Consider the following 115343-nt stretch of genomic DNA (forward strand, 5'->3'; position numbering starts at 1 on the left):
ATATCCAAGCAACCCTCCGCCTAAATATACAAGAATTGGAAACTTTCTAAGCAGCTTGCTTAACACCTGACTCCCCCAAATAATCATCGGTATGCTCAGCGCGATACCGAACAGAATAAGTACCGGCTCTCCCTCTGCAACCGCGGCAATGGCCAATACGTTATCCAAGCTCATAATGAAATCAGCCGCCACAATTGTGCGTATGGCGCTTCCAAGAGAAACCTCTTGCCGAAATTCAGGCTTCCCGTGGGAGTTTGAAGCGGCATCCGTTACAAGCTTTACAGCAATCATAAATAATAGAATCGCGCCAACGGCTTGCAAATAAGGGATCGTGAGCAGCGTCAGCGCCACCAGCGTCAGCAGACATCGAAGTCCTACAGCTACGCCAGCCCCCCACCAAACCGCTTTACGGCGCTGCGCAGGAGGCAGCTTCTGACTTGCCAGAGCAATTACAACAGCATTATCTCCACTCAACAAGACATTAATTAAAATAATCTGAATAAATATAAACAAGCTCTCCAAATGCATGCCCCTCCTAAAAGTAAACCGAAGTCTAATTGTTAGCTTATGAAACTTGTATGTGAAAATAGGACAGCTTATGAGTCAAAAGTTTTGAATCTTTCTTCAAGGCACTACGTATATACCTTCAAAATTAGGAATCAGAAGGGAGAGGCACACATCATGGAAATTCTCTCGTTTGAGTTTTTATCCGCTCTGCTGACCATCGTCTTTATTGACCTCATTCTTGCAGGTGACAATGCGATCGTAATTGGTCTGGCCGCTCGCAAATTACCGAAGGAGCAGCAGACAAAAGCGGTGATTTGGGGAACCGTGGGGGCCGTAGTCATTCGCGCGGTAGCAACCATTCTAGTCGTTTATCTGCTGGATATCCCGTGGCTGCTGCTCGCAGGAGGCATTCTATTATTATGGATCGCTTACAAGCTGCTTGTTGATCAGAATGATCATGATGTCAAACCGGGAAACACCTTATGGCAGTCGGTATGGACAATTATCGTCGCGGATGCAGCAATGGGTCTGGATAACGTGATCGCGGTCGCCGGGGCCGCCCACGGCCATGTCCTTCTGGTCGTGCTCGGGCTCTTGATCAGTATTCCGATTGTGGTTTGGGGAAGCACGCTGTTCCTGAAAATCATTAATCGGTTCCCATGGATTGTGTACGTCGGTTCTGGCGTTCTGGCTTACACAGCCGCAAAAATGATTACTCATGAGGAACGAATCGCAGGCTTCTTTGCAAGCAGCAACCTGTTCAAATGGTCTTTCATGATTCTGGTTGTCATCGTGATCGTCGTCGCCGGGCTATGGAAAAACAATGCAAGAACGAAGAGAGCGTTAAACGAAAAAAGCAGGGAATCCCATTAGTGGACTCCCTGCTTTTCTTTTCCAATAGCAATGTTCTAGAACCAGTCTTCATTCCCGGCGCTCTGCGCTTCAGATAATACATCCGGTGTCAGCTCGATAACCTCTGCGCTTGCGACCGCTGTATGAATCATATCATCCAACCCTTGAATCGAAGCTTCAACCCGTTCTACAATTTTTAAGTTCGGATTCGTGCTGGGTGACTTAGGGACAAACAAGGTACAGCAATCCTCATAAGGCAAAATCGAAGTGTTGTAGGTTCCGATTTGTTTGGCAATCCGGATTATTTCATTCTTGTCCATGGTGATGAGCGGGCGAAGAAGCGGAATATGAATGTCATTTCCAATCACATTCATACTGCTCAGCGTCTGACTGGCGACTTGACCCAGACTATCCCCTGTCACAAGCCCCAGCGCCCGGTATTTCTCAGCAAGCCGCTCCGCAATACGCAGCATAGAGCGCCTCATCAACGTAATGATAAGCGACTCCCGGTTGCTTTGGGCAATCGCCGTTTGAATGTCCGTGAATGAAACGAGATGCAGCTTAATGGGTACTCCGCTGAAATGAGACAACCGTTTCGCTAATTCAATAACCTTCTCCTTCGCCTTATCGCTTGTAAACGGGTAACTGTGAAAATGGACGGCCTCAATTTCAAGCCCTTGGCGCATGGACAGATAGCCGGCCACCGGACTATCGATGCCTCCGGATAACAGCAGCATCGCCTTGCCGTTCGTACCGTACGGATAGCCCCCCGCTCCCTGCACCATTTCATGGAAAACATAGGTTCCTTCCGGCTGAATTTCAACTCGAAGCTCTACTTCCGGCTCCTTCACGTTTACTTTCAGATTCGGGATCGCCCTAAGAATATGAGAGCCGACCAGATGGTTCATTTCGAAGGTCTCGTGCGGAAACTCCTTCTCTACACGTCGAACCGACACCTTGAAGGTGTCCGGTTTATGCGGCATTTCAAACATAATCTCGAGTGCAGCTGCACGTATTGACTCCAGATCATTGATGGTGAATTTGACGGGGCTGAAGGAATGTATACCGAAAATCAGCTTCAATTGATCTGCAATGGGTTCATATTGTTCGTTATGAAGCGTGATGTATAGACGCCCGAATGCTTTACTTATCGATGTTCCTGGGTAAGGCAGCAGCACTCTCTTGATCTGTTCTTCGATTCGATTCTCAAATTGGCGGCGATTACGGCCTTTAACCATATATTCGCCGAATCGGATCATAATCATATCTGGCTTCATTCTCGAGTACCCCTTTTTTCAAGCGGTTTCAGCTTTTGTACGACCATTGGAAGTACCCGGCATAACCACTCCAGTTCTAAATCGCCATGCTCGTCTCCGAAGCTGATTCGGATGCCGCTGGCCGCTCGCGCTCTGCCAAGTCCCATCGCCTCCAGTACCCGGCTTGGTTTGTCATCCTTAGAGGAGCAGGCCGACTTCGTCGATGCAAGTACGCGGTGCTTCTCCAGCATATGAATGATGACCTCCGGCTTCATGCCAGGGTACGAGAAATTAACGATATGGGGAGCGGCAGCTTCACGCTGGCCCGTACCATTAAGGACAAGCTCTGGAATCTGTTCCAGACAGCGGAGAAGCCGGCTGCGCAAACCATGCATTTTCTCATACCGGTCAGGCTGGCTCTCTACGGCCATTCGAAATGCTTTAGCCGACGCCACAATAGCAGCGAGGTTTTCCGTACCCGGGCGAAGACGCTGCTCTTGCCCGCCGCCGCTGTAGATGGGATCCAGCTGTATACCCTGCCGAACATACAGAAGCCCCAATCCTCTAGGCCCGTTAATTTTATGGGCGGAAGCCGAGAAAAGATCGATCCCGCTGCCGGATAGGCCGATCGGAAGCTTGCCTATGCTTTGCACCCCGTCAACATGAAAAATAATGCGGTCCTGTTTGCGGAGCAGCGCTCCGATTTCAGCAATCGGTTGTATCGAACCGGTTTCGTTATTAACATGCATCACGCTGACTAATATCGTTTCTTTAGTCAGAGCAGCCTCAAGATCGTTTAATGATAGAATGCCCCTGCTGTCGACCGGAAGATAAGTAACGCGGAAGCCATCCCGTTCAAGTGCTCCAAATGTATCGTAAACGGACGGATGCTCAATAGCGGTTGTAATCAGATGATTGCCCCTGCTTTTGTATTTACGGGCCGCACCGATAATCGCCATATTGTTGCTTTCCGTTCCTCCGGAGGTGAAGATCCATTCTGGCTTGTCTGTACCGAATAAGCCTGCGATAACTCCCCTGGCCCGGTCCAGCAGCTTAGCTGCTTCCATTCCGCTTCGGTGCAGCGAGCCAGGGTTGGCGTAATGCTTCGCCATCACCTCAGCCATCGTACGAATGACATCCTCATGCGGAGGAGTAGAAGCACAATGATCAAAATAATACATCACCTGTACCTCCTGAAAGTGTCTGCGTGGACATCTTGGAATATATCGTGAGTGCAAAACTCGCATCGACAAGCAAGCGCTTAGTTATTAGCGAGATGCTTCGCGGCAATCCTTCTTGCGAACAAAAACTCACATCGACAAGCATAAACGTTCTCAAGCAAAAATAAAAGACCACCGAAGAAAGCTGGGCAAATTCGCCGTTCAGAGCTTCCCGTGATCTATTATCCTTCAGCATATAGTTTTCCTTATAGGGCTGCGCTGTACAAAGCTTGCTTGCCAAGAACCTTATTCATATATTTCTGTGTTTCCTTCGGAAGAAGCTCCAGCTTATTCGCCAATTCTGCATCAGATTGAATGCCCGCACGATCAATGCGGCCGGGACCTGCGTTGTAAGCAGCGAGGGCCGTCTGAATATTGCCGTCATATTTACGGAGCAAATACGAGAGGAAACGTGTACCGCCGTCTATGTTTTGCTGAGGATCCAATGAGTTCGCAACTCCCAAGCCTCGCGCCGTACCGTCCATTAACTGCATAAGCCCTTTAGCTCCAGCAGAAGAAACAGCATTTGTGTTGAAGGAGGATTCTGTATCTATAACAGCTTTGATCAGGGCTCGATCAACACCATATTTAGCAGCTGCTTCATTTATGTAAGCATCATATGTTGTCGAGTTTGCGCTGCTTGTATCCAAACTCTGAATCCGGGAAATATCTCCGCTAAACTGAGGAGGCAGTGCGCTAAGCGGCATAACATTCATTGCAGATGTTTGAAGACCTGTATCTAACAGAAGGCTGGATTCCGTATTTGATCCGGACATCATTTGTTGAAGCAGAGTGCCGAATAAAGAGGTACCATTCTGGCTGTCAGCAGAGATTGTGCTGCTTTGGCTGTCCCCATTAATGTCCAAGCTTGGCATCCATTGCAGCTGCAGCAAAGTTTTCATAATACGCGGATCAATACTCATTGGTTGCCCCCATCTGTTTCGCGCTTATTTGACATGATTTGATCTTATTCTACATGTTTTTCCCATTTACCGCTAGTGTGATATTAGTTCTGAATCTGCTTACGAAGAAAAGCCGGCGAATCAGATTCGCCGGCCGGTTCATTATGAGTCATTCAGGTGATGGCATAATAAATGGGAATAAGCACTAAATATGACGCTAATGCAATCAATCCAAGCGTTATGGACCAGACACCAAGCCCTCTGGCCCCCTGACGATAAGCCAGGAAACCGACGACCGCAGCTGTTGCGCCCAATAAGACCGGCCATACAAACCAAGAGAGAACGGCCAATACAAGTGCTGCCCACCCAGTCGCACGGCCCGCTGAGCGCGTCTCACGCTTTGCGTCTTCCACAAGATGACGGTCCCGATACTTCCCCGAATAACCTGGTGAAATAGCGCCTAATTCAGCACCCATCTCTTCGTTGTATGCATGATGGTCTGAATCGTACCCGGGATGAGTCTCCGTATCATCATGCGGACTGTGTGGATTGTAATCGGGATGGCGCTTCATTATGGCCTCACTCCTTCGCCTTGAAAGTGTGACAGCAAGTCTCAGCTTGTTCTGATGCAGCATCCTTGTGCTCATGTCCGAAACCTTCTTCAGCGAACTCGGAACCAAACTCCCCTTTTGCGTGACTGTCGATGTCGATCTGAATTTGATCGGCATTGCATTTATTGCCTTCCGCCCAGAAGGAACAGTTAGCAACACTGCAGCGTACGCCATTTGGCATAAAAATCACCCCCGGTATCATGTTGCCCTTACCGGGGGTGAGTTATGATTGCCTTATTTTTGTCCTTGCATGCGACGCTGTGTCATGTAGTCGCTCTCGTAGTAAGAAAGATCATCGCGAAGTTCTTCAAACAATTTCGAAACCGTCAATACGATATCGCGTGCCTCGTTAATTGGTTTCTTGCGGAAACGAATAGCATCTTGTCCTGTATAAGCGTACCGGCCATCCTCAGAGTAGCACTCATTCTTCGGATAGAAGAATGCGTTCACGCATTGATGGTACACTTCATACAAAGCACGTTCTGCAAATTCAACTTCAAAATTAGGCCGTCTAAGCGTCACTCCGAGCTTCTCATATGCCACTTCAGAGAAAACAAGCAAATGGCGAAGATCCGACAGCAATCCTTTATAGAAAAGCTCCGCTTCATTTCCTTGATCCTCAGCTGTAAGCTGTTGAAGCGCGTGCTGGTTTAAAAACGTCTCCAAATGGCCAATAGCAAGTTTTAATTTGTCCCGAGTCGATTCGCTCAGCGGTTTCACATTATTCGAAGGCATAATCGGTAGTTCCCCTTTCTTATTTCCAAACCATACTTAAATCATCAACATCGTACCACAAAATACATGCAGATGGTACTGTCCTTTAACAAGAAAAGTTGTATATTTTACAGCCGCCCACCGAACTCTAATCAACAGAAGCCGGAAACCGGCTTACCAATATGCAGTTATGTTCGAGGAGGTACCAATCGATATGCGACGAAAGTGGATCGGCTGGTTTGCAGTGCTTGCGGCTGCCGCTTTTCTAATTCCGCTCACGCCTTGGTTTGGCAATTCAAACCACCAGAGCCGGATCAGTGAGAGACCCGCACCCTTCAAGCCAATGTCTGCAAAGGGAGAGCATCATTTGAAGATGGCAACCGTTAAGCAGGATATGGATGCGACCGCCATGCTCTGTACAACGGAATGCTCGAAGAATCTCCACAAGCTTATGATGGAAGCTAAATCAAAGCCTGAAGCATCGAAGGAATCACAGCTGACCCATCTCATGAACATGCATAAACAGATGGTCTACGTTATGTGGATCCATGATGGGCACAGCTTAGCAAAGGGCAAGAAACCAACAGGTTCAAGCTTATTGAATGCTCGATTGCACGATGGCAAGAAAATGCTTCATAGCGGAGAACCATATACATCGGAGCCGTTCAATGTGAATGGACACCGGTACATGGTGATCACTGTTCCGGATAAGGAGCATGCAGGGGACGGAATGGTTGGCATTTTGCTCCAAGATATCGTTATGCATGTCAAGCAGCATCAACAGCGAAACCTGCGTTTAGTTCCTTACCCGCCTGAAGGAAAATATAAAATTGAATCCGTAACGCCTAATACGACGCGCGACATTACGGTCGATAACGGTGAAGAGAACGGAAATGCAAGCCACTATCACATCAACGAAGTGGTTGTGAAGTTTCCACATCCTCCTACCGACGCTCAATTGAGCCGGATGAAAAATGAAGTATCCGCCCTATCCGTCAAGAAGCTCGGTTATACCTTTGTCTTCCGTTCCAAAAAAATGGAAGCAGAACCGATGATTAAATATTTTCAAAAATCGTGGAATCCCGAATTCGTTGAGCCGCATTATTTGTACATGACCAACGAGGTCAAGGGAATTATTCCAAACGATGCCCTTTACTCGCAGTATCAGTGGAATTTACCTATCATCGAGGCGGAAAAAGGCTGGAACGTTTCCAAAGGCAGTGAGAAGGTTCTAATTGCTGTCCTTGATACTGGCGTCCAGCTTGATCACCCCGATCTGAAGGGCAAAATCGCCGATGGAACGAACTTAGTCGATGATACGGCGCCGCCAGAGGATGACGTCGGCCACGGCACGCATGTTTCCGGCATTATTGCAGCTTCTGTTAATAATGGCGAAGGTGTAGCCGGATTATCTTGGTATAACAAGGTTTTACCCGTTAAGGTTCTGGACAGCAGCGGCGCAGGCTCTACCTATTCCGTAGCTGAGGGGATCATTTGGGCGACGGATCATGGCGCTAAGGTCATTAATATGAGTCTTGGCAACTACGCGCAGGCGCAATTTTTGCATGATGCCGTAAAGTACGCTTATGATCGCGACGTCGTATTAGTCGCCGCCAGTGGAAATGATAATACCAACCGTCCAGGATATCCGGCGGCTTATCCTGAGGTATTTGCTGTTGCGTCGACAGATGCTGACGGCGCAAAATCGTCTTTCTCCAATTACGGTGACTATATTGATGTTGCAGCCCCTGGAGCAAGCATTGCCAGTACGTATCCAGGCAGTCAGTATGCCGCCCTGTCGGGAACTTCAATGGCCAGCCCTCACGTAGCGGCGCTTGCGGGTCTGATCCGCTCCATCAACCCGGATTTGACCAATGTTGAGGTCATGGACATTATGCGCAAATCTGCTAAAGATTTGGGTGCCAAAGGTAAAGACAATAACTTTGGCTACGGCCAGATCGATATTGTCCATGCGCTCGAAGCCGCCAAACAAACGAAAGTTTCATTGCAGCAGTTTCCGAAGCAGGTTGAGCGAAGACTTAAACAGATTGAGTTCAAATATAACCACACCAATGCCCATTAAAAATAAGCGCAGCTGCATATCCGTATGCAGCTGCGCTTTTTCTCATTAAACTGTTTTTCCTACTGTTCCATCTTAGGAACTCCATTCCCTCTTCTTAAAGAAAAAGCCGCATATTGCAAATAATAAATACGCTAAATCTAACAGGATAAACATGCTGTACACCGATACATAACGAATCCCATACCCGCCTATGCTCGGGCTCAGCAAGCTTCCAATACTAAAATGTATAGACGCAATGACATTGGCTGTCGGCATGATGACTTTAGGCAGTACATCGGCTGGGTAGGCTAAACCAAGCGAATAAAAGGAACCAATTACGCCGCCTATAAGTGCAAGCAGAACAAGCAAAGCGGCAGCATGATTGCCTGCGAGCGGAACTGTCAGGAACAGCAGCCCTCCCGCTAAGCCGCAGGCCATGAGAACCGGTTTGCGCCCGATCCGGTCACTCAGCATCCCAAGCGGGAACATCAGCAGCAGGCTGCCGATACCCAAAGCGGGAAGCAGCAGGGAGATCCATTGCTCGCTCAGTTCAATCCGCAGCCCATACAGCGGAAAGCTGCTGTTCATCGAAGCTTCCATTAGGCCATAAAGAAATCCCGGTATAAGAGCAAACCAGGCAAAACGGTATGCCATCACATGCCAGTTTCCAGCAGGAAGCGCAGCTTTTGCCACTTTCTCCGGAAATTGATGGGGCAGTTTAGCAACCAGCAGCAGAATAAGGACGAAGAATACTGCACTGGTAATAAAAGGAACTGCATCGCGAAATCGCATTAAATTGATGCCTAATGGACCGATACTGAAACCCACACCGTACGCCATCCCATAGAGGGAGATGTACCCTCGCTTATCCGCAGGACTGCTGCTCACAATCCACAGCTGTGTGCAATAATGAAGCGCGCTATCGCCCACTCCATCCTTAACATAAACCAGACCCACAAAGAAGCCATAAATGGAAAGAGCAGCGTCGCGTAAGTTACGAGCAGAATACCGCTCATGATCATGGTTTTGTAGCCCCACCGTTTGACAGGTCTCTCGATGAAAAACATCGTCGCAAATGTGCCCAGACTCTGCTCCCTGTTTCACACAAATAACCCGCAAGGGCGAATGCCTCACGGGTTATTTACTGTGTATGGAAAGTTTGCCGTAAGCCGGGTTCTGTGCTTCTTGTGGTTCAGACGGGAACAACCCTCCCACTCGTGAAGCGACAATCATCTATCTAGGCCAATCATTACTAATCAGCTCAAGCGACCAACCCGAACGCTCCCCGGGCAGGGGTGCAGTTGCAAAACGGATAAATCCGCTCGCCTGCTTCGTTCTCTCGGTCTTGCTCCAGATGGGGTTTACCAGCACCGTTGTCACCAACGGTCCTCGTGGTCTCTTACACCACGGTTCCACCCTTACCTGTACCGGCGTGAGCCGGCCATCGGCGGTCCATTTCTGTGGCACTATCCTTCGGCTCGCGCCGACTGGACGTTATCCAGCATCTTTGCCCTACGGAGCCCGGACTTTCCTCTCGCGGCCTCACAGCCGCCAGCGATTGTCTGTCAAACTTTCCGTTGCTTAGCTAGTATACTAAGAATGCAGGAAAAGCTCAAGTTTGAATCCATGGCAAATACAGAAGCATCATACATCTTTTATACAAAACGGAAGGGCTCCGTACCAACTGAAGATGCAGCCGCGACCGTTTGATATTTGCGTTCCTGCAGCTGTTTATTCAGCCAGTCCGCTACTCTTGGCTTCATTATTTTCTCAATGTTATGACCTGGATCGATAATGCTCAAGCCGGCAGCAAGCGCATCATGGGCGGTGTGATAATCAACGTCACCAGTAATGAGAACATCAGCACCGGCGAACATAGCATGACGAATATATCTGGAGCCGGATCCGCCGAGTACAGCCGCCTTACGAATCATACGCTCAGGGTCGCCTACGTAACGTACCATAGGAACCTCGAATACCTCTTTAACCCTGTCCACCAAGCTGCTGAGCTTAATGGGTTCGCCCAACTTACCTGAGCGGCCAAGGCCGAAGGAACGGCCCTTCAAATCCATCGGATAGAGGTCATAGGCTACTTCTTCATAGGGATGTGCTTTTAACATCGCTTGGACAGCCTTTCGATGAACGCTGTAAGGTACGATTGTCTCGACACGCACTTCTTCTACACACTCCAGACGACCCTGCTCCCCAATGTAGGGATTCGTCCCTGCACCAGGCAGAAAGGTCCCTTGCCCCTGGATATTAAAGCTGCACGAGCTGTAATTGCCGATCTCCCCTGCGCCTGCATTCCACAGCGCCTGGAGCACCTTTTCATGATGGCTTTGCGGAACAAAGACCACCAGCTTATACAGTTTATCCGTATGTACATCCTCCAGACAGGTACGCCCTTCTTCCACGATGCCAACCAAGTCGGCCATCCAATCATTAATACCGCCATCGGCTACATCCAAATTCGTATGCGCGATATATACGGCTATATCATTCTTGATTAGTTTCTCATACAGCTTCCCGGCTGGAGTCGAAATATCCAGCTTCGCAAGCGGCCGATATATAATCGCATGATGGGCAATAATCAGCTCGGCTCCAATCGCAATTGCTTCATCTACAACTTCATCCGTCACATCAAGCGCAATGAGAACCTTTGTTATTTCCTTCTGGAGAGTGCCCAGCTGCAGTCCAATCTTGTCGTTCTCAACAGCAAAATGCTTGGGAGCCAGCTGCTCCATCAGCTGTACAAGCGTCTGACCGTTCACAAACATGCAAGCACCTCCTCAAGTTGTCTTATTTCTTCTCTATAGGCCGTTAGCTTCGCCCTTGACTCGTCTAGGTCTGACAGTGAGAGCTGCTTGCAAATTCTTGCCAGCTTATCGATCTCGAACTTCCATTTCTTCCTAAGCAGCTCAGAGGGCTCCCTTAATAAAAAAGGGCCCATTCTGTAGAGCCATTCCAGCTTCACTTCTTCAGTGAGATCCGCAGAAATAACCGATGTATCGTAAACCCGCCCATTTTCTTGCTCCGACCGTTCATCGGCTGATGCATGTGCATGTAGAATTTCGTAGAGATGGCCATCTTCTTCAATGAGCCTCTCAGAGCGCAAAACATAAGCGTGACCTGTAAGCCAGCGGCGGACAAAATCCTCGCCGACATTCGGCTGAAGCACGAGTTCCGTCACACCAGTCAGCTTTCCTGCACGCCACCCCGCTTCGAGAATATCGGCCATTAAGCTTCCACCCATTCCCGCAATCGTTACCGTATCCGCTTCACCAGGCTCCAGAACACTTAGCCCATCTCCCTGGCGCACTTGAACGACCGCCTTTAAGCCAGCCTCTGCGGTCTGCCTCCTTGCAGCCTGGAAGGGACCTGTATTAAGCTCTCCAGCTATCGCTGTAGGACATTTACCGCTTTGGATCAAATAAACCGGCAGCAGAGCATGATCCGATCCAATATCCGCTACCCTCGCTCCTTGCGTAACCCGGTCCGCAATCACTTGCAGACGTTTTGAAAGTTTTATCATTAAGCAACCCACACCATCCATTGTTTTCGAAGCGAGAACAGAATCGAGCCTCCCGCTATTATTTTGACGATAAACTGTATCTGCAGCCATGCTTGCTCGGTGAACACAGCGGAGTAAAGCTCGGGCATGAACCAAGCTAACGCGCCTGCTGAGAACAAAATAGCCGCAACTGGTCTTGACCACCGATGAAAGAACCAGCTGCACCAGCCAAATACGAACGAAGCCGGAAGCCAGTACAGCTGTATCTCATACCATGCAGGGGTTTCTGTATTGTTCGAGAGTATCCATGCATAAACGAGAAACCCGGCAATCCAGCCGCTCAAATGCAGAAGCGGTATGCTGGCGCCAATACCAAACATCATCCAGAATAGCGAACAAACACCCAGCAGCGCCGCTTTCCATCCCCAAGTATCCAGCTCATTCAGCTTCAGCATATACAGGCCGCAGCCAAGCATTAACAGCATTCCGAGTCCTATAAAACCAAGCCCGGATGCCTCATTTTTCCTGCGGAACCGTTGTCCAATAAGAAGCAAAATATACACGCCAGACAGCGAAACAGCGATTTGCAATAGCGGATGAAAAACGTTAAAATAAAGCACAACGAAACAGATCAAGGAAAAAATACCAAATGTAAGAAACCAGTGTTTCCAAGAAGCACGCTGCAGGACTTTCACCGTCTTACCGGCGAAAGTAGATGGATTACGCTCTTCTCCTTCTTCCAGGTACAGATTTAGCAGAAAGTCACAATACTGATCCGGAAGCAGCTTGCTTCGCTGCCACTGTTCGATCTCTTTGACAATTATTTTACGACGTTCCTGATCCATGTCAGCCGTTCGTTCCCCTCTAGCGGCGGCAATTGGTACGCCTGAATATTTGCAGCATAGATCGACTTTCCTTTAACATGATTTGACAAGATCTAACGAAATTTTTTCAGGCGTACTTGAAAAAAGACCTCGCTGCCGAAGCAGAAAGGTCCATATCTTCTTTATTCTAGAAAGTCTTTCAAGCGTTTGCTTCGGCTTGGATGACGCAGCTTCCGAAGCGCTTTTGCTTCAATTTGACGAATACGCTCACGAGTAACACCGAACACTTTACCGACTTCTTCAAGTGTGCGCGTACGCCCGTCATCAAGTCCAAAGCGAAGACGTAGAACATTCTCTTCACGCTCGGTCAAGGTATCCAGTACATCCTCCAATTGTTCCTTCAGCAGCTCATAAGCCGCTGCATCAGCTGGCGCCAGAGCCTCCTGATCTTCGATGAAATCCCCTAAATGAGAATCATCTTCTTCCCCAATTGGTGTTTCCAATGAAACCGGCTCTTGAGCGATTTTCATAATTTCACGTACTTTTTCAGTGCTTAGATCCATTTCAGCTGCAATTTCCTCCGGACTCGGTTCACGGCCAAGCTCTTGAAGCAGCTGACGCGAAACACGAACCAGCTTATTGATTGTTTCGACCATATGGACAGGGATACGAATCGTACGAGCTTGGTCAGCAATAGCCCGGGTAATGGCTTGCCTGATCCACCATGTTGCATACGTACTAAACTTAAAGCCCTTCGTAAAGTCGAATTTCTCAACCGCTTTAATCAGACCCATGTTGCCCTCTTGAATTAGATCCAAGAACAGCATGCCGCGTCCAACATAACGCTTCGCGATACTTACAACGAGCCGCAAGTTCGCTTCCGCCAATCTGCGTTTCGCCTCGTCATCCCCATGCTCGATTCGTTTGGCAAGCTCAATCTCATCATCGGCTGATAACAGAGGCACCCGTCCGATTTCCTTCAGATACATCCGAACCGGATCATTGATTTTGATTCCTGGCGGGAGCGCCAAATCATCGTCAAAGTTGAACTCGTCTGGCTCACGCTCTTGATCATCCCTGTTGCTAATCGGAAGATCGTCATTCTCATTCACAACTTCAATGCCGATATCATCGAGTTGTTCAAAAAACTCGTCGATCTGTTCTGCATCCTGATCGAAGGGAGACAGCTTCTCCATAATCTCTTTGTACGTTAAGGATGATCTTTTCTTTCCATGTTCAATCAGCTGTTCTTTAACAATTTCCAGCTTCTGCTCGGTATCTAACTCAGTATGTTGATCATTCGCCATATTCCGACTCCCTCCTCCCTAGAAACGATCATCCTGCCGACCTTTAAGCTGTCTCTCTAGGGCGATAATCTCACTTGCAATTTGTGCCGCCAATAACATGTCGCCAGAACGTTCCGCTCGTACCATTTCTTCTTTCTTATGTTCGATTTCACGAAATCTCGGCACTTTTTGAATTTCCTTTATGTATTCGACAAGCAGATGCTCATCGAATGGAAATTCATCGTCCATCATTAAGATTGAAGCTGCCGTCCGCTCGAGACGGTCATCTTGAAGCGAAGCGATAAACCGGCTGACATCCGGATCATGTCCTAGCGCATAGTAAGCATATAAGTAAGCAGCAAGAGCTGCGTGATCCTCGACGTTGAAAGCTTCTCCGAGCTTCGCGTGCACCGTTTTTGCCGTATCCACATCCTGAAGCATCTGAGCAAGCAGCCTGCGTTCGGCTACTTGATAAGCAGGCAGTACGGGCGGTGCAGAGGACGCACGACGGTTTTCATTCCTGTTTTCATTCCTACCATTATTCCACGAATTGTCGTTATTATCCCCTTGCGGTTTCATTTTTTGAAGCTTCTGACGCTGTTGAAAGCAGTCCTGCTTCAATGAATCCAAGGAAAATTCAAACTCACGGGATAAGTCCTTCAGATAAAACTCACGCTCAGTGGGGGAATCAAGCTCCGCAATAATTCGAACCGCTTCGAGCAGGTAGTTCTTCTGTCCCTCTTCTTCTAGGAGTATATGGCTTTTTTTTGCATATATTAGTTTAAATTTTGTTACCGAGACCGGGTGTTCAATCGTTTCCCTCATAAACGCATTTGCGCCATGCGCTTCGATGTATTCATCGGGATCCATACCCTTTGGAAGCATGGCCACTTGAACCCGCAATCCGACTTTCTCCAATATCGGAATGGACTTCAAAACAGCTGCTTGTCCGGCACTATCTCCGTCGTAGCAAAGAATCGCTTCATCAACATTCCGCGACAGCAGCGCGGCATGCTCATCTGTCAGTGCGGTTCCCATTGTTGCGACGCCGTTATTCACGCCTGCACTCCAAGCTTTAATAACATCCATGTAGCCTTCGAATAAAACAATGCGGCGGCTTTTCCTCATGGCTGGTCTGGAATGATGAAAATTATAAAAATTTCGGCTCTTGTTAAAGAGCATGGTTTCAGGCGAGTTTAAATATTTGGGCTGCCCTTCTCCAAGCATTCTGCCAGCAAGCGCAATTGTTTTACCATCACGATTCCAGATTGGGAACATGATTCGGTCTCGAAAACGATCAATATAGCCGCTTCCATCCTGCTTTGCAACCAATAATCCGCCCTTCTCCATTAAATCAGCATCAAACTCCCGTTTCAGAAGAAAACGTACCAGCGTGTCCCATTCCGGCGGTGCATATCCGATCATGAAGTGATCGATCTGTTTGTCTGTTACGCCCCTAGACCGCAAATATTCCAGCGCCGGCTGACCATGTGTGGTATTCATGAGCAGATAATGGTAAAGCTTAGCAGTCAGCTCATGAGCTTCAATCACTTTCTCACGGGCTGCGACCTCTGCAGAGCTTTGCTTATTCTGCTGTCCGGACCAGGTTACAGGAATGCCGGCTTCCTCAGCCAGGTAACGGACTGCTTCGGGAAATGAATATTCTTCAATTTCCTCAATAAACTTAATTGAATTCCCGCCTTTACCGCACCCATAGCAATAGAAAATCTGCTTCTCCGGCGTAACGGTAAACGATGGCGTTTTTTCTGAATGGAAAGGACATAACCCCTTCATGTATTTCCCGAGCTTCGAGAGGTGAACGTACTTGCCAACCGTTTCTACGATATCGTGATGCCGGAGCACCGCTTCAATAACGGAATCCGGTATTTTATCGTAAGCCATACCCTTCACCTTCATCCTAAATGACACGTAATACTATTCGCTACGGTTCATCATTCTCCTGCCAGCGTTGCAAAACTTTTGTCAGCTTTTGCTGAAAACAGACACGATCCTCTGACGACATCGCTTTCGGGCCTTTTGTTTTACCGCCGCCCCGTCTGCGTTTTGCCAGCTCGTGCCTGCGCTCCATCAAATACTCTATGTTGCTCTCATCATATTCTTGACCTCGCGGCGAAAGTGCAATTGCCCCTCTGGATAGAACGATGGTCGCGAGACCGAAGTCCTGCGTCACGACAATGTCCCCTTTGGCGATGTGGTTTGAAATATACAAATCGACGGATTGGTCACTTCTGTCAACCTGCATGATCTGTACGCCAGCCTCCGGCTCCAACCGGTGATCATAAGATGCGACCATAAGTACAGGTACAGCATAGGTTCGTGCCACTTCGACAATTTCCCGTTTAACCGGACAAGCATCAGCATCGACCACAATGGTAGGAACATTCGTCATGTTTGTGCATCACCGCATCTTCTAGTAAAGTACCGTACTATTATATACGGCAGATAACGAAAAAATCCTGCTTGGGTCATTAGTTCGATTCAATATGCTCCAAAATAAGACTTGCCGTTTCTTCAACCGCTCTGTGGGATACATCAATGACCAAACAACCAATCCGTTTCGTAATTGCAGCAGCGTACTCCAGCTCGCGCTCGATCCTGGCTGTTGTTGCATAAGCAGCACTATCGGGCAGTCCCAAAGCTTTAAGCCGTTCTTTACGAATGACATTCAAATATTGAACATTAATCGTAAGACCGATGACCTTGTCCTTTGGAATCTGGAACAATTCTTCCGGCGGTTCAAGCTCCGGCATAAGAGGAACGTTGGCAACTTTGAATTTCTTGTGCGCGAGATACATGGAAAGTGGTGTCTTCGAGGTTCTGGATACGCCCACAAGTACGATATCCGCCTTCAAGATGCCTGTAGTGTCACGCATATCGTCGTACTTAACGGCAAACTCAACAGCTTCCACCTTACGAAAATAATCCTCGTCAAGCACATGATTAAGACCTGGTTCCTGCCTTGACCTGCGATTTGTTTTGTTTTCCAAGCTGCTGATGAGTGATCCAAGCAAGTCGATCGCAACCACGGATTGTTCCTCGGCAAATTCCACTATCCGCTCACATAGTTCAGGAAGAACCAGTGTGTATAAAATAATGGCTTTATGCTCCTTCGCTTGAAGGACAAATCGCTCGAGCGTCGCTGCATCGTGAATGAACGGCGCCCGGCGGATATCCGCAGTTATAGGATGAAACTGGGCTACCGCAGCCCGTACAACAAGCTCGCCAGTATCACCGGCGGAATCCGAAACGACATATATGATCACTTCAGAATGTTCATCGGCTGCCATAGTTATCTCCCCTTTTACGAACTGCGATTACCAAACTAATTTCGAGAAGTCCGCTACCTTACTGATATCTCCGGCGATTCGTGCAAGCAAAGCTAACCGGTTGGCTTTAATCGCTTCATCCTCAGCCATAACCATGACTCGGTCGAAGAATGTATTAATGGCATCCTTCATTTCCGTAAGCTTCACAATTGCTCCAGCACTATCGTTATTGTCAACAGCAAGGCCGATGCTCTCACTAACCGACTGCCATGCAGCGAATAATCCGCGCTCTGCTTCTTCGACAAACAGCTCCGGTTTTACATCATTAGACGCTGCTTTCGATGCAAGGTTGCACACGCGGTTCAAAGCATCGACAACATTTTTGAAATCTTCTTTGCGATTACTTGCGGAAGCAGTTGTAACAGCAGCAGCACGGTTAACCGTTTGTGTCAGATCTTGATAGCCGGAAGCCATTACCGCATCGACAACATCATAACGGGTACCCTGCTCAGAAAGTACGTTCTTGACACGAAGCGCGAAGAACTCATATAAATCTTTACGAATTTCGGATGCTTCGCGTTTCATCGATTTACCGCTATGAACAGATAAAGAGAGATCGAACAGAACATCAAGCGGAAGCTTGAGGCCATGGGCAAGAATAATTTGCACAATACCCGCTGCTTGACGGCGCAAAGCATATGGATCCTGCGAACCCGTCGGAATAATTCCGATCGAGAAGCAGCCGACAATCGTATCGATTTTATCCGCTAAGCTGACGACGGCTCCAACAATGGATGCAGGTGCGCGATCCCCCGCAAAGCGCGGCTGATAATGCTCATTAATAGCTCGGGCAACTTCTTCACGCTCTCCCGCTTTACGGGCGTAATCCTCACCCATAATGCCCTGCAGCTCAGGGAACTCATAGACCATCTGAGTGACCAAATCAAATTTGCAGATAGCAGCCGTTCGATCAATGTCCGCAGCATCCTGAGACTTCAGCGCCAGCGCCGATGAGATCTTACCCGCCGTTGCTTCTATTCTGCGAACTTTGTCGGAAACCGATCCGAGCTCCTCATGATAAACAATTGTTTCCAGCTTCTTAAGAGCCGTACCGATCTTGAGCTTCTGATCCTCTGCATAGAAGAACTTCGCATCTGACAAACGGGCCCGCAAAACTTTTTCGTTTCCTTTGGCAACCTGTTCAATCGACACGAGATCGCCGTTGCGAACCGTAACGAAGAAAGGAAGCAGTCTGCCGTCGCTGCCCAGAACCGGGAAATAACGCTGATGCTCGCGCATTGAAGTAATCAGTACTTCCTGCGGGATATTCAAGAAGGAAGGATCAAAGGTTCCAAACAAAACGCTTGGGAACTCAACAAGGAACAGTACCTCTTCCAGCAGGTCATCTTTGATCGCGATTTCCCAATGTTTTTCTGCTGCCAGTCCATTAATTTGATTCAGAATGAGCTGCTCGCGCTCGGCAACATCCACAATAACATGCTGCTCTCTGAGCTTCTCCACGTACTGCGAAGGCTCCTCGATAACCGTTTCGCCGCCAAGGAAGCGATGACCGCGTGTTGTCTTACCGGACTTTACATTCGTAATTTCCATTGGAACAACTTCACTGCCAAACAAGGCGACCATCCAACGAATGGGACGGACAAATTTGAAGTCATAGCTGCCCCAGCGCATATTCTTCGGAAAGGACATCGATGAGATAATCGAAATCAGGCCATCCGGCAGTACTTCACTGGTTACCGTACCGATACTGCTCTTGTTGGCATAGATGTATTCGACACCAGCAAGCTCCTTAAAATAAAACTGTTCCGGATCTACACCCTGACTGCGTGCAAAACCCAGCGCGGCTTTGCTCCACTGCCCCTGCTCATCCTGAGCGATCTTGCGGGATGGGCCCTTTACTTCTTCACTTACATCCGCTTGCTTCTCTTCAACGCCATGGACCAGAACAGCGATGCGGCGCGGCGTTGCATAGGCGTCCACTTTGCTGTAACCGATTCGCGCTGTATCAAGCCACTTCACTGTTTTTTCCTTGAGCTGGTTCATCGCGCTGCGGACAAATCTTGCAGGCACTTCTTCAAGACCAATTTCGAGCAGCAGATCTTTAGCCATTCGCGCTCACCCCTTTCTTAAGCAGCGGGAAGCCGAGACGTTCCCGTTCCTCCAGATATGTCGCTGCACAGGAACGAGCCAAGTTACGGACACGCGTAATATATCCCGTCCGCTCCGTTACACTGATTGCGCCGCGCGCATCCAAGAGGTTGAACGTATGCGAGCATTTAAGCACATAGTCATAAGCAGGAAATACAAGTTTATGCTCCATCGTTTTCTTCGCTTCTTCTTCATACATGTTAAACAGTGAGAAGAGCATCGCTGAATCGGATGTTTCAAACGTATATTTGGAGTGCTCATATTCCGGCTGAAGGAACACATCGCCGTAAGTGACTCCGTCCACCCATTCCAAATCGAATACATTTTCTTTGTCCTGGATATAGGAAGCAAGACGCTCCATCCCATACGTGATTTCTACAGCTACCGGATTTGCATCAATACCGCCGACCTGCTGGAAATACGTGAACTGCGTAACTTCCATACCGTCGAGCCAAACTTCCCAGCCCAGCCCCCATGCGCCGAGCGTAGGTGATTCCCAGTTATCCTCAACAAAACGGATGTCATGATGAAGCGGATCAACGCCGAGTCTCTTTAAGCTCTCCAAGTACAATTCTTGAATGTTGTCTGGCGATGGCTTAAGAATCACTTGAAACTGATGATGCTGGTACAGCCGGTTCGGGTTCTCGCCATAACGGCCATCTGCCGGACGACGGGAAGGCTCCACATAGGCGACATTCCACGGCTCCGGACCAATGGTCCGCAGGAATGTCATCGGATTCATCGTTCCTGCACCCTTCTCCGTGTCGTACGGATTAACGAGGATACAGTTTTGTTCCGCCCAAAACTGCTGCAATGTCAAAATCATGCTTTGAAAATTCATTACGCGCGACTCTCCTTTGTGTTCGTAAGCAGCTGCAAGCATATAAAAAAGCCCGTCGCCCCTACGTCTGATTGGTCAGACGTAGGGACGAGAGCTGTCTCCCGCGGTTCCACCCTACTTGGCTTCCGAATGAAGCATCCTCTTGATGCACGGAAACCCTCTTTTAGAAAATTGCTATGAACTCCGGAGCGCCTTTCGCAGGGTTCGTCTGTCCGGGCTTTCACTATCCCCAGCTCGCTGATACAGTCAACTGACCCAGCTACTTTCTCCATCATCGTTCCATATTCATAATAATTTATCATATCTAATTTCGACTGTAATGTCAATTGTTCACAAAGTGAATTTATCCATCTGATCGAGAAAGGAACGAGATTTCAAGTTCACATTGATATGCATATCCATTAACAGCCGAAGGGCCTGCTTCAGCTGCTTTTTCGTTTCATCCTTTACTTGAATCGCTCCGAGCCTTCTCAAATCCATTCTTCTAAACAGCCTCAGCAGTTTTAGAGCTCCGTCAGTCAGTACAGGAGCTGAAGGATCCCTGTAGCGGCATCGTTCACATAAAACGCCTCCTGAACGTGCGCTGAGCGCCATGCTGCCTTGATCATTTCCGCAGGAAACACAGTTCTCAAAGTTTGGTCCATAACCTGCTGCCTCAAGGATCTTCAATTCATACAGCTGAATAATAATTTGGGGATCCTTTCCTTCCTCAATAGAGGTTAAGCAGGCATGCAGCTGCTCGAACATATAGACGCTCGCATCCTCCTCCTGCAGAACCCGGTCGGTAAGCTCCGCGGCATAGGAGGAGTAAGCAGCCATTTCCAGCTGCTCACGCAAAACATGGTGAGATTGTATAATCTCACCATGCGTCAGCGTACCCAATCCGCTATTGCGAAAATAAAGATATTCCCCATAAGTAAAAAGCTGTGTCATTGCCCCATGCCGGCTTTTGGCTTTTTTGGCGCCTCGAACGATTATGCCTACTTTTCCGTTCGTTTTCGTATAGACCGTAATGATTTTATTGTTTTCCCCATAGTCCATACTCCGGATGACAATGCCCTCGACCCGGTACTGCATCGCGTTCTCCCCCAACTTGCAATCAAGGCGCTTTAAAGCGATTGTGCTTGATCCGCTTCAGAAGCGTCTTCCGCTTCACTTTCTCCACTGCTGGCCGTATCTGCTGACGCCAGTCCATCCACTTCTTTGTAAAGTAAAAAAGATTCCACATCCCCGGTCAGCGTAAAATACTTCCACGAAAAGTCTCGCATTCGTATTCATCCTTTCCGCGCTCAGTAAATGTTGCTTACGAATAGGATGTGATGAACGGTGCCTTCCTATGCCAGTTAAAAAACGGTATTTTACTTGGAAGAAATTCCTTGAATCTTCTTGACTTGCAAAGAAGTTCCCGATGAAGGAACTAGTCGTTTCTGAATCCGAGGTCCTTCAACACCCGCTCTTGGTTGCGCCAATCCTTTTTCACTTTAACCCACAGCTCTAGAAACACACGTGAACCAAGCAGAAGTTCAATATCACGCCTAGCCTGTTTACCGACCTCTTTAAGCAGCGCTCCCTGCTTCCCAATGACGATCCCCTTCTGGGAATCCCGTTCCACGAAGATAATCGCACCGATATTGACCACACCATTGTCCTGTACCTTCATGCTCTCAATTGCTACAGCAATGGAATGAGGAACTTCTTCGCGGGTTGCATGCAATATTTTCTCCCGGATGAGCTCGGCGCAAACGAATTGTTCCGGATGATCCGTTACTTGATCGGCAGGATAATACTGCGGACCTTCAGGCAAATATCCCGACAAAACTTCGAGAAGGGTGTTAATATTGTTGCCCTGCAGTGCAGAAATCGGAATGACCTCCGCCCATTCATGGAGATCTTTATATTGTACGATAAGCGGCAGCAGAGCTTCCGGATGGATCTTATCAATTTTGTTCATGATTAAGAAAACAGGTGTTTTCACTTTTTTCAAAGCTTCGATAATAAATCGGTCCCCGCCGCCTAATCCTTCGGATGCATCGATCAGGAACAAAGCGGCATCCACTTCACCCAATGTACCGATGGCAGATTTGACCATGAAATCACCAAGCTTTGAAGTCGGCTTATGAATGCCCGGCGTATCAAGAAAAACGATCTGGGAATTGTCGGTCGTATACACGCCATGTATTTTGTTTCGGGTTGTTTGCGGCTTGTCCGACATGATGGCAATCTTCTGCCCGATCATTTCGTTAATTAACGTTGATTTTCCGACGTTTGGCCTGCCAATAATGGCCACAAACCCCGAATGATATTTCTTCTTTGATTCCGATGATGATGGTTTCATAATGGTACGTTTGACCCCTTCCAGCTAAACCTTGGTTACAGCGCTACTTCTCTAGAAAAAATGCTCCCGGAAGCAATTCCCCGACATTCGTTATTTTGATATTCCCTTTTAAATTCCCCATGATTACAGGCATATCCGGCGTACAAAGCTCCGCCAGCACTTGTCTGCATATACCGCATGGTGTAATAGGGCCTTCTGTGTCACCGACAACTGCAATCGCCTGAAAGCTGCCCTTCTTATGCCCGTCAGCAACAGCGCGGAAAAGCGCCGTACGTTCCGCACAGTTTGTCGGACCATAAGCGGCATTCTCTACATTACAGCCAAGATGGATTTGATTATTCCCATCAAGAAGAGCTGCCCCCACTTGAAAGTTAGAATAGGGAACATAAGCGTTCTTACGGACTTCAATTGCTGCTTCCATTAGTTGTTTCCATTGTTCTGATAATTCAACAGCTGTCTCCATCCCGCGCCCTCCTAAAACCTTCGAATCACATCCATTAGATGAGGTCCAAGTATAAGCAATCCAATAATAGCAGCAGCAATTGCTGCTGCCAGTACAGCGCCAGCTGCCGTATCTTTTGCTGCTTTTGCAAGTGGATGCCGCTCCGGGCTAACGAGATCAACAACGTTCTCGATAGCTGTATTCAGCAGTTCCAACGCAATGACCATTGCCATTGCAAGAATAAGTACGATCCATTCCAAGCGATTAAGTCCTAACAGTAAAGAGACTGTAGTCACTATGATAGCACTGATTAAATGAAAGCGCATATGCGGCTCTGTCCGCAGTGCAAGTCTAATCCCTGACCACGATAAACCAATGCTCTGGATGAATTTAAGCATTATCGATTCAAACCAGCCTGCCGAAGCACGGCTTCCTGCTTCTCCGTCATGATGGCTTCGCTTGCTTCATCCTGATGATCATATCCAATCAGATGCAGGAAACCGTGGACAAAGAGAAAGCCCAGCTCCCGCTCCAGCGAATGGCCATATTCTTCACTTTGCAATTTAGCCCGTTCAGTTGAAATTATAATATCCCCCAATATTCCTTCGAACGGAAGAAGCTCATCCTCATTCTCAACCTCGTAGACGATATCAAGCTCTTCATCGCTTTCTTCCTGCATCGCAAAGGATAATACGTCCGTCGGCCGGTCGATATTGCGGTATTCTTTGTTCAGCTGATGAATTTCTTCATCATTTACAAAGGAAAGCATCACTTCGCCGTCGACCAGACCTTCCGCTGCGCCGGCCAGCTGAAGCAGCTGCTCCAATTGACCGAAGAATGATTCGGGAATCTCCACCTTGTCTTGTTCGTTGCTCCATTCTAAACGCAAACTCATGCAAGCCGCTCCTTTTGTTTAACATCATCCGGATATTCAATGCGGGAATGAAAAATACCGATGACCGTTTCCTTCAACGTTTGTGCGATTTGCTCCAATTCCTTCAAGGTCAGATCACACTCGTTAAATTGACCGTCATCTAAACGGCCTTTGATGATTTTTTGAATCATCGACTCGACCTGCTCCATCGTTGGGCTGCGCAGGCTTCGTACCGCTGCTTCCACACAATCGGCGATACCGACGATTGCCGCTTCCTTCGACTGGGCTTTCGGACCGGGATAACGGAAATCATCCTCCGTGAAATCCGGCTCTATACCCGCTTCTTCTGCCTGCTTCCAGGCCTTGTGATAAAAGTACTTCAGGAATGTCGTGCCGTGATGCTGCTCGGCAATATCCCGAATCGGCTTTGGCAGCTTATGGGCTCGAAGCATCTCCACCCCGTCACGGGCATGCGCGATGATTATGGATTTGCTTAATTTCGGGTCAATCTGATCATGCGGATTTTCGATATTCGTTTGATTTTCTATAAAATAGCTGGGGCGCTTCGTCTTCCCAATGTCGTGGTAGAAGGAGCCTACCCGGCAAAGCAGCCCGTTGGCCCCAATCGCCTCTGCCGCCGCTTCCGATAAATTGCCCACCATTACACTGTGATGATAAGTGCCGGGCGTTTCCGTAAGAAGCTTGCGGAGCAAAGGATGATTCGGGCTCGAAAGCTCCACCAGCTTGAGTGCCGACAAAATATTGAACGTAATCTCGAAGAAAGGCATCAGGCCAATAACCAGGATTGCCGTCAATAAGCCTCCAGCAAATACGAAGCCGATCGTCATAATCATTTCTGATTTGCCCGGTACATCTCCAATCAGCATTAGCGCCAGAACAGAAGCTGAACCGAATAAGCTGGCCATTATGCCCGCTTTCAGAATCGTAGAGCGCTGGCTGGCGCGATGAATGGCGAATATAGAGGCAAAAGATACAACAGACGTCAGGAACCCGTAGTTGAAATCGAAAATCTGATTCGTATCCAGGTTGAAAATAATACTCCCTGTGATGGCGAATATGAACGAGCTCACAACTGCAAGCTGAACATCGAGCAGCAGAACAATAAGCATCGCGCCCATCGCTGTAGGAGCGAGATAACCGACATAAGGCATAGCCTCTGTCTGCGTAAGATGAACGATCTGCATAGCAAGAATATTAATTAGATAAATAAGAAACAGCATGACCAGCTGCGAATTATTATAACGCGTATTCGTGTCTGCATTCAGACTGGCTGCTTTCTCCAGATAGTTATAGATAACGAGCAGGAACAGCAGGGACAGCAGCAATAATCCGAGCTGCGGCCAATAAGCTTTCTTGCTTTGCAATAACCCGAATGAAGATAATCGGTCGTAAAGCTCCTTGGAAACAATCTGGCCTTTCTTGACGACGATGTCTCCCTGCTTAATGATCACCTGCGGTGTGTTTTCCTTAGCGGCTACGCGCGCTTCGTTAGTCGCTTCTTTATCTGAAAATTTATTGGGCATAATCGCGAAACGGGCCAGCTCCTGCACGATTTCACGCGTTTTACGTTCACTGAGAGAACTCGAATTGACCAGCTCGGCAACCTTCGTTCTTGCGGTTTCCGCTTCGCGAAGAGAATCGCTCATGAGCTTGCGTACAATATTAAGTCCGACCTGGCGCATTTCCTCGATTTGATCCGCTGAAAGCTGAGGCAGCTTGTAATAGGTCTCCTCAGGAATCCGATAGGCCTGGGCTTTAACCGTCTTGGCCATTTCTTCCAGCAGCGTATCGTTGTAAGTATCATTGCCGGTATTATTGCGGACAAACTGATCTACATAATCAACATAAAGTTGAGGAATTTCATTTTGATAAATGGAAACCTTATTCTCCGTGGTGACCTGGTCATCTTGATTAATCTGCTCCATACGGGCAAAAATCTGCTCCAGCAGCGTATCCCCGCGCACCGCCACGATTGAATAAATGGGCTCAACACGTTCTGCAGCCTCTTCTTGAGCCTGCAGCGTTGCTTTCTCATCCTTAATTTGCATTGGCGCTTCGATATCCCGCTCACTGACTTTACCCATCTCGATATCGTACGTTTTGGGAAGTAAATGCGGCGCCAAGCTCAAATAAAAAAGCAATACAAACAGAAGCAGCAGCACCCAGCGAACGGCTGCGCTGTGCTTCCACCCATTCAAACCGAAAGACTTTTGTCCATCCGGGTTGATCTGCTGATTCACCATGAATGTTATCCTCCTTGGGATTTAGGACCCCCTAAATCCCCCTTATCCAAGGGAGTAGAAGCATCCCTCTAAATCCCCCTTATCCAAGGGGGACCCCATGGACTCCCGTCCCTGGACCCTGGATGTATCGTGCCTGCCGCCTGGGCCGTCTTCGGGCCTTACTGTTGCGGAAGGCCCGCTTTCGTCCGCTCGCGGACACGCTCCTAATGCGGCTCCCTTATGCGGCTTTGTGCCCTGAGGTGGAATTCTGCTGCTTTCCACCTTGTTTAAGCATACGGTGTGCTAAGACCCGCTTTGTGACGGGGTCACACTGCCTTTAGATCAAAGACCAAGACCTTGAGCAGGCTCAGGCTTAAGCTTGATTCTCGGCGTCGATGTTGTAGGCTACGATGATCTTCTGGACTAAGGAATGACGGACGACGTCCTGCTCTGTAAATGTAATAAATCCAATCTCTGGAATATCGCTTAGAATGCGCTGTGCTTCAATAAGACCTGATCGTTTACCACGAGGCAAATCGATTTGGGTTACATCTCCGGTAATGACCATTTTAGAGCCGAAGCCAAGCCGTGTCAGAAACATTTTCATCTGCTCAGGTGTCGTATTCTGCGCTTCGTCCAGAATGATGAACGAATCGTCAAGCGTACGGCCCCTCATATAAGCAAGCGGTGCAATTTCAATTAAGCCGCGCTCAAACGCTTTGGCCGTTTGATCTGGACCCATGACGTCGTGAAGCGCATCATAGAGCGGCCTCAAATACGGATCGACCTTCTCTTGTAAGTCCCCTGGCAAGAAGCCCAGATTCTCTCCTGCTTCTACTGCAGGACGGGTCAGCATAATCTTCTTGACTAAGCCTTCTTTCAGGGCCGCAACTGCGAGAACGACAGCCAAATACGTTTTGCCGGTGCCAGCGGGTCCAATTCCAAAAACAATGTCCATTTTTCGAATGGTTTTGACATAATGTCTCTGGCCAATCGTTTTGACATGTATCGGCTTCCCGCGATATGTCGTCGTCAAAACGGCTTTAAACAAATCTAGCAATTGATCGGCTTGCAGTGTCTTCGCGAGCTCCAGCGCATACATCATGTCGCGCTCAGACGGGGTGTAACCGCCCCTCACCAGCTGCTGCAGTACAGTAAAAAGCTGTTCGATTGACTCAACCTCGGAGCTTGGTCCCGATATGGTTATTTCCGCTTCCCGGGACATGATGTCTGCCTCAGTCTGCTGCTGGATCAACCGCAAAAATTTATCCTGCGGTCCAAACAAAGCTAACCCTTCCGCTGCAGTAGCAAGCGGGATTTTTACAACCTTCGTCTCATTCTGCAAAAATACTCAATCCCCTTGCATCTGAACTAACGGTCTCTCCATAGTGATAGACTGTTCGACTTCAAAAAGCACTTTCATATAAACTTTACCATTGTCCGTCTTTTCATGCAAAATGTTTTCGGCACGAACCTCCGCTCCAGGTCCAACTTTCGATAAAATATCTGCACGCGCTTGCAGTAATCCGGCGGATTTTGCCTCTTCTTCGGTGAGTGTTTGATTCTGAATGCCTGTCTCCAGAATCGTCTCCTTCATCCGTCCGAAAGGAAGCGTACGCGTACGCCAGCTCGCTTTCTCCAATTGCCTGTAAGTCTCATAGGTCTTAAATGGAGGATCTCCGAATCCCGACAGCTTCAGCGCTCTGTCTCCGACAACCGCATACCATCGTACTGCTTTCTCACCCGTGTATCCCTTTACCTGCCGCTCTAAAGGGGATGAAATATCATATTCATGCCAGACGATCCCTTTAACCGACCCTTTAGCCACAACGTTACGTGTGTGCCCCTCATCGCCGAGTATGCCCGATATCAGGACGTCGCCCTTCTTCACTCTCATATTACGGGTTACGACAGGCCGTCCGACATCAGCCATGATTTGCGTAACAACAGCATCCGTAGAAGCAACCAGGTGTCTTGGATTGAGCAGCGGTTTGACCTCAGGGATTGTCGTCTCAACGACTTGAATAGTTACCTTCGTCCCGCGTTTGTCTACCCCAACCCAAGCCGCGCCAGGAAGCTTCTGCGCCAGCCGCTTCGACAGCACGTCCGTATCCGCTAAACGGAAAGACCATTGAAACGGATACAAGCCTTCCTGCTTGGCCACCTGTAAAATCTGCTCCTCCGACAAACGGTCATTTCCTTTTACATCAATTGACCAGATCAAAGAGGACAATAAATACATCCCCACGAAAAACAGGACGAGCCCACCTGCAAAAAATAATCGTTTCTCCAAACGAACCATCCAAAAGGGCAGTCCCTTTCGGGAAATGACATGAATCCGGCAGCTTGTCTCTTTTAAAAGAGGACGAAGACGAAAAAAATCGCCTACCGTCACTTCGCACAACAGGTCACCCCCGCTTGTCCGGCGGATGGACCACAGCTGCAGTCCGGTCTCGAGCGCGCGGTTAACAAGCCTCTCCGTAGATTCCCCTTTCACACGAATGGTTACATATCCTCGTACCCATTGCATCCACGATGCATTCATTACCGGTACCCCCTAAAATTCCATTTTTCCTATTCACGCACTTCTATATGTTTGATTTGGCCTTCTACGAATACCTCTTCTGTCCAGATGGTCCGAATGATCAGCCCTTCCCCGGTCACTTCAAGCTCTCCTTTGCTTAGAGCCAGCCGGAGACGGTCGCTTGAGAAATGAAGCACACCGCGATGATTCTCAATATATAACTGGCGATCACCGATCATCGTCAGCCTGGGCAAATCCATTGTGACGTCAGGCGGCAAATCAAGCAGATCAGCAGCCATCTTACGCAGCTTGCGGTTTATGCGGCGCATGCAGGCAGAAGCCCCCTTCCCGTACTGTACCAAACTATGCGGGAGAAGCTGGAAATATGAGAGATCGGATGCCCTGAGACGAGCATAAAAAAAGCACTCCGCCAAAGTGGCAGAATGCTGAAGTGTCTTCATTGAATTTTGAATGCTGTTATTTGTGGAAAGGCCGCTTCGCCCTCGGTGGTCCAAGCACTTCTGCGAGAATAACCGCCTTGCGAAGATCATCACCTTTGGGCATATAAAAGGCTTCCTGCCGCTTCACTCTGACACGGCTATCAAATCCAGGATTAGATACAGATTGCTTGCTCTTCTTTGAAGCAGATGTCTGCTCTTCTACCAGGTGAGTTAAGAAATCATTCTCTTCATACTCAGAACGGTCGCTGGGCGTCTGCGTCCGGACGGCCGTCACTTGCTGCTCTGCAGCCGGCAGCGTCCTGATTAGGGGCTTCTGTGCAGGCTGCCGGTTCCGCATCTCCGTGTTTTGAGGATCTGGCTTGCCTCCAAAGCTTGGCATCCGGTTGCCGGATGTTCCGCGACTTGTTCTGCGAACAATCGCCATGATGACCCCAACGATGACAACAATGACATAGATATTGCTGAACAGCAGTTTTATCAGTTCGTTCATGGGGGGATGTGCTCACCTCCGAGGCTCCGGTTTCGGCATTTGTGCTCCCGTGGTGCTCCGCACCAAAGTCGCCCAAACGCTCGAAACCTGCGCGCGATTTTTGTTGCGCTCTTGATGCCGGGCATCAAAGTCGCTTTCTCTGACCATTCAAAACCTACTGCAAAGCTCCGGTTTTGGCGTTCGCGCTCCCGTGGTGCTGCGCACCAAAGTCGCTCAAACCCCAAAACCTTCGCTGGGACTGCAGGGCTTTTGGTGCTGCGCACCAAAGTCGCTCGAACCCCTAAACCTTCGCTGGGACTGCAGGGCTTTTGGTGCTGCGCACCAAAGTCGCTCAAACCCCAAACCCTTCGCCGGGAATGCAGGGCTCTTGGTGCTGCGCACCAAAGTCGCTCAAACCCCAAAACCTTTGCTGGGACTGCTGTGCTGTTGGTGCTGCGCACCAAAGTCGCTTGGTGCTGTGCACCAAAGTCGCAAAGTTTCTTCGTTATTCTTTATCCGGGTTTGTTCCGTCTGGTTTGCCGATCGAGTTACGCATTTGGGTATCGGCTTCGATGTTTTTGAAATTCATATAATCCTGTACGCCAATGTTGCCGTTCTTAAGCGCTTCAGCCATTGCCAGAGGCACTTGGGATTCCGATTCCACAACGAGGGCGCGCATCTCGACGACGCGGGCTTTCATCTCCTGTTCATGCGCTACAGCCATGGCACGGCGTTCTTCTGCTTTGGCTTGGGCAATTCGCTTATCCGCTTCCGCTTGCTCGGTCTGCAAATGCGCTCCGATGTTTTTGCCTACATCCACATCTGCAATATCAATGGACAGAATTTCAAAAGCGGTGCCGGCATCGAGACCTTTGCCCAGCACAGTGCGGGAGATCATATCTGGATTTTCCAATACGTCCTTATGGCTGTTAGAGGAGCCTACCGTCGTTACAATCCCTTCACCGACACGCGCGATAATGGTCTCTTCTCCGGCACCGCCCACGAGACGTTCAATATTCGCACGGACCGTGACCCGCGCTTTAACCTTTACTTCGATTCCGTTCTTTGCGACTGCTGCTACAATCGGGGTCTCGATTACACGCGGATTGACGCTCATTTGGACCGCTTGCAGTACGTCACGGCCTGCAAGGTCAATAGCTGCTGCACGCTCAAATTCAAGATCAATATTGGCACGCTGGGCCGCTATCAAGGCATTTACGACGCGGTCCACATTACCTCCCGCAAGAAAATGGCTTTCCAGCTGATTGATCGTAAGGCCGAGGCCAGCCTTGGACGCTTTAATGAGCGGATTAACAATCCGACTTGGAACGACCCGGCGAAGACGCATAGCTACGAGTGTAATAATGCCCACCCTAACGCCAGAGGCAACTGCCGAAATCCAAAGCATAATTGGAAAGAAGCTGAGAAAAACAGATAGTGCGATAATTGCCAGAACGACAATGATAATAACTGAGATTACCGGATCCATAGATATCCCTCCATTATTTGGTTTCCTGTTTACATTGTTGCACAACGACTCGGGTTCCTTCAACTCTTACGACGGTGATGTCCGAGCCTGCCGGGATAAACTCACCCGTCGTCACAACATCTACCCGGTCATCTCCGATCTGAGCCGTACCCGCTGGTCTCAGAGGCGTAAGCGTCCGTCCATTCCTATGGAGATAGCTCGACTTGTTAGCTGTAGATACGTAGCCTTGCTCCGTCGTCAGCTGGTCGCGAAGAATAAACCGGTTCCAGATCCCGCGGCTTTGGAAGCGTTTGGCGACAATAACAACGACAACCACTGCAATCGCAAGAGCGAGAGCAAGCGATAGTACCGCTTCTTTCGGATCAGCCGAGGCCAATACAACTCCGGCAATTAATGAAACCGAACCCAGAATAGCGAGTATGCCGAAGCTTGGAATGAACAGCTCTGAAACAAGCAGCAAAATGCCGACCACGAATAAGATGACATCCTCCATACCTGCAAAACCAATAATATAATGACCAAAGAAATATAGAGCGAACGCGATAATGCCCGTAATTCCCGGCACTCCGAATCCCGGAACGAATAACTCGATCGCCACACCCGCGATGCCAATAATTAATAGTAAGGTCATGACCACCGGCAAAGTCAGAAACTGAGCAATCTTCTCCACGGGAGTCGCTTTTACCTCTACCACTTGAGGCTGATTCAGCGCCAGATGGTCCAAAATCTCATCAATCGAACTGGCCGTATAATCTGCATAACCAACTTTAACAGCATCACTGGCCGATAAGGTGAGAATATCGCCTTTCTCTTTGGTCCGGCCCAGCTCCTTCATATCAAATGTGAAATTCGGGTTAACCATAGCCGCTGCAAAATTAGGGTCACGCCCATTCTGCTTAGCCGCTTCTTTCATCGCTTCCGTCCAGAAGGACACGGTTTTGGGATTCGTAATCAGATCTCCCGACCCGTCTACAACAGCGGCAGCACCTATCGTGCTTCCAGGCTCCATCACCAGCTGCTTCGCATTCAAAGCAATGTAAGTTCCAGCAGAGACCGCTTTTTCTTGGACAAAAGCAGTGGTGGGAATTTTGCTCGTACGGATAATTCTCCCGATTTCTTCCGCACTGTCTACCCTTCCGCCATAGGTGTTTAACACGAGTATGATGTGCTGAGCGCTGGCTTCCGCTGCTTCCGAATAGGCCCGTTTAAGGTATTCCTGTAAGCCGGATTCGATCGTTTGCTCCGCACGGATGACATATACCGTTGAACCAATGGAATTCGCTGCGGTATCATCCGCAGCTGCGGCAGGCGGAATAACCGCTAGTACAGCCAGTAATAGAAAGGCGATAGGAAGCAATAACCGAAACATTTTCATAGATCCATGTTTCATTTTCGACCCTCCTCAAAGTTTTCCGAAGGAAAACGGCTTCGTAAGCACAAGTCAGCGTTCATTGAAAGCTAAATCTTAAACACAAGCTAGTGTTCGTAGAAACTCACCCCATAACCACAGGTTTGTATCCCGAAGAAAAACGACTTCGTTAGCATGAGGCCCGTTTTGTTAAACTCCCTTCGTAAGCATGACAGATTTTCCAAAACTATCCTATCCTTAACATTCGCTTGCCTTCTAATCTGATACGTTACAAACGAAGGAAGGTTCCAGAGCTCTAGCTGTGCGATGCTTCCTTCAGCCTTACCGCTGTCCAGTCTGTACGGTAGAAACGAACCAAGATCGAGATTCCCATGACCATTAGGAAAGAATAAAGCGAGATCCAAGCCCCCATGCTTCCCCAATGGAAGATAAATATAAACAAGTAAGCCAGCGGTACAAAAATGAACCAGCTTGTAATAAAAGATACGCGGAGCAGGAAGGTTGTATCACCAATACCGCGCAAACCGCCTGCGTAGAAATTAAGCAGTCCATCGAATATTTGCAAATAGGCCGATATCATAATAAGCTCTGCAGCCAGCTTATAAACCGCCGGATCACTGGAATATAGATGAGCGATCTGCTCTGCGTACACCAATTCCACCGTGCCCAGAAGCACGAGGAAAATCGTTCCCAATATAGCTGTATCCGTTCCCGCACGGCGGCCGACAAGCGGTGTTCCTTTGCCTACATTTTGACCGACGAGAATAGTCGCAGTCGCACCAAATGCAAAAGCCGGCATAAAGCCAAAGGACATCACGTTAAGCGATACTTCATTGGCAGCCAGTGCCTGATCGCCCAGCCGCGCAACGAATGCGGTGAAAATATACATGGATAAGCTGAGCGAAAACTCCTGAACGCCAAGCTTACCGCTTTCAAGTGCTAACAATTTCATCTCTGCCCATTGAAAAACCATAGCGGCGCGATCCCTCGTATGAAACTTTTTATTGAGAATAACAAAGAATACGTAAGCACAAATGAGAAGCTGCACACTTTCTCCGATTAAGACGGAAAGCGCCGTACCCGTTAGACCAAGCTTGGGCATGCCCCATTCGCCAAAGGTCAGCGTATAAGTGAAAAACAAAATAAAGATATTTGTAATGATGGAAAGCACCATCGACATCTTGGTGGCACCAATTCCGCGCAGAAAACCATGAAAAGCGAAATTAAGAATGCCGAAGGACATCGCATAAAACCGAATTTCCAAATAAATGCTTCCTTGATGCACGAGTTGATCAGATCCGCCTGTCCAGCGCAAAATATCATCCGACCCAATAAAACCAACAATCGCAATGAAAATGGCGAACGTAATACACATATACATGGCTAAATAAGTACGTTGTATCCCCTTGCGCATGTCGCCGGAACCGTAGTTCTGGGCTACCAGATAATTGACGGTATGCCCAATTCCGGAAAATATAGCAAACGCGTTATACATGATGATATTGGAAACGCCAACAATAGCGATGATCAGAAAGCCGAGATCTCCAACCATAATCAAACTGATCGTACCCGTTAACGTCTGTGTGGCAAAAGAAATAAGGGAAGGAATGGCAAGAAGCAGGATGGTGATCCAATTACGCAGCATGAGTCAAATAGCCTCGTTTCGTTTAGTTAGCCTAATTGTGACTGAACAGAAGCAGGGGTGTCAATAGGACTTGTATGGGGGGGCAAGTCCGCGACTATAATCGAGTAGGAGGGGGCGGCTAGCCCCCGTCCTCTCACACCACCGTACATGCGGGTCCGCATACGGCGGTTCCAAAAGGTTAACAAAGTTCCAAGTAACGTGAAAGTAAACTTCGCAGCCCTTTCGCTTCCCAGTAGGAAGTCGGAAGGGCTTTGTTTGTGTTTCGAGACATTTCCCATGCTCCTCGTCTGGGGGATTTCCACCCGTTTGACTGGCGCGGGTCTGTACGTTCCCGCAAAAAGTTCGGCTTTCACCGTTTCCCAGTGTGTTTTCAGGTAAGCTTGTAGATGTGCTACCGTTACACTGTCCACGCCGGGGACTCCTCCGTTCTGCACCACTCGCTTGTAAGCGAGCCGAAGGTTGTCTCCTTCGAGCATCCGCTCCAGCAGGTCGTTCTGGGCTTTGCGAGAGGAAGGGGCGACTTGTGCCGACGAATAACTCGGCGCTCCGGCATCCCCTGAGGGCTTCACCATTTCTCTTTGCCGCGAGCTCTCTTGCGATATCGGTTTCCTCTCTCCTTTCGGTTCAGCCCTTCCGCAAGCTGTTGCAACAGCTTGCGTACTATGGCCTCTGCTGACTCCTACGGCTTCAGCGCGGTTTCTCAACCGCGGTTACGAAGGTTTCTTCGCGTCTGCCGCAGGCCTCCCCAGATAAGAACGTCATCTTTCCGCCCGTGCTCGCCCAAGTTTACGGCTGCAGCCTTTGGCAGCTTAGGATTTCGTCATGTCGTGGTGACTCAACCGACTGCAACCGCCTCAAATTGGATTCGTGTACCTCGAGCCGTGCTTTTGCCTCCAGCTTCCTTCAGATTCCGCCTCGCGGCGGACACCCATGCTCTTGGCATGGTAGGCGCTTGCCAGCCCCCATTCCGGACTTTCACCGTATAGATGACGCCCATGCTGGGCGCACACGAAAAAACACTCCCCTTGCAGGGAGTGTTTGGCTGACTGCCTATGTTATTGCAGAAATTGCTGCACAAATGTGTTTACTAGTTTACCATCAGCACGCCCTTTTACCTTCGGCAAAAGTGCGCTCATGACTTTCCCCATCTCGGCTTTCGAAGAAGCACCGGTTTCCTGGATGGTCTGCTGAACAATGACTCTGATCTCTTCTTCGGTCAGCTGCTGAGGCAGGTATACACTAATAATTTCAATTTCTGCGGCGACATCTTTCGCAAGATCGTCGCGGCCCGCTTTATCAAATTCTTGGAGGGAATCTTTACGTTGTTTGATCTCCCGACTAAGAATGTCAAGCACCTCTGAATCTTCAAGCGGACGTTTTAGATCAATTTCCAAATTCTTAATGGCTGCACGAACCATGCGAATTGTGGTGAGCTTAAACTTCTCTTGGCTCTTCATGGCTTGCTTCATATCATCGTTCAATCGTTCGCTAAGGTTCATTCTGGAAGGATCCTCCTAAAACTTTCTCTTGCGCGCAGCCTCGGACTTCAACTTACGCTTGACACTAGGCTTCTCATAATGCTTGCGTTTCTTTACCTCGGCCAAAACGCCATCTTTTGCGATGGTACGTTTGAAGCGGCGGAGTGCAGCATCGATTGTCTCGTTTTTGCGAACTTTTGTTTCAGACACCAGTTTTCCCTCCCTCCGAATCAGACCGTCCAAGAAAAGTTAACACGGTTCATCAAATTTAATTATATGTTATAAAGAAAGGCAGTGTCAACTTGAATAGACAAGCTTTATTTTAACATCAAGTATTAATCTGCTAAAGCTTTCATCTGATGACCGCCTAGCAAATGAATATGTAAATGGTATACCACCTGCCCGCCTTCAGAATTGCAGTTATTAACAAGCCGGTAACCAGATTCGGCGATGCCCTGTTCCTTAGCGATTTGACGTGCAACTGTAAACAGTTCGGCGATTAAAGCGTCATCCTCTTCTGTTACATCATTCATAGTGGCAATATGTTTCTTCGGAATAATCAAGATATGTACAGGCGCCGCTGGTGCGATATCGTGGAATGCCAGAATACGATCATTCTCAAAAACTTTTTTTGAAGGAATAGTACCCTCAATCAATTTGCAAAAAAGACAGTCCATCTAAATGGCCTCCCATATCGTTTTTATCTGTGACCCATAAAGTGAAGCATATGCATCCATCATAACGAAAAAAAGAAGGCTCGTCCAATCATGGAAGCCGGCGCCAAACTTGACCGGATTGCCGCTTCCAATGAAAAGAACTTTTTAATAGAATGGCAGCAGGGAGAGACCGCGCAGCGCGGTCAACGGGAAGGCCTGGCGTACAAACCGTCGTCTTGGAAAATATGGATAAGGGTAGATTGGCGGGTACGGCAGAAAAGCGCGATCCCAATGCGGTCCGCAATGCGGGACAGCGATACAGACCATTTCATCGTCAATATGTTCAACGAAACCGTCTGCGCAGTAGCCGTCATGCGTTTGCAATAGGACATAACGGTGCATATGATCTTTGCACCATTTTGCTTTCTCATGCTTCTCCGCTGGATACGGTTCAACTGTAACACCCGGTGATTTTGCCTTTGGCATCATTCCCGTAGATTTCTTGCCGGTCGGTGCTGCTGCCGATGGCATCAATCCTGTAGATTTCTTGCCGATCGGTGACGTAAACATTTTTTTCTCCACGTTTTGAAACCCTCCTAGAAGTCTTCGTTAGCGAAAACTCATTTCGTAAGCATTCTACTCTCATGATATTCGCCCGTGGGCAAATGGCGCCTTGCTTTAGAAAAATAGGCGCTTGCCCTGCTAATTGATAACCATAATCAATGCTGATTTGATCAGACTTTCAGCCTAAATCGAGATGGATCGGCTTCATTTTCCAGCGTATAATGAGGGCGAATGGAACATGGCTCTCTCTTATGCCCTTCCTATAAGTATCACAAGCAAGGACGAGCTGCTCGTCAAATTGTCATGAAAGCTTTTTTGCAGATGAGGAGGATCCACAAATGAAAGTTGCTGTTATCGGAGGCGGACTGGCTGGGCTTACAGCAGCCGCTTATTTATCTGAGCAGCCCGGAGTCCAGGGCGTCTTGTTCGAGCGAAGCCCTCAGCTTGGCGGCCGGGCGTTTACTTATGAAAAAGCAGGGTTTACCCTCAATTACGGCGCTCACGCTATTTATGGACTGGATCGTCATACACTGACGGTCATGGAGAATGAGCTTCATCTTAGCTTTAGCAGTAAGCAGGTTGATAAACGCAAGGTCATGTATGAGAAGGGTGAACAGCTCACACCGGCTCCTCTTGATTTTGTAAATCTAATGAAAACTGATATTCTAACGATGAGGCAAAAGGTACGGTTTGTTGCTGAGATTACAGCGATCATAGCCAATATCCATCAGATCAAGCACTATGAAACTCTCGGCCATTACTTGGCTGAATCAGGCGCAGACGAGGATGTTAAGGAGCTGTGGGAGCATTTGGTTTGCAGCAATTTCTTCATCACGCCTGAAGATGCCCGTAAAGTTCCCGGTGCGGTTATTAGCGCCTATTATCATAATTTATTCTTATCCCAAAGACCCGTTAACTATATTCTGGGGAGCTGGGCTGTTATTACGAACCAGCTGCGGGATAAAATAGTATATAATGAACACTGGTCATTCGCTATGCAGGAAGGCGTAGACAGCATTCGTTATGAGCACGGTAAATATCTATTGAAAACAAAAGCCCGCGAAGAAGCATTTGACCGTGTCGTCTTCGCCATGCCTGTCCAGCAGGTCATTAAATTGCTGCGCGGCACGCCCTGGGAGCCCTTTCTGGAACCGTATGAGCAAAATACGGCGACAGAGGTCATGGTTTACGATATTGGTCTCCATCATGTTGTTGCGCGTCCCTTCAGCTATATCAGTGATATGAATCATAAGCTGTTCATCTCCGATGTTTCGGCAACCGATCATACACTTGTGCCTGAAGGCGGACAATTGCTGCAAGGAATAGCCTACTTGAGCGATGAACCAATCGATGGAGATGAAGACCGCAAAGCTTATCTCAATGAGCGTACCGCACAAATGGAGGATTTGTTCGACCGCCATTATCCGGGCTGGCGGGAAGCAGTCGCTGTCAAGCGGGTATCCAAAAAAGCGATGGTCCAAAGCGTGAAGAACATTGCCGGCAATCGCCTGCTTCCAAGCCGGATTGAGAGTATGCCCTTCTACTTCTGCGGCGATGGCTGCGAGGGTAAAGGGGAGCTTGCCGAGCGGGCTTTTTCAAGCGGCAGACGCGCTGCACAGCTCCTTCTAGCTGAGCTTAAGAAGCAGCAGACCGCCGTTCACTCTGTCGCTGACGCAGGTTCCTCACCTAAAAGACCGTAATCAATTAATAACCTAGCCTTTCTATGACAGAGAATCAGCTAGCCGAGGGTGGAGAGAAAGCATGGAAAGCAAGAAGATAGCGGCAGACCGCGCTGTGGGATCGGTCAAAAGCGGAATGGTTGTCGGATTAGGCACAGGCTCTACTGCTTATTGGGCCATTCAAGCGATCGGTGCGCGCGTCAAAACAGGACTAAACATTCAAGCAGTCGCCACATCCGAGAAATCGGAAGCATTAGCCCGGGAACTGGATATACCGATTGTTCCGTTCTCCGACATCGATAGCATCGATATCACCATTGATGGCGCAGATGAAGTCGATACGGACTTGAATGCCATCAAAGGCGGCGGCGGCGCTTTATTAAGGGAAAAAATCGTAGCAGCGGCCAGCCGCGAACTCATTATTATAGCTGATGAGAGCAAGCTCGTTCAGAGGCTGGGTGCTTTTCCACTCCCTGTCGAGGTGGTTCCATTTGGAATCGAACTGACCATGAAGAAATTAGCAGCTCTCCTCGCTTGTCCGCTTAATCTGCGGCAAACCGAAGATAAGCTCTTCCTGACTGACAATAGGAATTACATCGTGGATTGTCATCTTGGAGCCATTGAAGATGCCGTTCAGTTAAATCAAGCCTTGAATATGATACCGGGCGTCGTTGAGAACGGCCTCTTTATCCATATGGCTGCCAAAGTTATTGTCGGCTTCAATGACGGTACGGTTCGCGAATTAACGAATACCTAGTTATTGGGAAAACAGTGATTCAAGCCTGATTGATTGCATTCAAACGAATGTACGCTTTAGTGGAATGAAGCTGGAGTAAATGCAACAAAATCCCCTATTCTCTTTTGGAATAGGGGATTTTGCATAAGGAGGGCTGGGCGGCTGTTGTGCTCCAGCTTATGGTTTGAAGCTGAGTTGATCGGGCTCGTTCATTACAGCGAGCATCCTGCTGCTTGCATCCACCCATTTGGGATCCACCAATACGGTGAGCGCAGTCGTTCGGTTGACGGTTTTGTAGTTTAAAGATTGAACAGCAGCCTTCAGTTTCATATACACATCCGAAATCTGCTGCAGGTAAGCACGCTCCGAAGCCGTCAGCGAACCGTCATGATTACCGAGAGATTGCAGTGATGCCTCGACTTGATCAAGGAAGGCAGCCGCATCGCGCTTCTTAGCTTCAAACGGCTTATCGTTTACAATCGCTGCTTCATCTATCAAACGAACAAGTTTCGGCTTCTGATGAAAAGCTGCTCCTAGCGCGCTTTTCGCTGCAAGACGCTTCCCGATCTCATCCGAACCCATAAGCTCCTGCACACCGGCCAGCACTTGGTCAATATGAAGCTTGGTTTGGGGAACGGCATCCATAACCGCATACCCCCGCTCCGCCAGCTTGTCCTGGTTCGATTGAATCATCTTCGTAAATAAGAAGACATTCCCGATCAGGCTGAACGTAAGCAGGATAAGAACAATAGGGGTGAAAATAGGTCGTTTCGGCTTCTGCTCCTCCACGAATGAACCTCCAACCATGAGCAGCATGGATTGAAATGCTGCTTCTCTTTAGTCAATCATCTATTTCATAGGTTATCTTGTTCCTAAGATGAATGCAAGCTCCCTAAACAGTGAGATGTGAAGGAATTAAGGCAAAAAACCGGCAGATGCTGCAGCTGCTACATCGTCTCCAATTCAACCATGCTGCCTCTTCCCGACGGTTCAGAGGCGCTCACGATCAGACGGCGCGGCAGTCTCGCCCGCAGCTCCGGCACATGACTGATAACACCGACTGACAGCGTGTCGTTATGCAGCTTCTCCAAAGCTGTAATAACCGTGTCGAGAAGCTCGGGGTCAAGCGTACCGAAGCCTTCATCCAAGAAGAAAAATTGCAGCGGGTATTTGCCGCGCAGCTGAATTTGACCGGAGAGTGCCAATGCGAGCGCCAGAGAAGCCAAGAACGTCTCCCCGCCGGATAGAGTCGAAACGGGACGCCGGATACCTCCATTAGCATCATCACGGATCACAAAGCCTCCGCCGGAATCCACTTCCAGCGCGTAGCGGCGTTTGGTTAAGAAACCAAGACGTTCGGATGCTGCCCGGCATACCTGTACAAGCTGCTCTTCCGCTACGTATTCTACAAATGCATTGCCTCTAAATACGGTCTGGAGTGATTTTAAGCGCCCTGTCAGCTGCTCCATCCCGGCACGCTTCTCCTCAAGCGCGTTCCAACGGTTCTGCTTAGCTTTTAGTTCCTCCAGATCACGTTCGGCTTTCGCTTCTGTCTGCAGCGCAGCTTCATTCGACGAACGAGCCAGATGAAGGGCGGTTACACACTGCTCCCACTCTTCATCTGTTAAGCTGCGCCCTTGGAGCTGGTCGCGTAAAAGCTCGATTTGGGCAGCCAGCTGCTGCTCGGCCTCCCGATAACGGGTTATGTCCTCCAGCATACGCTCCTGCTGAGCGAGAAGCGGCTGCAGGCGAGAGACTTCGTCGGCTGATTCAAATGGCGACTCGCTTAGCGCCGAGCTCCATGTTTGCTCGGCTTCCTCATGTCTTGCGATTGCCGTTTGTTCCGCTTCGACAGCGGCACTCCGCTGCTCCGCCGCTTCATTCAATGCAGTTTGCACCGTTTCATGGGCTTGCTTGGCCTTCTGCAGTTTGTCCCGAAGTGCGGCAAGCTCCTTCTCCGCAGCGGCAATTAATTCAACGGCCGGCGTACCGCCCGTCCATTCAAGCAGCTGTTTGTACTTGTCATCCAGCTGCCTGCGCTGACTTGCCAGATGGACAGAAAGCTCCACCGCCTCAAGCTGAGCGGCTTGCGCCAGCTTCTCGTTCTCTTTGAGCTGCCCGGCGGTCTCTTCTATGAAACTAACGCTGCGGTCCAGCCTTGTGCGAAGCTCATGGGAGGATTGGTCTCTGCGGTCCAGCTCAGCCAACCGCACATGAGCCTGATCAAGCTGCACCGCATCGCCAAACTGCACCTGCCACTGTGTAATCTCAGCTTTCCATGCATCAAGCGTTTCTTGATGCTTGGTACCTGCAGCGGCGGCCAATTTCTTGGATGAATGAAGCTCACCTGCAATAAGCTCGCATTGTCGGACCGTATCACTGTATTGCTTACGATTGATGCTCCATTCCGCTTCCTTTGCAGTGAACAGCCGATCTTGAACCGAGCAGATTTCATCAGCCTGAGCCAGAGCGGAAGCGATAGCACCAAATGTTCCAGCAATTGCTGACACGTCATAGGACCTGCCAATCGTCTCCGAGGCTGCGGCTGCCTCCAGCTGCCCGCTTGCCGATCCCAATAGGGAGGCTTGAACGGCAGCTAACGAAGGCATCGAAATGAGCAGCTCTTCATGAGCCGATTGATCCTCTATGGCAGAATCAGATTGATCCGTTAAAGAAGTGGATCGAATGATTTCCTGCGATCGTTCAAGCGCAGCTTCTACCCTCGAACGCAGAGGGGCTGCACGGAGCAGCAGCTTCTGGGCTTGCTGTAAAAGCTTTTCCCATGAAGCAATAGCTTCGTCAGCTTCATGGATATGTACGGGCTCAGCGATATTCCCTTGGAGCAGCGGATGTGTGCATGATCCGCAGACCGGACAAGCCTCGCCGTCCTTCAGTTCATCTGCGAGCTGCGCCGCTAATTGCTGGCGATGCTGTTCTCTTTGCAGGGTTCGGATTCCAGTCAACCATTCCGGCAGGCAATCGTTGATATGCTGCAGCTCCTGCTCGAGCTGATGAAGTTCGGTTAATGAAGACTGCAGGTCATTGAAATCACGAGCAAGCACATGGAGAGCTGCGCTGCGCTTGGCTGCTGACGCTTCAAGCTTAAGCCTGATCTGCTTATTCTGCTCAGCGAGTGCGGCAGCTTCCCGCTGCGTATTGTCCAGCTGCTGCTTAAGCCCGTCATGCAGCTGCAGCCGCTTCGAGAGAGCATTCCGCTGATCCCGATCCGCGGCGGTCAGCTCGATCGTCTTGAGCTCGGCCTTAAGCTCGCTTTGCTTGGCAGCGGCCCGGCCGAGCTTGTCCTGCGCGGCGGCGGCCAGCTCGCCATAGCTGCGCTGCCTGGCGGAAGCATCCGCATAGCGATGCTCGCCAGCGGCAGTGCTCGCGGCAAGCGCGGCGGCTTCGCCTTCAAGCCGCTGCGCGCCAGCGAGCTGATCGAGCCGCAGCGCTAAGCGCGGCTCGGCTGCCGCGGCTTCGGCGGCTGCCGCCGTGAATGCGGCGGCTGCGGCCGTGGCCGCCTCCAGCCGGGCGGCATGCGCCAGCCCGGCGGCCTCGCGGCGCGAAGCGGCTGCGCGCAGCGCCGCTTCGGCCGCGCCGGCTGCGGCGAGCGCGGGCGCGAGCCGCTCCGCCGCAGCGAGGCGCTGCAGCTCGCGCGCCAGCGCCGCAATACGCGGCGCATCGGCATGCAGCTTCGCCTGCATCGCCTCTTTCGTGCGCAGCGCTTCCAGCCGCTCGCGCACCTGCAGCCGCTCCGCGTGCTGCTGCTCCGCCACGGCCAGCGCCGTCCGCGCTGCCGCTTGCGCGGCTGCCGCTTCACGGTAACGCTCCGCCGCGGCATCGACCGCGGCGGCTGAAGCGTCGCCGAGCCCAAGCTGCTCGGCTGCCGCCTCATTCAAAGCGGCTTCCGCCGCTTTCATGCGCTGGCTAAGCTTCAGCGCCAGCCCATCGCCGAACCGTTCCAGGCGGAATAACCGCTGAAGCATGGATCGGCGTTCTTTACCAGTCAGCGAGAGGAATTCCGCGAATTTCCCCTGCGGAAGCACGACTGCACGGGTAAAATCCTGCATATTAAGCCCGATTCGTTCTTCAACGAAACGGGTAACTTCCGCCAGCTTATCTGCTAGAACAACATCGCCTGTCTCGGTAATCTCGACAAAACGGCTGAGTGAATTATTGACGGTAACGTCACCGCTGCGCTTGAATTGACGCTCCACACGATAGCGGCGTTTCTCTCCTGCACCGGCGAGCTCGAAAGTAAAAGCAACGGCAAGCTGCTTCTCAGCCTGGTTCATGATCCCCTGCGTACCATTGGCAGCCCGCTCCACTTTACCGTAGAGTGCCAGTGTCACCGCATCAAGAATACTTGATTTGCCGCTGCCGGTCGGACCGAATATACCGAATACACCCGCTTCGCACAGCCGTTCAAAATCAACCTCCTGCGCTTCGCGATAGCTCTGCAGCCCGCTTAATCGGAGCATGATCGGTTTCATTGGCCTTCCCCTCCTTCCAGCCGCTCATTAGCAATATCCGTGTCCTGCGACGATGCACTTTCATCATCCTCGGCAATCAGCTCCAGAAACAGTTGAACCGTATCCGCATCCGGCTCTGCCCCGCCGGTCTGACGGGAGAAAAACCTGCGGAACAGCTCCTCAGCAGGCAGCTGCTCGCGCGAGAGGCCACCAGCCTCGGCCGTTTCCGCTGTTTCCGGATAAATCGGCCGGATATGAACAAGGCCCTCATGCTGGCGGCGAAGCTGCTGGATATGCTGCAGCGTCATTGACTCCGTCATATATACGTCAAGATCAATCCACGACCGTGCATCCCGCCCTTCCTCGAGCCAGCCATACACTTCAGTCAAGCCGCCCTTTGCCGTCCACCTCACTAACGGCCTGCCGCTGCTGAGCAGAAGCTCGCGCGGCTCTATTAATTTGCCAGGCTCTGCGTCGAAGACAATCACAGATTTGGCTTGCCCTGCTTCCGAGAAACTGTACGCAAGCGGGGAACCGCTGTAGCGCATACGCTCATCGCCGTCTACACGCTGCGGCCGATGAAGATGGCCGAGGGCAACGTATTGAGCGCCCACCCGCAGTGCGGAAGGATCAACCGTATAGGCTCCGCCGATCTGAATAGGTCTTTCAGAATCCGTCTCCAGCCCGCCCAGGACATAGATATGACTCATGGCTAGATTGACGGTGTCCTCTCTGAAGAACCCTCCAAGCCTCTGCATTAACCGGCCGACACGCTCCGAATAAGCGCTTCGCAGCAGCGTTTCGTCCGTCGCCTCGCTCAGCAGCTCCCGCAAACGGGACTCAGAGGGATACGGCAGCCCTGCAATAACAGCACGTTCTCCGGTACGTGCAACGTCCACCATGATCGGCTCATCTGTCGGCATGCCGATCAGATGAATCCGGCTTCGCGCTGCAAGAGGAGCCGACGCGGATACCCTTTCCGGATGATCGTGATTCCCTGCGATGACAGCTATCGACCGTTTGCCTCCGTCCGATAGACGCGACATGGCTTCATAGAACAGCTGCTCGGCGGCTGCCGGCGGATTAACAGAATCATAGACATCACCTGCAAGCAGCACCAGGTCAATCGCCTCATCCTTCACGATAGTCACCAGCTCATCAACAAAAGCCTCCTGCTCCTGCAGTCTGCTGCGTCCCTCCAGCGACCGTCCGAAATGCCAGTCCGCCGTATGCAATATGCGCATCGCCTATACCCCCGTCTCTTGAACAACTAAAATAACTTTACTGATTTCGCGCCATCAAAAAAGTACACATAACATTCATTCACCTTACGGCCCATAATGCGCTCGATCGCCTCAGCATAGAGCTCCAACTGAAAACGATGCCGCTCAGCCGCTTCATCCCAGCGCTTCATCCGGATCTTATCGGTTTTATAATCAAGCAGCACCAAGCCGCCTTCATCTTCAAATAAACAGTCAATGACCCCTTGGATCAGAATCGGTTCTTCACCGAGTGCTCCGTCCCCATGAGGATACACGCGGGATGCCGGAAGCGTACAGCTAAACGGCGTTTCCCGTCTCACCCATGACGCCTTCACTAACCGCTGCCCGACCAGCTCTTGAAAAAATGCGGCTACACCCGCTGTATCAACCGCCTGGGCTTGCATCGCAGAGAGCATGCTGCGTTCCTGCAGCTGAGCGACTATTTCACGAACAAGCTCTTCATCCGCTTTGCCCTTCAACGGCATATGCTGCATAACCAAATGCCCGACCGTTCCGCGCTCTGCCGCCGTTAACGAGACTTCCTCCATGAATTTTGGACGCCTCAAACGGAACGTGTATTCACCCCCGCCTGCTTCAGCGGAAAGCGAAGCCGCAGGCTGCGCATCAGTACCGCCATGGTTAGCGAAGCTGGATGCCCCTTCATCCAGGAACAGCTCAAGCTGCAGATTTTCTGCTTCATCTAACACACTGTCGCTTTCAATCGCCTGCAGCTCCAATCCCTCAGAAGCAGGCTCATGAAGCAGCAGTACAGCTGCATCCTCGTCAACTGCCGTCTCGGCATGCAGCCGCTTCATCTCCGTAACCGAAGTTTTTGCCGCAATCGTTGTTGCCGCCAAAAAGGGATACTGCCAGGTCAGACGTCGTTCAATCTCATCAGCTGCACCGGAATGCACCTCGACCGGAACGAGTGCTTGAACCGCCTGCAGCCGTTCTTCGAAGGCTGCTGCTGCCGCTTCGTCGACTTCAACCGCAGCTGCAGCCTCCATACCCAGCATGGACAAGGGTACAACCGCCGTTCGCCAGTCTCTGAAGGAGCCCTCCGGCTTCGCCAGAACCGCTTTTTGTTCCACAGCAATAAGATGCAGAGCTCCTTCTCGCCCCTCTTGCTGTTCATCATGAGAACCATCTGCTGCATTGCTATCCGCATGAGCATTATCGGAACCATCCGCTGCTTCCACTTGAGCATCGCCGGGGCCGGCTGCTGCTTCAATTATCCCTCGTTCAACAGCAGCTGCATCTCCCGCTTCTTCCGCGCTTGCAAATTCGCCTTTCTCATCACGCTCAAGCGTGATCGGAATGCCGGCATTCATAGCCAGCGGACCGACCCAGTCGATGAAGCGTTTGGCTTCTGCAAGACGAAAATCTGACAGATTCCCTTTCGGATCAAGGGCAGTCTCCCAGCGCTGAAGCTGTTTAGCCGCATCGGCAACGGTACCGACGAGAAACATTTTTTCCTTCGGTCTCGTTAGTGCCACATATAAGATCCGCATTTCTTCGGCGAGGGTTTCCATCCGCAGCCGTTGTCGAATGGCCAAATACGGAAGCGTCGGATAGCTAACCCGCAGCTCCGTGTTGACGAATTTCGGACCAAATCCGAGCTGCTTATGCATGAGAAATGGACTATTAAGATCCCGTCGATTAAATGCTTTTCCAAGCCCTGCTATGAAAACGACCGGAAACTCAAGCCCCTTGCTCTTATGAATGGACATGATACGGACGACATCTTCCTGTTCACCTAACGCTCGCGCTGTGCCTAGATCGCCGCCGCCCTCGCGCATTCGGTCAATAAAACGAAGGAACCGGAACAACCCGCGCAGTGTCGTTGCTTCATATTGGCGGGTACGGTCATGCAGAGCGCGCAGGTTGGCCTGACGCTGCAGCCCTCCCGGCATACCCCCGACTAAATCGTAATAGCCGGTTTCTCTGTAAATTCGCCACAGCAGCTCGGCAAGCGCTCCCCGTCTGGCTTCTTCACGCCATATCTCCAGCGAAGCGAGAAATCCATGCAGCTTATTCCGAGTTTCCTCAGCAAGAGAGGGATGATTGGAGGCCAATAGAACCGCATCGTAATAGGAACCTTTGCCGGCTGCGATCCGAATCATCGCCAGCTCTTCACCTGTTAGTCCAACGATGGGTGAACGGAGTGCTCCCGCAAGCGGGATATCCTGATAAGGGTTATCGATGACGCGGAGCAAAGAAAGCATGGTTTCTACTTCCGTCGCTTCAAAATACCCGCTGCTTAGTTCCGCATAAGCCGGTATACCCTGCGCCTGCAGCTCTTCAATGATAATCGGGGCCCACTGCTTGTCCGCCCGAAGCAAAATAACGATATCACGCCAAGCAAGCGGACGTTTGCGCTCCCGTTTCCCGTCATACACCTCAAAAGGCTCTGCCAGTCCTGCACCTTCGGTTGGTTGTATCCCTTGAAGCCGCAGGATTTGACTCGCTATCCAGCGCGCCTCCAGCTGGACGACCTGGAGATCTTCCGCTCCTTCCGCAGCCGATTCGCCAGTCTCACCATCAACTGCTGCGTCACTCACCTGTACCTCCTCATCCGATGAGACCTCTGCCGTTCCGCGATCCAGCAGCGCGAATTCAACCGCATAACGCGCGGGTGAACCCCCCTGATCGGATGACGGATAGGAAGCGCCGCACACCAGCTCCGCGCGCTCATCATAATCCATCTCTGCCGCCTTCTCCCGCATGATGGCCCGAAAGACATTATTAACTCCGTCTACTACCTCGGAGCGGCTGCGGAAGTTGCGCGCAAGATCGATTCGAATGCCGCGGTCTTTGCCCGTTACCGGCTCTGCTCCGATAACTGCGGGAAGCGCCCCATCCGAATCGATCTCATGCAGTGAATTTGCCATAGCTTCGTTAGCTTTACTTACCTGTTCTCCCTCTATCTCTATCTCTGAACCACCAGAATCAGCAGATTGATAGGCTTTATATTTGCGCAGGAATAAATTTGGTTCAGCCAGGCGGAACCGGTAGATACTCTGCTTCACATCGCCAACCATGAACCGGTTCCCTTTGCCGGGGCGGGCAATAAGGGATACGATCGCCTCCTGGACCATGTTCGTATCCTGATATTCATCAAGCAGAATCTCATCGAACTGGCGCTGGTATTCAAGCGCTGCTGCAGAAGGGACAGAAACCTCCGGCGTCGAAGCCTCATCCCGCAGAATCCGCAGGCAGTAATGCTCCATGTCGCCGAAATCGATTAATCCTTTCTCCCGTTTCGCCGCTTCAAACCGCTCCCCGAATTCCTTCACCAGCTCAGCGAGTGTAAGCATCAGCGGAGCCAGTTCCTTCAGCTCCGCGGCAAACTCTTCCGGCGCACGAACAAACAGTTCGTCCGTCATATCTGTAATGATTGTCTTCGCCATATCCCGCAGCACTTTGGCCTGCTCCTGCAGGCCTTTGTCAACGGAGTCTCCCCGCTGGCTCTTCAGCTTTCCAAAGCCGGCCGATGCGAAAGCCTCATACCACGTATTCCAAGGCTCGCTGTTTATGCGGTGCGACAATGTTCTTACAATCGATAGGTCATCTTCGAATGTGACGGCATAAGCATCCGGCCCGGCCGGCTGCCGGGTGACATCCATCGCTTGCTCCAGCAGCGCCTCTGCGCCTTCCAGCCCAAGTGCCACGACATCAGTTAAGCTCTTAACCCAATCGGTTCGGGCAAGCGCAGCTGCATCTTCCACATCGAAGGCTCCCGCCGTTTCATAGAGCCACACACTCGGCCAAGGATGACTCTGGGCAAAGTTGTACAGCTTCATGACGAGTGCATACAGCGGCTCGTCTCCCCGTTCTCCGCCAAAGCGGTCAACAAGTTCATAGAAGCCGCTGCTGTTTTCCATATCGGCATACCGCTCTTCGAACAAAGCATCAAGCACGTCCATTCGGAGCAGCTCAGCTTCCGTTTCATTCGCGATACGAAAGCCGGGATCAAGACCGATTAACGAATAGTAGCGGCGGATGACATCAAGACAGAAGGAATGCAGTGTCGTAATGGAAGCACGTCCCATAAGCGCCAACTGGCGGCGAAGGTGATCGGAGCCGGGATTATGATCCAGCTCCTTCTCCAGCGCGATCCGAATCCGCTCTTTCATTTCTGCTGCCGCTGCCTTCGTAAAGGTCGCTACGAGCAGCCTGTCCACGTCGGTATCCGCCGATATTTTGCGAATGATACGCTCGACGAGTACAGCGGTCTTACCTGATCCGGCCGCTGCGGCGACGAGTATGTTCTGACCGCCGGTTACGATGGCCCGCCATTGATCATCGGTCCAATTGCTTCCCTGCGGTTTGCTTGGACTTGCTGCCGTCATTGATGTCCCTCCTTCTCTTCGTTGTTCGAATCCTCGATAGATCCGCTCTTGTTATCCAGTTGGTTCGAAGCATCGCCGGCAGCCAATAGCTCCCATACTTCATCTTTGCCTGGTTTATGAAGCTTGGTATAGCAGTTATCTTCAATTAACGGATCAAATTGACAGACTGGTTTATAGGCGCAGAACTGACAGGGTGTTTTACCGCCAAGCCGGTACGGAGCTATCGAAACATCCCCGCCGGCCATCCGATCCCCGATTCGGCGCAAATTTGCCCGGACGGATTGGCGGAGCGTTCCCCACTGCTCCTCTGACACAACCGACGAGGTGCTGTAGAATCCGCCGTCCCGCTTCAACCCGACCGGCAATAGCTCAGAATAGCCTGTCGTCAGTGAATCATCCATCAATCTGACGGTTTCCTCATCTGCAAGTACGAGACCCTTGAGCTTAAACCGTTTGAGCATTTCCATCTTCGCTTTGTCTGCGGTTAGGCCGTTAGAGGAAGAGAGCATCGGATTATGAACGTGAAAATACAGCGCTCCTCCCGCTTTGGCCGGCTGTCCAAGCCATTCATTGGCATGTGTAAGCAGTACATCCATATAAGTAAGCATTTGCAGCGCCATTCCGTAAGCGACCTCTTCAAGCCGCAGCTGCTTGGCGCTGGATTTATAGTCAATGACCCGAAGCAGCAGACCTTCATCGGTCTGCGCAGCATCCACACGGTCAATTCGGCCTGCCATCTCAAGCATTCTTCCGCCATTCAGCGGAATTTGGACGGCGGGCAGCGGTCCTTCCGGGCCGAAGCCGATCTCAAGACCCACGGGGGTGAACTGCGCTCTCCTTGCATGCTCGCCAAGAATCGCAGCCGCTTGGCCGACAATATCCTTCAGCTTGCGGGCTACATATTGATGCCGGCTGCTGCTGAATAGAATTTGCGATTGAAGCCGCGCTGCCAGCTCATTCACGATTTCGGCAGATTCCGCTTTAATTTCCTCTACGGTGAGCGTTCCCCAGCGTTCTCCCAGCGTTTCCGTAAGTCTGCTGAGAGCCGCATGGAATAATTGGCCGATATCAGGCGCAGCCAGCCTGAATAGTTCACGCTCGCGCAGGCGCAAGCCATGAATAGCAAAATGCTGAAACGGACATGACACGAACCGCTCCATCCGTGAAACACTTCCGCGCAGCAGCTTGCCATACAGCAAGTCAGCTACATGCACAGGCAAAGCAGGCTCCTGATTGGAATAATCCAATGAAGAGATCAGCCTTTGCAGTTTATCCTGCCACTGAGGCCGCACCGCGTACCAGTTAAAGGCCTCCCACCAGATTGGGGTCATCCCTGCACCCTGCCGCCAGCCGCGCAGCTGCGTAATCAAATAAGATAACGTCCGGTCCGGATGGGCCATGAACGCTTGCTGATCATCTTCGGACATCTGGGGAAGAGGCTCAATCGCAATCGTACGCTCCGGAATTCCCGGAAACAGCTGCTTCATCTGCCTTATAACTTCCGAGGGATGAAGGCTCTTCCCTTCCTCATCCGCCATCGGCCAGCTGATCCACAGATGCCCGCTGGGCGTGGAGAGTGCATTATAAATTAAGAACCGCTCATCCAGAAGCCTTCTGCGGACGCCAGGCGCCATAGCTAAGCCGCCATTTTCCAGCGTCTCCCGTTCCTGCTCCGTGAGCACGCCATCCTCCTGCATCCGCTGCGGCATCACTCCGTCATTGGCTCCAAGAACATAACAGACTCGAATATGTCCGGATCGTGTTCTGTCCATGCTGCCGATCAGCACTTGATCCAGCGAGGGCGGTACGGAAGCCAGCTTCAGGCTTTCCAGCCCGGTTTCTACCATTCCGGCGAACAGCTCCAGTGTCATCGGTTCATCCCCGGTCATCTCAGTGAGCTGATCAAGCAGATCCATAACGCCGTCCCACAGCTGCTTATGCTCGCGGGCACGAAGCGGACTGCCTGACGCGATTGCCCGACGGCTCCACCTTTCCAACCGGTCAGGAGCATCAATCGTCATCAGCAGGCGATAGAGAGCCTCGCACATTTGCCTCACATTGGCCGCTTTCTTCAGCTCGCGTGTGAATTTATGTATAACGGGAACAACCGCTTCGCGAGCCGCCATGACAGCATCAAAATGCCGAAGCTCCCGCTCCCCTGCCTGAGCCGGATCGCCCTCCAGAGTATCCCGCGTAATAGGCTTCCATTGACTTCGCGTCAGCCAGCGATTACCGTTAATGCCCGCCGCCAAAGCATAATTCTCCAGCAGGTCGAAGGTTTCTCTCGTTAAGCTGCCATCCTCCGGGATTAACAGCTCGGTCTTGATGCAGCGGAAGACAGCCTCAAACCGCCATCCATGCGCCGCGATTTCAAGCGCTGAACGGATGAACTCGACAAAAGGATGGTGCAGCGCCGCTTTCTTCTGATCAAGAAAGTATGGCAAATTGTAATCGGTGAAGACAGCTGTTATATAGTCGTTGTAATCAGGAGCATTGCGTACCATCACCGCAAGGTCGCGGTACCGCAGCCCTTCATCGCGGACTCTGCGCACAATATCGCGCGCAACCGCCTCAACCTCAGCGCGGCGATGAGAGGCCGCATGAAGCGATATGTCGCCGCGCTCAAGCTCCTCCTCGGATAATCGCATCGGCTTGCGATTGCCGTAATGCCGCTCAACATGCGCCAGCATCGGGCTGTTGCGAAAACGGTTATTCGGATTGCCTTCAAGCATAACGGGCGCTTCAATCGTTACGCCGTTATGAAGCGCAAGCTCCCGGAGCTTAATGAACGTTTCGGCCGTAGGACGGAACAGATCCAGCTCATGCGGCTGTTCATCCAGCCCATATAAACGGTCAAGGCTCAGCGTTATCGTTACGTCCGCCGCGCTTTGGATCAATACTTCCAGCGCCTCGAATTCCTTGGGCGTAAAGCCGTTAAAGCCATCTACCCAGACCTCTGCTTCCCGCATAGAAGGCGCTTGTCCGAACCCTTTGACAAGCCAGCTCAAATAATCCTCCGCATCAACGTAGAGACCGGCCAGTTCCTTATCAAGCTCGGATGAAATCTGCTGCAAATCACCGAGTTTGCGGCCCAGCAGCGGATTTCTCGCCCCCGGCAGACCGCTGCCCGTAAATTGCTGGAGCTTCTCCGAATCAATGCCGTATCTTTTCCACTCGGTCATCAACTCTCCCAGGCGTTCAATGAATCCGTGCTGCGAATCGCTTCCTTGAAATAATTGAAGCTGATTGTCCAGCCTATGTACGATCTTATACAGCAGCATATTTTTGCCGTTCTCGCTTATTGGGATAAGAGCAGTGCCTCCGGTTTCCTGCATCACACGGAAGGAAAGCCGCCTGAAGCTGAGTGCCTGTGCACGGATAGTCCCGCTGAGCTGTGAAGTCCCGAGCAGTGCATATTCAGTCTGGAAGGTTGCCTGCTCAGGAACGAGCATAATAATCGGAGCACCATCCGGCTTCTCCAGCACCTTCTGACGGATCCGATCCAAACAATATTGTGTTTTTCCCGCACCTGAGCGGCCAATGACAAAACGAAGCGCCATGCGTCCACCCCTTTACTTTCGATTCTACTATTCTATCATACCGGGATGGTATTTTTCACCCATAAATACAAACATTTGTTCGATTTTTGCGAAGGTAAATAGTGCATGGGACCAGAGCTTCCCCGCTAACCGCAAGCGAAGCTTGACTCAACAGCAAAAAACAGGCGAACCTAAACTCACCTGCTTCGTATATGCTGACTAGTAATCAAATAAACCTGCCGTCAATGCCGGGCGGGAAATCAATGACGTTAGCGGATTTCTTCACGTAATGCTACCCTTCAATTCTATTGATCAGCAGATTCATAATCTCTTTGTCGGTATACAGCAGATTGACGAACATCATCGCGCGTTCCGGATCCTTCGATGTTCTGGAGACCGCAAGAACCGCACTGGCTGCATCCGTTAAATAAACACCCCCCAGAAGTTTTCCGGCGAGGAGCTTACTTATAACATGCCTTATCTGATTTACCTAAATCCTCGCTTGAACCGAGCGCGTATATTCCGTAGGTGTCATGCCGGTCGTTTTTTTGAATATTTTGGAGAAGGTATGAACGCTTCGGAATCCAAGGTCTTCGGCGATTTCCGAGAAGTTTGCCTTGGATTCGCGAATATGCTTTTTGGCTGTCTCGATTTTTAAATGCGAAAAATATTTCATGACCGGGCGGCCTGTCTGCTTCTTGAAATCATCCTTTAATCTGGTCTTCGTCAGGCGGAGTGCCGCGCTTATATCGTCCAGCGTCAATGATTCTTGGATATGTTCCTCCATATACTGAACCACCGCCCGTTTCAAATCATGTTTCTCGAGCTCCTGCGCCACCGACAGCAGACTGCCCCCAGTTAGGACTCTATTATCGCTGCGGAGCAGACGAAGTAAAAATTGTTCGATTAATAACCGGATCATTTGCTCCGCTCCGACCGGCGGGTTATCCCTGCGGACAAGAGGATACTGAAACGGGTAAACAAATGTGCGCATCGCTTCTTTGATAATCTCCGAAAGCAAGTTCCTCTCCGCATCATCCAAACGTTGGATCCGATTCTCGAACTGCTTCATGATCTTCGATTTCGTATCAAAGGTGATCACGATAATATTCGGCGCTGTTCCGCCGCTGGCATAGAAGCTGTGGAATTCATTGGGCTTATGGAAAATGATACTGCCGGATTCCAAGCGGTGATGGCTGTGGTCGGTTGTAACCTCTATTTCCCCTTTATCCGTGTAGACCATCTCCCAGAAATCATGCCTCTCTCCAGAAAACGCATAGTCTTTAGCAAATTCAAAATAGTACATCGTAATCACATCGCGAATCGAAACAAGCGGTTTCAGCTTCGTTCTGATGTAGGTATCCATATTCAATCGCTCCCCATACCCGGCCAATCCGGCAAAAAGTCAGGCTTTTCGGACAAAGAAACCCTTATCGTTCCACTCTATAATAATAATAATTCTTCATTACCAGGAGGTTTTCCTATTGAAGCTGGGTGTAATTGGGTATGGCTCAAGAATACGTCATATGATCAATGAAATCATTAAACTCGATCCAAGCTGCCACGTCGCAGGCATCATTGACCCTAGAGAGGATGTTCAATTCTCGGGCGGGCAGCCGATTCCCGTCTTCTCGTCGATTAACGAGATGGTTGAAGCGATTCATCCCGATGGACTGTTGATCGGCACACGCTGCTCCCTGCATACATCCTATGCTTTGGAAGCCATACCGACAGGCATTCCCTTGTATTTAGAGAAGCCGGTATCCACAACTATGGAAGACTGGGACCGTTTAAGGCTGTGCAACGAGCGGTATACTCCTGAGGTCGTCGTTTCCCATCCGCTCCGTCTTACATCCATCGTGCAGTTAGCCAAACAAATTGTGGATTCCGGACAAATCGGAACGATTGAGCATGTTCAAGCGATCAATAATGTCCCTTACGGCGGTGTATATTATCACAGCTGGTATAGAGACGAGGCGGAGACTGGCGGTCTTTTCTTACAGAAAGCGACGCATGACTTCGACTATTTGAACTTTGTGATTAACCAGCAGCCGATCAGCATCAGCGCGATGTCCTCCAAGCAGGTATTCAAAGGTGATAAACCAGCAGGACTTACTTGCCTGGCATGCGAAGAGAATCGCACTTGCGCTGAAAGCACTGTAGGCACCCCTATGCAGGAGGATTGGCGTTACTGCTGCTTTGCCAAGGATACCGGCAATGAGGATTCCGGAAGCGCGCTCATCCGTTATGAGAATGGCATGCATGCCTCCTATTCCCAGAACTTCTTCGCCCGGCGGGGAGCTGCCGCTCGCGGCGCTCGTTTTCTTGGTTACAAAGGCACGGTCGACTTCGATTTCACAACGGGTCTTTTGCGCGTTCATAACCATCATACCCCAAGAGTGGACAGCTATCAGTTTGAAGGCGATGACAGCCACTTTGGCGGAGATGCCAAGCTTGCAGCTAATTTTCTATCGATCATGCGCGGACAATCAGAATCTGTAAGTACCCTAACGGACGGCCTTCTCAGCGCATTTATGTGCTTGAAAGCCAAGCAATCCGCCGAGACGGAGACGTTCCAGAAGCTTGATATCAGGAATTGGCAAGAGGTCTGAAATCGCGGTAATCAGCCTTTGGAGGCTGCTTGGAGCGGGTGAACTGGAACTGTCTTCTATACTCTTGCGGGTTCATGCCGTAATACTTCCGAAACAGCTTGGCGAAATGCGAGAAATTGATGTAATGAAAGGCTTTGGCGATATTGCTTATCGTTTCATCAGATTGGATAAGCATATCGCTGGCTTTTTTCATTCTCTCACACAGCCTTTATCAGGTTATGGAACTCATTTTACATGACTCTGGCGACACCGCCAATAAAGAAAAATGCTCTCCGCTCTATGACTAGAGATGGAAAGCACTTTGCTTTATGATAGGAGGTTCCGAGTTTGGTAATCGCGTTTAGCGGCTGCGAACCTCAAATATACCGAACTTCAAGTAATGCCCTTCGTTCACTCCGACAATCTGCGGATGATCCTTGCCTGCAGCACGCCATTCGATGAGCCGAAGCGTCTTGCCTGCATCAACTGCAGCCGCCTGTATGGTTTCCATGAACAGTTCCGGGCTCATATGATAGGAACAGCTTGCCGTTACGAGATAGCCGCCTTCATTGACCAGCTTCATTCCATGAAGGTTAATATCTTTGTACCCGCGAACCGCCCCCTCAATGGCATTCTTGGATTTCGTAAATGCCGGCGGATCCAGAATAACGACATCCCACTTCCGGCCTGCTTCGGTAGTCATCGGCTTGGAGGTATCCGGCTTCGCTTTACCCGCTGCTTTACCGGTGGTCAGCTTGCCGCGTTCCACACGCTCCTCGATTCCCTTCACTTGTCCGCGCAAATATTCAAACGCATCTGCAACGACGAATTCAACCCGATCGGCAAACCCATTACGGGCAACATTCCGCTCTGCAGTTTCAATTGCATGTGCAGACACGTCGAGGCAAGTTACTTTCTTGGCTCCGTATTGACAGGCATGAAGCGTGAAGCTGCCCGTATGCGAGAAGCATTCCAGTACGGTCGCTCCATCCCAGTAAGGGAACGTAACCACTTTGCCGTTGGCATTAACCGGAACCCGTTCCATGTGATTCAGTTCTGCTATCGCACCCGTATCATCCGCATCTGCCGATAAACCGCCTGGAAGCTCTTCGTTAGAACGCTCCACCAGTTTAATGCCGCTGCGCGCACCCCAGCCCTTCATTAACGGTGCTATGGAAGCGCGATTCTCGCGCTGATCGAAGAAGTAGCCTGTCTTCTGCCCTTCAACAATATCCACCTCAAGCTGCAGCCCATTCTCCACAATATGAACGATACGGGGGCATTCCCCATAGAGCAGTCCTTTGCGTTCTTCAAGCCCCTCAAGAAGTCTGACTGATACATCGCTTCGTTCATATATTCCTTGCGGGGAGAATACTTCGATGAGTGCGCCGATTATCGCCTCACGGTGAATGTCCATCCCAAGCGTCAGAACCTGAACGACCAGTACATCACCAAACCGGTCCACAATAAGACCGGGAAGGAAATCCGCCTCACCATACACAAGCCGGCAATCATGCCCATTCACAAACCGGCTGCGGTGCTGGGCACACTGTTCAAACCGCTCCTTGAAGAAGGCTTGATCCATCGCTTCCAGCGGCTTGTAGGCAACGACACGAATCGTAATCTGCGATTTCGGGTTCCAATAGCCCGTCGCCAGATATTTGCCTTGATAGGTAAACACATCAACCAAGCCGCCCTGCTTGGCTTCTCCTTCTATCCGGTTAATCTCCCCTGCATAGATCCAAGGATGTCCGAGCTCCAATCTCTTCTTGCGGTCTCGCTGCAATATCGCTTTTGCGCGTTCCATCTTGATTTCCGCCCTTTCTAATGCCCTTCATTTGGAGAGCTTGTCATGCTCGTCCTCCGGCTTACATATATTTGTTTACGAATGGTTGCTGCCTCTGCCGCCTATCAGCTGATACGGAAAGGATAAATGAATGAATATGATGCATACGATCGTTATTCCTATGCTCGCCGGATTCTGTGTCTTTCTATTCGGAATGAAAGCAATGGAGCTCGCCCTGCACCGCTCGGTAGGCCAACATCTTCATTCTATTCTCCACCGGTCGACAGCCACCCCTGTACACGGGCTGATTGTCGGCAGCGCAACAACGGCTGTACTGCAGAGCAGCACAGCCGTTACGGTCATGTCGATTGGCCTCGTGAATGCCGGCTTACTTACATTTCCTCGTACGCTAGGCATCGTCTTAGGCACCAATATCGGTACTTGTCTTACTACGGAGCTGATCGGGTTAAATCTGAACCAGCTTGCTTGGCCGCTTCTGCAGGCTTCACTCGCTCTTTGGTTGTTAACTGTGTTCGCCTTGGAAATGAGAATGATCCTCCCCTTCGGCTTCGGGAAAGCGGCTCCGCTCTGGGTCCAGCCGCTTCGAAACGGAGCCGTTATCCTAGGAGGCTTCGCGTTATTGCTTATCGGGATCGGTCTGATGCAATCAATTTCACCTGCCATTCAAGGCAGCGGATTTTTCAAGCTTTTTCTAAATCGGGCTGATGATAGCGTACTTTGGGGACTGGCCGCCGGAATCGTGCTGTCAGCAGCCATGCACAGCAGCGCTGCGGTAATCAGCATTATTATGGGCCTCGCAGCAGCCGGTGCTATGCCTGTTGAAATTGGCATAGCGGTCGTACTTGGAGCAAATGTAGGCACCTGTGTCACTACGGTTCTCGCCGCAATCGGCGGAACCCTGTCCGGCCGATATGTGGCTTGGTCGCATGTAATATTAAATGTTGGCGGCGCCATGCTGTTCGCCCCGTTTGTGATCGAGCTTCAGCATGTTTCCGCATGGATTTCGGAATCTCCCTCATCCCAAATTGCGCATGCGCAGACACTATTTAATATAATAAGCTCCCTGATCGCTCTCCCGGTCTGTTATCATCCAAAGTTGAAAAATTTGCGTCTGAACTGACGATCAGAACTCCAGCGCTTGTACCCAGTCTATTCGCCCCTAAGCTGAGCATTTGCTTGGCGGTTTGTGCATCCCGTATATCTCCGGAAGCTTTAACGCCAATGCTCTTGGATACAGATGCGCGCATCAATCTAAGATCCGCTTCCGCTGCACCTCCCGGGCCGAAGCCTGTAGAGGTAATGACATAATGGGCGCCGGCCGCCTCTGCAACACGGCATGCCTGCGCTTTTTGGAGGTCATCCAGGTATCCGGTCTCTAAAATTACCTTCACAACAGCAGCTTTTCCTACTGCGCGAACGATCGCCGAAATATCATAGGCAACTGAACCGTATCGCCCTTCGATGACAGCACCTATAGGAAGCACGATATCAATCTCATCGGCACCATCTTCGACTGCATTCACTGCTTCGTATACCTTAACCTTTGTCGCGGCAGCACCCAGCGGAAAGCCGCAAGCTGCGGTAATACGTACTCCTGTATCAAACAGATGTTCGCTGCACAGCGGCACCCACGAGCTGTTCACACATACGCTGTGGAACTTATGCTGAATCGCTTCCTCGCACAGCTGCATCATATCCTGCTCGGTTGCTGTTGGCTTCAGCAGGGTGTGATCAATGAAGGCTGCAATCGGCGAACCAGGCATCCAGCGTTCAACCATTACCCTGGACTTCCAGCCCCAGCAATTTCAAGGCACCGCCCAATATCCGATCATTATTATTGTAGCCGGACTGCCGCTGACGCCTCCAAGCCTCAGAAGGTTCAAACCACTCCACGCCGCGGATTTCCTCCACTTGAGCCTGAAGCTTGCCGCCGACTGCTTCCACCAAATAATAATGAACTTCTTTATCGACTGTACCTTTCGTTTCGTGGTTGTACTTATATTTGATTTGATCGATAGGCGCAATGATAAGACCTTCCATTCCGGTTTCTTCGACTATTTCACGAAGCGCGGTTTGCTCGATGGTTTCACCAGGCTCCATTTTCCCTTTTGGCAGCGAGATTTTACCGTATCTGTCCTGAATCAATTGAATTTGCAGAGCACCGTTCACTTTACGGAACACGACGCCCCCTGCTGAAATTTCCTTCATCTTGCATTCCCCCTCCGCGTTCCTTTGACATCACGCATCCAGCAGCTGCAAACCGCGGCTGCATACGCCTTACATTCACCTATGTAGAGCAAGGACTCTCTTCACAACCCCTTTGGTCGGATAAGAATCCTTGTCTTTGTTTTGTTATAACAACACTAATACGAGGCATTCGGTCTTCCTGATTCCGACCTCCACGCTCATAAAGTTATCGTTTATTAAGCCTGCAGCGCCTGAGGCTGAACGGACAGCTTCGTTTCTCCGCCGCGCACAGCTGACGTTTCCGCATCGAGTACACGAACCAGTTGTCCGAAGCATTCGTTTACGCCCGCTTCAGTAATTTTTACCCGGCACAGCTGGCCGATTAAAGATTCGGATCCTTCAAATACAACTTGAAGATAGTTATCCGAATAACCCATAACGCGTCCTGTCCCCGGTGCACCTTTATAATCCCGTTCCGGAATAACATCGACGACTTCGCCGACAAACTTCCTGCCATATTCAAGCTGCATCCGCTCGGATAAATCAATTAATTTATGAACGCGTTCATTCTTAATCTCTTCATCAACTTGATCTTCCATGCGCGCAGCCGGCGTCCCCGTCCGTTTGGAGTAAGGGAAAACATGCATTTCGGCAAAAGCCAGCTCTTCCATAACCCGGTAGCCATTCTCGAACATCTCTTCCGTTTCGCCGGGGAAGCCGACGATAACGTCAGTCGTAATCGCTACACCAGGCATAGCCCGGTGAATGAGTTTGATTTTCTCAGCAAACTGCTCAACCGTGTATTTGCGGCGCATGCGGGTCAGAACGTTATTGTCCCCGGCCTGCAGGGGAATGTGCAGATGACGGCACATTTTACTCGAACGGTTGAGTACATCAATCATCGCATCATCGATCTGGCTTGCTTCAATGGAGCTGATGCGGATACGCTCAAGCCCCTCTACTTTATCCAGATCCCATAGAAGATCCGTTAACCGGTAATTCTCCATATCATCGCCATAACCGCCTGTATGAATGCCCGTTAATACAATTTCTTTATAACCGGCTGCGACAAGCTGGCGTGCCTGGTTCAATACGCTCTCTGCTTCACGGCTTCGGGAAAGCCCCCGTGACCAAGGAATGATACAGAAGGTGCAGAAATTATTGCAGCCTTCTTGAATCTTCAGGAATGCACGTGTGCGGTCAGCAAAATCCGGAACATCCAGCTCCTCGAAATCCCGTGTTTTCATAATGTTGCGGACTGCATTTACCGGTTTGCGTTCTGTCTGAATCTGGCGGATGTAATCCATCAGCTTGTCCCGGTCCTGCGTTCCGATAACGAGGTCGACACCTTCAATCGCCATGATTTCAGCCGGTGTCGTTTGGGCATAGCAGCCTGTAACCGCAATAATGGCATCCGGGTTACGGCGGATCGCACGGCGAATAATTTGGCGGCTTTTCTTGTCGCCTGTATTCGTGACCGTACATGTATTAATGAGATAGACATCAGCAGTAGTTGTCTCAAAATCGACCTGCTCATATCCTTCTTTCTTGAAGAGCTGCCAAACTGCTTCTGTATCATAGAAATTAACCTTACAACCTAGTGTATAAAACGCTACCGACGGCATAGTCGTTAAACGCCTCCCATTTCTCCGGATTCATACATGAGGCAGGCGAGTCCGACCATCGCTGCGGTCTCGGTGCGCAAAATGCGCTTTCCAAGTCCGACGATGACAGCACCGGCCGCTTCCGCTTCAGACGCTTCACGCTCGGTGAATCCGCCTTCTGGTCCGACTATAAGCAGAATACGCATCCGCTCTATCTCGCTCTTATCCTTGACTTCGCGATATTGACGGACAGCATCGCGCAAACCCGCTCCGCCGCTCCCGCCTTCCTTCTCGTAACAAAACAATGCCAAATCATACTCCGCTATAACATCAATCAGCTTACGCCATGACATTACCGGCTCTATCGACGGAATACGGCTCCGATGCGCTTGCTCGGCAGCTTCCTTGGCGATTTTCCCCCAGCGGTCAAGACGCTTCGCTTCTTTCTTATCGTCATACTGCACAATCATCCGCTCAGACTGAAAAGGCAGGAACGAGGCGGCTCCAATCTCCGTGCCCTTCTGGATAACCAGTTCCATTTTATCGCCCTTAGGCAAGCTTTGCGCCACGGTAACCAACCAGAGCGGCTCACTATCCATGGACAGCAAAACGGATATTTCGGCTTCCACTCTTCCTGTGGAGACACTGCTGATGACCGCCTCGGCTACAACTTCCCGACCATCGCTCACGATGATCGTATCGCCGGCTTCCATTCGCATCACGCGTCCAATATGATGAGCATCATCACCGGTCAAGACAACCTGATTCGCGCTAAGCTGCTCCGGTGTTACAAAATATCGTTGCATGGCAATAAACCCTTCATTTCATAGTTTCATCGTCGATTCGGGATACTAATCAAAAAAGCTCTAAATTTTATCATACACGTTTTGAATCCGGTTCGCCACATCAATAAACAATTACCAATGGCAGCTGCAGGTCATATCAGAAAATCAGTCCAAATTTTAACCCAATCCACACTGTTAAAGATGAGCTCCAATTTGTTAACGCAATAGACGAAGATATTTTGCCAATAACCCAATAAAGGATCAAGGGTATGCTGTCTGAGCGATGGAATAAAGATAATCAGCAAAAAGAGAAACATCCCCCACTGAGCATGCTCATCCATCTTAATTCGGGTTCTGACAGGGACAAGATCTTGAATAATCCGGTAGCCGTCGAGCGGTGGAACCGGTATTAGATTAAAGAGGAACAGAAGCAGATTAATTCGGATTAGATAATAAGAAAAATGTCCGATCGCTTGCTGCACGCCGTGCGAAGCAGCGTCAATAGCACCCGTTTGATTAAGAATATATACGGCCGCTATGCCTAGCACCGCAATGAGCAGGTTGCTTAAAGGACCGACTGCTGAAACGATAATTCCCATTAACCGCGGATATTTGAAGTTCCCCCGGTTAACCATAACGGGCTTCGCCCACCCGAAACCCGCAACAAGCAGCAGGATCGTTCCCAGCACATCCAAATGCACACGCGGATTAAGCGTCACGCGCCCCGCATCATAAGCGGTGCGGTCGCCAAATTTATAAGCACTATAAGCATGGGCAAATTCATGTACGGTAAATGCTATGACCAGCACCAAAAAAATAAAGGGCAAATCATCAAGTGGATACCAAAGAAAATTCAAATGACAGCCTCCCAGAGCTCCGGATTTGGCGCTTGTGCTCTTCCCGGCGCTCACGCACCAAGTCGTTCAAACGCTCAAAACCTGCGCCGCAACTTTGCTCGATTATTCTGCGTCTTCCTGCATTCACATGCTCCGGCTTCGTTCAAACCGATGCGGCGATAACATCCTATTCCGGTTTCTTAGCCACAAATGCGATCCAATCCTGATCACGCTGGCGGCCCGTGATTACGAAGCCGGAAGCCTCAAGACCGGACGCTACATCATCTTCTTTGTTCTTATAAATGCCAGAGGCAATATAGGTACCGCCTGCTTTAACGGCAGCATACACATCGTCCACGAACAGCAGAATAATTTCAGCCAGAATATTAGCTACTACAACATCTACAGGTACGGATACGTTAATAGCCTGAGAAGCTGAACCTTCGGCACTCGCCTGAAGAACCCCAAGAAGATCACTCAACTGGACTTGAATATCGCCTTCGAGTCCGTTCAGCTTCGAATTCTCACCGGCTGCGGTCACTGCGATCGGATCCAAATCAACCGCCAATACTTTCTTCGCACCAAGGCGCATTGCACCAATTGCTAGAATTCCAGAGCCGGTACCAACATCAATAACTTCCTCGCCGCCCTGAATGACAGATTCCAGCGTCCGGAGACATAAAGCCGTTGTTGGATGTGTTCCCGTTCCAAATGCCATTCCAGGATCAAGCTCAATGATTTGCTCTCCCTCAGAAGGTGTGTAATCCTCCCAGGTAGGCTTGATGGTCAAACGGTCCGATACGCGAATCGGTTTGAAATATTGTTTCCACGCATTCGCCCAGTCCTCATCATCTACTACGACAGAAGAGATGGTGTATTCACCCGGCTCAATGTCAAATTCACGAAGCTCATCAATTCGCGGACGAACATTCGTAATGACTTCTTCAATATCTGTATCTTCTGGAAAATAGCCTTTAATAACAGCCTGACCCTCTGGAATATCATTTAGCGGCAGCTCGTACCATTGCCCAAGCGATGTGTCCCGCTCTTTGTTAAGTGTTCCTGATTCTTCAATGGATACGCCGCCGGCCCCCATTTCATGCAGAAAATTCGAAATCATTTCAATTGATTCTTCCGTTGTCGCTATTGTTAATTCATTCCATTTCACAGCTGAAATCCCCCTAAGCAGTACTCGCCTTTTAGTAAGGCAAACCATATGACATCTATTTTACACCATGTGAAGCTTACGCACAAAACAGCAGCATAAATGAACGATTCTGACAAACAAAAAGACTGAATGCCGGCGGTTCCTTAGTTGGAACTTCCGCATTCAGTCTTTTAGGTCCGGATTTAAGGAAACAGGGATTGGCGGTAACCTTAACTCTCCGTCGTCCCCCCTGTTTGTCTTATCATATGGAGTGCAAGACTAACATGCTCATCACCTATCGTTGCCGTCAGTGAGGATCCATCTGCCCCGTCTTCGATAAGCTCTGCCCGGAGAGCCTGCAGCTTAAGCGCCGCCTCCCGAACACCGGAAACATCAGGAAAAACGGCATGAATCGTAGAAGTCATTATTTATTCCTCCTAAGATTGCTGTGCTCGCTTGTCAGCTTCCGCTGCACGCTGCTGAGCCTGTTTATCGTCCTCATCCGCTAATTCCTCCGAGAACTCAACATCCTCGTTTTTCCCGATTGGCAAATTGCCGAAATTGACTTTTTCCATATCTATTTCCTGTTCGCTCATCGTTGATCCTCCTTAGCATTGATCTGGATGTGTCCATTCACCAAGGTTAGGATGAGCGATTAGGCGATATTCTATGCTTGTTCATGATGATTAGAAAGGATTAGTCACCACGGAATGCTTTCTTCATTTTATCAAAGATCGATTCATGGTGTTCTTCACTAACAGATTCATTCTCACCACTTTTGCTGCCGCCAGCAAATTGACGAAGCAGATCCTTCTGCTCCTCATTAAGATTGGTCGGCGTTACGATCGTCACTTTAACATGCTGATCCCCCTGACCGTAACCGCGAAGACGCGGTACTCCTTTTCCTTTCAGACGGAAGAAGGTGCCGGTTTGCGTGCCTGCAGGGATCTTCAGCTTTACTTTCTCAGTCAGCGTTGGAATTTCAATCTCGTCTCCAAGCGCTGCTTGTGCAAAGGTAAGCGGAACCTCACAGTAAATATCATCATTCTCGCGCTCGAAGAACTCATGCGACTTAACACGGATCACAATGTACAGATCTCCTGAAGGACCTCCGCGCAGGCCGCCTTCTCCTTCGCCATTGAGGCGAATTTGGGCGCCATCATCAACACCGGCAGGAATGCGGACATTGATTTTGCGTTGGCGTTTCACTTTGCCTGCACCATGGCATGTCGTACATTTTTCTTTAATGATACGTCCGGTGCCGCTGCAGTTTGTACAAGCCCGGCGGTTAACCATCCGGCCAAACGGCGTGTTTTGGACGACTTCTTGTTGACCCGATCCTTTACAAACGGAGCAAGTCTCCGGTTTCGTGCCCGGTTTGGCACCTGATCCGGTGCATGTATCGCAAGTTTCGGTACGGGGAATGGTAATTTCAGTCTCTTTGCCAAACACCGCTTCCTTAAACTCAATTGTCATTGTATATTGCAAATCATTACCGCGCGAAGGGGCATTCGGATCTCTCCGGCCGCCGCCGCCGCCGAAGAACATATCGAAAATATCGCCAAAGCCGCCGCCTGCATCACCGAATCCGCCGCCGCCAAAGCCTTGGTTAGGATCGACATGCCCATGCCTGTCATACGTTGCACGCTTGTTATCGTCACTTAAGACGTCATAAGCTTCCTTCATCTCTTTAAACTTTTCTTCCGCATCCGGCGCCTTGTTCACATCCGGATGATATTGGCGAGCCATCTTCCGGTAGGCTTTCTTAATTTCGTCCTCGGATGCGTCTTTCCCAACGCCGAGCACATCGTAATAATCCCGCTTATCTGCCAAGTCCGTCACCCCGTCTCCTTATTGCTTAAACCATTCATAACCATAGACACACGAAAAACGGCTGCACCGCCCTTTCATTTTCGGACGGTGCACCGTTTACGTGTGACCAACTTATTTCTTGTCGTCAACAACCTCATAATCAGCATCGACAACATTGTCTTTGCCTCTTGTGTTGCCGCCATCTTCGCCTGAACCTTCTGCACCTTGACCAGCTTGAGCAGCCTGCTCATACAGCTTCACAGACAGCTGTTGAACAATTTCAGTCAAAGCTTCAGTTGCAGCAGTAATTTCTTCGATATTATCACTCTCGAGTGCCGTTTTCACTTTCTCTTTAGCCTCGTTCGCTTTCTCGATTTCGCCTGCGTCTACTTTATCACCAAGATCCTTGATCGTTTTGTCTACGGAGTAGATCAGTTGGTCTGCGCTGTTCTTCGCTTCAACCAGTTCACGGCGTTTGCGATCTTCCTCAGCGTTAAGCTCAGCATCCTTCATCATACGCTCGATTTCTTCTTCCGACAAGCCGCTTGAAGAAGTGATGGTGATTTTTTGGCTCTTGCCTGTTCCTTTATCGAGAGCCGAAACGTTAACGATACCGTTCGCATCGATGTCGAAAGTAACTTCGATTTGCGGCACGCCGCGCGGTGCCAAAGGAATGTCGCCAAGTGTGAAACGTCCAAGCGTTTTGTTGCCGGCTGCCATTTGACGCTCACCTTGCAGAACGTGGATTTCTACGCTCGGCTGGTTATCTGCGTAAGTGGAATATACTTGCGATTTGCTTGTAGGGATCGTTGTGTTGCGGTCGATCATTTTCGTGAACACGCCGCCTGCAGTTTCGATACCAAGGGACAATGGAGTAACGTCAAGCAATACAACGTCTTTCACATCGCCAGTCAGTACGCCTGCTTGAACAGCTGCGCCAAGCGCAACCACTTCATCCGGGTTAACGCCTTTGTGAGGCTCTTTGCCTGTCAATTTCTTAACCGCATCCTGTACAGCCGGGATACGAGTCGATCCGCCGACAAGAACAACTTTATCGATGTCGCTTGCGCTCATGCCTGCATCGCTAAGCGCCTGACGAGTCGGTCCAAGCGTACGCTCTACAAGGGCAGCCGATAATTCATCGAATTTAGCACGGGTCAAGCTAAGCTCCAAATGCTGCGGCACGCCGTCAGCCATCGTGATGAACGGAAGCGAGATTGTGGAAGTCAACACGCCGGATAGCTCTTTCTTTGCTTTCTCCGCGGCATCCTTCAAACGCTGAACAGCTGCTTTATCTTTAGAAAGGTCGACGCCTTGTTCTTTCTTGAATTCAGATACAAGGTAATCGATGATGACTTGGTCAAAGTCGTCGCCGCCAAGACGGTTGTCACCGCTTGTTGCTTTTACTTCGAAGAAACCATCGCCAAGCTCAAGGATCGAAACGTCGAATGTACCGCCGCCAAGGTCATAAACAAGAATCGTATGATCCTCTGTTTTCTCCATACCGTAAGCAAGCGCTGCTGCTGTCGGCTCGTTGATGATACGAAGAACTTCAAGACCAGCGATTTTACCGGCATCTTTAGTCGCTTGACGCTGGCTGTCGTTGAAGTAAGCAGGTACTGTGATAACCGCTTGGGATACGGATTGACCGAGGTAAGCTTCTGCATCTGATTTAAGTTTTTGCAAGATGATTGCGGAAATTTCCTGCGGCGAATAGTCTTTGCCGTCTACTACCTCTTTGTGGTTTGTGCCGATGTGGCGTTTGATGGAGCTGATTGTACGATCCGGGTTCGTGATCGCTTGACGTTTAGCAGCATCCCCAACAATACGCTCTCCGTCTTTCTTGAAGCCGACAACGGATGGAGTTGTACGGTTGCCTTCTGGATTTGGAATAACAACAGCCTCGCCGCCTTCCATAACAGCGACGCAAGAATTCGTTGTTCCTAAGTCAATTCCGATTACTTTACTCATAATTTGAAATCCTCCTCATAGTTTTTACGCGGTTCAGCCAGAGTTGTTGACAAGACCTTGTCACGAACAAGCGAACCAGCATTAATAATGAAAGCTTATAATGTTGTATAGGCAGCTGACGTGTTAGCCGCTGACTTTAACCATTGCGGGACGCAGCACTTTATCCTTCAGCATGTATCCTTTTTGAACTTCCTCCACGACGATGCCTTCTTCGTGTTCGTCCGATTCCACCTGCATAATCGCCTGGTGAACCTCGGGATTAAACGGTTGGCCGACCGTCTCCATCGCCTTCAAGCCTTCCTGCTCGAGCACCTGCTCCAGCTGACGGAAGATCATATCTACACCTTTTGCAAAAGACTCTACATCTCCGCCGCTCTTCGCAGCTTCGATTGCGCGGCCGAAATTATCAACCACAGGCAGCAGCTGCCCGATTAATTTCATGGATGCGTATTGACCGAGTTCTTCCTTTTCCTTCAGCGTACGCCTGCGGAAATTATCGAAATCCGCCTGCACGCGCAGGAAACGTTGGTGGTTCTCATCCGCCAGCTTCGTCAGCTCGTCAATCCGTGAATCCTCCGAGCTTTCATCGAAATCCGGGGCATTATCAACCGTCTCCTCAGTTTGAACCTCTTGTTCATGAGAAGTGCCGTTATCATCATGTTTATGTTCTTCATCTGTATGCTGTTCATTCACACTCACGGATCACTTCACCTCCTTCATTTATTCCAGCGGCCGAGCAATACTGCCATATCCTTGGACAGCACATCGAGCAGGCTGATTACTTTTCCATAATCCATTCGTGTTGGACCGAGAATGCCGATTGTTCCAAGCGATTGTCCGTCAACCGAGTAGGTTGCAGTAATCAAACTGCAGTTATTAATGGCTTCATGTTCGTTCTCTGTACCGATCCGGACTTGAATTCCGCTTGGCAGAGCCGTAAACATCCGCATCAGCGTCGGCGTTTCATCGAGCAGATCCAGCAAGGTTTTCACCTTGTCGACATCTTTGAACTCCGGCTGCGTGAGCATATTAGTCGTTCCGCTTAAGTAGACGCGGTTGTCATCCTCACTGTTAAGCGCCTCATCGAGAACACTCAGCAGCTGTTCACAGCCGTCTACATAGCGTCCAAGCTCCTGCCCAACCTCGGAATAAAGCTTCGACTTCAACCGGACAAGCGGTACGCCAACGAGCTTCTTGTTCAAGATATGGACAGCCTGCTCCATCTCAGCCATGTTCATGTTCTGCGGAATTGCAATGGTTCGATTCTCCACATGCCCGGTGTTTGTGACAACAATCGCCACAGCTGTATCCGAACTGATCGGCACAAGCTGAAAATGTTTAAGTGATGTCGTAAATGTCTCCGGTCCGAGCACGATGGATGTGTAGTTCGTAAGGTTGGATAGAATCATTGCAGCATGCTGAATGATTTGCTCCGTTTGAATCATTTTCTCAGCGAAAAAAGATCGAACGGTGTTTAGGTCCTGTTCATTAACTTCCCCAAGTCTCACGAGATGATCAACATAATATCGGTACCCTTTAATGGATGGGATGCGGCCTGCAGACGTATGCGGCTGCTCTAAGTATCCGAGCTCCTCAAGGTCGGCCATTTCGTTACGAATCGTCGCCGGACTGAATCCGACGTCACCGCGTTTGGAAATACTGCGCGAACCAATAGGCTCAGCTGAACGGATGTAATCATCTATGATGGCGTTAAGTATCATTCGCTGCCGATCTGTTAACATCGCAATCCCTCCTAAGCATCCAATATCCTGTATAAAAACCGATCATCCGAGAATCGTTAGCACTCATTGTGGTCGAGTGCTAATCATTAATACAAAAATACCAAACCAACTTGGCAATTGTCAAGTCAGTTCAGCATTTTAAGTACTGCTATTTCATCACAAGCGTTCTGCTTGGGGCAATTGACACAGTCTTTCCATACTTTCTCCGGAAAAATCTCTTTATTAACGATATTGAAGCCATTTTTCTTGAAAAAATTCACTTCATAAGTGAGTGCCATAATCTTAGGTATATGCTGTTCCTTGGCTTCATAGATCAGCTGGTCCACCAGTTTGCTGCCGATTCCGAGTCCCTTATATCCATCAGATATACCAAGTGAGCGTATCTCCACCAAGTCTGTACCCAGCTGGCATAACGAACCGCATCCGACGACTTCGCCTTCCACTTCGGCTACCACAAAGGTGTCAATCTGCCGTTTTAGCGTATCGCGTGATCGCGGCAGCATAATTCCTTTCTCGGCATAACCGGCTATTAAGCCTACTAATGTCTCTACATCTTCGTCGGTCGCCTTTCTGCATACCGCTTCCATTGCAATCGCCTCCGCCCAGCTTCTGTCAGTTAAATAGATAAATAGAGTAACATGAATAAATATACACCAGAGTGCATGGATTCACAAGTATAATTTATCAGACCGATTCAGAACTACTGTCAGGCTCCCCGTTTCGAATAAGTTATAATAAAGCCAATATTACGTAAGCCTAAAGGAGAGTGTGTCTATTGTTAGCCGAACATCTATTAGCAGTATCCATTCATGATTTTGAAAGCATGAAATCTCTAGGACAGAAAGCCATTATGCAGCTTCCCGAGGAAGGATTCCAATGGTCGCCTGAGCCGGAGTCCAACAGCATCGCGGTCATCATCAATCATCTCTCCGGTAATATGATCTCGCGGTGGACAGACTTCCTTACTACGGATGGCGAGAAAGCAACCCGGGACCGTGATACGGAATTTGAATTAAGCCATGCCAGCTTGCAGGAGCTGCTTGATCGCAGGGAAGCCGGATGGACCGTACTCCTAGATACTCTGCGCAGCTTAAAGGCGGAGGATCTCATGGCAACCATTCGTATCCGCGGGGAAGCCCATACCGTTGTTCAAGCCATCCATCGGCAAATTTCACATTATGGTTACCATGTCGGCCAGATTGTCTATATAGCCAAAGCTTATCGCTCCGAGAAGTGGGAGACGCTGAGCATAGCGAAGGGAAAGTCGGGCTCATTTAATGCCCAAAAACATAAGTCGGCAGCGGCCGCGGAATCATTTGAGCAAAAATGAAAGGGACTTGGCTGCGGGCAGCCAAGTCCTCTTCTTTATGCACGGTACAGTTAGCCGCTGATAAACGCGCCGAAAACCTCGTTGCCGAGCGGAATGCCTTTCTCCGACAAACGGTAATCAACCTCGCCGCTGGACCGTTCAACTCGCTCCATAAGTCCGCTGTCCAGCATTTGATTGAGCGGCACTGCGAATACTTCTTCGATCGTACGTCCCTCAAACTGCTGCGCAAAACTTTCAGAGCTTATACCTTCCAGCATCCGCAAACCAACCATCATGAAGTCTTCCATCGCTTCTTCTTCTGGAACTTCATTGGTTTCCAGCCGCGGCAGCCGGTTTACAGTCGCATCGATAAACGGCTGGACGCCCTTGATGTTGACATGGCGCTGTCCCTTCGCATATCCATGCGCCCCTGCCCCGAGTCCGTAATAAGGCTCATTGCGCCAGTAGGTTGTATTATGCCTGCTTTCGAAGCCGGGCTTCGCAAAATTGCTGATTTCATAATGCTCGCGGCCTGCTGCCTTGAGCTTATCAATTAGCAGCATATACATGGCGAGCTCGTCCTCTTCAGGAGGAAGCGGAAGCTCGTTGCGCTCATACAGCGCATGAAATAACGTATTCTCTTCTACCTTAAGCCCGTATAAGGAGTAATGCGGAAGGTCAAGCTCCAGGGCACGATTGACACTGTCCGAGAGCAGTTCAACCGTCTGTCCCGGGAGTCCGAACATGAGATCGATCGAAAGGTTATTGAAGCCTGCAAGACGGGCATTCTCTATACTCTTATACACATCTTCCACATTATGAATGCGGCCGATCCGCTCAAGCAGGCCATTATCAAAGGACTGCACGCCAAAGCTGATCCGGTTTACCCCGCCTGCTTTCATTGCTTTCAATTTATCCAGATCCGTCGTGCCGGGATTCGCTTCCATCGTAAATTCAGCATCCGGATGAATAGGGAAATATCGTTTCACAGCGCTCAGGAACCGCTCCATCTGAGGGGGTGTCAGCACCGTAGGCGTACCGCCCCCAACAAAGACGGTATGAATGATTTCCGGAGCAAGCTGTTCAACCGTCATCGCCATCTCGCGCTCAAGCGCGTCCAGATATTCATCTACCGGCTGTCCTTTAAGCACATAGGATGTGAAGTCGCAGTAATGACATTTGTTCGTACAAAAAGGAATATGGATATAAAGCGCGCGCGGCGCATGCATAAGCACAGAAGGTCACCTCCAAGCAATTACTCTCATGGAGCAAATCGCAGCTTTCGTTATTGGGAAACACATTATAGATGAAAGAAAGGGAGCACGCGGCTCCCCCTCCTTAAAACATTTAATCCTCGTCTATTCTCAGTACGGCCATGAATGCCTCCTGCGGCACTTCAACGCTGCCGACCTGCTTCATCCGTTTCTTACCTTCCTTCTGCTTATCAAGCAGCTTCCGCTTACGGCTGATATCACCGCCATAACATTTGGCAAGAACGTTTTTGCGCATCGCTTTAACCGTTTCCCTCGAAATAACTTTGTTGCCGATGGAAGCCTGAATCGGAACCTCGAACATTTGTCTTGGGATCAGTTCTTTCAGCTTCTCACATATAATGCGTCCACGGTTATAGGCGCGGTCACGGTGTACGATAACCGACAATGCATCGACCTGTTCCCCGTTCAGCATGATATCCATCTTCACAAGGCTCGATTTCCGGTAGCCGGATAATTCATAGTCAAAAGAAGCGTAGCCCTTCGTGCTGGATTTCAGCTGGTCAAAGAAATCATATACGATCTCGGAGAGCGGCATATCATACGTAATCGTTACACGGTTGGTGTCCAGATATTCCATATTGATGAATTCGCCGCGTTTGGTTTGGCAAAGCTCCATAATGGCTCCGACATAATCATTCGGAACGATGATGGCCGCTTTAACGAACGGTTCCTCGACGAATTCGATTTTGCCGACCTCCGGATAATTGGACGGGTTATCGATTGTAAGCACTTCGCCGTTCGTCAATGTCACGTGATACACAACGCTCGGCGCGGTCGTAATCAGAGGAATGTTAAACTCCCGTTCAATCCGCTCCTGGATAATCTCCATATGCAGCAAGCCAAGGAATCCGCAGCGATAGCCAAACCCAAGGGCTGTTGACGACTCCGCTTCGTAACGAAGGGATGCATCGTTAAGCTCCAGCTTCTCAAGGGCATCACGCAAATCGTTGTAGTCTTGCGTTTCGATCGGATATAGTCCACAGAATACCATAGGGTTGATTTTGCGGTAACCGGGCAGTGCTTCAAGTGCCGGCTTCTTGGCATCCGTTATCGTATCACCGACGCGAGTATCTTTCACGTTCTTGATTCCGGCTACGACGAAACCTACATCTCCAACTGCCAGCTCGCCGACTATGCCCATTCGGGGCATGAATGCGCCGACTTCAATAACCTCAAACTCGGTTTCAGTCGCCATGAAACGAATTTTCTTACCTGCTTTGATGCTGCCGTCGATAACACGGACATAGACGATAACGCCTTTATACGGATCATAGTGGGAATCGAAGATAAGCGCTTTAAGCGGTTGATCCGGGTCACCTGTAGGTGCTGGAACTTTGGAGACGACCTGCTCCAAAATCTCCTTGATTCCGATACCGGCTTTCGCTGAGGCCAGTACCGCATCACTGGCGTCAAGCCCGATGACATCTTCGATTTCCTGCTTAACCCGCTCCGGCTCCGCGCTTGGCAGGTCGATTTTATTAATAACGGGAATAATCTCCAAATTGTTGTCAAGTGCCAAATACACATTGGCCAGTGTCTGTGCTTCAATACCTTGTGCAGCGTCAACAACGAGCAGTGCGCCTTCGCATGCAGCGAGACTTCGTGAAACCTCGTATGTAAAGTCGACGTGTCCCGGTGTATCAATTAAGTTTAAAATGTACTCTTCGCCATCATCGGCTTTATAACCAAGACGAACGGCCTGCAGCTTAATCGTAATGCCGCGTTCACGTTCCAAATCCATTTGGTCGAGTACCTGCTCCTGCATCTCACGCGAGGACAGCGCCCCGGTAAATTCCAAGATCCGGTCTGCCAATGTTGATTTGCCATGATCGATATGGGCAATGATTGAGAAATTTCTAATTTTCTTTTGTCGGTCACGTACGTCCGCCATGCCTAACCCCCAGAATTGCCTTATTGCTAACCATTCTTTTTATTATACCAGTTAGAGGGGTAGCCATCAATCCGTTACCGACTCAAAAAATGAAACAACAAATCGGATTCCCTTGCTTGAGATGGATTGAAGCATTCCAGCCGTTCCATCAGCGAGCTGATTGACGGATGAATCCGTACGTAAATCCGGGATTCCCGGAAGCCGCTCATAGTCATCAGATTGCGCGGCATACTGCTCATCGAGCCTCCGCTGGATTTCTTCGGCGCTTCTCCCGTGCTGCGCATCAACGACCCGCTGCCTCGGGATTTGGTTCGATTGCACATTCTCAGTAGACTGCTGTTTGGCTCCGGTTTCATTTTCCAGTCTAGGCGTTTGTGTATATTCATCCAGACCAGCCTGTTCCTCATAATGGTTTGGATTAACCGGCAGTGCACCACCTGACTGATCGATCGGACCGTTAATGGTTTCTATGCCGCTTGTGGCCATATCAATGCCGAACAACACGATCAGCGCAATCGCTCCTCCGACAACGGCCATTTTCAACGATTGACGACGCATAGCACTTCCCCCTATTTACCACTGGATTGAGCTAACTGGACTGCGGGACAATTACCTTCTCATCCTGCCAATACAAGTCCGAAATCACATCTGCGAGCGCATCAACCGTGCGATACGACTCTTCTAGCGTATTATCTACTCCGCCCACTTCGATCAGGACGCTATCCGAAGCAAGCGATTGATTATATTCCCCGTTGCCGTTTGCGGTCGTTTTACCATAGATTCCTTTGGCTATGCCGGGATATTTTTTGTCCAGGGCTTCTTGAAGCTGGTTGGCAAACGCCTCATTCTTTTTCCAGTTCTTATTAGCATGTCCGATGATGAAGAACACCTGAGCGTAAGACTTGCCGTTAATCGTCGTGGTTGTATTCTTGCGCCGCAGTGAATCGCGATGAATATCAAAGAAGAATTTCAAATCGTGATTGTCTGCGATCGCCTCAGTCACTGTTTTTTTCGAATACTTATAGGATAGGACCCAATTGTAATTTTTAATCGCGGATACATAATCTGTGGAGGAATGAAGCGCTCCGATTCCATTTGCTTCGAGCTCCTGCTCCAGTCTCTTCCCTACAAGCGTAATATTCTTCGTCGGCGACTCCGCATATTTCGTGCTCTTAAGTTCGGGAAACCATGATTCCCGGCTGTGGGAATGATAGATAAACACAACCTTCCGCCCACCGGTTGTAGGCTTCGCTCCCTGCACAGGATCCGGTTTCGTATTCTCGTCACCGCTGCCGCCGGGTTTAGTATCCGGAGCCGGGTCTGTCCCGGAAACGGTACCGTCAGCAGAATTATCATCATTCGGCGGTACTGTGCCCTCGTCTATTCCATGATCAGGCCTGCCTGAGTCATCAACGGAAACATCTCCGCCAGGATTCGCAGCTCCGTCCGTTTCATCACTCTGCACCGGCTCATGGTCCTCAGGCTCCACTGAAGCATCATCAGCATCAGCAGTAGCGCTTGCCCGCAGGAGGAAGGCTTCATCTCCGCCAAATCCCGGATATTCCCTTGCCAGCAGACTCTTCGGATCCGAAGGGTTGATGTCTGTCAGCAGTCTGACCAGGAAGGAACTAACCTGCCGGCCTGAGATGGAGGATTCCATATCACCCTGCTTCGCTCCCGGCATTTCCATGGCTAACATGTCCGTGAACAATCCGCTCGACACCGCAGCGGCAAAGCCCTTCATGGAGGAAACCGGGGAAGAAGAAGATTTCTGCTGTACAATCGCACCAAGTCCAATGACAATGACCATTATCATCGATCCTATAGACAATAAGGCAAACATTCGGCCGGTTACGAGTAATTGACGAATTTTCCTACTGCTTTTGGCTATGTTCCACGTCATGATAACTCGTTTCATCTGTGTTCCTCCCAAAAGGTTTTGCGTCTCAGGGGATTCCGATTTGGAATCGTCTAAGCAAAATCTTTCATCGCAAGCGTCGGCTAAGGTTTTGGAATAAGCTACTATCACCATATGAACGTGTAAGAGTTAATAGAACCGCAAGTTTAGTAGAGCGCTGCTAGAGTTGATCAAGAACTGCTAGTTTACATAGACGTACGAAAAACAAACCTGCACAAAAAAACTCATTAGACACGCGGTCTAATGAGCTGCTTCAAAATGGTTTACCGAGCTGTTTCAGGGTGGCATTTTAATGGGTATAAGCTGCTACGTTCGTTTTGTCCACTGCCTCATGAAGCGCCGCATTGAGGCCGCTTGCTACAATGTTGGCGATATCTTCGATAAACTGATCAATCTCCTTAGGAGTTACGAGCAAATCATGCCCGAGCGGCCCCAGCGCTTCACGAACCAGCTGCAGGCGGTCCTTCTCTTCCATCTGGTTAATAAGCCCGAATATCTGATCTGTGTTGCCGTTATGTCCCTCTACATGATTGCGCATAAGATCAATTGTATTGTTCACAATCGTCGACGCGTACACAACGGTCGGCACGCCAATGGCAATAACGGGAACGCCTAATATTTCTTTCGTCAGCCCGCGCCGCTTATTCCCAATTCCCGATCCGGGGTGTATGCCTGTATCGGCGATCTGTATCGTCGTGTTAACCCGTTCCAGCGCTTTGGAAGCCAGAGCATCGATCGCAATTACGACATCAGGCTTGGCACGCTCAACAATACCCTGAACAACATCGCTCGATTCAATCCCCGTAATGCCGAGCACGCCCGGCGCAATGGCACTGACGTTACGATAGCCGGGCGCAACCTGATCCGGCATCAGCTCATATAAATGGCGGGTAACGAGTGCATTCTCCACAACGATGGGACCTAGCGCATCCGGTGTAACATTCCAGTTGCCTAAACCAACGATGAGGACATTCGCGTTTTTACCGATTCCAATGCGTTCCAGAAAAGAAGCAAACTCCTGTGCCAGCCTGGTCGCTACCCGATCCTGCAGCCCTGTATCCTGCTTGCGCAGCTCCGGCACTTCGAAGGTCACATAATGACCGATCATTTTGCCCATCAATTGCGAGCCCTGCTCATCGATGATATCCAGTCTTGTTATCTTTATCCCATCGTCATCTGAAACTTCAGAAAGCACACCCGGAACCGGACCATTGCCTCCGGATTCCACCATCTCTTTTGCCTCAAGCGCAAGATCTATGCCGACTGTGTAACGCTGCAGATCAATATCATGCTCATCGTTCATCATTTAATAAGGGCGCCCCTTCCAAGTCATTTATGTTAGTGTGCGATGACGAAGAAGGATTTATTCGAAAAGGTTGTCCGGGTGCAGAAGTGACACACACGGAAGCTATTGCAATTTGCCCATGCGCATGGTAGAATGTTTCAAGTTGTGTTTGTTACAAAGGGGTTTCCCTTTTTACAGGAGGTGAATGTAATGCCAAACATTAAATCCGCAATTAAACGTGTTAAAACGATTGAAAAACGTCGCGCTCTTAACGCATCGCAAAAATCGGCGCTTCGTACAGCTGTTAAAGCCGCTGACCTTGCTGTTGTTGCTACTGATGTTGAAGTTGCTAAAGCAGCTTTGATTCTTGCAACTAAAAAGCTGGATAAAGCCGTTACTAAAGGCTTGATCCACAAAAATGCAGCTTCCCGCAAAAAGTCTCGCCTGGCGAAAAAGCTTAACGCTCTTTCGGCACAAGCTTAATAAAAAACTCAAGTCCTGCTCGCCGCATTTGCGGTTAGCAGGACTTTTTTATGACCACCGATTACCTGCAGCAGTGCGCTGAGTTATGCTGCTATGGATAATAAAAACAGCTCCAAACCAAGCGTTTTGTCTATCTGGCCCGTTTTCATTTTATAATCCAGTTCCGCTAACCTGCCCAAATGCCCGCCCAGTATGGTAACGGAGAAACGTTTTGCCTTTTCTGCTGCCAGCTTAACGGCATAAGGATGCAGACCAAGCTGCCCGGCCATCTGCTGGGGCGAATAGTGATGCTGCTCAAGTTCCTTGATCTGCAGCATAATGCGAAGCTGCCGGGCGATCAAAGCCGCAATCTTAATCGGCTCTTCACGGCGGAGGAGAAGTTCTCTGTACAGCTTCAGCGCTTTATCTACCTTCAGAGAGGCCATCGCATCAATCAGCGCGAATACATCCTCTTCCACCGTTGAAGCAATCAGCTGATCCACATCATCCGCCTGAATTGTGCCCCCAACACCTGCATGCAGACATAGCTTGTCCACTTCATGAGCCAGCTGCTGCATATTCGTTCCCGTCCGTGCGAGCAGCAGTTCCGCAGCCTCGCGATTCATTGCCCTGCCCTGCTCCTCAGCACGCTTCATCGTCCACTCTCTCAGTTCATTCTCCTGCAGCTCCTGGAACGGAATAAGGGCGTCCTGCTCCTTCAGCAGCTTCACTGCTTTCCTGCGCTCATCCAGCTTGTCCGCCATCACTTGGAAGACAACGACACTGCTCTCACAGGGCTGCTGCAAATAAGCGAGCAAGCGCTCCGTCTGATGATCGATCTTCCCTTCTTTACCTTGAGCGGCGGCCAAGACGGATTGATCCCGAATCATGACCAGTTTGCGTGAAGCAAAGAAGGGAAGCGTATCTGCCTCTGCCATGGCTTCCTCTATCGCAGTCTCGGACGTATCGAATTTCACGATCCCAAGCTCGCGTTCGTCCTCAGGCAGCAGCATATTCGTTAATTCGGCCAGAAACTGCCTCATCCGGTAACGGTCTTTTCCGTACAGGACGTAGACCGGGCGAAATTTACCTGTCTTCCATTCCTTCATTGCCTGTTTTAATTCCATTCCTGTTCGACTCCTTTTTAGTCCGCAGCACATCCATATAACCGCAACAAAGGGATGAAGTCTGCTTGACCTCATCCCTTTGTCCCCGAACATCTATATAAACATACGCAGGAATTCGGTCCATGGTTCCGTCCTGCGGATGGTCATACGACGTTAAGGCACCGTCTTATGACGTTTCCGTTTCATACATTATACGCTAACATCACGTCATGTGTGCGGATACGCCGCTAATTATTATTGTTCCTGCAGCTGCTCAGAGGCGCTGGCGATATCGACTATATATCGCAATTTACTTTTACCGTCGGCTGCCGGCGTTTCATACGTCAACGTCTTGCTGTCCGGTGACCATAACAGCGAAGTAATGCCTGCCGGTCTGGAGGCGCTCTCGAACAACTTTACATCGTCTTCTGCCGAGTACACCTGAAGCGTCTGATCGACTACGAAGGCTTTGTATTTGCCGTCTTGAGAAGCAGCTTGAAGTTCATTGACCGTAAATCCGCTCACCGAATCCTTCGCCATGAACGTTTGGTCATCATTGGTACTCGCAATACCCTTCGAATCACTGCCCAGTTTCGTCTGATTACCCGAATCCGCAGCACTGGCTCCGGCATCCGATTTATTTTCCGTAACCGTTGTTCCTGAAACCTCGTAATTCGGTGAAGCAGCCTTATCGTCAGGCGGCTCTGCACTTTGCTTGTAATCGTGCTTCATCATCCGCTCTCCATTGGGGTCGACGGATTCTGCTGCAGCTGCTTGATCATGCACATCATCATCAGCGCCATATGACTTGTTCAGCATCTTATCGACGCCTTCATTCGGCGCATTCGATGTCTGAACTTCCCGGTCAGCTTTGGGCGCATTGGCTGCCGCATCGGAGGAAGTATTCGAGTCGGCTGCCGCCGAGTCCGATGTTGCCGCAGATTCCGCAGTCATCGATCCAGTCGACGCTGAATCATTGGCTGTATGCAAGGGATTGCCGGATTGGTAATTAACCAGGAATAAACCAACAATAACGCCGGCTGCTATTACGCCTCCTAGAGCACGAAGCGAGAAGCGGTCCCTCCATCTTACAGCCGTTCGATTTCTTGGCTCCCGTCTGGTGTCGGCCGGAGCCTGTTCAACTTTACCTGCGGATGAAACACTCTCAGAAGCGTCGACAGTTGTCTGAAGCTCCTGCAGCCTTGGCATAATTGCATCAACCAAGCTATAGCTCGGCGTCACTTTAGGCAAATTTTCAAGACCGGAGGATAACAGCTGCAGCCTCTCAAACATAGCAGCGCAGTTAGGACAATGCCGTGTATGAGTCATCAAGATTTCGGTTTCCTGTTCATCAAGGTCACCATCCAGCTGCCGTTGCATATACTCCATCACCTCTTGACAATTCATCTTCGGACACCACCTTTCTGATAATCGTGAAGGTACGTTTGTAGCTGCTGTCTCGCCCGGAAAAGATAGGATTTGACCGTATTCAGAGGCAGATCAAGAGAATCCGCAATTTCATTATAAGAGAAATCCTGCAAATATCTCAGCACCACGACTGCACGGTGATGCTCTGGAAGCTTATCTATCGCAAGACGGATATCCTTCACTGCGTAAGCTGAGAGCACCTCTTCCTCGACTGAATGCGAATCATGGAACACCATATCGTGCTCATCAATCGAAACAGTAGGCTTGGTCCGCCTGAACTTATCAATGCATATATTCGTTACAATCCGCTGCACCCAGGTCTTGAACTGCGCCTTCTCCTCGTAAGTTCCAATCTTCGTATATATCCGGATAAGTGCTTCTTGCGCAGCATCCATCGCATCCTGCTCATTATTTAATATATAATAGGCTGTCCGGTAAACATGATTTTCAATCTCTCGCAATAGAGAAATCAGAGCATCGCCATCGCCAGCTTGTGCGGCTTTAATTAGGCCGGGCTCTACCACGGAGGATCCCCCTCTCTTGCAACCTCTCAGACGGAAAGGTTCCGCATAATGTTGCACTTCTAGTTCAAAAGTCTTTAAAAAAAATTTAGATTCACAAAAAAAGTTAAAAATAGCGCAAAAAAGGTTGTCGTACTAACCTAAACAATAGCAGAAAAGTTGGAAAGCGTACACCCTCATACATATGGCAAACACAAGTCTGGCTCTACACTATTTTTCCGACGGCAGCATTCTTTCCGCAAAAAAATAATGCAGCCCTTGTCTGGTAAGCTGGGCTAAAGTCCCAGTTAGCAGGCAAAGCACTGCATCATTTTGATAATACGGTCTATTCCTTAATATTGGTTCTCCAAACTAACGATGTTGACACTCGGTTTTCCATCCTGCAAGTAAGCCTTCAAATTCTCTACAAAGATATCAACCGCACGATTATCGTACTCGGTTGTGCTCCCCGCGGTATGAGAAGTCATAATCACATTGTCCATACCCCACAGCGGATGCTCTGCCGGCAGAGGTTCCTGCTCGAACACATCCAGCCCTGCTCCAGCGATAATCCCCTGCTGCAGCGCCTCCACTAAGGCGCCGGTTTCTGTCGTTTTGCCGCGGCCAATGTTAATGTAGAAAGCAGTCGGCTTCATAACAGCAAACTGTTCCTTTCCAAGTACATGTTTCGTTTCTGCAGTATAGGGAAGGCAGTTTACGATGTAATCACTTCTCTTAAGAACCTCTTGGAGCCCATCCATCGTATACATCTCATCAATCCACTCTGCGGGCGTTCCTGATCGCCTAATGCCAAGCACGGTCATATTGAACGCTTTCGCCACCTTCGCCGTTTCCAATCCAATCGCTCCGACACCCAATATTCCGATTGTACGGTTATGGGCCTCGCCCATACGATCATTATGTATCCAATTACGAGCCAGCTGATTTCTTACCGATAGATGAAGATGACGGGTAAAAGAAAGCAGCATCGCAAATATGGTTTCTGAAATCGGATTAGGATGAACGCCTGACGCATTCGTTAATAGAATACCTTGCGATTGGATATGAGCAAGAGGGACATGGTCGACACCCGCTCCCATATTCTGAATCCACTTCAATGAAGAACAAGAATTAGATAAGACCAGCTCCTTCACTCCTTTGTTCCAGCCAATTATGATCTCGGCATCTGCAAGATGTTCCTTCTGAACCTGCGGATCATTCGAATTAATAATGGTCCATTCCGGAGCTGCTTCCTGGAGTTTCAACATATGCTGGCGCTCAAGTGAATGTACTGCAATCATTTTTCTCATCATCGTTCCCCACCTTTGTAAAAAATAATTGAATCCTATCATTTAAGCAAAGAGGTGTCAAACTAATTTGGGAGCTTTTGTCTGATTTTCAGCTGATTTTTCCCGGTTATACGGAATTGAACTTCTCCGTTTAAATCCGTTCGTTTTACCCAGGCGCCTATTTCCTCAAACCGCTGCAGGACATTACGGTTCGGATGACCGTACAAATTGTTTCGTCCGACCGAAATAACCGCAACATTCGGATGCCAGTAGCTAAGCCATTCCGCCGACGATGAAGTTTTGCTCCCGTGATGCGAAACTTTAAGAACATCAATGGATTGCTCTGCTGGAGCGGACGGATGATGGGAGCGGTACTGTGCCAGCAGCGCTTGCTCTTCGACTTCATCCGCGTCTCCTGTCAGCAGAAAGGATCGTTCATAGAGATGAATCAGCAGGGCGACGCTTTGCCCGTTCTGTTCCTTGACGGTTGGAATAGCCGCATTCGCAGATGAACTGCCCGGAGCGCTCCCGATCAGCTCAATGGAAGTATGCGCATCCATTTTCCAGTTTAATCCTGCGGCGGCGGCATACAATGGAATGTCCTGAGCGATGCCGGCCTGGAGGACCGAAATGGCATCCTCAGATGGCTTGAAGGTGCCGTTCCACAATATCCGCTTGACCGGAATTTGTTCCATCACAGCTTTCAGCCCTTTGATATGATCGCTGTCCAAATGCGAGAGGACAAGCAGGTCAATAGCATGGACACCTCTTTGCTGCAGCAGCGGCACAACCACCTTCTTCCCGATTTCGAAAGGATCTCTTCTCTCTCTCCATTCATCGCCCGGCTTGCGGAACATAACCATCCCTCCGCCGTCTATCAAAATATGCTTGCCGCCGGATGTCCGGACCAGAATTGAATCCCCTTGCCCAACATCAATGAAACTAACATAGGCGTCGCGATCGTCCCAATCCGGGTAGTACGCCCAAATTAGCGGCAGAAGCAGTGCAAGGATGGATAGAAATTGTCCTGCTCTAAGGAAGAGCGCAGCCCAGCGGGATGCTGCCCCGGCTGTATAGGCTGGATGCAAGGGTTGATTCCAATAGGTGTCAAGCGGCTGTGTAACTGCATCCTCATCCGTTAACACCGGTAATCTTGGGCGAGCGGGCTTAGCATGTTGGGCGTGAAATTCCAGATCAGAAGGAAGACATTCCGGCTGCTCACCTAGAGGTGATGCGCCAGACTCGGAAACACCCTCTCTTCTAGCCCTTGCCCGTTTAAGCATACTTAAACTTAATGCCATGGCTGCATACATGCAGATCACCCATTGGATGGGCGGGGTAGCCCAGATCATGCGGAAGCTGTGCAACCGGCTTAACTTCAGTACAAAGCCGAACGTCACCGTGTTGGATATCCCTGCGGCCAATGCCAGCAGCTTACCTGCCGGATGCCAAAAAGCATCGAGAATTAACGATGCCCCGCCAAGCGGCATCACGATGAAGCTGATGAACGGTACAAGCACGAGGTTCGCCATTAGCGAAAGCAGATGAAATTGATTGAAATAATAGACTGTGAGCGGAAAGGAAATCGCCTGCGCGACAACTGTAACCGCAATAAGATCAAACCATGCTTTGGTGCGGGTGCCGCTTGGCAGCCACACACGTACAGGCGGAACGCCTAGAATGAGACCGGCGGTAACAAGAAATGAAAGCTGGAATCCGACATCGCTCAGCATGTAGGGATCCCATGCGAGCATCAATAAGGCAGCGGCGGCCAATAAATGCAGGCCGTCCTTCAGTTTGTGCATGCGGGCAGCCGCGAGGCCAAGCATAGCCATGATTCCGGCGCGAACGACCGACGGAGAGCCTCCTGCGAGCAGCACATAAAACGGCACTGCGGCGATCATGAGCAGCAGCATACGCTCGCGCGTCATGCGCAGCAGGCGCAGCAGCCCTCCAAGCACGTAGAGGAATACCGCTACGTGCAATCCGGAGATCGCCAGGATATGCGTCAGCCCCAGCTGGGAGAACTGGCGGAACCGCTCGGGGTCAAGGTCCTCGCTTATACCGAGGACAAGCCCTTTCATGTACCCGGATTGTTCACCCGGGTACAGTGCGTCCATGCGGCTGCCCAGCGCCGCGCGCATCGCGTCGATGCGGCTGAGCAGTGACGCCATGCTGAAGCGCTGGCCTGCGCTAATGTGCACGGAGGCAGCCCCGCTCGCTTTGAAGAGCCAGTGAATGCGCTGGCTCTTCAGGTAGCGGCGGTAATCGAAGCCGCCGAAGTTGGTTGCCTCGGCTGGCTGTGCGAATTCGCCGGCCAGACGGACGCGGTCGCCGCGCTGCCATTGGGCCGCGATTGCAAGTTCCGGCTGCTCGGCCAGCCGCACTTGTACGAGCAGCCGCTCGCCGAGCTCCTGCGGCGCTTTCTCGCTTGAGACGCGGACGGATTCCGCGCTCACGCGGAACTGCACGCGGTCGCCGTCGATCTCGACCGCGGAAATAATCGTCCCTGTCACTTCCGCTTCAAGCGTCTCCGCGGAAGTTCCAGGGACAGCCGCCCCTGCGGCGGCAAACAATGCGGGGACTGCAGTTGCATTGTGGGCATCCACCCACATGCGCTCCCCCGCAGCGCCGCCGAACGCGGCTAAGCATGCTGCGGCGAGCAGCCAGCTGGCTCGCCGGTGCAGCAGCAAAGCCATCAAGGCGGCAGCGAGCGCGCCGCCTGCAAGAACAACACCGCGGCCGTCAAGCCCGGCCGCAGCGCTGCTGCCAAGCACCCAGCAAATCGCGAATACAACGAGCGGTCGCCTTATCATCTTTTTCTTCAGCCTCCTTTCTTTCCTCGCTGCATCGTTCTATCCGGTCCTGATCCGCTGCAAGTTTCCTATCACAGCAATAGAAGCATTGTTAAGGTTCAAACCGGGATGCCCTCTGCACAACAAAAAACCTCCGGCTTGCGCTCTCTGAAGAATACATCCTGCTTCCGCCTGATTAAGGCGGACAAACGGATTTTCTTCCAGCAAGCGCAGCCGGAGGTTCTTCCTCACGGACCACTTTTAAGTATGATACTGACCATTTCCAGGTCAGTGACTCCCTCTTATCAAAGGTTCTTCAATCCCGGCCCCTAGCCTTATGAAATCACATTCATTCCGGCTTGAGACGGCGGCTCATAGGCCGGAAGATTACGGAATATGATCCCCTTCTGATGCATGAGCTCATTAACCTTGTCACTGTCCTTCGGGTAACCCCGATGATAGACGATTTCCTTGACTCCGCTGTTTGCAAGCATATTTGCGCATGTCCAGCAGGGCTGGTCGGTCACATAAACAGTCGAGCCTTCCCGGTCGATCCGGTCTGTGAACAAAAGCAGATTTTGCTCCGCATGAATCGTTCGGATGCAGCGCTGCTTCTTAACCATCTGCTCCTGCCCGTCAAGCAGCTTAACCTCCAGCTCCTCGACAATCATACATCCCGCTTCCGAGCAGTCCAAGACCCCCATAGGCGCGCCGTTATAGGCAGTGCCCAGCAGCTTTTTCCCCTGCACAAGCAGTGCGCCTACATGTCTGCGGGGGCAGCGAGATCGCGTCGAGACCATATATGCGATGTCCATGAAGTAAGTATCCCAATCTTTACGCGAGCTGTCATGTAATTTCGTTACCATCGTTACGCTTCTTCCTTTCATATTTCCATACTATTGCTTACTGCTGGCTGACAGCCAGCGCCTGGTTCAAATCATAAATGATATCGTCAATGCCTTCTGTCCCGACGGATAATCGAATCATTCCCGGTGCTACGCCGGCCGACTCTTGCCCTGCCTCGTCAAGCTGCTGATGCGTCGTGCTGGCGGGATGGATAATGAGCGACTTCGAATCGCCGACATTCGCCAGATGTGAGAATAACTGAACAGCATTGATGACTTTTTTGCCTGCTTCAATACCGCCCTTGATACCAAAAGTCAAAATCGCCCCTTGTCCCTTCGGCAGATACTTCTGTGCTAAATCATAGGATGGGTGACTTGGCAGACCTGGATAATTGACCCACTCTACAGCCTCATGCCCTTCTAAGAACTGAGCGGCTGCAAGCGCATTTGAGCTGTGGCGCTCCATCCTCAGATGGAGAGTTTCCAAGCCTTGCAGCAGCAGAAAGCTGTTAAACGGTGCGATTGCGGCGCCCATATCACGCAGAAGCTGAACACGCATTTTTATAATATACGCAACAGGGCCGACCGCATCCGTATATACGACCCCATGATAGCTTGAGTCCGGATTCGTTAAGCCCGGGAATTTCCCGCTTGCTTTCCAGTCGAATTTACCTCCGTCAATGACCACACCGCCAATGGATGTGCCGTGGCCCCCAATGAACTTGGTTGCCGAGTGAACGACAATATCGGCTCCATGCTCAATTGGGCGGCACAAATAAGGACTCGGAAACGTATTATCAATGATAAGCGGAATGCCATGTTTATGCGCAATCGAAGCAATCGCTTCGATATCGATGACATCCCCCTTGGGGTTTCCGATCGTCTCCGCATAGAGCGCTTTCGTATTCTCATTGATGGCCGCTTCAAAATGAAGCGGGTTCGAAGGATCAACGAATTTCACCGTAACACCAAGCTTGGGAAGGGTATTCGCAAATAAGTTGTACGTGCCGCCGTATAGACTGGTTGCCGAGACGATCTCATCACCCGCACCCGCTATGTTTAATATCGAATAGGTAATAGCTGCTTGTCCAGAAGCAACAGCCAGCGCTGCCGGCGCACCTTCAAGTGCGGCGATCCGCCTCTCGAACACATCGCTTGTCGGGTTCATAATACGGGTGTAGATGTTGCCGAATTCTTTCAACGCAAACAGATTGGCGGCATGATCGGTATCACGGAATCCGTATGAGGTCGTTTGATAAATAGGAACAGCACGGGATAGTGTCGCGGGATCCAGTTCTTGTCCGGCATGGACTGACAGCGTTTCAATAGAAAGCTTTCGTTGATCGGTCATAGATAATTCCTCCTACAAGTTTTAGTGAAACCTCTTAAGTTTCTTGCATCACAAGCTAAAAGCTAACATAGGGAGCACGGGCTTGGCTCAATGATCCTTCATCATAGATACCCTGTGAGCAAAACGGCTTCAAATGCATAAACTTACGAGAATGATGTTTGCCATCTCTTCTGACGATCCCATATATTGTCTCATAATCAGGGCTGGGCGACAATGGAGTCCTTTATTTTCTCCAGCAGTTTGGGGCCGATTCCCTTCACTCGGAGCAGATCATTCACAGAGCCGAACTGCCCGCTTTTCTCCCGGTCAGACACGATGGTTTGCGCCTTTACCGCCCCAATCCCCGGGAGTGCATCCAGCTGCTCAGCCGTCGCTTGGTTAATGTCCAGCTTACCGACTGCTTCAGTGACTTGTTTGCCGGCAGCAGAAGTTTCATCTTCAGGTTTCTTACCGCCTGTCTGGACATTTCCCGCATCCGAGAGTTTCCCTCCGGGTTGATCTGTTCCTTCTGTCGTTTGTGTTTCTTGGGCTTTGACGGCCCCTTTCTCTCCTGCTGCATCAAATGATTGATGTTCCTTTAATAGTTGTTCCACTTGACCGTTCACTGCCACCCACCCGGGAGGTTCACTTGATGCAGGCTGCAAAAGTGCTGAAACCAATAAGATTACACCAATAACAAGCACGCCAAGAACTAACAGCTGTTGACGGCTGGCCGCTTTTCTACTTGTTTTGTACATGGATTGCCTTCTTTCTAAAAAGAGTAGCTGCATGCAAATTCAAATCTGATAGCTGCAGCATCCAATCTGCGGCCTGCACTTTCTGCAAATTCCGGTCATTATGGCCGTGCCGCTGTGCATAGGGTAGTAAGAGCAGCATTTCCTTCAGCCCCGGGTTGGAAGCTGTACGGTAGGTTACCCTGCTGCTCAAGAAGAAATCTCACGCTGATAAGAATCAGATTTTAAAGGCTGCGCTTGACTTATGAACAGCGCTTAGGAGGGATTGCGATGAATGTCGGGTTTATCGGGATTGGAAGCATGGGCAGTTTACTGATTGATGCTTTCGTTCGCTCGGGAGCACTCGATCCGTATCAAATTAAAGCCAGCAACCGCACCTTTGCAAAAGCGGAGAATCTTGCGTTGCGGCATCCCGGCTTGCAAGCTGTCCGATCGAACCGAGAGGCCGCTCTCAGCCAAGACATTGTCTTCCTCTGCGTAAAACCGCATGAATACAAATCCGTCATCGATGAGCTGAAGCCCGTTATTGAGCCTGATCAGATCATCGTTTCTATTACAAGCCCGGTTATGCTGCATCAGCTTGAAGAATGTTTGCCCTGCAAGGTCGCGAAGGTCATTCCGAGCATTACCAACTTGATGTTTAGCGGAGCGACGCTCTGCATGTACGGCAGCCGGATAAAAGATGAGGATAAAACCCGGCTCAATGACCTGCTTTCCTACATCAGCGCTCCCCTTACAATCAGTGAACAGCACACTAGAGTCGTCTCCGATTTATCCAGCTGCGGCCCTGCTTTTATGGCTTACATGTTACAATGCTTTATTGATGCTGCAGTTGAGGAAACCGGCATACCGCGCGAGGAAGCGCTCCTCGTTGCCAGTGAAATGTTCTATGGAACCGGACAGCTGCTCGCAAAAGGCGGGATGACTCCGGAAGAACTGCAAACACGGGTAGCAGTCCCTGGCGGTATCACGGCAAAAGCACTCGCTCTCTTGAGCCTGGAGCTTGATGGTGTATTTAATTCCGTCATTCGGGCAACGCATGCCAAATATCGAGAGGATTTGGAGCGCGTAACCGAATCTTTATACGGCAAAGAGGTGAATGGCCCTTAACGCATGCTTTGCGTTAATAAGCCAATCACCTCTTCATTTGGCATGCTTCATCTATTACTAAAACAGCTCTTAATCGTAATCTAACGATTAACCGACGACGATATTGACAAGCTTGCCTTTGACGACAATCACTTTACGGATCGTTTTTCCTGCAATGGCTTCCGAAGTTTTGGCGGACTCTTTGGCGATGCTTTCCATTTGAGCTTCATCTGTATCAGCTGCAATGGAAATACGATCAACGATTTTGCCATTCACTTGAACTACGATTTCAACCTCTTGGTCGATTGTCCAAGCTTCTTCGAATGTTGGCCATGCAGCATAGGTGACTGAATCTGAATGTCCCAGCTTCGACCACAGCTCCTCAGCGATATGAGGCGCAAGCGGCGAGAGCATCTGCACGAAATCTGCCATCGCTTGCAGCGGCAATGAATCTGCTTTATACGCATCGTTCACGAAGATCATCAGCTGACTGATCGCCGTATTGAAGCGCAGGTTCTCATAGTCATCCGTAATTTTTTTCATTGTGCGGTGCCATGTCCGTTTGAAAGCATCGGACGCATCACCGTCTCCGATTTTCTCGTTCAGCTGCCCATTCTCGTTAATAAAAAGACGCCATACACGGCTTAGGAACCGGTACATTCCCTCAACGCCATTGGTGTTCCAAGGCTTAGTCGCTTCAAGCGGCCCCATGAACATTTCATACATACGTAAAGTATCCGCACCGTACACACTGACAATATCATCCGGATTAATAACATTTCCGCGAGATTTACTCATTTTCTCATTATTCGTACCGAGGATCATCCCTTGATTGACGAGCTTGTGGAACGGCTCTTTCGTCGCCACCACTCCAAGGTCGTACAGGACTTTATGCCAGAAACGCGCGTACAGCAAATGCAGTACCGCATGCTCAGCTCCTCCAATATAAAGATCGACCGGCAGCCATTGCTCCTGCTTCTCTTTGGAACAAATCTCCTGATCATTATGCGGATCGATGAACCGCAGGTAATACCAGCAGCTGCCTGCCCATTGCGGCATCGTATTGGTCTCGCGGCGAGCCTTCATGCCCGTTTCCGGATCGGTAGTCTCCACCCATTCCGTGACGTTCGCAAGCGGTGATTCACCCGTTCCAGACGGGGTAATCTCTTCTACATCAGGCAGTAACAAAGGCAGCTGCTCGAAAGGAACAGGCTTCATGGTGCCGTCTTCGAGGTGCAGAATCGGAATCGGCTCTCCCCAATAACGTTGACGGCTAAATAACCAGTCACGCAGACGGTAGGTGATCTTTCCTTGTCCTTTACCGCTTTCTTCGAGCCATTCAATCATACGGGCAATCGCAGATTCATTGCTTAGTCCGTCAAGGAACTCCGAATTCACATGCGGGCCGTCTCCGGCATAGGCTTCCACAGCTACATCTCCGCCTTGAACGACCGCAACGATCGGAAGATCAAACTGCTTGGCAAACTCCCAGTCACGTTGGTCATGGCCCGGGACGGCCATAATCGCGCCGGTGCCGTATCCGGCAAGAACATAATCGGCAATCCAAATCGGCACCAATGCCCCGCTTACCGGATTTACAGCATATGCTCCGGTGAACACGCCGCTTTTATCTTTGGCAAGATCCGTACGCTCCAAGTCGCTCTTGCGTGCTGCCGTTTCTTGATAAGCTTCAACAGCAGCTTGTTGTTCCGCAGTTGTAATGCGTGCAACAAGCTCATGCTCAGGCGCCAATACACAGTAGGAAGCTCCGAACAATGTATCCGGTCTTGTCGTAAATACGACAAGAGCATCGTCATGACCATCGATAGCGAAAGTCACTTCCGCACCCTTTGATTTGCCAATCCAGTTGCGCTGCATATCTTTGATGCTTTCGGTCCAATCCAGCTCTTCAAGATCCTCAAGCAAGCGCTCCGCGTACTCCGTAATCCGAAGAACCCACTGACGCATCGGTTTACGGACGACAGGGTGATTGCCTCGCTCGCTCAGACCGTTAATGACCTCTTCATTAGCAAGAACCGTTCCAAGCGCCGGACACCAGTTCACCGGTACTTCAGCTACGTATGCAAGCCCTTTATTATACAGTTGGATGAAAATCCACTGCGTCCATTTATAATAATCCGGATCAGTCGTGCTAAACTCCCGGTCCCAGTCGTAGGAGAATCCAAGTGATTTAATTTGACGGCGGAAGTTGTCGATATTCGTAAATGTGATTTCCCGCGGGTGCTCTCCCGTATTCAGCGCATGCTGCTCCGCTGGAAGTCCGAAGGCATCCCAGCCCATGGGGTGAAGCACATTGTATCCGCGCATTCTCTTGTAACGGGATACGATATCCGTTGCCGTGTAGCCTTCAGGATGACCGACATGAAGTCCCGCTCCTGAGGGATAGGGAAACATATCAAGCGCGTAAAACTTCGGCTTGCCCGGATCTTCCGTTGTTTGGAACGTTTTATTCTCATCCCAATAGCCCTGCCATTTGGGTTCAATGATTAACGGATTATAACCCTGCTGTTCTTTTTCTACTGACATTTTTGGTCCTCCTAAAAGTTTTTACGATACTTACTAAGATACTTCACTGCGAGTAAAAACTCGCTTCGGAAGCATAGGCCTAAGTTTTTACGATACTTACTAAGATACTTCACTGCGAGTAAAAACTCGCTTCGGAAGCATAGGCCTAAGTTTTTACGATACTTACCAAGATACTTCACTGCGAGTAAAAACTCACTTCGGAAGCATCGGCCATGTTTTTGCGATACATTTTCTCTGAAGCTGACGAAGTTACTTCCTGGTCGAGCTTCAAGCGAGTCCGCTTCCGCGCGCATAAAAAAACTCCCGCCCCCAGCGTAAACGCTAGGGACGAGAGGATTATTCTCCCGTGGTACCACCCTAGTTAACAGACGGCATACTTTGCCGCTGCTCACTCGAAACCCTTAACGCGGGCGAGACGGCACGCTTATCCTACGAATTTCCAGACACTTTCCGTTAGGTTCACGTACGGCTCCAAGGCGAGTTCACTTCGATGCTTGACCGGCTTGCACCACATCGCCGGCTCTCTGATCAAGCATTTTCGAAATTAATGCTCCTCTTCAACGCCAAAAAAATGAAATAATTAGTTCGATTATAATGAAGCCGCCTGCCACATGTCAAGCGGTTAACATGCCTATACCGCTAACAAACTTATTTCACAGCTGCAAAGAAGAGCCTGTCTGATTGTGAATCCGGCAATTCCAGCTTGAAATCGGCAAAGGAATCAATCCGGCTGAAGCCGGCTCTGCTGAGCGCTCTCCTTATCCAAGAAGCATCGTATGCACGCTGAACATGCACTTCCTCAATTCGGGCGAACCGCTCCTCCTTACGATCACTTTCTTTGGAGAAAATCGTCAGCCGGTGTTCAATCTCAACCCGCTCTTTATCTAGCTCACAAGTCCAGATGTAAGCAACATCCCGTTCATCGAGCACGAAAGGCTGTTCTTTTGCATAACGTTCAAGCGTCCGCGGTGGGTGAACATCAAACAGAAAGACGCCCCCAGGCTTTAATCCGTTATAGGTTGCTCGAAAAGCAGCCTCAACATCGGCTTCCTCCGTCAAATAATTCACGCAATCGCAAAAGGAAATGACCGTATCCACCAGCTCTGGCAGCTCCCATGAGCACATGTCCTGCTGCAGCCAGCGAATGGACCCGGCATTTGAACGGATCGCCTGCTGAGGCGACTCCTCCCATTTATTGCGGCCGATAGTCAGCATATCTGCGGACAAATCGATCGCGAATACATCGAATCCGGAACGGGCTAACGGAATCGCCAGACTCCCTGTACCGCAGCCGAGATCAACGACCGTCTTTGGAATCCCGTAACGTTCCCAGCTCTCCCGCGCAAACCGCAGCCAATCCGGGTATGGCATATCTTCCATAAGGCGGTCATAGACAGAGGCAAACTGCCGGTAAGCACGCATCTCTTCCCCTCATTTCAGAGTTTTAGCTAATCAAAAAGACTTCTTAAGCATCCGAAGATGCTTTGAACCGTATAGCACATCTATTCTTTCAAACCTGCTTGTCCATCAGCTGCTTCAATTCCCGCATCGGCAGCTTCAGCACCTGGCTGAGCTTCAGGCCTCAGCTTGGTCCAGCTTCCCTCTTGCATGACTAGACCTTCGCGCATCAATTTACCTACAGCGCGCTTGAAGGCGCCTTTACTGATACCGAACTTTTGCTTGATAATATCTGCCTGTGTTTCATCCGAATAAGGCATTGCTCCGCCTGGACGCTCGCGCAAGTATTCCAGAATCCGGTCGGAATCCTCCAGACGGCCGACTTGTTTAAGATGGTTCATAGACAGATTTGCACGGCCATCCTCACGGACGAAGGTAACACGGGCTCGAACCCGCTCGCCTAAACGCAGCAGTCTAGTGCGCTCATCCGCAGGAATGAAGCCGTATGCGCCAAAGCCAAGCACTCCGCCATCGATCATGACGAAGGAGCCGATCTTCAGCGTCTTTGTTACCCAGCCTTCAACCCACGTATTATGCCAGGATTCCGGAACACGGAAAGCAACCTCAGCCAGCTCTTCCTCAAAAGCTACCTTTGCCACCAGACGGCCGATTTTATCCTGAGCCAAAATAACATGTACTTCGTCGCCGCGCTTCGGTCTCAATTCCTTCAGCTCAGGCTGCTCAGATAATGGCAGCAGCAGCTGACGGCCGAGTCCCATTTCAAGAAAAGCGCCGATACGCGGATGAATATCGGCTACGGCAAGACGGGCAACCTCCCCAAGCATAATAAGCGGAGTTTTCATTGTTGCAGCAATCCGATCTTCTGAATCGAAGAAAATGAAAACATCGTACTCCTCGCCCACCTTCGGGCGATGACCGACGATTTCCGTATAATGCATGAGTACTTCCGATTCGCCGTCCGTCAAAAAATAACCATAAGGCGACACTTCACGTGCCAGCTTTAGCTTTTGAATCGTACCCGGAATCAAAGTCATGCGAATTCCACAACCTTAGCGTCGGACCAAAGACGTTCAATGTTGTAATATTCGCGTTCTTCGCGGTGAAACACATGGACGATGACATCACCGATATCAACGAGCACCCATCTTCCGGAATCCATACCTTCAATGCCCCGTACCCGTACCCCTTTGGATTCAGCCTGCTTACGAATTTCCGTCGTAATAGCCTGCACTTGTGTATCGGAATTACCATGACAAATAACAAAGTAATCCGCAACCAGCGAAATACCTGTTAAGTTTAATGCGATAATGTCATGCGCTTTCTTGTCATCTGCTGCGTTAACCACTGTACGCATTAACTGTTCTGCGTTTACTGTCATTGCTCAGCCTCCCGTATAAATAAAAGTAAATCATTTCGCGCCGCTACGGTTAACGGATAAATCCGTTTACCCTGCTGGAGCAGGTAAGAAATCGTAGAGTCAAAGCCGGCGACTAATGCTTTCTCCAAACTATGCTGGGCTATTTCCCGAATTTTATGCACCGCTGGAAAATCACGGCCGGGCTCCATATAGTCAGCGAGACAGACGATTTTGTCCATCAAAGTCATGCCTTCACGGCCCGAAGTATGATAACGGATGGCGTCCAATACATCGAGGTCTGTTACTTTGAACAGCTGCTCTGCTACGAAAGCGCCAACCGGCGCATGCCAAAGCTCCTTATCGAACTCAAGCAAATCCGCAGGCAGCCCCTCTTGACGAATAATGGATTCCATTCGCGAGGTCTGCCAATACTTGGCTACATCATGCAGAATAGCTGCTTGCTCTGCCTTCACCGGGTCTGCGCCAAATCGCTCGGCAAGAATAATCGATGTCTCCATAACACCAAGCGTATGGTTCCATCTGCGCTCAGGCATTTCGGAGCGGACTGCTTCAATCATCGCATCACGATTCATAGAGTTGATTCCTTTTTATAAAAGAATAGACCTTCTCCGGTACTAAGAAACGAATCGACTGCCCTGTTCTTACACGGCGGCGGATCTCAGTGGATGAGATTTCGATCAGCGGCATCTTGATGAGATCAATGCGGTCGCGGATGAAGGCTGGAAGCAGCGACAAGTCAATCGGTTCATCTGGACGCTCAACGCCGATAAAGCGGACAAGCCCTGCCAGCTCCTCGATCAGATGCCATTTGGGTAAATCATTCACGCGATCGGAACCAATAATAATACTGAACTCGCGGTCCGGATACAAGGCCTGCAGCGATTTGATCGAATCGATTGAGAAGCTTGTGCCGCCGCGCTCAAGCTCCACATCCATCGCACGAAAATGCGGCTGGAAATCGATAGCGCGATAAACCATTTCAAGGCGCTGCGACCCGTCTGCGCCTGGTTCATTCTCCTTGAGCGGGGGGCGGAAGGAAGGGATAAACCATACCTCATCTAGACCGCATGCTTCACGCGCCGTCTCAGCGGCAAGTAAATGTCCGTAATGTATCGGGTCAAATGTCCCGCCCATGAAACCAACTTTAATCACCTTCATCCACTCCTGATCTGCTCTCAACTGTTTAATAATTTCATCGCCCACTACAGTATATTATTACGCTCTAGGCAGCTCGATTGTTTTGTGGTCTTTGGATTCCTTATAGAGCACGATGGTTTTGCCGATTACTTGGACCAGCTCGGAACCGGATTCCTCAGCTACCCACGCTCCGACTTCCTTCGGATCATCCAGGCAATTGTTAAGCACCGATACTTTAATTAATTCACGAACCTCGATGGCTTCCACAATATGCTTAACCAGATTATCGTTGGTTCCGCCTTTGCCTACTTGGAAGATCGGGTTCAAATGATGCGCAAGCGCGCGCAAATGTCTCTTTTGTTTACCTGTCAGCATGTTCTAATTTCCTTCTTTCGTTTGGTCAATTATCGTCCATAGCCAAGCGCATCCAACACAGCCTCGCGCATCGCTTCCACAGGCGCCTCAGTTCCTGTCCAATATTCAAAGGCATAAGCCCCTTGATAGATAAACATGCCCAGACCCCCGTGGATTAAGCAGCCTCTGTGCTTGGCCTCTTCCAAAAAACGGGTCGTCATCGGATTATAGATCAGGTCGCTCGCAATCGTTCCCGGCTTGAGCCAAGATGCATCCAGCGGCGTTTCATCGACTTTTGGATACATCCCGAGCGAGGTCGTATTAATGACGATATCAGCTTCTGCGCATGCTGCCTGCAAACCCTCATTGCCAATAGCAGCAATAGCAGTTATATAGGGGCGAAAATCCTCCGCAAGCTCCTGCGCGCGCTGGGCCGTCCGGTTAGAGATGGTTACGCGGGCAACGCCTTCGCGTGCCAGCGCATACAATATGCCGCGCGTTGCACCGCCGGCACCAACGATCAGCACGTTTGACCCTGCCAGATTCGGGGCCGCTTCTTCCTTTAGCGATCTCACATAGCCGATTCCATCGGTATTGTAGCCGATTAAATGGCCTTCATTGTTGACAATCGTATTCACTGCGCCGATTGCCTTCGCACTTTCATCGATCTCATCCAGCAGCGGCATAATATCCAGCTTATGCGGAATCGTCACATTAACTCCGCGGATGCCCATTGCGCGCACGCCGGCCACAAAGTCACCTAGCTTGTCCGGCTGTACATGAAATGCTGTGTAGACTCCGTTAATTCCCCGTTCCCGGAAAGCACGGTTCATCATGACCGGCGACTTGGAATGGCGGACGGGATCACCGATTACACTGTAAAGCACGGTGTGACTGTCAACTATATGGCCTGCTGATTGATAATTAGAGATACTCTGCTGTTCCTTCGTCCCCACTGTCCGTTCACTCTCCTAAAGAGAAAAAGCTGCCGCTGCTACAAGCAGCGGCTGCTCTTCGTTTAAATAAGCGCATCCCTTAACAGGACCCGGATGCCTTTTGGCACATAAACATCAACCAAGGCGCCTAACCCGCCATTTACGTGAATCCAGCCCAGTCCTGAAATGAAGATATCCGTATCCGAACCGCGTTTAACCGTTAAACGGTGACGTGTCCACGGCGGCATCTCCTCCAGCTGCTCCTTCGTCGGAGGAGCTAGCATAACTCCCTTATGCTCGGCGAACAGCTCGTCAGCTCGTTCAAGCTTTGTCCGGTGGACGCCCAGTCCATTAGACATATAGAGAGAGAAGGACTGCCTTTCACCTTCTAAAAAGTCAAAGCGCGCAAGCGCTCCAATGAAAAGCGTCTGCTGATCGTTGAGCTGATACACCAGCTGCTTGATCGGTTTATCCGGCAGCAGCGACTGAAGCACGCCCCGCGGAACAATTTCCGTCATCCGGTGGCGGTACACAATACCGGGAGTATCGATAATTTCATTGCCGTCATCAAGCGGAATATGAATGGCATCAAGTGTTGTTCCCGGGTAACGGGAAGTCGTCAGCTCACGGTCCAAGTCGCTGTAGTCACGAATCAATCGATTGATAAGCGTTGATTTACCAACGTTCGTCGCCCCGACCACATAGACATCACGATTGCCCCGATGCTCGCTGATCGCGTCAATAACGCGCTCGAAGCCTATGTTCCGTTTCGCGCTGCAGAGCACGATATCCACGGTACGAAGCCCTTGGGCTTTCGTTTGTTTTTGCACCCAATTGAGCAGCCGGTTCTGATTAATACCCTTGGGCAGCAAATCGATTTTGTTCACGACTAGCAGAACCGGATTATTGCCGACAAACCGCTGCAGTCCCGAGATCAAACTGCCTTCAAAATCGAATAAGTCAACGATATGGACAACAAGACTGTTCGTAGCGGCAATACCGCCGAGCAGCTTGAGAAAATCATCTTGATCAATCGCGACAGAAGCCGCTTCATTGTAATTCTTAATTCGGAAGCAGCGCTGGCAGATGACAGGATCCCGCTCCAAAGCTGATTCCGGAATAAATCCCGGTCTATCAGCCGATTCCGTTTGCAGCTTCACGCCGCATCCCGCGCATGCATCTTGTTCTAATTGCTTGTTCATCACTTCTTGTGCTCCTCCTCAGGCCATAGCCCTTTTTTGCGCAGACGAGACAGGGCGACTCTCTCAATCATTCGATTAAACCGAGTCATAACGCCTTCATCGCTAGGCGCAATTGGACTTACGAGGATCGTGAAGAGCCCCATTCGCCGGCCGCCAAGTACGTCAGTCATCATCTGGTCGCCGATAACGGCCGTTTGCTCCGCAGGCAAATTAAGCAGCCCAAGCGCTTTGTGGAAGGCCCTGTTAGCCGGCTTACGCGCAGCATGAACGAACGGGATATTAAGCGGCTCCGCAAACTTAGACACCCGGGTCTGGTTATTATTCGAAACAATGACAACTTTAAAGCCGAGATCACGCACATCATCAAGCCACTTGACCAGCTCAGGTGTGGCAAGCGCTTCTCTTGCACCGACGAGTGTATTGTCCAGATCGGTAATGATTCCTCTTACACCCTGCTGTTTCAGGGTGTGCAAATCAATATTGTAAATGGTATTGACGCGCATGTGCGGCAACAGCCGTTCGAACATATGGCCCTAACTCCCTTGCTATCGCTATCACGGAAACTATACCATACTTAGGGAATTTGTTGCAAAGGCTCCTCCTATATAAATAGGCCGATAAGAGCGCTGCTTCGCTCTTATCGGCCCCTGTTAACCTAATCGCTCTCTTATAATCTTCATATTAGCGGCTGCTTGATCGGCTTCCTCCTGCGTCATCGTCTGACTGCTGTACATCGCTTTCTCGAAAGCAGCTAATACCGCATGGAATTCTTTGTGCAGAAATGTTAATCGGGTTGACCATCTGGACATCGTTTCACGGACGGTTTCGTATTCGTGATGATCCAGCCCTTTCTTGCGGCCATATCGGATCAGACGATTCGTGTCCTTCACGATTCTCTCGTTAACCGTCGTTGTCCCCCTCTTGTACCGGTGCCAGGCGGCGATGATTTGACGGTACCGAAGAGCAGCCGCACATAGAACAAGTGCGCTTACTGCAGCTGCGAATAACCACACCGGAAATTGGAAGCCGGAATCTGCAGGCTCTGAAGAATCTGCTTCTGCTGGAGCGGTTATCTCCGGAATAGGAAGCGGCGCATCCTCCGGAGCGGCATATGGATAGGCAAAGCCGGCGGTAGCTTCAAACGGCAGCCAGCCATATCCTTCAAAGTAAACTTCCACCCAGGAATGGGCATCCGCGTTGCGGACTGTATAGGTTCCCGCACCCTCCGGATTAATGTCGACGCCCGAAGATCCCTGCATGCGCATCATTTCCGGATCTACCGGTAAAGAGCCCGGAGAGTAGCCTTTGACCCATCTGGACGGAATGCCGGTTGCTCGGGTCAGCACTGCCAATGCAGTGGAGAAATAATCGCAGTAGCCCTCCTTGATCTCAAAAAGGAAGCCGTCGACAAAATCGGCGCTTTTGCGTTTGGACAGATCCGGTTCGTTCGTATAGGTGAAATTCAGCTGCAAATACGAGACCAGCTTTTTTACTTTATCGTATGGCGTTACAGCATCCTTCGTAATTTCTGCTGCAAGGTCTCTCACCCTCTGAGGCAGCTCATCCGGAAGCTGTAAATAAACGGACGGCAGATCCTTAACCGGCTCAGTTGCAGTTCCGCTTTGCAGTGAAGCTTCATCCAGAACGGCTACCTCGGAAACAATGGAATAGGTTTTGGGATACGCGGACGATCTGCCTGGCAATCTAAGCTCCCATGAGGAAGGCAGCCAGTCCAGCCGCGGCAGCGGCTGCGCGTTACCGTTCACTTCCACGACGGATTCGATTGGGCCGGCTCCGAACAGCACCGGAAATTTGTCCTTGCGTACCATTGTGAAGGTCTGTTCGATTCTCTTTACCTTGGCCGATTCAGGCCTTCCGTTCGTGACGAGCTTTTGATTACTATCAATAGAAGGTACGGGTTCCTCCTGTTTCTCTAGAAGTGATTCCTCCCAGCCTCCTCCATTATATAGAGCCTTCGTTTCTCCGCGCCAATAGCTGCGCTGCGTCGTTGTAACCGTCATGACCGGTGAATAGTCAAACTTAAAACCATTGCCGAGCTGCTCATCGTTACGGCTGTAGCCGGAGCGGCTGTCGCCTGTGCTCTTCAATATGCCGGAGCTTACGCCTTTATCCCCGACGAATGAAGCCACCTCTTCGCCGCGGGCTTCTCTCCAGGCTGTGTAAGGATCAGTCAGCAGCGGTTTAATGGAAGGAACGAACAGACCTGCTCCCATGACAAGCGTAATAATAACCAGAATCGGCAGAAACAAGCTAATCGGATATTCCAGCAGATGCTCCCAGTTGTCGGGATGCCTCTTCTTAAATGCCGAGAAATGACTGGCTACGAGCCAGCCCAGGCCAATAAAAACAATCCAGGCAATTTCATCCCATAGATAGATCGGAGTCAGCAGCGAATCCGCAAAGGTTAAGGACAGCAGCGCCAATCCTACAATCGTAATGAGGAATATCCGGCGATTTCTCATCCATACGATAATATTATAGATGGCCCAGACAGAGAGGCTGATCCATATAATAGGAGAAAGCTGCTTTACTTGAACGGCAAGAAAGTTGATCCAATCGGCCGCGTGCTTCTTATCCCCCTCGAAAGGAACCCAGACGTAGCCGGAGTAGGCGGCATTGATAGCTAGCAATAGCAGCAGCTGAACGAAACTCGAATACAGTTTCGAAGGAATGAGAACAATGGCAATCGCCGAAACGAACAGGACACCGTTCACGACAGTGAACGTCTCCTCCCACCAATAATCCCCTAAACAGCGGATCCATTGATAAATGAGTAAAGCTCCAAACACGGCAGACAGCTTGTGATACACATCGCCTGTAAGCCATTTGAAGGTAGCGCGGTATGCCTTACTCATGCACTCCCTCCTTCCAGAACATGCGGAAGCTCCTGCAGCGTCGATAGCTGATGGATGGTAAATCCGCTTCTATGCAGCATGCGCAGCCATTCCCCGGAGCGTGCATCGACACCGGCCTTAGACCCTGGAGCATCCCCCTTCAAATGAACGAGGACAGGCATAACGCCTCTGCGGCTCAGCCACTCCATTGCAAGTATAGTCTCCTCCCCAGCCTGCGGGCTGACGATAACTACTAGCGAACCGGGAGGAACAAGTGCCGTCGATTGCCGAAGTGCCCGGTAAAGCGGTGTTTCGCCATCGGCTTGAACGCGAACAAGATGATTAAGCATGAGCTCTCGTTGATCGGACTTCGAAATTGCAGCGAAGCCTTCCGTTTTCTTGCCCACTGAAACAAGCCCCATTGCCGTCGATCTGCGAAAACCGAAATCCAGCATGGAGGCGGTAACGGAAACCGCAAGCTCGAATTGATCCGGTTTTTCATAGGCGCCTGAATAACGATCAAGTACGAATACGGTACGAGGCAGAGATTCGCGCTCGAACTCCTTGGACTTCCAGTTCCCTGTCTTCGCCGTCGCATTCCAATGGATGCGGGAAAGCTTGTCTCCATAGATATATTCTCTTACGCCATTGATCTGTGTCGTTTCCTTGGAGGAAAGCCTTGATGCCGATGTGGAATACGGCCCCTTTGAGCCGCGCTTGAACAGCTGCCAGTTGCGTATCGGCACGACACGCGGGTAAACGCTGAATGATTGCTCCGATAAGAAGCTGCCGGCATGCTCGAACAATCCGAATATGTCACGTGTCGAGCATTCAGTCGGAGCGAAATGGTAGATCCCCCTCTCAAGCGGAGGAGTCGTGAAGCTGACAGAGCCTGTTCTTCTATAATTAGGTACGAAAGAGGCCTCGAAAGGTACAGCCGAACCGTTCTGAGAAAGCAGCCGATCACGAACGAGCACATAAGGAATAGGCCAAATCCCGGGAATTTGCACAGCTAAATTAACCTCAAGACGGGTTCCGGCAGTTAATGTCTGCTCGCCGGTTGTATTCAACCCGTTCACTAACCGGCGATTTCCCGACACATGTGCGATCCCGCTCCACCGGCCAAAGACCAGATAAATCACAAGCACGTTGAAGATACAAAATAACATGAATGAAGTCTTGCCGCCCTGAAACAGCAGAAATAACAAGGATATGACATAGAGTATGCCGATTACACGCCATCTCATCGTTGTCGCTCTTGCAGTAAGCATAAGCTCTATCGCTCCATCCTTACGGGCACATTCGTCTCCTTGATCACCTGCTCAATTACATCCTCGGTCGTCAAACCATTCAATCTGGATTCCGTATGCAGCATGATCCGATGAGCAAGCACCGATGAGGCCAGTAATTTAATATCGTCAGGAATGATATAGTCCCGTTCATTGAGGAAAGCATTCGCTTTGGCAGCAGCTGTCAGCGATATGGCAGCACGCGGGCTAGCCCCGAGCTGAACGCCGGCGTGCTCCCTTGTTCCCCGTACGATCCGCACCAGGTATTCAGCCACCGCTTCGTCCACATGCACCTTATTGACGGTTTCCATCATGCTTCGAATCTGATCAATATCGGCAACTGACGACAGCAGCTCAGCCGGAGACGAGGAGTTTGGCGAGAGAATCATCTGCCGTTCTGTTGCGGCATCCGGATAGCCGAGTGAAATCTTCATCATGAAACGGTCCAGCTGCGCTTCGGGCAGCGTGTAAGTACCGTCAAACTCAATAGGATTCTGCGTGGCTACCAATGTAAAAGGGATCGGCAATTGATAAGAATCGCCATCCACGGTCACATGACGCTCTTCCATCGCTTCAAGCAGTGCCGATTGAGTCTTCGTTGTCGCCCGGTTAATCTCGTCGACGAGCAAAAGGTTGGCCATTACCGGACCCGGTCTGAAAATAAAGGTTTCATTCTTAGGATGATAGATGGCAACACCAGTTATATCTGTAGGCAGCAAATCCGGATTACATTGAATCCGTCTGAATTGTCCGCCGATCGTTTTTGATAACGCTTTCACAAGCTGCGTCTTTCCGGTTCCCGGAACATCCTCAATTAGTACATGTCCCCCGGCCAGCAATGCGGTCAAAAGACGTTCGATTTCGATTTTTTTACCCAGGATGCAGCTCTCTAAATTTCGCCTTATGACATTTACCATTAAGTAATCTGCGTTTCGATTGTCCATGTAAAACCCTCCTGGATGTAAGATAGGTGTCGATGTTATTATTTTACAAAAAATACATCTGACCGTATAGCCGCATATCCAACAAAAAAAATTGGAGAATCCCACAGGGACCCTCCAATTTAGCGGTTATCCTTTCGGCCTGATGACTAAAGCGGCCAAGAAAGAGAATATGATTGCCGCTGAAATACCGGCACTTGTTACAGAGAATATCCCCGTAATGACGCCGATCCATCCGTCACGGTGCAGCTCTGTCAGCGCTCCGTGCACAAGCGCGTTACCGAAGCTCGTAATGGGAACGGTCGCGCCTGCGCCCGCAAATTTGATGAGCGGATCATACCACCCTAATCCATCAACGATCGCTCCGGCGACGACAAGTATCGACATCGTATGCGCTGGGGTCAGCTTAGCCACATCAAACATGAGCTGTCCAATTACGCAGATGGCGCCTCCAACAAGAAAAGCCCATAAGAATATCATAGTTGACCTCCTTCAATTAATGCTGGCTTTCAATGGCGACGGCATGCGCAATACATGGAATGCTCTCGCCTTGCTGATAGGATAATGGAGAGAGCAGCGCGCCTGTTGCGACAACGAGAATCCGCTTCAGCTCCCCCTGATTCACCCGTTTAAGCAGATGACCATACGTGACGACTGCTGAGCAGCCGCAGCCGCTCCCCCCCGCCTGCACCTTCTGATTCTGCACATCGTAAATCATCAAGCCGCAATCCCCAAACACCGTTTCTTCCATCGGTACGCCATCGCGGGTAAGCAAATCCTTGGCAATGGAGTGCCCTACCGTTGCTAGATCTCCCGTGACGATCAAATCATAATCACTCGGCTGGCGGCCCGTATCGTTAAAATGCGACTGAATGGTATCAACTGCTGCAGGTGCCATGGCTGCTCCCATATTAAAGGGATCGGTGATGCCGAGGTCGACGATTTTCCCTATGGTCGCACATTGAATAACAGGACCTTCACCATCGGGAGCAATGACGGCTGCACCCGCTCCGGTAACGGTATACTGTGCGGTTGGCGGTTTTTGCGAGCCGTATTCGGTCGGGTAACGGAACTGCTTCTCCGCCGTGCAGTTATGGCTGCAGGTACCTGCCAGTACATACTGCCCTGATCCGGAATTTACAATCAACGATGCAATCGCAAGGGATTCCATCGAGGTCGAGCAAGCACCGAAAACCCCCAAATAAGGTGCGCCGATCGTTCGTGCAGCAAAGCTGTTGCTAATAATTTGGTTCATTAAATCGCCGCCGACATAAAACTGCAGCTGCTGCTTATTGACTTTTGAATTTTTAAGCGCGATATCCGATGCCTGCTCGAGCAGCAGACGCTCCGCCTTCTCCCAGCTCTTCTGCTGCATATCAAGCTCAGGATGAACAAGATCAAAGTCAGAAGCAAGCGGGCCTTCTCCTTCATCTGGCCCAACGACAGTGCCTGTCCCAATAATGACCGGCCTCTTATCGAACCACCAGGTTTGTTTGCCACGCAGCATGCTTAATGACCCCCTATGCCGAATATCAAGTAAATGATTGCGACGAAAAAGGCCGCCACAGTCCCAAATACGATAACCGATCCGGCAAGTTTGAACATGTTCGCGCCAACGCCAAGGACGAGTCCTTCACTTCGGTGCTCTAATGCCGCCGAACACATCGAGTTCGCAAATCCGGTAACGGGAACTGCCGAGCCGGCACCCGCCCACTGCGCGATTTTGTCATACACCCCAAGGCTCGTCAGAATGACAGAGATCAGAATCATTACTGCAACAGTCGGATTGCCTGCCTCTATCCGTTCCATATTAAAGGCAGTTATGAAAAACTCCTGAACGGCTTGTCCGATGAAGCAGACAAAACCTCCAAAAAGAAATGCACGAACACAATTTGCTCCAATCGACCTGGACGGTTCGCGTTTCTTCGCAAAGGTTTGATATTCTTGGGGCGACATGGTCATTTTTTTGTATTTGCCTTGTCCTGCGTTCTTTGTTGCCACTTCTTCGTTGTACCCCCTTAATTATGCTGCACAGCTATCATAATTAAGTATTTGTAAGAAGCTTACTTGTTATGCCAGTGTTAACCGGAAGATCTGAAGATGCTGCAAATACAGCATGAGGCCCTTTCTATTCTTAACAACGCGACTTGGGGCTTGTTCGGCATTCGCGGCGTACTTTCTGCACCGCGCGCAGCTCTCGTCGTGTGGCGATACGTATTGGCAGTGAACCACAATGACGCCAGCGCATCTATACTGGATAATTACAGCTATTTCGTGCTTTAGATGTTCAAACAAGCGCTATCCTGGAAATATCCAGTTTTAAAAGCCTAATTGAGCTCCAAAGGGCTCAGTTGGGACGATTTAACTGTATCGATTACTGTATAGATGCATCCTTAATCGGATGGCAGTCGTTTTAACTGTACGAATTCCAGTATAGGCCCAGGGTAACAGGTATCTTATGTCTGATAGAAAGGGAAGTTCGATGATGTCGGGGCTGTACCATAAGTCATCGAAGAAAACACATGGAAGAGCGAATACAGGGATCAACCTGCCCTGCCATTGGACTTGCAAGAAGATGCTGAAAAACCATCTCATTCGTATCGTCTACGATGCCGCGGATCAGCTCAGTATGAGTATCTACAGGCAGTGTCGGACGAAAAAGAAAATGGAAGTACAGGTTGGATGACCTGAGCTTCCATTTTTTGTCGTTTATATATCTCTTTTAAGTCAGTCTCTGGTTAACGATACTTTATTATTTATGGAGAAAATGGATAATTATCCATGCAATCCCACACCTGCTCCTCTAGATCATGGCGACGAGCAGCAGAACGACAAGCAGGACATAAAGCACAAGCGCGAGCCACAGGATCGATTGCATTTCTTTGCGGTGCATTTGAAGGACAGCTCCTCTCAGCTGTTTATAGGCATTTGTTCATCATATGCGGGCATACGCGGATGCGGAGATTGTCCGATTCGATTTGGCTATATGCACTAACCGGAAGCCCTGATAATGAGCCTGGCGGATAACGTAATTTTCTCGTGCTGAGCTTCAGGGCGCAGACGTTTGCGAACGAAGGATTCTACTGCTCTAATGCCCAGCCATTCTTTGGCCAGATCAACCGTGGTCAGTGGAACCGCGGCTTCCAGGCTTGCTGCAGTATTATCGATCCCGACAACCCGGCAGCCTGCTGGAATGGGAATTTCCCGGCTTTGAAGAAGCTGCATAAGCGCTAGTGCAATTTCATCATTCGCGCAAACAAAGCCACCCGGAAGAAGCGATGCGGCTCCGGCTGCGAATTCTTCAGCTTCCTGGCTGGAATAGACATCAACGGCCGCTTGGATTCGACGTTCAAGTGACTGCCGCCAAGAGGGGCCTCCATAGGGAACGGTCCATTTTTTCAGCTGCAGTTCGATTCTGGGCTCTTGACCGGTGAGTAATGAATTTGATGCGGATTGAAGAGAATACTTAGAGGATTTTGCCGACTGTGATTGCGATTCTTCAAGCGCTAGCCTGCACCCCCAGAAACGTTCGCGAAAGCTTACCGCAAAGCTGTCCCTTCCGACAAACACGATGGATCTGCAGCCTTGAGACAGTAAATGATGGCATGCCATTCGCCCTGCTTCAATATTGGCATTAAGTACGGCATCCGCAAGAATGACCGGTTCTTCGTGATCGACCAGAACAATGGGCAATCCCTTGCGATTGATGAGCAGCAAAGTCTCTGATGGGCATTTGCCTACCATAATGAACCCGGACACATGGTTGAAGCTCTCTTCATTTAATAGAATTTGCACGGGCGAAGTGGAAGAATGATCACGTTGAAACGTAAAAAAATGGGGGCGAAGATGATGTTCTGCACAGCCTGCTTCAATTCCCTGCTGCACCCGTTGCCAGAATGTCGGCTCATGGGTATGCCGCTCATCGAGTCCGATCCAAACCAAGGGCATAGGAGCGTCATTCCCTTGCTCCACTTGTAAATCACGGTTTATCGTCCCATCGGTGCCTCCCCCATTACGGACCCGATATCCGAGTGCCCTGGCCATGGCCGCCACTTCTTTGCGCGTAGCGTCACTAACTCCCTCTTTACCGGAAAGAGCTTGGGAAACCGTATATTTGGACACGCCGAGACGGTCGGCGATTTGCTGCATGGATACCTTTTGTGCCATGTTCGACTGCGCTCCTCTTTCATTACGGCGAATGATTAATAATTATAAATAAATTCAATTGACTTTTGATCGATTAAGCTCTATTGTAAGCGCCGAGATAAACGTATTATAACCTAACAATCCTAACAAATGAAGTAAACCCGCATAATTGCAAATCAGCTAACAGGAAGGTGTGTCTATCATTGAAAAATCTAGTGTTGTTCTACGATCAGGCTTTTCCATTCGCAGGGGAGCGTCCGAGTGGGCAGGCGTTGTCCAAACTAAAGGAACAATTTAAAGTTGTAAATGCAGAACAATTGGAGACCCAGCTTGCCGAAGCGGATGTTTATATCCATCTTCACGGTACGTTCTTCCCCAAACAAGCATGGAGCGCGATCCTCAATCATGTAAGCCAAGGCAAAGGGCTTGTATTCGCAGGCGGCGCCCCTTTCAAAACACCTGTTTATCAAGAGAACGGCAAATGGGTTGAAGAGCTCGAGCAAACGGCTTACCATCAACAGCTTCATATTAATGAAGCACTGGTCGTTTCGACTGCCGGCATCAAAGACCTTAAGGCGAATGCAGATCTTCCATTATTCTCCGACTACGAGTCGTTATTTAACGTGGAATCCACTTACGGCCTCGTTCTTCATGTAACCCGCACCGATGACCGTCCAGGCGAGCTTGGCTCAGGCGGACCTATGGATGCACATATTTATCCGCTTCTTAGAGGAATCAGCGGTGATGGTCTTCAGCGCGAGCTATCGGCTCCTGCTGTATTGCTTGAGCATACCAAGGGTAAATTCAGCGGCGGCCGCTGGCTCTTTCTCAATCAATCGATTCCAAGCAGCTTCTGGCAGGGCGAAGGCGTAAAAGCACTTTCCGACTGGGCAGCATTTGCAGCTCACGGGGTAACCGAGCTTTGGCTGAAACCAAACTACGGCTCTTATGAGCTGGGTGAACGTTCTGTACTGATGCTTCAAGGCCAGCATTTGCTTCCTGCCCGCCGGCAGCTCACGGCTGCGCCGTCTGTGAAACGTAATAGTCCGCTTGCAGATAACAAAATCAGCTGGACCTTCAATATAACGGTCTACAAAGCGAAGAACAGTCAAGAAGCGGTATCCAATCCGGTCTTCGTCTATGATGCAGAGCGCTTTGATACGGTTTGGGAGGGAAAATCAGAATTCGGTATCGGCCGCGAGCTGGCTGTTACACGGATCACTCTTCCTTTTGAAGTGGAAGCGGGTTACTATGCAGTGGAATGTGTAGCGGTGTCGGGCACAGGCGACCACAGAACGCTTCGTCAAGGTTTCTGGGGCTTCGATCAGGAACTGCTTCAATCCGGTGAAATGATTACATGTGACCGCGATTATTTCTGGAAGAACGGAAGTCCTCTTCCAATCGTCGGTATGACTTATATGACCAGCGATGTCGCACGTAAATATCTATTCCTCCCTAATGCAGCGGTATGGGATCGCGATATGGCTCAAATGAAACGTGCCGGAATTAACGCAATCCGGACAGGTATATGGACGGCTTGGCGCAATATCATGTTCGTTGACGGTCATCCTTACGAGGAAGTGCTTCGTGCCATCGATGCTTTCTTCCTTACAGCCAAGCGTCATGATCTAGAAGTGACCTTCAATTTCTTCTCCTTCACGCCTGAGTGCTGGGAAGGGGTTAACCCGTTCCTGGATCCGCGCAGCGTAGAAGCGCAAAAGCGCCTGATCTCTGCCGTTGTTACCCGCCATGCTCAATCGGCGCATGTACACTGGGATCTTATCAACGAGCCTTCCATGTTCGATCCGAAGCGTATCTTCAGTCCTGGACCACGCTCCAGCCATGATGAGTTCGAACGCGCGCATTTTAAACAATGGCTCATCGAAAGGCACGGAACGATCCGTCAGCTTCAGGAGAGCTGGAATATGACGCCGGCAGAATTGCCTTCCTTCGAAGCAGCGAGAATCCCTGAGCCTTCGGATATTAACTTTAATACGACCGAACAGCTCCCCAAAAAAGGCGGCCTATGGCTGGATTACACGCTCTTCTCCATGGACATGCACAACCGCTGGGCGGCGGATCTGATTGATACCATCCGTTCCATTCAGCCTAAGCAGCTTGTTACAGTCGGACAAGACGAAGGGCTTGGCTCCCAGCGTCCATCACCGTTCTTCTATGCAGAAGCGGTTGATTATACAACGGTTCATTCCTGGTGGAAAATGGATGATCTCGTGTGGGACGGCATCTTCGCCAAAGCAATCGATAAGCCGAATGTTATTCAGGAAACCGGTATTATGTATGTGGAAACGCCGGATGGACGAGCCAAACGCAGCGAGGAGGAGCTTCGCAACATTCTGGAGCGCAAGTACGCCTATGCGTTCTCGACAGGCGGCGCCGGAGCTGTACAATGGATCTGGAACATTAACTTCTACATGAACAATGTCAATGAGTCGCATATCGGAGCATTGCGTGCTGACGGATCGGAGAAGCCGGAAGCATCGGTATCTTATGACCTCGGTTCGTTCATGGGGCAAATCGGAGATCTCTTCGTTGGACGTGAGCTGGAGGAAGTTGCTGTTGTCTTCCCTTACTCCAATGATTTCTCCAACCGCCCTCTTGCTTATGAAGCAACGGCCAAACTGGTTCGGACGTTGTCTTATTCCCTGAATGTTCATGTTCGCGGGCTTAGCGAATATCATCTTGACTCACTCGCGACTTCGCAGCCTAAGCTCATCATCGTACCAAGTGCGCATAACTTCAGCAGCGAAGCATTGGAGAAGCTGGTCAATCATGTTCGCGTGAACGGCGGAACCCTGCTCATTACTGGACCTGTAGGCCTTGATGAATACTGGCGTCCGGTTAATCGACTTACTTCGGAGCTTGGACTTGAAGGATTCAAGTTGAGCAATTTGCTTCGTGAAGAGCTGCTTGAGCTTAACGGACGTGTAATTCCAGTATCGTTCGGAGGCGCTCATATTGCCAAAAGCAACAAGCAAACTGCCGGAGCAGGAGCTGCGAAGCTTACCCAGGTGGAGCTCGGAGCAGGTCGTCTGATCTGGTGCCCGCTGCCGCTTGAGCTTAACGAACGCCGCGAGCCGCTTGAAGCCGTCTATACGGAAGCACTCACCAAAGCCGGCGTAGCTGCAGAGCTGGAATGGCTGCATGGCGGCGATCTGCCAGGGGTTTACGGCCGTAAAATCAGCTTCGCTAAAGGCGCATTGTACATCTTCGTCTCTGAGCTTGGAAGCGATGCTGCAATCGAAGTGCGCGACAGCAAATCCGGCAAACGTTATTCGTTTACACTCGGACAAGAACGTTCCGTTATGTTTGCCGCGGATGAAGCCGGTCAGCTTCGCGCGGTTTACCGTCCGAATGAAGTGACCATCGACGTCTTGGAATAAAATTACCATACGTATAAATCACAAAGAGGCTGACTCAAAAGGGATGAAAGTCATGACAATCACTCCCTAATTTGTCATCCTTTATAAATGGCTGTACAGTTCAATCTGACTGTACAGCCATTATCTTTTTGCCACCGCTGCCAGTTAAATACTCATGCAGAGCTGATTCACAGGATTGTTGCTTTCAATGAATAAAAGAAAGAGTGGAAAGTCTATCCATATGTCATCTTGGATGACTTATAGGTAGGACAGCACCTCTATCCTCTATCCTCTATCCTCTATCCTCTATCCTCTCTCCTTCCTATCACGGAATAAGAAAGCTACACCTTAACCTAAACTGGAATTCGTACAGTTAAAAAGAGTGCCATCCCCCTGAGAGTGCCTCTATACTGCAATCCATACAGTTATATGGCCCAAAAGAGCCTTAAAGAGCCCAATTCGGCATTTATAACTGGAAATATCCAGTATAGCGCTCATTTGAACATCTAAAACCCGAAATATCTGTAATAATCCAGTATAGATGCCTGCAGGCTAGCGCGAATGCTGGACACACAGCAAGTTAATCTCATTTGAACATCTAACGCTCCGAAATAGCTGTAATAATCCAGTATAGATGCCTGCAGGCTAGGGCGAATGTCTAACACGCAGCAAGTTAATCTCATTTGAACATCTAACGCTCCGAAATAGCTGTAATAATCCAGTATAGATGCCCGCTGGCCGTTGCGATGTCTAACACGCAGCAAGTCAATCTCAAATGTATAACTGGTTGCCCCGAAGTTAAGATTCGAAAAGGCCCACTTTTACTTCGCACATCGGCTGTGCCTTTGCTATACTAAGATTATCTATTTATTTCCAAAATTTTTTATAGAAAGGAGCAGGAGGATGGAGAAGAAATCAACGGATGCGGCAGCATCGGCACCACCCGAATTTCGCTTAACAAGCATTATGGTGCCCTTATTCGCCATTATAGCAGGCGTATTCATGGTTATTCTGGATTCCACAGCGATGAATGTGGCTTTGACCAGCCTGGTCAAAGATTTTAATTCGCAATTACCGACGCTGCAGTGGACAGTAACCGGATATTTGCTGGCTCAGGCAGCTGTAATTCCGCTCGCAGGGTGGCTGTCGGACCGGTTCGGCGCCAAAACTATTTTCCTCATGTCCGTTATCCTGTTTACGATCGGTTCCGCGCTCTGCGCAACGCCAAACACAGCGGAATGGTTAATTGTGTTCCGCGTACTGCAAGGACTCGGAGGCGGTTTCGTGCTTCCCGTTGCTATGGCTTATGTGTTCCGTTTAAGCCCCCCTCACAAGGTCGGCGCAGTCATGGGAATGATGGGCGTGCCTATCTTGTTTGCTCCGGCCATCGGCCCCTCACTCTCGGGATGGCTTGTTGAATATCACTCTTGGCGCTGGATCTTCCTCCTAAACCTGCCAATTGGCATTATCTGTGTGCTGGTCGGCTTGAAATTCCTGCCTAAAGTGGATCGTAACGCGGTTGCAGGAATGGATTGGATAGGCATGATTCTGGGACCAATTGCTTTCTCCGCTTTATCTTACGGGGTTAGCGAAGGCGCTCATAGCTGGTCCTCAGGCAAAACAATCGGGGGACTCATTATTGGCGGGGCTGCTCTTATTGCCTTTATTATTACTGAACTAAAGGTTCGTACACCGCTGCTTGAGCTTCGCGTATTCAAGTCTATCGACTTCTCCATCGGGATTGTCGTGCAGTGGGTCGCTCAATTCGCCTTGTACGGCGCGATCTTCCTTATGCCGCAATTCCTGCAGCAGGTGAGAGGTTATGGTGCCTTCGACACCGGACTGATCCTTATTCCACAGGCAGTCGCATCAGGTTTGATGATGCCTGTGGCAGGTTTCCTGTATGACCGAATCGGAGTCCGGTGGCTCGTCGTTGCAGGTCTTAGCCTCGTCTCAGGCGCAATTCTTCAATATTCCTATATGGATGGCACTACGGTCGGAAGCGACTTGACGATCCCGCTCATTATGGCAGGGATGGGCATGGGGCTGATGATGATGCCGCTTAACACCCACCTGATGAGCAAGGCTCCGCGCAGCTTGGTCAGCCGGGTGACTTCCATTACGAACGGCCTGCAGATGGTTATCAACTCGCTTGCAGTTGCAGCGCTGGTGACCATTCTGACATCACGAGTGAAAACTCACGCGGGCGAGCTGCAGCAAGCCGCTGGAGATGCCTCGAAGATGAGTGAATCCGATACGCAGCAAATGCTTGTAACAGCAGGCATTCATGGCTTCGACGATACCTTCCATATCATGATCTTCATCGCTTTGTTCGGCGCTCTGCTTGGTCTTTTGCTTCGGCGTACTAAGAAAGCTGCCGCTGCCGTTACCGGGGAAGCGGATGCTCAGGCCAAAGCCGGTCTCATGCACGGATAATCCCTTATCCACATTGATATGATTAGAACAGAAAAGCCCAGGCCAGGATCGTATCATCGATCTTGACTTGGGCTATTTCCGTTGTGGATATCCTACTTCTGTCTATTATAACTTTGTTCCCATAGACAGCTATTCATACCAGATTGTTTTATCCTCTGCACCGTGGCGCCGTCCTGCCGGCACTGCCATATCGGGGATGCCCAGGTAAATGAACCCGAGCATTTTGTCCTGCGGATTGAGCCCGAAGCTCTCGTTCATCATCGGGTGATAACAAGGTTCACCGGAGCGCCATACGGCACCTAATCCCAGCGCATGAATGGCAAGCAGCATATTCTGGATTGCCGCATTGACTGCGCCATATTCCTCCAGCTCGATAACGTCTTTTCGATCACTCGGTTTTACCGCTGCAGCAATAATGACAGGTGCACGAAACGCCTTCTTCCGCGCAGCCTCAGCCTTAACCACAATCTCAGGTGAATCCGGATCTTCAGCGCCGGCTGCCGCAATACGAGCTAATGCATCGCCTAAGCGGTTTCTGCCGTCACCGGTCAGAACAAAAAACTGCCATGGCTCAGTCAGCCTGTGATTCGGTGCCCATATTCCAGCCTCCAAAATCGACTCAATCGTTTCCCTCGCAATCGGATCCGGCTTCACTTTACCGATACTTCTTCTTGTACGAATCGCATCCATAACATTCAAGGTCGGTTTCCTCCTAAACTATCGTTTCTATCTCTTTATTCTAGCATAGATAGCTGCTGCTCTTCACGGGGCGGCTGACCCTGCCGGAAGCCTTGAACCAGTGTGAGAAGACCGAAGGTGAACTCCGATTCCCAATTCGAGCTTGTTGAAAACAAGGGAAGACTCTCGTTATTCATCATGCATTCTCCGGATACCAGGGATTCAAATGGATCAGCACCTCATCCACATCATGATGCTGTTCCATAATTCCCCGCTTGATCTCGCGGGAGATATCATGTCCTTCTTGGATGGTGAAATGTGCTGAAATACTCACTCTTACATCAACCAGGACATAGTGGCCATGCTCTCGGGCACGCAGGCGGTCAATTCGTTTGACCTCGGGAACGGACTTGATTTGAGCGGCAAACGCGTTCAGTCTTTCCATACTGACGGTTTTCTCCATCAAAACATCCATCGTTTCCTGGGACATCTCGACTGCAAGCCTAAGCACAAGCAGAGATACGATAATCCCCGCAGCAGGATCTCCATAAGCTAAAAAATGAATATCGTAAGCATCACCAATTAATGCCAGCGTGATACCGACAACAGCGGCAAGCGAAGCATAGACATCAGCAAGATGATCATAAGCAGTCGCAATTAAGCCTTTACTGTTGGTCTGCCTGCCGATTCTGATGGTGTAGATATATAATATTTGCTTCCATATCAGTGATATGACAGCGGCGACCAGCGCAATCATGCTGGCTTCTGACGGCGTATGAAATAAAGAGGCCACAGCATGATAACCAATATACAAAGCAGCCAATCCTAGAATGATAGCAACAATGCCGGACCCGAGCACCTCTGCTTTACCATGGCCATATGGATGATCTTCATCGGCAGGCAGCTTCGAAATTCGCATGGCGCTTAAAGCCGCAACTGTCGCAATAACATCCCCTGCGTTATGCACTCCATCCGCCAATAATACGGGACTTGCGAATACCAGACCGACGATGATTTTCAGAGCGGTTAATATTAGATTGCTGATTAAACTGATCCATACAGCAATGATGGATGCATTGTTCCCCTTACTCATCTTTGATGCCCTCCACCAGAAATTTTTCCCCGAGGAAACAAAAACCCTTGACCTGGGATGGTCAAGGGTTCGGAAATTTTTCGTTGTATGTAATCCAAATTGGTTCGTTGCTTCATCATATTCACCACATTGAAATAAGACATTCGATAATTATATCATGGGCAGCCTATTCTGAAAAGCATCTTATAGATAAAGAGATTGCCCGCCGGTCAACGGGCAACCTGCGGACAATCCCGGTTATTTCTTATAGACCAGCAGCCTTATATACCTTATCGAAGCCTGCTTTGGAACGCTCTGCCAAGCTCTCCGGTGAATCTGTTGGCGCTGCAGCCGAAAGAATTTCCTGCGTTACAGCTCCTTTATACCCGATTCCGTTAAGCGCCCGCAAGAAGCCAGCCAAATCGATAACGCCTTCGCCCGGATAGAGGCGGCCATTGTCCAGCACATCTTGTACAGGCAAATCCGCTGCATCATTAATATGCACATGAACGATTTGATCGGCACGAAGAGCTTCAATATCTGCAATGGTCAGCTCGTTTGTATACCAGTGGTACGCGTCAAACAGCAGACCGACATTCGGCTCGCCGATCGCATCGATCCAATCGAGCGTCTCCTGCATCGTCCAAATGAAAGGATTCTTCCAGGCCGTGCGAAGATGATGAGGTCCTACGAACTCAAGACCGAGGCGAATTCCATAGCCGCCGAGAATTTGGGCACAGATGCGCAGGCGGCGGGTTGCAAGGGTCATGAAATGGGCAGCCTTCAGATCTGTTGCAGGCAGAATATACGTGCAGCAGCTTGTACATCCGAGCGCGGCAGCTGCTTCCGCAGCCTGGGCAAGCTTCACTATGCCTTGGCGGAAAGCTTCATCTGTCGAACGCCATTCAACGGGAAGACCGATTGAACCGATCACGACATTATTTTTCTTCAGCAGCTCGCGTGCACCATCTGCTCCATGACGTTCTATTAAACCTTTGGCATCCACATCTACCGCTTGGAAACCATATCTGCCTGCCAGCTCAATTAAATGCTCATCATTTTCTAATTTTCCGAGTCCAGCTCCGGAAAGTCCTCTTAACATCGTAATTCCTCCTCTTATTTATTATTCAATTACAGGTTCCAATCCAGCTTCACTTCATTGCCCGTACGGGACGATTCATAAATCGC

The 115343-nt window shown here is 50.1% G+C and carries 105 protein-coding genes, 1 other RNA gene, 1 pseudogene and 1 other annotated feature (2 of these 108 running past the window's edge); of the genes and pseudogenes, 13 read left to right on the plus strand and 94 right to left on the minus strand.

Going from position 1 to position 115343, the window contains the following annotated elements; genetic code table 11:
• Window positions 1–522, minus strand: partial view of a YjbE family putative metal transport protein gene (locus tag ACFPYJ_RS21865; RefSeq protein ID WP_379190343.1) — the 5' portion only. It extends 138 nt beyond the left edge of the window; only the first 522 of its 660 coding nucleotides appear in the window; its start codon is at window positions 520–522; the stop codon falls past the left edge of the window.
• Window positions 523–681: 159 nt separating this feature from the next.
• Between ACFPYJ_RS21865 and ACFPYJ_RS21870 the strand changes: the two genes are divergently transcribed.
• Window positions 682–1380, plus strand: a complete 699-nt coding sequence (locus ACFPYJ_RS21870; RefSeq protein WP_379190344.1) for a TerC family protein — start codon at window positions 682–684, stop codon at window positions 1378–1380.
• Window positions 1381–1415: 35 nt separating this feature from the next.
• Here the strand turns inward: ACFPYJ_RS21870 and thiI are convergent, their stop codons facing one another.
• The 6 genes from thiI to ACFPYJ_RS21900 all read right to left on the minus strand — a co-directional run bounded on the left by thiI (window position 1416) and on the right by ACFPYJ_RS21900 (window position 6083).
• Entirely contained in the window at window positions 1416–2636 is a 1221-nt protein-coding gene (gene thiI / locus ACFPYJ_RS21875; protein ID WP_379190345.1) for a tRNA uracil 4-sulfurtransferase ThiI, read from the minus strand.
• Complete coding sequence (locus ACFPYJ_RS21880; RefSeq protein WP_379190346.1) at window positions 2633–3796, minus strand: cysteine desulfurase family protein; 1164 nt, start codon at window positions 3794–3796, stop codon at window positions 2633–2635. Before ACFPYJ_RS21880 ends, thiI begins: the two co-directional genes overlap by 4 nt.
• Before the next feature lie 245 nt (window positions 3797–4041).
• Complete coding sequence (locus tag ACFPYJ_RS21885; protein WP_379190347.1) at window positions 4042–4758, minus strand: lytic transglycosylase domain-containing protein; 717 nt, start codon at window positions 4756–4758, stop codon at window positions 4042–4044.
• Between the two features lie 152 nt (window positions 4759–4910).
• On the minus strand, window positions 4911–5309 hold the full coding sequence (locus ACFPYJ_RS21890; RefSeq protein ID WP_379190348.1) for a hypothetical protein: 399 nt from the start codon (window positions 5307–5309) through the stop codon (window positions 4911–4913).
• Window positions 5310–5316: 7 nt separating this feature from the next.
• The gene (locus tag ACFPYJ_RS21895) at window positions 5317–5529 is read right to left on the minus strand and encodes a DUF1540 domain-containing protein (RefSeq protein WP_379190349.1); all 213 of its coding nucleotides are present in this window, start codon (window positions 5527–5529) and stop codon (window positions 5317–5319) included.
• Between the two features lie 53 nt (window positions 5530–5582).
• Window positions 5583–6083 carry a YpuI family protein gene (locus ACFPYJ_RS21900; protein WP_379190350.1) on the minus strand — a complete coding sequence of 167 codons (501 nt, stop codon included), beginning with the start codon at window positions 6081–6083 and terminating at the stop codon, window positions 5583–5585.
• A 193-nt stretch (window positions 6084–6276) separates the two neighbouring features.
• Between ACFPYJ_RS21900 and ACFPYJ_RS21905 the strand changes: the two genes are divergently transcribed.
• Entirely contained in the window at window positions 6277–8145 is a 1869-nt protein-coding gene (locus ACFPYJ_RS21905) for a S8 family peptidase (protein WP_379190351.1), read from the plus strand.
• Window positions 8146–8217: 72 nt separating this feature from the next.
• Here ACFPYJ_RS21905 and ACFPYJ_RS21910 read toward each other — a convergent pair whose 3' ends face one another.
• The 31 genes and pseudogenes from ACFPYJ_RS21910 to ACFPYJ_RS22060 form a co-directional block, all read right to left on the minus strand.
• Window positions 8218–9162 (minus strand): MFS transporter, encoded by a 945-nt coding sequence (locus ACFPYJ_RS21910; protein WP_379190352.1) that lies wholly within the window; start codon window positions 9160–9162, stop codon window positions 8218–8220.
• Window positions 9163–9274: 112 nt separating this feature from the next.
• Window positions 9275–9698, minus strand: an RNA gene (gene rnpB / locus ACFPYJ_RS21915) — RNase P RNA component class A.
• Window positions 9699–9779: 81 nt separating this feature from the next.
• Window positions 9780–10901, minus strand: coding sequence for a Nif3-like dinuclear metal center hexameric protein (locus tag ACFPYJ_RS21920; RefSeq protein WP_379190353.1), 1122 nt, complete (start codon window positions 10899–10901; stop codon window positions 9780–9782).
• The gene (locus tag ACFPYJ_RS21925; RefSeq protein WP_379190354.1) at window positions 10892–11656 is read right to left on the minus strand and encodes a tRNA (adenine(22)-N(1))-methyltransferase; all 765 of its coding nucleotides are present in this window, start codon (window positions 11654–11656) and stop codon (window positions 10892–10894) included. Before ACFPYJ_RS21925 ends, ACFPYJ_RS21920 begins: the two co-directional genes overlap by 10 nt.
• Window positions 11656–12480 (minus strand): hypothetical protein, encoded by an 825-nt coding sequence (locus ACFPYJ_RS21930; RefSeq protein ID WP_379190355.1) that lies wholly within the window; start codon window positions 12478–12480, stop codon window positions 11656–11658. The genes ACFPYJ_RS21925 and ACFPYJ_RS21930 overlap by 1 nt, the downstream gene beginning before the upstream one ends.
• 161 nt (window positions 12481–12641) lie before the next feature.
• Window positions 12642–13766 (minus strand): RNA polymerase sigma factor RpoD, encoded by a 1125-nt coding sequence (gene rpoD / locus ACFPYJ_RS21935; protein ID WP_379190356.1) that lies wholly within the window; start codon window positions 13764–13766, stop codon window positions 12642–12644.
• Between the two features lie 18 nt (window positions 13767–13784).
• A complete protein-coding gene (gene dnaG / locus ACFPYJ_RS21940) occupies window positions 13785–15647 on the minus strand; it encodes a DNA primase (protein ID WP_379190357.1) in 1863 nt (620 codons plus the stop codon).
• 40 nt (window positions 15648–15687) lie between these two features.
• Window positions 15688–16155 carry a YaiI/YqxD family protein gene (locus tag ACFPYJ_RS21945; protein WP_379190358.1) on the minus strand — a complete coding sequence of 156 codons (468 nt, stop codon included), beginning with the start codon at window positions 16153–16155 and terminating at the stop codon, window positions 15688–15690.
• Window positions 16156–16234: 79 nt separating this feature from the next.
• Window positions 16235–17053: a pyruvate, water dikinase regulatory protein gene (locus ACFPYJ_RS21950; RefSeq protein ID WP_379190359.1), complete on the minus strand. Its 819-nt coding sequence runs from the start codon at window positions 17051–17053 to the stop codon at window positions 16235–16237.
• Window positions 17054–17080: 27 nt separating this feature from the next.
• The gene (glyS, locus tag ACFPYJ_RS21955; protein WP_379190360.1) at window positions 17081–19162 is read right to left on the minus strand and encodes a glycine--tRNA ligase subunit beta; all 2082 of its coding nucleotides are present in this window, start codon (window positions 19160–19162) and stop codon (window positions 17081–17083) included.
• Window positions 19155–20042, minus strand: coding sequence for a glycine--tRNA ligase subunit alpha (gene glyQ / locus ACFPYJ_RS21960; protein ID WP_379190361.1), 888 nt, complete (start codon window positions 20040–20042; stop codon window positions 19155–19157). Before glyQ ends, glyS begins: the two co-directional genes overlap by 8 nt.
• 330 nt (window positions 20043–20372) lie before the next feature.
• A complete protein-coding gene (recO, locus tag ACFPYJ_RS21965; RefSeq protein ID WP_379190362.1) occupies window positions 20373–21119 on the minus strand; it encodes a DNA repair protein RecO in 747 nt (248 codons plus the stop codon).
• 32 nt (window positions 21120–21151) lie between these two features.
• Window positions 21152–21310 (minus strand): YqzL family protein, encoded by a 159-nt coding sequence (locus tag ACFPYJ_RS21970; protein ID WP_379190363.1) that lies wholly within the window; start codon window positions 21308–21310, stop codon window positions 21152–21154.
• Window positions 21311–21459: 149 nt separating this feature from the next.
• Window positions 21460–22377, minus strand: coding sequence for a GTPase Era (era, locus tag ACFPYJ_RS21975; protein WP_379190364.1), 918 nt, complete (start codon window positions 22375–22377; stop codon window positions 21460–21462).
• A 43-nt stretch (window positions 22378–22420) separates the two neighbouring features.
• The gene (gene cdd, locus ACFPYJ_RS21980) at window positions 22421–22840 is read right to left on the minus strand and encodes a cytidine deaminase (RefSeq protein ID WP_379190365.1); all 420 of its coding nucleotides are present in this window, start codon (window positions 22838–22840) and stop codon (window positions 22421–22423) included.
• Between the two features lie 11 nt (window positions 22841–22851).
• The gene (locus tag ACFPYJ_RS21985) at window positions 22852–23217 is read right to left on the minus strand and encodes a diacylglycerol kinase family protein (protein WP_379190366.1); all 366 of its coding nucleotides are present in this window, start codon (window positions 23215–23217) and stop codon (window positions 22852–22854) included.
• The gene (gene ybeY / locus ACFPYJ_RS21990; protein WP_379190367.1) at window positions 23217–23714 is read right to left on the minus strand and encodes an rRNA maturation RNase YbeY; all 498 of its coding nucleotides are present in this window, start codon (window positions 23712–23714) and stop codon (window positions 23217–23219) included. The genes ACFPYJ_RS21985 and ybeY overlap by 1 nt, the downstream gene beginning before the upstream one ends.
• Complete coding sequence (locus ACFPYJ_RS21995) at window positions 23711–25957, minus strand: HD family phosphohydrolase (RefSeq protein ID WP_379190368.1); 2247 nt, start codon at window positions 25955–25957, stop codon at window positions 23711–23713. The genes ybeY and ACFPYJ_RS21995 overlap by 4 nt, the downstream gene beginning before the upstream one ends.
• Window positions 25958–26309: 352 nt before the next feature.
• A complete protein-coding gene (locus ACFPYJ_RS22000; RefSeq protein WP_379190369.1) occupies window positions 26310–27281 on the minus strand; it encodes a PhoH family protein in 972 nt (323 codons plus the stop codon).
• Between the two features lie 6 nt (window positions 27282–27287).
• Entirely contained in the window at window positions 27288–28481 is a 1194-nt protein-coding gene (yqfD, locus tag ACFPYJ_RS22005) for a sporulation protein YqfD (protein ID WP_379190370.1), read from the minus strand.
• A 29-nt stretch (window positions 28482–28510) separates the two neighbouring features.
• The gene (gene yqfC / locus ACFPYJ_RS22010; protein WP_379190371.1) at window positions 28511–28789 is read right to left on the minus strand and encodes a sporulation protein YqfC; all 279 of its coding nucleotides are present in this window, start codon (window positions 28787–28789) and stop codon (window positions 28511–28513) included.
• 148 nt (window positions 28790–28937) lie between these two features.
• Window positions 28938–29411: a hypothetical protein gene (locus ACFPYJ_RS22015; RefSeq protein ID WP_379190372.1), complete on the minus strand. Its 474-nt coding sequence runs from the start codon at window positions 29409–29411 to the stop codon at window positions 28938–28940.
• Between the two features lie 484 nt (window positions 29412–29895).
• Entirely contained in the window at window positions 29896–30879 is a 984-nt protein-coding gene (gene floA / locus ACFPYJ_RS22020) for a flotillin-like protein FloA (RefSeq protein WP_379190373.1), read from the minus strand.
• Window positions 30880–30892: 13 nt separating this feature from the next.
• Window positions 30893–32269, minus strand: coding sequence for an NfeD family protein (locus tag ACFPYJ_RS22025; RefSeq protein ID WP_379190374.1), 1377 nt, complete (start codon window positions 32267–32269; stop codon window positions 30893–30895).
• A 274-nt stretch (window positions 32270–32543) separates the two neighbouring features.
• Complete coding sequence (locus tag ACFPYJ_RS22030; RefSeq protein ID WP_379190375.1) at window positions 32544–33893, minus strand: MATE family efflux transporter; 1350 nt, start codon at window positions 33891–33893, stop codon at window positions 32544–32546.
• A 287-nt stretch (window positions 33894–34180) separates the two neighbouring features.
• A pseudogene (locus tag ACFPYJ_RS22035) lies at window positions 34181–34495 on the minus strand (group II intron reverse transcriptase/maturase); the annotation flags it as partial.
• A 252-nt stretch (window positions 34496–34747) separates the two neighbouring features.
• Complete coding sequence (locus tag ACFPYJ_RS22040; protein ID WP_379190376.1) at window positions 34748–34903, minus strand: hypothetical protein; 156 nt, start codon at window positions 34901–34903, stop codon at window positions 34748–34750.
• A gap of 45 nt (window positions 34904–34948) precedes the next feature.
• Window positions 34949–35392: a GatB/YqeY domain-containing protein gene (locus ACFPYJ_RS22045; protein WP_379190377.1), complete on the minus strand. Its 444-nt coding sequence runs from the start codon at window positions 35390–35392 to the stop codon at window positions 34949–34951.
• A 15-nt stretch (window positions 35393–35407) separates the two neighbouring features.
• A complete protein-coding gene (gene rpsU / locus ACFPYJ_RS22050; RefSeq protein ID WP_090573672.1) occupies window positions 35408–35581 on the minus strand; it encodes a 30S ribosomal protein S21 in 174 nt (57 codons plus the stop codon).
• A 125-nt stretch (window positions 35582–35706) separates the two neighbouring features.
• Window positions 35707–36048, minus strand: coding sequence for a histidine triad nucleotide-binding protein (locus ACFPYJ_RS22055; protein ID WP_379190378.1), 342 nt, complete (start codon window positions 36046–36048; stop codon window positions 35707–35709).
• 144 nt (window positions 36049–36192) lie between these two features.
• The gene (locus tag ACFPYJ_RS22060) at window positions 36193–36609 is read right to left on the minus strand and encodes a hypothetical protein (protein ID WP_379190379.1); all 417 of its coding nucleotides are present in this window, start codon (window positions 36607–36609) and stop codon (window positions 36193–36195) included.
• 320 nt (window positions 36610–36929) lie between these two features.
• Between ACFPYJ_RS22060 and ACFPYJ_RS22065 the strand changes: the two genes are divergently transcribed.
• Complete coding sequence (locus tag ACFPYJ_RS22065; RefSeq protein WP_379190380.1) at window positions 36930–38291, plus strand: FAD-dependent oxidoreductase; 1362 nt, start codon at window positions 36930–36932, stop codon at window positions 38289–38291.
• 61 nt (window positions 38292–38352) lie between these two features.
• Window positions 38353–39027 (plus strand): ribose-5-phosphate isomerase RpiA, encoded by a 675-nt coding sequence (gene rpiA, locus ACFPYJ_RS22070; protein WP_379190381.1) that lies wholly within the window; start codon window positions 38353–38355, stop codon window positions 39025–39027.
• A gap of 156 nt (window positions 39028–39183) precedes the next feature.
• Here the strand turns inward: rpiA and ACFPYJ_RS22075 are convergent, their stop codons facing one another.
• The 6 genes from ACFPYJ_RS22075 to ACFPYJ_RS22100 form a co-directional block, all read right to left on the minus strand.
• Window positions 39184–39795, minus strand: a complete 612-nt coding sequence (locus tag ACFPYJ_RS22075; protein ID WP_379190382.1) for a hypothetical protein — start codon at window positions 39793–39795, stop codon at window positions 39184–39186.
• Between the two features lie 158 nt (window positions 39796–39953).
• A complete protein-coding gene (locus ACFPYJ_RS22080; protein WP_379190383.1) occupies window positions 39954–43496 on the minus strand; it encodes an AAA family ATPase in 3543 nt (1180 codons plus the stop codon).
• Window positions 43493–44719, minus strand: a complete 1227-nt coding sequence (locus tag ACFPYJ_RS22085; protein ID WP_379190384.1) for an exonuclease SbcCD subunit D — start codon at window positions 44717–44719, stop codon at window positions 43493–43495. Before ACFPYJ_RS22085 ends, ACFPYJ_RS22080 begins: the two co-directional genes overlap by 4 nt.
• A 26-nt stretch (window positions 44720–44745) precedes the next feature.
• Window positions 44746–49089, minus strand: coding sequence for a UvrD-helicase domain-containing protein (locus ACFPYJ_RS22090; RefSeq protein WP_379190385.1), 4344 nt, complete (start codon window positions 49087–49089; stop codon window positions 44746–44748).
• On the minus strand, window positions 49086–52649 hold the full coding sequence (gene addB, locus ACFPYJ_RS22095; protein WP_379190386.1) for a helicase-exonuclease AddAB subunit AddB: 3564 nt from the start codon (window positions 52647–52649) through the stop codon (window positions 49086–49088). The genes ACFPYJ_RS22090 and addB overlap by 4 nt, the downstream gene beginning before the upstream one ends.
• Before the next feature lie 469 nt (window positions 52650–53118).
• Complete coding sequence (locus ACFPYJ_RS22100; protein WP_379190387.1) at window positions 53119–53994, minus strand: helix-turn-helix domain-containing protein; 876 nt, start codon at window positions 53992–53994, stop codon at window positions 53119–53121.
• A 118-nt stretch (window positions 53995–54112) separates the two neighbouring features.
• Between ACFPYJ_RS22100 and ACFPYJ_RS22105 the strand changes: the two genes are divergently transcribed.
• Entirely contained in the window at window positions 54113–55240 is a 1128-nt protein-coding gene (locus ACFPYJ_RS22105) for a Gfo/Idh/MocA family protein (protein WP_379190388.1), read from the plus strand.
• Here the strand turns inward: ACFPYJ_RS22105 and ACFPYJ_RS22110 are convergent.
• Entirely contained in the window at window positions 55218–55433 is a 216-nt protein-coding gene (locus ACFPYJ_RS22110; RefSeq protein WP_379190389.1) for a helix-turn-helix domain-containing protein, read from the minus strand. The two genes, ACFPYJ_RS22105 and ACFPYJ_RS22110, sit on opposite strands and share 23 nt — an antisense overlap.
• A gap of 147 nt (window positions 55434–55580) precedes the next feature.
• Entirely contained in the window at window positions 55581–57026 is a 1446-nt protein-coding gene (locus ACFPYJ_RS22115) for a class I SAM-dependent rRNA methyltransferase (protein WP_379190390.1), read from the minus strand.
• 130 nt (window positions 57027–57156) lie between these two features.
• Between ACFPYJ_RS22115 and ACFPYJ_RS22120 the strand changes: the two genes are divergently transcribed.
• The gene (locus tag ACFPYJ_RS22120; protein WP_379190391.1) at window positions 57157–58146 is read left to right on the plus strand and encodes a Na/Pi cotransporter family protein; all 990 of its coding nucleotides are present in this window, start codon (window positions 57157–57159) and stop codon (window positions 58144–58146) included.
• Here ACFPYJ_RS22120 and deoC read toward each other — a convergent pair.
• The 13 genes from deoC to ACFPYJ_RS22185 all read right to left on the minus strand — a co-directional run bounded on the left by deoC (window position 58073) and on the right by ACFPYJ_RS22185 (window position 69697).
• Complete coding sequence (deoC, locus tag ACFPYJ_RS22125; protein WP_379190392.1) at window positions 58073–58804, minus strand: deoxyribose-phosphate aldolase; 732 nt, start codon at window positions 58802–58804, stop codon at window positions 58073–58075. The genes ACFPYJ_RS22120 and deoC overlap by 74 nt on opposite strands.
• Window positions 58797–59234, minus strand: a complete 438-nt coding sequence (locus ACFPYJ_RS22130) for an NUDIX hydrolase (RefSeq protein ID WP_379190393.1) — start codon at window positions 59232–59234, stop codon at window positions 58797–58799. The genes deoC and ACFPYJ_RS22130 overlap by 8 nt, the downstream gene beginning before the upstream one ends.
• A 215-nt stretch (window positions 59235–59449) precedes the next feature.
• A complete protein-coding gene (mtaB, locus tag ACFPYJ_RS22135; RefSeq protein ID WP_379190394.1) occupies window positions 59450–60838 on the minus strand; it encodes a tRNA (N(6)-L-threonylcarbamoyladenosine(37)-C(2))-methylthiotransferase MtaB in 1389 nt (462 codons plus the stop codon).
• A gap of 5 nt (window positions 60839–60843) precedes the next feature.
• A complete protein-coding gene (locus tag ACFPYJ_RS22140) occupies window positions 60844–61623 on the minus strand; it encodes an RsmE family RNA methyltransferase (RefSeq protein ID WP_379190395.1) in 780 nt (259 codons plus the stop codon).
• Between the two features lie 131 nt (window positions 61624–61754).
• The gene (locus ACFPYJ_RS22145) at window positions 61755–62459 is read right to left on the minus strand and encodes a site-2 protease family protein (protein WP_379190396.1); all 705 of its coding nucleotides are present in this window, start codon (window positions 62457–62459) and stop codon (window positions 61755–61757) included.
• A gap of 166 nt (window positions 62460–62625) precedes the next feature.
• On the minus strand, window positions 62626–63606 hold the full coding sequence (prmA, locus tag ACFPYJ_RS22150; protein ID WP_379190397.1) for a 50S ribosomal protein L11 methyltransferase: 981 nt from the start codon (window positions 63604–63606) through the stop codon (window positions 62626–62628).
• Between the two features lie 209 nt (window positions 63607–63815).
• Complete coding sequence (locus tag ACFPYJ_RS22155; protein ID WP_379190398.1) at window positions 63816–64010, minus strand: hypothetical protein; 195 nt, start codon at window positions 64008–64010, stop codon at window positions 63816–63818.
• Between the two features lie 12 nt (window positions 64011–64022).
• Entirely contained in the window at window positions 64023–64181 is a 159-nt protein-coding gene (locus ACFPYJ_RS22160; protein ID WP_379190399.1) for a YfhD family protein, read from the minus strand.
• Between the two features lie 100 nt (window positions 64182–64281).
• Complete coding sequence (gene dnaJ, locus ACFPYJ_RS22165) at window positions 64282–65418, minus strand: molecular chaperone DnaJ (RefSeq protein WP_379190480.1); 1137 nt, start codon at window positions 65416–65418, stop codon at window positions 64282–64284.
• 111 nt (window positions 65419–65529) lie between these two features.
• Complete coding sequence (gene dnaK / locus ACFPYJ_RS22170; RefSeq protein ID WP_379190400.1) at window positions 65530–67368, minus strand: molecular chaperone DnaK; 1839 nt, start codon at window positions 67366–67368, stop codon at window positions 65530–65532.
• Window positions 67369–67491: 123 nt separating this feature from the next.
• Window positions 67492–68061, minus strand: coding sequence for a nucleotide exchange factor GrpE (gene grpE, locus ACFPYJ_RS22175; RefSeq protein WP_379190481.1), 570 nt, complete (start codon window positions 68059–68061; stop codon window positions 67492–67494).
• A 23-nt stretch (window positions 68062–68084) separates the two neighbouring features.
• Window positions 68085–69110 carry a heat-inducible transcriptional repressor HrcA gene (hrcA, locus tag ACFPYJ_RS22180; RefSeq protein WP_379190401.1) on the minus strand — a complete coding sequence of 342 codons (1026 nt, stop codon included), beginning with the start codon at window positions 69108–69110 and terminating at the stop codon, window positions 68085–68087.
• Between the two features lie 125 nt (window positions 69111–69235).
• Window positions 69236–69697: an N-acetyltransferase gene (locus tag ACFPYJ_RS22185; RefSeq protein ID WP_379190402.1), complete on the minus strand. Its 462-nt coding sequence runs from the start codon at window positions 69695–69697 to the stop codon at window positions 69236–69238.
• 188 nt (window positions 69698–69885) lie between these two features.
• Here ACFPYJ_RS22185 and ACFPYJ_RS22190 point away from each other — a divergent pair, with 188 nt between their 5' ends.
• Window positions 69886–70440 (plus strand): DUF1572 family protein, encoded by a 555-nt coding sequence (locus tag ACFPYJ_RS22190; protein ID WP_379190403.1) that lies wholly within the window; start codon window positions 69886–69888, stop codon window positions 70438–70440.
• Window positions 70441–70490: 50 nt separating this feature from the next.
• Here the strand turns inward: ACFPYJ_RS22190 and hemW are convergent, their stop codons facing one another.
• The 5 genes from hemW to gpr all read right to left on the minus strand — a co-directional run bounded on the left by hemW (window position 70491) and on the right by gpr (window position 76805).
• Complete coding sequence (gene hemW / locus ACFPYJ_RS22195; protein WP_379190482.1) at window positions 70491–71648, minus strand: radical SAM family heme chaperone HemW; 1158 nt, start codon at window positions 71646–71648, stop codon at window positions 70491–70493.
• Window positions 71649–71766: 118 nt separating this feature from the next.
• Window positions 71767–73584 (minus strand): translation elongation factor 4, encoded by a 1818-nt coding sequence (gene lepA / locus ACFPYJ_RS22200; protein ID WP_379190404.1) that lies wholly within the window; start codon window positions 73582–73584, stop codon window positions 71767–71769.
• A gap of 66 nt (window positions 73585–73650) precedes the next feature.
• Complete coding sequence (locus ACFPYJ_RS22205; RefSeq protein WP_379190405.1) at window positions 73651–74142, minus strand: hypothetical protein; 492 nt, start codon at window positions 74140–74142, stop codon at window positions 73651–73653.
• A 31-nt stretch (window positions 74143–74173) separates the two neighbouring features.
• The gene (spoIIP, locus tag ACFPYJ_RS22210; RefSeq protein WP_379190406.1) at window positions 74174–75502 is read right to left on the minus strand and encodes a stage II sporulation protein P; all 1329 of its coding nucleotides are present in this window, start codon (window positions 75500–75502) and stop codon (window positions 74174–74176) included.
• A gap of 289 nt (window positions 75503–75791) precedes the next feature.
• Window positions 75792–76805 (minus strand): GPR endopeptidase, encoded by a 1014-nt coding sequence (gpr, locus tag ACFPYJ_RS22215; RefSeq protein WP_379190483.1) that lies wholly within the window; start codon window positions 76803–76805, stop codon window positions 75792–75794.
• A 192-nt stretch (window positions 76806–76997) separates the two neighbouring features.
• On the opposite strand from gpr, the gene rpsT reads away from it, so the two are divergent.
• On the plus strand, window positions 76998–77270 hold the full coding sequence (gene rpsT / locus ACFPYJ_RS22220) for a 30S ribosomal protein S20 (RefSeq protein WP_379190407.1): 273 nt from the start codon (window positions 76998–77000) through the stop codon (window positions 77268–77270).
• A gap of 83 nt (window positions 77271–77353) precedes the next feature.
• Here the strand turns inward: rpsT and holA are convergent, their stop codons facing one another.
• From holA to ACFPYJ_RS22260, 8 genes are all read right to left on the minus strand, one after another.
• Window positions 77354–78376 carry a DNA polymerase III subunit delta gene (gene holA, locus ACFPYJ_RS22225; protein ID WP_379190408.1) on the minus strand — a complete coding sequence of 341 codons (1023 nt, stop codon included), beginning with the start codon at window positions 78374–78376 and terminating at the stop codon, window positions 77354–77356.
• 234 nt (window positions 78377–78610) lie between these two features.
• Window positions 78611–79762: an anti-sigma factor gene (locus ACFPYJ_RS22230; RefSeq protein WP_379190409.1), complete on the minus strand. Its 1152-nt coding sequence runs from the start codon at window positions 79760–79762 to the stop codon at window positions 78611–78613.
• A complete protein-coding gene (locus tag ACFPYJ_RS22235) occupies window positions 79759–80307 on the minus strand; it encodes an RNA polymerase sigma factor (RefSeq protein ID WP_379190410.1) in 549 nt (182 codons plus the stop codon). The genes ACFPYJ_RS22230 and ACFPYJ_RS22235 overlap by 4 nt, the downstream gene beginning before the upstream one ends.
• Window positions 80308–80636: 329 nt before the next feature.
• Window positions 80637–81596 (minus strand): D-2-hydroxyacid dehydrogenase, encoded by a 960-nt coding sequence (locus tag ACFPYJ_RS22240; protein ID WP_379190411.1) that lies wholly within the window; start codon window positions 81594–81596, stop codon window positions 80637–80639.
• Window positions 81597–81655: 59 nt separating this feature from the next.
• On the minus strand, window positions 81656–84388 hold the full coding sequence (locus ACFPYJ_RS22245; protein WP_379190412.1) for a ComEC/Rec2 family competence protein: 2733 nt from the start codon (window positions 84386–84388) through the stop codon (window positions 81656–81658).
• A 314-nt stretch (window positions 84389–84702) separates the two neighbouring features.
• On the minus strand, window positions 84703–85233 hold the full coding sequence (locus ACFPYJ_RS22250; protein ID WP_379190413.1) for a deoxycytidylate deaminase: 531 nt from the start codon (window positions 85231–85233) through the stop codon (window positions 84703–84705).
• 37 nt (window positions 85234–85270) lie between these two features.
• Window positions 85271–86563: a homocysteine synthase gene (locus ACFPYJ_RS22255; protein ID WP_379190414.1), complete on the minus strand. Its 1293-nt coding sequence runs from the start codon at window positions 86561–86563 to the stop codon at window positions 85271–85273.
• 197 nt (window positions 86564–86760) lie between these two features.
• Window positions 86761–87300 (minus strand): ComEA family DNA-binding protein, encoded by a 540-nt coding sequence (locus tag ACFPYJ_RS22260; RefSeq protein WP_379190415.1) that lies wholly within the window; start codon window positions 87298–87300, stop codon window positions 86761–86763.
• A 267-nt stretch (window positions 87301–87567) separates the two neighbouring features.
• Between ACFPYJ_RS22260 and comER the strand changes: the two genes are divergently transcribed.
• Window positions 87568–88407, plus strand: coding sequence for a late competence protein ComER (gene comER / locus ACFPYJ_RS22265; protein ID WP_379190416.1), 840 nt, complete (start codon window positions 87568–87570; stop codon window positions 88405–88407).
• An 87-nt stretch (window positions 88408–88494) separates the two neighbouring features.
• Here comER and leuS read toward each other — a convergent pair whose 3' ends face one another.
• The 16 genes from leuS to spoVAC form a co-directional block, all read right to left on the minus strand.
• Window positions 88495–90933 (minus strand): leucine--tRNA ligase, encoded by a 2439-nt coding sequence (gene leuS / locus ACFPYJ_RS22270; protein ID WP_379190417.1) that lies wholly within the window; start codon window positions 90931–90933, stop codon window positions 88495–88497.
• Window positions 90934–91253: 320 nt separating this feature from the next.
• Window positions 91254–91503, minus strand: a binding site (T-box leader).
• Window positions 91504–91581: 78 nt separating this feature from the next.
• Complete coding sequence (locus ACFPYJ_RS22275) at window positions 91582–92355, minus strand: class I SAM-dependent DNA methyltransferase (RefSeq protein ID WP_379190418.1); 774 nt, start codon at window positions 92353–92355, stop codon at window positions 91582–91584.
• An 80-nt stretch (window positions 92356–92435) separates the two neighbouring features.
• On the minus strand, window positions 92436–93386 hold the full coding sequence (locus ACFPYJ_RS22280) for a CvfB family protein (protein ID WP_379190419.1): 951 nt from the start codon (window positions 93384–93386) through the stop codon (window positions 92436–92438).
• Window positions 93383–93730, minus strand: coding sequence for a ribosome silencing factor (rsfS, locus tag ACFPYJ_RS22285; RefSeq protein ID WP_379190420.1), 348 nt, complete (start codon window positions 93728–93730; stop codon window positions 93383–93385). Before rsfS ends, ACFPYJ_RS22280 begins: the two co-directional genes overlap by 4 nt.
• The gene (gene yqeK, locus ACFPYJ_RS22290; RefSeq protein ID WP_379190421.1) at window positions 93727–94302 is read right to left on the minus strand and encodes a bis(5'-nucleosyl)-tetraphosphatase (symmetrical) YqeK; all 576 of its coding nucleotides are present in this window, start codon (window positions 94300–94302) and stop codon (window positions 93727–93729) included. The genes rsfS and yqeK overlap by 4 nt, the downstream gene beginning before the upstream one ends.
• Window positions 94292–94882 (minus strand): nicotinate-nucleotide adenylyltransferase, encoded by a 591-nt coding sequence (nadD, locus tag ACFPYJ_RS22295; protein WP_379190422.1) that lies wholly within the window; start codon window positions 94880–94882, stop codon window positions 94292–94294. The genes yqeK and nadD overlap by 11 nt, the downstream gene beginning before the upstream one ends.
• A gap of 63 nt (window positions 94883–94945) precedes the next feature.
• The gene (yhbY, locus tag ACFPYJ_RS22300; RefSeq protein ID WP_379190423.1) at window positions 94946–95242 is read right to left on the minus strand and encodes a ribosome assembly RNA-binding protein YhbY; all 297 of its coding nucleotides are present in this window, start codon (window positions 95240–95242) and stop codon (window positions 94946–94948) included.
• 29 nt (window positions 95243–95271) lie between these two features.
• The gene (gene aroE, locus ACFPYJ_RS22305; protein WP_379190424.1) at window positions 95272–96177 is read right to left on the minus strand and encodes a shikimate dehydrogenase; all 906 of its coding nucleotides are present in this window, start codon (window positions 96175–96177) and stop codon (window positions 95272–95274) included.
• 62 nt (window positions 96178–96239) lie between these two features.
• Window positions 96240–97358 carry a ribosome biogenesis GTPase YqeH gene (gene yqeH / locus ACFPYJ_RS22310; RefSeq protein WP_379190425.1) on the minus strand — a complete coding sequence of 373 codons (1119 nt, stop codon included), beginning with the start codon at window positions 97356–97358 and terminating at the stop codon, window positions 96240–96242.
• Complete coding sequence (locus ACFPYJ_RS22315; RefSeq protein ID WP_379190426.1) at window positions 97358–97885, minus strand: YqeG family HAD IIIA-type phosphatase; 528 nt, start codon at window positions 97883–97885, stop codon at window positions 97358–97360. The genes yqeH and ACFPYJ_RS22315 overlap by 1 nt, the downstream gene beginning before the upstream one ends.
• 123 nt (window positions 97886–98008) lie before the next feature.
• On the minus strand, window positions 98009–100234 hold the full coding sequence (locus ACFPYJ_RS22320; RefSeq protein WP_379190427.1) for a DUF4129 domain-containing transglutaminase family protein: 2226 nt from the start codon (window positions 100232–100234) through the stop codon (window positions 98009–98011).
• The gene (locus ACFPYJ_RS22325; protein WP_379190428.1) at window positions 100231–101484 is read right to left on the minus strand and encodes a DUF58 domain-containing protein; all 1254 of its coding nucleotides are present in this window, start codon (window positions 101482–101484) and stop codon (window positions 100231–100233) included. The genes ACFPYJ_RS22320 and ACFPYJ_RS22325 overlap by 4 nt, the downstream gene beginning before the upstream one ends.
• Before the next feature lie 5 nt (window positions 101485–101489).
• Window positions 101490–102446 carry an AAA family ATPase gene (locus ACFPYJ_RS22330; protein WP_379190429.1) on the minus strand — a complete coding sequence of 319 codons (957 nt, stop codon included), beginning with the start codon at window positions 102444–102446 and terminating at the stop codon, window positions 101490–101492.
• 126 nt (window positions 102447–102572) lie between these two features.
• A complete protein-coding gene (gene spoVAE / locus ACFPYJ_RS22335) occupies window positions 102573–102923 on the minus strand; it encodes a stage V sporulation protein AE (protein WP_379190430.1) in 351 nt (116 codons plus the stop codon).
• Between the two features lie 16 nt (window positions 102924–102939).
• Entirely contained in the window at window positions 102940–103950 is a 1011-nt protein-coding gene (gene spoVAD, locus ACFPYJ_RS22340; protein WP_379190431.1) for a stage V sporulation protein AD, read from the minus strand.
• A gap of 2 nt (window positions 103951–103952) precedes the next feature.
• On the minus strand, window positions 103953–104405 hold the full coding sequence (gene spoVAC / locus ACFPYJ_RS22345; protein WP_379190484.1) for a stage V sporulation protein AC: 453 nt from the start codon (window positions 104403–104405) through the stop codon (window positions 103953–103955).
• A gap of 138 nt (window positions 104406–104543) precedes the next feature.
• Here spoVAC and ACFPYJ_RS22350 point away from each other — a divergent pair, with 138 nt between their 5' ends.
• Both ACFPYJ_RS22350 and ACFPYJ_RS22355 read left to right on the plus strand, forming a co-directional pair.
• A complete protein-coding gene (locus ACFPYJ_RS22350) occupies window positions 104544–104726 on the plus strand; it encodes a hypothetical protein (RefSeq protein WP_379190432.1) in 183 nt (60 codons plus the stop codon).
• A gap of 175 nt (window positions 104727–104901) precedes the next feature.
• Window positions 104902–105129 carry a hypothetical protein gene (locus ACFPYJ_RS22355; RefSeq protein WP_379190433.1) on the plus strand — a complete coding sequence of 76 codons (228 nt, stop codon included), beginning with the start codon at window positions 104902–104904 and terminating at the stop codon, window positions 105127–105129.
• 305 nt (window positions 105130–105434) lie between these two features.
• On the opposite strand, the gene ACFPYJ_RS22360 is transcribed toward ACFPYJ_RS22355, so the two are convergent.
• On the minus strand, window positions 105435–106610 hold the full coding sequence (locus ACFPYJ_RS22360) for a LacI family DNA-binding transcriptional regulator (RefSeq protein WP_379190434.1): 1176 nt from the start codon (window positions 106608–106610) through the stop codon (window positions 105435–105437).
• 182 nt (window positions 106611–106792) lie between these two features.
• Here ACFPYJ_RS22360 and ACFPYJ_RS22365 point away from each other — a divergent pair, with 182 nt between their 5' ends.
• Window positions 106793–109990 carry a beta-galactosidase gene (locus ACFPYJ_RS22365; RefSeq protein ID WP_379190435.1) on the plus strand — a complete coding sequence of 1066 codons (3198 nt, stop codon included), beginning with the start codon at window positions 106793–106795 and terminating at the stop codon, window positions 109988–109990.
• 882 nt (window positions 109991–110872) lie between these two features.
• On the plus strand, window positions 110873–112405 hold the full coding sequence (locus ACFPYJ_RS22370; protein WP_379190436.1) for a DHA2 family efflux MFS transporter permease subunit: 1533 nt from the start codon (window positions 110873–110875) through the stop codon (window positions 112403–112405).
• 129 nt (window positions 112406–112534) lie between these two features.
• Here the strand turns inward: ACFPYJ_RS22370 and ACFPYJ_RS22375 are convergent, their stop codons facing one another.
• The 5 genes from ACFPYJ_RS22375 to ACFPYJ_RS22395 all read right to left on the minus strand — a co-directional run.
• Window positions 112535–113104 carry a nitroreductase family protein gene (locus tag ACFPYJ_RS22375; RefSeq protein WP_379190437.1) on the minus strand — a complete coding sequence of 190 codons (570 nt, stop codon included), beginning with the start codon at window positions 113102–113104 and terminating at the stop codon, window positions 112535–112537.
• 35 nt (window positions 113105–113139) lie between these two features.
• Window positions 113140–113280: a hypothetical protein gene (locus ACFPYJ_RS22380; protein WP_379190438.1), complete on the minus strand. Its 141-nt coding sequence runs from the start codon at window positions 113278–113280 to the stop codon at window positions 113140–113142.
• The gene (locus ACFPYJ_RS22385; RefSeq protein ID WP_379190439.1) at window positions 113280–114176 is read right to left on the minus strand and encodes a cation diffusion facilitator family transporter; all 897 of its coding nucleotides are present in this window, start codon (window positions 114174–114176) and stop codon (window positions 113280–113282) included. Before ACFPYJ_RS22385 ends, ACFPYJ_RS22380 begins: the two co-directional genes overlap by 1 nt.
• A gap of 244 nt (window positions 114177–114420) precedes the next feature.
• Complete coding sequence (locus ACFPYJ_RS22390; protein WP_379190440.1) at window positions 114421–115257, minus strand: sugar phosphate isomerase/epimerase family protein; 837 nt, start codon at window positions 115255–115257, stop codon at window positions 114421–114423.
• 29 nt (window positions 115258–115286) lie between these two features.
• Window positions 115287–115343, minus strand: partial view of a Gfo/Idh/MocA family protein gene (locus ACFPYJ_RS22395; protein WP_379190441.1) — the end only. 1020 nt of this gene lie beyond the right edge of the window; 57 of the gene's 1077 nt are visible here — the last part of the coding sequence; its start codon lies off the right edge, out of view — the gene reads right to left on this strand; its stop codon occupies window positions 115287–115289.

This window comes from Paenibacillus solisilvae, assembly GCF_042656405.1.
Lineage (GTDB): Bacteria > Bacillota > Bacilli > Paenibacillales > Paenibacillaceae > Paenibacillus_Z > Paenibacillus_Z solisilvae.

Bases quoted from the DNA above. Each gene is read 5' to 3' on its own strand.
- ACFPYJ_RS21870 (WP_379190344.1), top strand. From the start codon at position 682: ATGGAAATTCTCTCGTTTGAGTTTTTATCCGCTCTGCTGACCATCGTC.
- thiI (WP_379190345.1), bottom strand. From the start codon at position 2,636: ATGAAGCCAGATATGATTATGATCCGATTCGGCGAATATATGGTTAAA.
- ACFPYJ_RS21880 (WP_379190346.1), bottom strand. From the start codon at position 3,796: ATGTATTATTTTGATCATTGTGCTTCTACTCCTCCGCATGAGGATGTC.
- ACFPYJ_RS21885 (WP_379190347.1), bottom strand. From the start codon at position 4,758: ATGAGTATTGATCCGCGTATTATGAAAACTTTGCTGCAGCTGCAATGG.
- ACFPYJ_RS21890 (WP_379190348.1), bottom strand. From the start codon at position 5,309: ATGAAGCGCCATCCCGATTACAATCCACACAGTCCGCATGATGATACG.
- ACFPYJ_RS21895 (WP_379190349.1), bottom strand. From the start codon at position 5,529: ATGCCAAATGGCGTACGCTGCAGTGTTGCTAACTGTTCCTTCTGGGCG.
- ACFPYJ_RS21900 (WP_379190350.1), bottom strand. From the start codon at position 6,083: ATGCCTTCGAATAATGTGAAACCGCTGAGCGAATCGACTCGGGACAAA.
- ACFPYJ_RS21905 (WP_379190351.1), top strand. From the start codon at position 6,277: ATGCGACGAAAGTGGATCGGCTGGTTTGCAGTGCTTGCGGCTGCCGCT.
- ACFPYJ_RS21920 (WP_379190353.1), bottom strand. From the start codon at position 10,901: ATGTTTGTGAACGGTCAGACGCTTGTACAGCTGATGGAGCAGCTGGCT.
- ACFPYJ_RS21925 (WP_379190354.1), bottom strand. From the start codon at position 11,656: ATGATAAAACTTTCAAAACGTCTGCAAGTGATTGCGGACCGGGTTACG.
- ACFPYJ_RS21930 (WP_379190355.1), bottom strand. From the start codon at position 12,480: ATGGATCAGGAACGTCGTAAAATAATTGTCAAAGAGATCGAACAGTGG.
- rpoD (WP_379190356.1), bottom strand. From the start codon at position 13,766: ATGGCGAATGATCAACATACTGAGTTAGATACCGAGCAGAAGCTGGAA.
- dnaG (WP_379190357.1), bottom strand. From the start codon at position 15,647: ATGGCTTACGATAAAATACCGGATTCCGTTATTGAAGCGGTGCTCCGG.
- ACFPYJ_RS21945 (WP_379190358.1), bottom strand. From the start codon at position 16,155: ATGACGAATGTTCCTACCATTGTGGTCGATGCTGATGCTTGTCCGGTT.
- ACFPYJ_RS21950 (WP_379190359.1), bottom strand. From the start codon at position 17,053: ATGGCAGCCGATGAACATTCTGAAGTGATCATATATGTCGTTTCGGAT.
- glyS (WP_379190360.1), bottom strand. From the start codon at position 19,162: ATGGCTAAAGATCTGCTGCTCGAAATTGGTCTTGAAGAAGTGCCTGCA.
- glyQ (WP_379190361.1), bottom strand. From the start codon at position 20,042: ATGAATTTTCAAAGCATGATTTTGACATTGCAGCAGTTTTGGGCGGAA.
- recO (WP_379190362.1), bottom strand. From the start codon at position 21,119: ATGCAGTACCGGGTCGAGGGCATTGTCATCCGGAGTATGGACTATGGG.
- ACFPYJ_RS21970 (WP_379190363.1), bottom strand. From the start codon at position 21,310: ATGCGAGACTTTTCGTGGAAGTATTTTACGCTGACCGGGGATGTGGAA.
- era (WP_379190364.1), bottom strand. From the start codon at position 22,377: ATGAAACCATCATCATCGGAATCAAAGAAGAAATATCATTCGGGGTTT.
- cdd (WP_379190365.1), bottom strand. From the start codon at position 22,840: ATGGAGACAGCTGTTGAATTATCAGAACAATGGAAACAACTAATGGAA.
- ACFPYJ_RS21985 (WP_379190366.1), bottom strand. From the start codon at position 23,217: ATGCTTAAATTCATCCAGAGCATTGGTTTATCGTGGTCAGGGATTAGA.
- ybeY (WP_379190367.1), bottom strand. From the start codon at position 23,714: ATGAGTTTGCGTTTAGAATGGAGCAACGAACAAGACAAGGTGGAGATT.
- ACFPYJ_RS21995 (WP_379190368.1), bottom strand. From the start codon at position 25,957: ATGGTGAATCAGCAGATCAACCCGGATGGACAAAAGTCTTTCGGTTTG.
- yqfD (WP_379190370.1), bottom strand. From the start codon at position 28,481: ATGAATGCATCGTGGATGCAATGGGTACGAGGATATGTAACCATTCGT.
- yqfC (WP_379190371.1), bottom strand. From the start codon at position 28,789: ATGCGCCGCATAAACCGCAAGCTGCGTAAGATGGCTGCTGATCTGCTT.
- ACFPYJ_RS22015 (WP_379190372.1), bottom strand. From the start codon at position 29,411: ATGAACGAACTGATAAAACTGCTGTTCAGCAATATCTATGTCATTGTT.
- floA (WP_379190373.1), bottom strand. From the start codon at position 30,879: ATGGATCCGGTAATCTCAGTTATTATCATTGTCGTTCTGGCAATTATC.
- ACFPYJ_RS22025 (WP_379190374.1), bottom strand. From the start codon at position 32,269: ATGAAACATGGATCTATGAAAATGTTTCGGTTATTGCTTCCTATCGCC.
- ACFPYJ_RS22030 (WP_379190375.1), bottom strand. From the start codon at position 33,893: ATGCTGCGTAATTGGATCACCATCCTGCTTCTTGCCATTCCTTCCCTT.
- ACFPYJ_RS22045 (WP_379190377.1), bottom strand. From the start codon at position 35,392: ATGAACCTTAGCGAACGATTGAACGATGATATGAAGCAAGCCATGAAG.
- ACFPYJ_RS22055 (WP_379190378.1), bottom strand. From the start codon at position 36,048: ATGGACTGTCTTTTTTGCAAATTGATTGAGGGTACTATTCCTTCAAAA.
- ACFPYJ_RS22065 (WP_379190380.1), top strand. From the start codon at position 36,930: ATGAAAGTTGCTGTTATCGGAGGCGGACTGGCTGGGCTTACAGCAGCC.
- rpiA (WP_379190381.1), top strand. From the start codon at position 38,353: ATGGAAAGCAAGAAGATAGCGGCAGACCGCGCTGTGGGATCGGTCAAA.
- ACFPYJ_RS22080 (WP_379190383.1), bottom strand. From the start codon at position 43,496: ATGAAACCGATCATGCTCCGATTAAGCGGGCTGCAGAGCTATCGCGAA.
- ACFPYJ_RS22085 (WP_379190384.1), bottom strand. From the start codon at position 44,719: ATGCGCATATTGCATACGGCGGACTGGCATTTCGGACGGTCGCTGGAG.
- ACFPYJ_RS22090 (WP_379190385.1), bottom strand. From the start codon at position 49,089: ATGACGGCAGCAAGTCCAAGCAAACCGCAGGGAAGCAATTGGACCGAT.
- addB (WP_379190386.1), bottom strand. From the start codon at position 52,649: ATGGCGCTTCGTTTTGTCATTGGCCGCTCAGGTGCGGGAAAAACACAA.
- ACFPYJ_RS22100 (WP_379190387.1), bottom strand. From the start codon at position 53,994: ATGGATACCTACATCAGAACGAAGCTGAAACCGCTTGTTTCGATTCGC.
- ACFPYJ_RS22110 (WP_379190389.1), bottom strand. From the start codon at position 55,433: ATGAAAAAAGCCAGCGATATGCTTATCCAATCTGATGAAACGATAAGC.
- ACFPYJ_RS22115 (WP_379190390.1), bottom strand. From the start codon at position 57,026: ATGGAACGCGCAAAAGCGATATTGCAGCGAGACCGCAAGAAGAGATTG.
- ACFPYJ_RS22120 (WP_379190391.1), top strand. From the start codon at position 57,157: ATGAATATGATGCATACGATCGTTATTCCTATGCTCGCCGGATTCTGT.
- deoC (WP_379190392.1), bottom strand. From the start codon at position 58,804: ATGGTTGAACGCTGGATGCCTGGTTCGCCGATTGCAGCCTTCATTGAT.
- ACFPYJ_RS22130 (WP_379190393.1), bottom strand. From the start codon at position 59,234: ATGAAGGAAATTTCAGCAGGGGGCGTCGTGTTCCGTAAAGTGAACGGT.
- mtaB (WP_379190394.1), bottom strand. From the start codon at position 60,838: ATGCCGTCGGTAGCGTTTTATACACTAGGTTGTAAGGTTAATTTCTAT.
- ACFPYJ_RS22140 (WP_379190395.1), bottom strand. From the start codon at position 61,623: ATGCAACGATATTTTGTAACACCGGAGCAGCTTAGCGCGAATCAGGTT.
- ACFPYJ_RS22155 (WP_379190398.1), bottom strand. From the start codon at position 64,010: ATGACTTCTACGATTCATGCCGTTTTTCCTGATGTTTCCGGTGTTCGG.
- ACFPYJ_RS22160 (WP_379190399.1), bottom strand. From the start codon at position 64,181: ATGAGCGAACAGGAAATAGATATGGAAAAAGTCAATTTCGGCAATTTG.
- dnaK (WP_379190400.1), bottom strand. From the start codon at position 67,368: ATGAGTAAAGTAATCGGAATTGACTTAGGAACAACGAATTCTTGCGTC.
- hrcA (WP_379190401.1), bottom strand. From the start codon at position 69,110: ATGTTAACAGATCGGCAGCGAATGATACTTAACGCCATCATAGATGAT.
- ACFPYJ_RS22185 (WP_379190402.1), bottom strand. From the start codon at position 69,697: ATGGAAGCGGTATGCAGAAAGGCGACCGACGAAGATGTAGAGACATTA.
- hemW (WP_379190482.1), bottom strand. From the start codon at position 71,648: ATGCATGCGCCGCGCGCGCTTTATATCCATATTCCTTTTTGTACGAAC.
- lepA (WP_379190404.1), bottom strand. From the start codon at position 73,584: ATGGCGGACGTACGTGACCGACAAAAGAAAATTAGAAATTTCTCAATC.
- ACFPYJ_RS22205 (WP_379190405.1), bottom strand. From the start codon at position 74,142: ATGCGTCGTCAATCGTTGAAAATGGCCGTTGTCGGAGGAGCGATTGCG.
- spoIIP (WP_379190406.1), bottom strand. From the start codon at position 75,502: ATGAAACGAGTTATCATGACGTGGAACATAGCCAAAAGCAGTAGGAAA.
- gpr (WP_379190483.1), bottom strand. From the start codon at position 76,805: ATGAACGATGAGCATGATATTGATCTGCAGCGTTACACAGTCGGCATA.
- rpsT (WP_379190407.1), top strand. From the start codon at position 76,998: ATGCCAAACATTAAATCCGCAATTAAACGTGTTAAAACGATTGAAAAA.
- holA (WP_379190408.1), bottom strand. From the start codon at position 78,376: ATGGAATTAAAACAGGCAATGAAGGAATGGAAGACAGGTAAATTTCGC.
- ACFPYJ_RS22230 (WP_379190409.1), bottom strand. From the start codon at position 79,762: ATGAATTGTCAAGAGGTGATGGAGTATATGCAACGGCAGCTGGATGGT.
- ACFPYJ_RS22240 (WP_379190411.1), bottom strand. From the start codon at position 81,596: ATGATGAGAAAAATGATTGCAGTACATTCACTTGAGCGCCAGCATATG.
- ACFPYJ_RS22245 (WP_379190412.1), bottom strand. From the start codon at position 84,388: ATGATAAGGCGACCGCTCGTTGTATTCGCGATTTGCTGGGTGCTTGGC.
- ACFPYJ_RS22250 (WP_379190413.1), bottom strand. From the start codon at position 85,233: ATGGTAACGAAATTACATGACAGCTCGCGTAAAGATTGGGATACTTAC.
- ACFPYJ_RS22255 (WP_379190414.1), bottom strand. From the start codon at position 86,563: ATGACCGATCAACGAAAGCTTTCTATTGAAACGCTGTCAGTCCATGCC.
- ACFPYJ_RS22260 (WP_379190415.1), bottom strand. From the start codon at position 87,300: ATGTACAAAACAAGTAGAAAAGCGGCCAGCCGTCAACAGCTGTTAGTT.
- comER (WP_379190416.1), top strand. From the start codon at position 87,568: ATGAATGTCGGGTTTATCGGGATTGGAAGCATGGGCAGTTTACTGATT.
- leuS (WP_379190417.1), bottom strand. From the start codon at position 90,933: ATGTCAGTAGAAAAAGAACAGCAGGGTTATAATCCGTTAATCATTGAA.
- ACFPYJ_RS22275 (WP_379190418.1), bottom strand. From the start codon at position 92,355: ATGCGTGCTTACCGGCAGTTTGCCTCTGTCTATGACCGCCTTATGGAA.
- ACFPYJ_RS22280 (WP_379190419.1), bottom strand. From the start codon at position 93,386: ATGACTTTGATTCCGGGTACGATTCAAAAGCTAAAGCTGGCACGTGAA.
- rsfS (WP_379190420.1), bottom strand. From the start codon at position 93,730: ATGACAGTAAACGCAGAACAGTTAATGCGTACAGTGGTTAACGCAGCA.
- yqeK (WP_379190421.1), bottom strand. From the start codon at position 94,302: ATGAATCGTGATGCGATGATTGAAGCAGTCCGCTCCGAAATGCCTGAG.
- yhbY (WP_379190423.1), bottom strand. From the start codon at position 95,242: ATGCTGACAGGTAAACAAAAGAGACATTTGCGCGCGCTTGCGCATCAT.
- yqeH (WP_379190425.1), bottom strand. From the start codon at position 97,358: ATGAACAAGCAATTAGAACAAGATGCATGCGCGGGATGCGGCGTGAAG.
- ACFPYJ_RS22315 (WP_379190426.1), bottom strand. From the start codon at position 97,885: ATGTTCGAACGGCTGTTGCCGCACATGCGCGTCAATACCATTTACAAT.
- ACFPYJ_RS22320 (WP_379190427.1), bottom strand. From the start codon at position 100,234: ATGAGTAAGGCATACCGCGCTACCTTCAAATGGCTTACAGGCGATGTG.
- ACFPYJ_RS22325 (WP_379190428.1), bottom strand. From the start codon at position 101,484: ATGCTTACTGCAAGAGCGACAACGATGAGATGGCGTGTAATCGGCATA.
- ACFPYJ_RS22330 (WP_379190429.1), bottom strand. From the start codon at position 102,446: ATGGACAATCGAAACGCAGATTACTTAATGGTAAATGTCATAAGGCGA.
- spoVAE (WP_379190430.1), bottom strand. From the start codon at position 102,923: ATGATATTCTTATGGGCTTTTCTTGTTGGAGGCGCCATCTGCGTAATT.
- spoVAD (WP_379190431.1), bottom strand. From the start codon at position 103,950: ATGCTGCGTGGCAAACAAACCTGGTGGTTCGATAAGAGGCCGGTCATT.
- spoVAC (WP_379190484.1), bottom strand. From the start codon at position 104,405: ATGACCATGTCGCCCCAAGAATATCAAACCTTTGCGAAGAAACGCGAA.
- ACFPYJ_RS22350 (WP_379190432.1), top strand. From the start codon at position 104,544: ATGCTGCAAATACAGCATGAGGCCCTTTCTATTCTTAACAACGCGACT.
- ACFPYJ_RS22355 (WP_379190433.1), top strand. From the start codon at position 104,902: ATGTCTGATAGAAAGGGAAGTTCGATGATGTCGGGGCTGTACCATAAG.
- ACFPYJ_RS22360 (WP_379190434.1), bottom strand. From the start codon at position 106,610: ATGGCACAAAAGGTATCCATGCAGCAAATCGCCGACCGTCTCGGCGTG.
- ACFPYJ_RS22370 (WP_379190436.1), top strand. From the start codon at position 110,873: ATGGAGAAGAAATCAACGGATGCGGCAGCATCGGCACCACCCGAATTT.
- ACFPYJ_RS22380 (WP_379190438.1), bottom strand. From the start codon at position 113,280: ATGAATAACGAGAGTCTTCCCTTGTTTTCAACAAGCTCGAATTGGGAA.
- ACFPYJ_RS22385 (WP_379190439.1), bottom strand. From the start codon at position 114,176: ATGAGTAAGGGGAACAATGCATCCATCATTGCTGTATGGATCAGTTTA.
- ACFPYJ_RS22390 (WP_379190440.1), bottom strand. From the start codon at position 115,257: ATGTTAAGAGGACTTTCCGGAGCTGGACTCGGAAAATTAGAAAATGAT.